Origin of the sequence: Microbulbifer discodermiae, assembly GCF_040742695.1 — a bacterium.
Taxonomy (GTDB): Bacteria; Pseudomonadota; Gammaproteobacteria; order Pseudomonadales; family Cellvibrionaceae; genus Microbulbifer.
Map to the genome: position 1 here is coordinate 1 of NZ_JBFLAB010000018.1, position 81,385 is coordinate 81,385.

75 protein-coding genes and 2 pseudogenes are annotated in these 81,385 nt (G+C 56.6%); 30 read left to right on the forward strand and 47 right to left on the reverse strand.

Features of this window, described 5'->3' with window-relative positions:
* The coding region (locus AB1S50_RS08465; protein ID WP_367150149.1) for a DUF4062 domain-containing protein at positions 1-1,156 on the forward strand (1,156 nt) is incomplete at its 5' end.
* Positions 1,157-1,398: 242 nt separating this feature from the next.
* Here AB1S50_RS08465 and AB1S50_RS08470 read toward each other — a convergent pair.
* On the reverse strand, positions 1,399-1,764 hold the full coding sequence (locus AB1S50_RS08470; RefSeq protein WP_367150150.1) for a hypothetical protein: 366 nt from the start codon (positions 1,762-1,764) through the stop codon (positions 1,399-1,401).
* A 10-nt stretch (positions 1,765-1,774) separates the two neighbouring features.
* The gene (locus tag AB1S50_RS08475; RefSeq protein ID WP_367150151.1) at positions 1,775-2,086 is read right to left on the reverse strand and encodes a hypothetical protein; all 312 of its coding nucleotides are present in this window, start codon (positions 2,084-2,086) and stop codon (positions 1,775-1,777) included.
* Positions 2,087-2,417: 331 nt separating this feature from the next.
* On the opposite strand from AB1S50_RS08475, the gene AB1S50_RS08480 reads away from it, so the two are divergent.
* Complete coding sequence (locus AB1S50_RS08480; protein ID WP_367150152.1) at positions 2,418-3,095, forward strand: hypothetical protein; 678 nt, start codon at positions 2,418-2,420, stop codon at positions 3,093-3,095.
* A 407-nt stretch (positions 3,096-3,502) separates the two neighbouring features.
* Here the strand turns inward: AB1S50_RS08480 and AB1S50_RS08485 are convergent, their stop codons facing one another.
* From AB1S50_RS08485 to AB1S50_RS08495, 3 genes are all read right to left on the reverse strand, one after another.
* The gene (locus AB1S50_RS08485) at positions 3,503-6,457 is read right to left on the reverse strand and encodes a TonB-dependent receptor (RefSeq protein WP_367150153.1); all 2,955 of its coding nucleotides are present in this window, start codon (positions 6,455-6,457) and stop codon (positions 3,503-3,505) included.
* 583 nt (positions 6,458-7,040) lie between these two features.
* Positions 7,041-8,090 (reverse strand): FecR family protein, encoded by a 1,050-nt coding sequence (locus AB1S50_RS08490; RefSeq protein ID WP_367150154.1) that lies wholly within the window; start codon positions 8,088-8,090, stop codon positions 7,041-7,043.
* On the reverse strand, positions 8,083-8,685 hold the full coding sequence (locus tag AB1S50_RS08495; protein WP_367150155.1) for an RNA polymerase sigma factor: 603 nt from the start codon (positions 8,683-8,685) through the stop codon (positions 8,083-8,085). The genes AB1S50_RS08490 and AB1S50_RS08495 overlap by 8 nt, the downstream gene beginning before the upstream one ends.
* Before the next feature lie 1,100 nt (positions 8,686-9,785).
* Between AB1S50_RS08495 and AB1S50_RS08500 the strand changes: the two are divergent.
* The 5 genes and pseudogenes from AB1S50_RS08500 to AB1S50_RS08520 all read left to right on the forward strand — a co-directional run bounded on the left by AB1S50_RS08500 (position 9,786) and on the right by AB1S50_RS08520 (position 13,947).
* A pseudogene (locus AB1S50_RS08500) lies at positions 9,786-10,753 on the forward strand (IS30 family transposase).
* Positions 10,754-11,035: 282 nt separating this feature from the next.
* Positions 11,036-11,539, forward strand: a complete 504-nt coding sequence (locus AB1S50_RS08505) for a hypothetical protein (RefSeq protein ID WP_367150156.1) — start codon at positions 11,036-11,038, stop codon at positions 11,537-11,539.
* Between the two features lie 244 nt (positions 11,540-11,783).
* Positions 11,784-11,942, forward strand: a complete 159-nt coding sequence (locus AB1S50_RS08510; protein WP_455363741.1) for a type II toxin-antitoxin system RelE/ParE family toxin — start codon at positions 11,784-11,786, stop codon at positions 11,940-11,942.
* A 212-nt stretch (positions 11,943-12,154) separates the two neighbouring features.
* On the forward strand, positions 12,155-13,228 hold the full coding sequence (locus tag AB1S50_RS08515) for an IS630 family transposase (protein WP_367150157.1): 1,074 nt from the start codon (positions 12,155-12,157) through the stop codon (positions 13,226-13,228).
* A 179-nt stretch (positions 13,229-13,407) separates the two neighbouring features.
* A complete protein-coding gene (locus tag AB1S50_RS08520; protein ID WP_367150158.1) occupies positions 13,408-13,947 on the forward strand; it encodes a Dps family protein in 540 nt (179 codons plus the stop codon).
* 243 nt (positions 13,948-14,190) lie between these two features.
* On the opposite strand, the gene AB1S50_RS08525 is transcribed toward AB1S50_RS08520, so the two are convergent.
* Positions 14,191-14,859, reverse strand: a complete 669-nt coding sequence (locus AB1S50_RS08525; protein ID WP_367150159.1) for a flavodoxin family protein — start codon at positions 14,857-14,859, stop codon at positions 14,191-14,193.
* A 412-nt stretch (positions 14,860-15,271) separates the two neighbouring features.
* On the opposite strand from AB1S50_RS08525, the gene AB1S50_RS08530 reads away from it, so the two are divergent.
* The 3 genes from AB1S50_RS08530 to AB1S50_RS08540 all read left to right on the forward strand — a co-directional run bounded on the left by AB1S50_RS08530 (position 15,272) and on the right by AB1S50_RS08540 (position 19,004).
* Positions 15,272-15,766 (forward strand): lactoylglutathione lyase family protein, encoded by a 495-nt coding sequence (locus AB1S50_RS08530; protein WP_367150161.1) that lies wholly within the window; start codon positions 15,272-15,274, stop codon positions 15,764-15,766.
* A 673-nt stretch (positions 15,767-16,439) separates the two neighbouring features.
* Positions 16,440-17,021: a cytochrome b/b6 domain-containing protein gene (locus tag AB1S50_RS08535; protein WP_367150163.1), complete on the forward strand. Its 582-nt coding sequence runs from the start codon at positions 16,440-16,442 to the stop codon at positions 17,019-17,021.
* A gap of 813 nt (positions 17,022-17,834) precedes the next feature.
* Positions 17,835-19,004, forward strand: a complete 1,170-nt coding sequence (locus tag AB1S50_RS08540) for a M20/M25/M40 family metallo-hydrolase (protein ID WP_367150165.1) — start codon at positions 17,835-17,837, stop codon at positions 19,002-19,004.
* A 1,075-nt stretch (positions 19,005-20,079) separates the two neighbouring features.
* On the opposite strand, the gene lysS is transcribed toward AB1S50_RS08540, so the two are convergent.
* The 14 genes from lysS to ffh all read right to left on the reverse strand — a co-directional run bounded on the left by lysS (position 20,080) and on the right by ffh (position 34,665).
* Positions 20,080-21,573 (reverse strand): lysine--tRNA ligase, encoded by a 1,494-nt coding sequence (gene lysS, locus AB1S50_RS08545; RefSeq protein ID WP_367150167.1) that lies wholly within the window; start codon positions 21,571-21,573, stop codon positions 20,080-20,082.
* A gap of 68 nt (positions 21,574-21,641) precedes the next feature.
* Positions 21,642-22,737, reverse strand: a protein-coding gene (gene prfB / locus AB1S50_RS08550) for a peptide chain release factor 2 (RefSeq protein ID WP_367150168.1) whose coding sequence is annotated in 2 segments (ribosomal slippage) — positions 21,642-22,664 and positions 22,666-22,737 — 1,095 coding nt in all. Because the reading frame shifts where the segments join, the coding sequence is not laid out codon by codon here.
* Positions 22,738-22,857: 120 nt separating this feature from the next.
* Complete coding sequence (locus AB1S50_RS08555) at positions 22,858-23,319, reverse strand: hypothetical protein (RefSeq protein ID WP_367150169.1); 462 nt, start codon at positions 23,317-23,319, stop codon at positions 22,858-22,860.
* Positions 23,320-23,363: 44 nt separating this feature from the next.
* A complete protein-coding gene (locus tag AB1S50_RS08560; RefSeq protein ID WP_367150171.1) occupies positions 23,364-23,999 on the reverse strand; it encodes a LysE family translocator in 636 nt (211 codons plus the stop codon).
* Positions 24,000-24,911: a DMT family transporter gene (locus AB1S50_RS08565; protein WP_367150172.1), complete on the reverse strand. Its 912-nt coding sequence runs from the start codon at positions 24,909-24,911 to the stop codon at positions 24,000-24,002.
* Between the two features lie 63 nt (positions 24,912-24,974).
* The gene (gene recJ, locus AB1S50_RS08570; RefSeq protein WP_367150173.1) at positions 24,975-26,699 is read right to left on the reverse strand and encodes a single-stranded-DNA-specific exonuclease RecJ; all 1,725 of its coding nucleotides are present in this window, start codon (positions 26,697-26,699) and stop codon (positions 24,975-24,977) included.
* 25 nt (positions 26,700-26,724) lie between these two features.
* Positions 26,725-28,113, reverse strand: a complete 1,389-nt coding sequence (gene thrC / locus AB1S50_RS08575) for a threonine synthase (RefSeq protein ID WP_367150174.1) — start codon at positions 28,111-28,113, stop codon at positions 26,725-26,727.
* A 69-nt stretch (positions 28,114-28,182) separates the two neighbouring features.
* The gene (locus tag AB1S50_RS08580) at positions 28,183-29,508 is read right to left on the reverse strand and encodes a homoserine dehydrogenase (protein WP_367150230.1); all 1,326 of its coding nucleotides are present in this window, start codon (positions 29,506-29,508) and stop codon (positions 28,183-28,185) included.
* Between the two features lie 453 nt (positions 29,509-29,961).
* Entirely contained in the window at positions 29,962-30,708 is a 747-nt protein-coding gene (locus AB1S50_RS08585) for a DsbC family protein (RefSeq protein ID WP_367150175.1), read from the reverse strand.
* A gap of 349 nt (positions 30,709-31,057) precedes the next feature.
* Positions 31,058-31,408 carry a 50S ribosomal protein L19 gene (gene rplS / locus AB1S50_RS08590; protein WP_367150177.1) on the reverse strand — a complete coding sequence of 117 codons (351 nt, stop codon included), beginning with the start codon at positions 31,406-31,408 and terminating at the stop codon, positions 31,058-31,060.
* 101 nt (positions 31,409-31,509) lie between these two features.
* Entirely contained in the window at positions 31,510-32,283 is a 774-nt protein-coding gene (trmD, locus tag AB1S50_RS08595) for a tRNA (guanosine(37)-N1)-methyltransferase TrmD (RefSeq protein WP_367150179.1), read from the reverse strand.
* 4 nt (positions 32,284-32,287) lie between these two features.
* Positions 32,288-32,827 carry a ribosome maturation factor RimM gene (gene rimM / locus AB1S50_RS08600; RefSeq protein WP_367150180.1) on the reverse strand — a complete coding sequence of 180 codons (540 nt, stop codon included), beginning with the start codon at positions 32,825-32,827 and terminating at the stop codon, positions 32,288-32,290.
* A gap of 28 nt (positions 32,828-32,855) precedes the next feature.
* A complete protein-coding gene (gene rpsP / locus AB1S50_RS08605) occupies positions 32,856-33,095 on the reverse strand; it encodes a 30S ribosomal protein S16 (RefSeq protein WP_367150181.1) in 240 nt (79 codons plus the stop codon).
* 154 nt (positions 33,096-33,249) lie between these two features.
* On the reverse strand, positions 33,250-34,665 hold the full coding sequence (gene ffh / locus AB1S50_RS08610; protein ID WP_367150182.1) for a signal recognition particle protein: 1,416 nt from the start codon (positions 34,663-34,665) through the stop codon (positions 33,250-33,252).
* A gap of 280 nt (positions 34,666-34,945) precedes the next feature.
* Here ffh and AB1S50_RS08615 point away from each other — a divergent pair, with 280 nt between their 5' ends.
* Together AB1S50_RS08615 and AB1S50_RS08620 are read left to right on the forward strand one after the other, a co-directional pair.
* The gene (locus tag AB1S50_RS08615; RefSeq protein ID WP_367150183.1) at positions 34,946-35,746 is read left to right on the forward strand and encodes a cytochrome C assembly family protein; all 801 of its coding nucleotides are present in this window, start codon (positions 34,946-34,948) and stop codon (positions 35,744-35,746) included.
* 91 nt (positions 35,747-35,837) lie between these two features.
* Complete coding sequence (locus tag AB1S50_RS08620; RefSeq protein WP_455363742.1) at positions 35,838-37,100, forward strand: HlyC/CorC family transporter; 1,263 nt, start codon at positions 35,838-35,840, stop codon at positions 37,098-37,100.
* Between the two features lie 46 nt (positions 37,101-37,146).
* On the opposite strand, the gene rnhB is transcribed toward AB1S50_RS08620, so the two are convergent.
* The 15 genes from rnhB to rpsB all read right to left on the reverse strand — a co-directional run bounded on the left by rnhB (position 37,147) and on the right by rpsB (position 52,441).
* Complete coding sequence (gene rnhB, locus AB1S50_RS08625; protein WP_367150184.1) at positions 37,147-37,773, reverse strand: ribonuclease HII; 627 nt, start codon at positions 37,771-37,773, stop codon at positions 37,147-37,149.
* Positions 37,774-37,777: 4 nt separating this feature from the next.
* A complete protein-coding gene (gene lpxB / locus AB1S50_RS08630; protein ID WP_367150185.1) occupies positions 37,778-38,947 on the reverse strand; it encodes a lipid-A-disaccharide synthase in 1,170 nt (389 codons plus the stop codon).
* Positions 38,948-38,954: 7 nt separating this feature from the next.
* A complete protein-coding gene (gene lpxA, locus AB1S50_RS08635; protein ID WP_367150186.1) occupies positions 38,955-39,734 on the reverse strand; it encodes an acyl-ACP--UDP-N-acetylglucosamine O-acyltransferase in 780 nt (259 codons plus the stop codon).
* A 283-nt stretch (positions 39,735-40,017) separates the two neighbouring features.
* Positions 40,018-40,455: a 3-hydroxyacyl-ACP dehydratase FabZ gene (gene fabZ / locus AB1S50_RS08640; RefSeq protein WP_367150187.1), complete on the reverse strand. Its 438-nt coding sequence runs from the start codon at positions 40,453-40,455 to the stop codon at positions 40,018-40,020.
* A gap of 85 nt (positions 40,456-40,540) precedes the next feature.
* Positions 40,541-41,623 carry a UDP-3-O-(3-hydroxymyristoyl)glucosamine N-acyltransferase gene (lpxD, locus tag AB1S50_RS08645; protein ID WP_367150189.1) on the reverse strand — a complete coding sequence of 361 codons (1,083 nt, stop codon included), beginning with the start codon at positions 41,621-41,623 and terminating at the stop codon, positions 40,541-40,543.
* Positions 41,624-41,642: 19 nt separating this feature from the next.
* Positions 41,643-42,158, reverse strand: coding sequence for an OmpH family outer membrane protein (locus AB1S50_RS08650; RefSeq protein ID WP_367150190.1), 516 nt, complete (start codon positions 42,156-42,158; stop codon positions 41,643-41,645).
* A 99-nt stretch (positions 42,159-42,257) separates the two neighbouring features.
* On the reverse strand, positions 42,258-44,825 hold the full coding sequence (gene bamA, locus AB1S50_RS08655; protein ID WP_367150191.1) for an outer membrane protein assembly factor BamA: 2,568 nt from the start codon (positions 44,823-44,825) through the stop codon (positions 42,258-42,260).
* 137 nt (positions 44,826-44,962) lie between these two features.
* Positions 44,963-46,318, reverse strand: a complete 1,356-nt coding sequence (rseP, locus tag AB1S50_RS08660; RefSeq protein ID WP_367150192.1) for an RIP metalloprotease RseP — start codon at positions 46,316-46,318, stop codon at positions 44,963-44,965.
* A 69-nt stretch (positions 46,319-46,387) separates the two neighbouring features.
* On the reverse strand, positions 46,388-47,575 hold the full coding sequence (gene ispC / locus AB1S50_RS08665; RefSeq protein ID WP_367150193.1) for a 1-deoxy-D-xylulose-5-phosphate reductoisomerase: 1,188 nt from the start codon (positions 47,573-47,575) through the stop codon (positions 46,388-46,390).
* A 51-nt stretch (positions 47,576-47,626) separates the two neighbouring features.
* Positions 47,627-48,472 (reverse strand): phosphatidate cytidylyltransferase, encoded by an 846-nt coding sequence (locus tag AB1S50_RS08670; RefSeq protein WP_367150194.1) that lies wholly within the window; start codon positions 48,470-48,472, stop codon positions 47,627-47,629.
* Between the two features lie 2 nt (positions 48,473-48,474).
* Positions 48,475-49,263 carry a polyprenyl diphosphate synthase gene (gene uppS, locus AB1S50_RS08675; protein WP_367150195.1) on the reverse strand — a complete coding sequence of 263 codons (789 nt, stop codon included), beginning with the start codon at positions 49,261-49,263 and terminating at the stop codon, positions 48,475-48,477.
* Positions 49,263-49,820: a ribosome recycling factor gene (frr, locus tag AB1S50_RS08680; RefSeq protein ID WP_367150196.1), complete on the reverse strand. Its 558-nt coding sequence runs from the start codon at positions 49,818-49,820 to the stop codon at positions 49,263-49,265. Before frr ends, uppS begins: the two co-directional genes overlap by 1 nt.
* On the reverse strand, positions 49,817-50,554 hold the full coding sequence (gene pyrH / locus AB1S50_RS08685) for a UMP kinase (protein ID WP_367150197.1): 738 nt from the start codon (positions 50,552-50,554) through the stop codon (positions 49,817-49,819). The genes frr and pyrH overlap by 4 nt, the downstream gene beginning before the upstream one ends.
* Positions 50,555-50,713: 159 nt before the next feature.
* Complete coding sequence (gene tsf, locus AB1S50_RS08690; RefSeq protein WP_367150198.1) at positions 50,714-51,577, reverse strand: translation elongation factor Ts; 864 nt, start codon at positions 51,575-51,577, stop codon at positions 50,714-50,716.
* Between the two features lie 117 nt (positions 51,578-51,694).
* Complete coding sequence (gene rpsB, locus AB1S50_RS08695) at positions 51,695-52,441, reverse strand: 30S ribosomal protein S2 (RefSeq protein WP_367150199.1); 747 nt, start codon at positions 52,439-52,441, stop codon at positions 51,695-51,697.
* Between the two features lie 338 nt (positions 52,442-52,779).
* On the opposite strand from rpsB, the gene map reads away from it, so the two are divergent.
* From map to dapE, 7 genes are all read left to right on the forward strand, one after another.
* Positions 52,780-53,550: a type I methionyl aminopeptidase gene (gene map / locus AB1S50_RS08700; protein WP_367150200.1), complete on the forward strand. Its 771-nt coding sequence runs from the start codon at positions 52,780-52,782 to the stop codon at positions 53,548-53,550.
* Between the two features lie 64 nt (positions 53,551-53,614).
* Positions 53,615-56,344, forward strand: a complete 2,730-nt coding sequence (locus AB1S50_RS08705) for a [protein-PII] uridylyltransferase (protein WP_367150201.1) — start codon at positions 53,615-53,617, stop codon at positions 56,342-56,344.
* Positions 56,345-56,447: 103 nt separating this feature from the next.
* Positions 56,448-57,620 carry a succinyldiaminopimelate transaminase gene (gene dapC / locus AB1S50_RS08710; protein WP_367150203.1) on the forward strand — a complete coding sequence of 391 codons (1,173 nt, stop codon included), beginning with the start codon at positions 56,448-56,450 and terminating at the stop codon, positions 57,618-57,620.
* An 11-nt stretch (positions 57,621-57,631) separates the two neighbouring features.
* The gene (gene nth / locus AB1S50_RS08715) at positions 57,632-58,303 is read left to right on the forward strand and encodes an endonuclease III (protein WP_367150204.1); all 672 of its coding nucleotides are present in this window, start codon (positions 57,632-57,634) and stop codon (positions 58,301-58,303) included.
* Positions 58,304-58,307: 4 nt separating this feature from the next.
* On the forward strand, positions 58,308-58,673 hold the full coding sequence (locus AB1S50_RS08720; RefSeq protein WP_367150205.1) for an ArsC family reductase: 366 nt from the start codon (positions 58,308-58,310) through the stop codon (positions 58,671-58,673).
* A 47-nt stretch (positions 58,674-58,720) separates the two neighbouring features.
* The gene (gene dapD / locus AB1S50_RS08725) at positions 58,721-59,752 is read left to right on the forward strand and encodes a 2,3,4,5-tetrahydropyridine-2,6-dicarboxylate N-succinyltransferase (RefSeq protein ID WP_367150206.1); all 1,032 of its coding nucleotides are present in this window, start codon (positions 58,721-58,723) and stop codon (positions 59,750-59,752) included.
* A gap of 96 nt (positions 59,753-59,848) precedes the next feature.
* On the forward strand, positions 59,849-60,976 hold the full coding sequence (dapE, locus tag AB1S50_RS08730) for a succinyl-diaminopimelate desuccinylase (protein ID WP_367150207.1): 1,128 nt from the start codon (positions 59,849-59,851) through the stop codon (positions 60,974-60,976).
* A 99-nt stretch (positions 60,977-61,075) separates the two neighbouring features.
* Here the strand turns inward: dapE and AB1S50_RS08735 are convergent, their stop codons facing one another.
* From AB1S50_RS08735 to AB1S50_RS08745, 3 genes are all read right to left on the reverse strand, one after another.
* The gene (locus tag AB1S50_RS08735; protein WP_367150208.1) at positions 61,076-61,444 is read right to left on the reverse strand and encodes a hypothetical protein; all 369 of its coding nucleotides are present in this window, start codon (positions 61,442-61,444) and stop codon (positions 61,076-61,078) included.
* A gap of 4 nt (positions 61,445-61,448) precedes the next feature.
* On the reverse strand, positions 61,449-62,000 hold the full coding sequence (locus AB1S50_RS08740; protein WP_367150209.1) for a flavodoxin: 552 nt from the start codon (positions 61,998-62,000) through the stop codon (positions 61,449-61,451).
* A 549-nt stretch (positions 62,001-62,549) separates the two neighbouring features.
* Complete coding sequence (locus AB1S50_RS08745) at positions 62,550-63,017, reverse strand: Spy/CpxP family protein refolding chaperone (RefSeq protein ID WP_367150210.1); 468 nt, start codon at positions 63,015-63,017, stop codon at positions 62,550-62,552.
* A 172-nt stretch (positions 63,018-63,189) separates the two neighbouring features.
* On the opposite strand from AB1S50_RS08745, the gene AB1S50_RS08750 reads away from it, so the two are divergent.
* From AB1S50_RS08750 to AB1S50_RS08760, 3 genes are all read left to right on the forward strand, one after another.
* Positions 63,190-63,903 (forward strand): response regulator, encoded by a 714-nt coding sequence (locus tag AB1S50_RS08750; RefSeq protein ID WP_367150211.1) that lies wholly within the window; start codon positions 63,190-63,192, stop codon positions 63,901-63,903.
* Positions 63,903-65,279 (forward strand): ATP-binding protein, encoded by a 1,377-nt coding sequence (locus AB1S50_RS08755; protein WP_367150212.1) that lies wholly within the window; start codon positions 63,903-63,905, stop codon positions 65,277-65,279. Before AB1S50_RS08750 ends, AB1S50_RS08755 begins: the two co-directional genes overlap by 1 nt.
* Positions 65,280-65,525: 246 nt before the next feature.
* Complete coding sequence (locus AB1S50_RS08760) at positions 65,526-66,227, forward strand: SRPBCC family protein (protein ID WP_367150213.1); 702 nt, start codon at positions 65,526-65,528, stop codon at positions 66,225-66,227.
* 170 nt (positions 66,228-66,397) lie between these two features.
* On the opposite strand, the gene rluB is transcribed toward AB1S50_RS08760, so the two are convergent.
* From rluB to AB1S50_RS08790, 6 genes are all read right to left on the reverse strand, one after another.
* Positions 66,398-67,261, reverse strand: a complete 864-nt coding sequence (gene rluB / locus AB1S50_RS08765) for a 23S rRNA pseudouridine(2605) synthase RluB (protein WP_367150215.1) — start codon at positions 67,259-67,261, stop codon at positions 66,398-66,400.
* 8 nt (positions 67,262-67,269) lie between these two features.
* Entirely contained in the window at positions 67,270-68,253 is a 984-nt protein-coding gene (gene scpB / locus AB1S50_RS08770) for an SMC-Scp complex subunit ScpB (RefSeq protein ID WP_367150216.1), read from the reverse strand.
* Between the two features lie 115 nt (positions 68,254-68,368).
* Complete coding sequence (locus tag AB1S50_RS08775; protein ID WP_367150232.1) at positions 68,369-69,295, reverse strand: segregation and condensation protein A; 927 nt, start codon at positions 69,293-69,295, stop codon at positions 68,369-68,371.
* A 122-nt stretch (positions 69,296-69,417) separates the two neighbouring features.
* The gene (locus tag AB1S50_RS08780) at positions 69,418-70,041 is read right to left on the reverse strand and encodes an L-threonylcarbamoyladenylate synthase (protein ID WP_367150217.1); all 624 of its coding nucleotides are present in this window, start codon (positions 70,039-70,041) and stop codon (positions 69,418-69,420) included.
* 45 nt (positions 70,042-70,086) lie between these two features.
* Positions 70,087-70,989 (reverse strand): PHP domain-containing protein, encoded by a 903-nt coding sequence (locus AB1S50_RS08785; protein WP_367150218.1) that lies wholly within the window; start codon positions 70,987-70,989, stop codon positions 70,087-70,089.
* Between the two features lie 94 nt (positions 70,990-71,083).
* Complete coding sequence (locus AB1S50_RS08790) at positions 71,084-71,215, reverse strand: hypothetical protein (protein WP_367150219.1); 132 nt, start codon at positions 71,213-71,215, stop codon at positions 71,084-71,086.
* Between the two features lie 18 nt (positions 71,216-71,233).
* On the opposite strand from AB1S50_RS08790, the gene AB1S50_RS08795 reads away from it, so the two are divergent.
* The 7 genes from AB1S50_RS08795 to AB1S50_RS08825 are packed head-to-tail and all read left to right on the forward strand — an operon-like array spanning position 71,234 to position 76,083.
* The gene (locus AB1S50_RS08795; RefSeq protein WP_367150220.1) at positions 71,234-71,953 is read left to right on the forward strand and encodes a VC0807 family protein; all 720 of its coding nucleotides are present in this window, start codon (positions 71,234-71,236) and stop codon (positions 71,951-71,953) included.
* 46 nt (positions 71,954-71,999) lie between these two features.
* Positions 72,000-72,299, forward strand: a complete 300-nt coding sequence (locus tag AB1S50_RS08800; RefSeq protein WP_367150221.1) for a YciI family protein — start codon at positions 72,000-72,002, stop codon at positions 72,297-72,299.
* Between the two features lie 41 nt (positions 72,300-72,340).
* Positions 72,341-73,024 (forward strand): TIGR04211 family SH3 domain-containing protein, encoded by a 684-nt coding sequence (locus AB1S50_RS08805; protein WP_367150222.1) that lies wholly within the window; start codon positions 72,341-72,343, stop codon positions 73,022-73,024.
* A 55-nt stretch (positions 73,025-73,079) separates the two neighbouring features.
* Positions 73,080-73,673, forward strand: a complete 594-nt coding sequence (locus AB1S50_RS08810; RefSeq protein WP_367150223.1) for a peptidylprolyl isomerase — start codon at positions 73,080-73,082, stop codon at positions 73,671-73,673.
* 3 nt (positions 73,674-73,676) lie between these two features.
* Positions 73,677-74,435, forward strand: a complete 759-nt coding sequence (locus AB1S50_RS08815) for a pyridoxine 5'-phosphate synthase (protein WP_367150224.1) — start codon at positions 73,677-73,679, stop codon at positions 74,433-74,435.
* Positions 74,435-75,307 (forward strand): Rossmann-like and DUF2520 domain-containing protein, encoded by an 873-nt coding sequence (locus tag AB1S50_RS08820; RefSeq protein ID WP_367150225.1) that lies wholly within the window; start codon positions 74,435-74,437, stop codon positions 75,305-75,307. The genes AB1S50_RS08815 and AB1S50_RS08820 overlap by 1 nt, the downstream gene beginning before the upstream one ends.
* Positions 75,304-76,083 (forward strand): TrmH family RNA methyltransferase, encoded by a 780-nt coding sequence (locus AB1S50_RS08825; RefSeq protein WP_367150226.1) that lies wholly within the window; start codon positions 75,304-75,306, stop codon positions 76,081-76,083. Before AB1S50_RS08820 ends, AB1S50_RS08825 begins: the two co-directional genes overlap by 4 nt.
* 697 nt (positions 76,084-76,780) lie before the next feature.
* Here the strand turns inward: AB1S50_RS08825 and AB1S50_RS08830 are convergent.
* The gene (locus AB1S50_RS08830; protein WP_367150227.1) at positions 76,781-77,914 is read right to left on the reverse strand and encodes a YbfB/YjiJ family MFS transporter; all 1,134 of its coding nucleotides are present in this window, start codon (positions 77,912-77,914) and stop codon (positions 76,781-76,783) included.
* Positions 77,911-78,786, reverse strand: a complete 876-nt coding sequence (locus AB1S50_RS08835) for a LysR substrate-binding domain-containing protein (RefSeq protein ID WP_367150228.1) — start codon at positions 78,784-78,786, stop codon at positions 77,911-77,913. Before AB1S50_RS08835 ends, AB1S50_RS08830 begins: the two co-directional genes overlap by 4 nt.
* Before the next feature lie 376 nt (positions 78,787-79,162).
* Here AB1S50_RS08835 and AB1S50_RS08840 point away from each other — a divergent pair.
* Positions 79,163-80,221: pseudogene (locus AB1S50_RS08840) on the forward strand (NAD(P)H-dependent flavin oxidoreductase).
* A gap of 589 nt (positions 80,222-80,810) precedes the next feature.
* Here the strand turns inward: AB1S50_RS08840 and AB1S50_RS08845 are convergent.
* Positions 80,811-81,194, reverse strand: a complete 384-nt coding sequence (locus tag AB1S50_RS08845) for an SGNH hydrolase domain-containing protein (protein ID WP_455363743.1) — start codon at positions 81,192-81,194, stop codon at positions 80,811-80,813.
* Positions 81,195-81,385: the final 191 nt, after the last annotated feature.

An 81,385-nucleotide genomic window follows, 5' to 3' on the forward strand; every position in this document is an offset into this window, starting at 1 on the left:
GAGGAACAGTTCGCGCCGTGTTTTGCGTTTCTTGATAGTGTATTCGGCTTCGGCGAAGGTCAGTTGGCTCATGATTGAATCTGTGTATGTTGGAAATGGGGTAAATTATGCCAGACTGGAGCAGTTTTTCAGAGGTTCCTTAGGTGCTCCTAAGGGATATGTAATGGAAAAAAGATATCAAGTATTTGTAAGTTCTACATATGCTGATTTAAAAGAAGAGAGGCAGCATGTAATTCAAGCCTTAATGGAAATGGACTGTATTCCGGCTGGCATGGAGCTATTCCCTGCCGCAGATGAAGAGCAATGGGAGTTCATCAAAAAGGTGATTGATGATTGTGACTATTATCTATTGATCATTGGTGGCAGGTATGGATCAACAACCCCTGATGGAATAAGTTACACCGAAAAAGAATTTGATTATGCTGTTGAAAATGGGCTAAAGGTTGTAGCTCTAATACATGGTGAACCTGACGACATACCTTTTGGAAAGTCGGAACAAGACTCCGATCTTAGAGAAAAGCTTTTCCAGTTCAAAGATAAAGTAATTGATGGGCGGCTTGTAAAATTCTGGAAGTCAGCTCAGGAGCTTCCCGGATTGGTTGCGTTAAGCCTAACTAAAACTATAAAGATGTATCCAGCGACTGGTTGGATTCGGGCGAATCACGCTGCGAGTGAAGAATTGCTATTGGAAATTAATAGTGTAAGAAAGAAAAATTCTGAACTAGAGGAGAGAATAAAAAATCAAAAAGCAGCGCCGATTGAACCTATAAGTAATCTCGCGGATATCGACTCAATATTTCCTGTTAACTGGTCAATTCGCAGCGGAAGCCCTGCTGTAACAAGAAATCATGTGACCGAGATATCTTGGCGTGAAATGTTTAAGGTTATTTCACCGTATTTAGAAGAATACATCAATGAAGAGACCGTGAAATCTAAGATGGCCGCAGCACTTAAAGATCGATCCGGCCGAAATGGGTATTCAACATCAATTAATGATCAAGACTTCAAAACTATCGGATTACAGTTTCGCGCTTACGGATTGATGAGGACGAATTACCTTAAAACAACCAAAGGAAATATGGCGACATTTTGGAAGCTAACCGATAGAGGCGAAAAGCTAATGTTGGAACTTCGGGTCGTGAGAGAGCGCACCTAACAAAAAGGTGCATGTGACAGCCGCCGCGTTGCGGCGTCTGCACATGACCTTGGCGTTACTACATGCTTGCTTTCAGCTGCTTAAGGATTGTGTAGAAAAGGAGCATCTTTTCATTTTAAACTTCTATTTCATTCTACATTTCTCGACCATAAAAAATTGACATAACTTTCACTGTGACCGCTATTAACTTCATCACTATTTTACAATCAATCCAGCATTTTTTTGGAGGAATCTAACCCCTTTCACTCCCCAATCACCACCCTCAGATTCACCGTACGCTGGATGCACTCCATACGCCATACCCCTTTGTTCACTTCCTCATTCTCGGTGCCCTCAGCCACAGCACTGGCCTGCAGGGTTTCCACTTTACCGGGGGTTTGCCAGGGGGTACCGACGGTATTGTTTAGCACCTGGTTATCCGTAGTGACAAAGGCGCCGATCATTTTATAGGCAAATTGATCGGGGCTGCCGTCCTGATCCAGATCAATGGGATTACGCACCTGTGAGATTCGCACAATATCGCCGGTATAGATGCCGCTGGTCAACTCATAAAAGTGTTCATCTTCTCCCGCATTGCTGATACCACTTGCTTGAATATATTCGACCATATGGGCTCCCTCAGGGCTTGTGCGGTTGGTTGTGGGTAATCACCCGGTGCTGTGGATCAATACCAGCCGCATAGCTGATACCCCCCACACTGATTTTGTACACGGTGCGCAGGCCTGCGCATTGGACATGGGTGACAATTTCCCAGACGGGCGGATCGTCGTTATGCAGAACACCGAGCAGGACACCTTTGGCATTCTGGGCTTCGTAGACAATGCTCTCCCGGTCGATGATCGGAGTTTCCCGGCTGCAGATGGCCCGGGACCACTGCTCGTGGAGTGCATAACACAGGGCAAAGCCGAAGCGCTTTCGAATTAAGTGCATAAAATTGCTAATGGCGTAAATGCCATCCAGATAAAGATATTAAAACCAGTGCTGAATCCATTACTGGATGAAATTTAAATATCTATGTGGAGAATTTTATCAAACAGAAAAATACACGACATAGAATATTATGGAGAAAGATAAATTGACTAGAAATAGAGGTTACTCCATTAGCCTGCTAATATAGGGTTTTGTCTCAGTTTATTTTCCTGTAGTCTGCCAGGGTGGCACAAGAGTCTTATCAGAGTTTCTTTTTTGGTCACTTCGTTAACTCCTTTAATTAAATAAATAGAAATTTCTGCCTAATTGAACTTTCAGAGGAGGGTTTGTAATGAGAACTCATCAAGTTGTCTTATTTACCTTACTAATGCTGTCAATTACTGTATCGCCTACTGCATCCTCACAAATCGTACCTGTGCCGATTTGTGGCCCGGAGGTAAGAGAAGAGGTTGCCCTAGAACTGGAAAATATAGCTAATCTCCCCGTAGATGACAAATTGGACGCAGAGCTTGCTCTGTACCAAACCTATGCATATTGCGCAAATGAAACTATAGATACTTCTGATTTTGTGACGGCTGCAAACCAATGTGGTGCTTCGGTGTCACAACTCGGAAGCCTATTCTATGAAGAAATGAGTTGCTGTGGTTATGATCCGCAACGTCGCCAGTTTGGTTGCCCTGTAAAAGTTAAACAAAGATTCGGATTTGGTGGGGCACCTTTACCCGGTAGCCGTGAATATGTATTGCATTGTGTTAGAAATACAAATGGAAGCTTAGTACCAGTCGGTGACGATAGTGTGCACCTCGCGAATGAAATTTATGGCACAAACCCTAGCTGGCAGTTTGCAGTCATTGCAAATGCCAATGATAACTTAAATACGGTCTACCCAATGAATGGTCAGACACGTAATGCTCGATCTATCCTGTCCTGGGGTTTCAGGCCAACTTCGTGCAATTTCCTGCCTATTTGGGGTAATGCACTGAACTACAAAATCCGCCTGGATCAGTAACCAATACAGGGGGGCTAATTCTCAATTAACTGAGACATTGCATTATAGGGCACCAGTAAAAGAAACCCGGTGCCCTATAATTGCAATGCCGTATAATTCGAACCTCTAAGATTAGGTAACCAATAGAAGATACAAAAGCTCCAGTATTGGCCAACCCCGAAAGCTATCCTCACAGCGGATAACCATGCATGGTGGTCATTGGTCTCCAGGTATTCCGGGTCAGCGGAAGGTAACGCAAAGCCCTGCACAACCACTTGGTATTGCAGTGTATTTTCCACTCTTCAAAGGAAATGCCCGCTCATTAAAGTAGAGCACAGCTGGCAGGAAGTGATTGCGAAGAGTAGGGAAATAAAAAAGCCGCGGCAATAACACCACGGCACACCCTACAAATTAGTTGTTTAGTATTTCTAGAAGCCCTTATAGAAACTTAAACCTATAACACGTGGGTCCAGAGTAAATACATTGGCGCTGAGACCGGTATCGTCACTGTTGGTAAAGAAGTCGGTGATAGGTGCATCATCGAATACATTCTTGACATAGAGCTGCATTTCAAAATCCCATACCGGTTGGGCAACAGTAGCGGATAGATTTAAATTTCGCCAGGACTTCAACCGGTCGTACTCAGAATTGTACACCCGCGCAAAACTCTGCGACTGGAAATAGTAGTCTCCACGCAACTTCAGCTCCCAATCGCGCCACGGAATTGTATGATCCAGGCCCAGATTGGCGGTGAACTCCGGTGCATTGGGCAGCTCGTTGCCGCCCAGATCAGCGGCAAAGCCGCGCCCGCCGTTGGGGGCATCGAAAAGCGGAACATAGGGTTCCACACCGTACCGCTTATCAAGACGTATACGCGGCTCGCTCCCGTCTGGTAATGGTCCGTAGGTGCCATAGTGGTTCGCACCACCGCAAAGCTGGCCCACAAAGAGTCCAATCACATCCTGGGCAACAAGCTGCTCAACTAAATGGCGTGGCGCTATACAATTGGAGGGTACCTGCAAGGTGGGGCGTACCACCATCCAGTCTGGATTGCCTTGGGTGCGATTCATGACATCAATGGATTCCTCACCATCGCCGATACGGGTTCTTAAATAGCCCAGATTAAAATCCGTACGGGTGTTGGGGGTGATTTGCCAAGCACTTTCCAGCTCCAGGCCCCAGGTTTCGGTATCGAAATTCTCGTTAAAGGAAATACGATCCACAATCTGCGAAACCTGGTAGTCCTTGTAATCGTAGTAGAAGGCGGTGGCATTTAGGTTCAGACTGCCATCCAGCAGGGTATTTTTGGCCCCAAACTCGAAGGCGTTAACAAATTCCGGCTCGAATTTCCCGGCCAGTGGCTGGTATTGCACTATCGCGGTATCAACATCCACCCGAGGCGGGTTGGTGCCGCCGCCCTTATAGCCACGTGAGAAAGAGGCGTAAAACAGAGTTTCGTCGGTGAAAGGGGTCTCGGTGCGCCAGTCAAGCACCAAGCGTCCAGTGTACTCCTGCCACGCCTGTTTAATATCTTCCCCACGGGGGTAGCCGCGCCGCGCTTTGCCACCGGAAACCCCACCATTATAAACTATTCCGTCACGTAAACTCGTACCCAGTAACAGCTGACTGGGGATGGGAGTAGCGGTCTTGCGGTCCTCGGTGTAACGCAGGCCGGCGGTCAGCTTGACCGCGTCCGTCATCTGCCAGTAGGTTTCACCAAACAGGGCACTGGAGCGGGTCTCCACCAGATTGCGGCTGAGAAAGTAGTTATGCCCCTCGTCGTTTAATTGCCCCAGGGGGTTGGGGTCCACATAGATACATTCCCCCGGCGTGGTTTCATCGCAGGAACCGTGAGTGTTGCGCCCTTCCTCATCCTTAATTGAGCTGCCATAAATGGCAATAGCGATATGGGTAAAGAGATTATTAAAAACGTAGTAGTCGTCCTGGGATTCAAAATCCAGATAATTGGCTCCCAGGGAGAAATTAAATGGACCGTCGAAGGCGGACTGCAACCGCAACTCGTGGCTCCGCTGGCTATTGTCCGACCGGCTGATATCCACCGACAACATGCGGTCCGAAGGGCCCAGTTGAGGGTCAGTAAAGACACCCCCTGGGGTTATTCCGGGCAACTCGTAGGGTACGAGTTGCCCTCTTACAAAGCGGACCAGGCCCTCATGGGCGGAGTCGTTAAAGACTGGGGCTGATAGATACCGGTTATAGTCCTGGGAGCTGTAGTAGTCGTCCTTGGCATAGGTGGACTGGGCAAAGAGCCGCAGTGACTCTCCCAGGTCCAGCTCCAGATTCAGCTGCACCACATCGTTTTCGGCGCGAAACACCGGATCGTAGCTCGTCTCAATCTCGCGCAGATCGCGGGACTGCTGAACGTTCCTATAGGGATCAATCTGTTTGACGAACGGAAGTACGCCAAAAGAAGGATTGTCGGGCGTCGGCAGCAAAGTCCCCAAAAAGCCACCTAAACCATAGGTTGTAACGCGAAGAAAGGCCAAAGCTTCGGCATTAGGGGCGCCAAAAGCATCGTCGTCGTACAGGGAGCCGGGCAAACAACCTTGGCTAAACTGTGGTCTTAGTCTATCCGACACCTTGGCTTCGCCAACCATATCCGGACCTGTATCGCGGGTGCAGAGCTGTTTACCGGTACGGGAGCGCTGGTCATCTTCTTCAAAATGCTGCCAGATCAAATTAGCGCTAAAGGCTTCAGAAGGCTGCCATTCCAGAATTGTGCGGGTGGAGTAGAGATCCCTATCGTTAACATCATTGTCGGTAAAGGCATTATAGTCATAGCCATCCCGTTTGGTCATAGCGCCGGAGACCCGCAGTGCCAGGGTCTCCCCCATGGGTAGATTGAACATGCCACTACTGCGGCGGGTATTGTAGTTGCCCGCCTCCAGCTTGATTTCCGCTTCCAAGTCGTCTGAGGGCATCTGCGGCAGCATATTGACCACGCCGGCGGTGGCGTTGCGGCCGTAAAGAGTGCCCTGGGGGCCGCGCAGTACCTCGATTCGTTGCACGTCGAAAAGTTCCTGCTCGTAGAGGCGATTGCGGATCAGGGGCGAGTTGTTAAAGCTCACCGCCACCGCCGGGTCGGAGCTGGCGGAGACGGCCTTGGTGCCCACGCCGCGGATGGAGAGGTTGTAGGTGCTGAAATTATTCTTAGAGAAGTTCACATTAGGTACCGCGCGCACCAGTTCGTCGCCGCGCTCGATTTTCAAATCCTCCATGCTGTCGCCGGTAAAGGCTGATACGGCGATGGGCACATCCTGGATGCCCTCCTCGATCTTCTGCGCTGTGACAGTGATCTCCTCGATAGCCTCGCGGTTAGGCCCCTCTGGTTCGCTCTGGGCCAGGACGGACGCTGAAGCCATAACCAGGCAGACCGCGGTCGCGCTGCACCACATTGGGGCGGCCTGATTGAATGGCCGGGCTGAATGAATCGCTTGTGCGATCCTATTTTTTTCCGGTGCGCAAAAATCTGATGTCATGAAATTCACCCCTCCTCGGGCGTCATCAATACCGATACTGAGCCGCCTGTCTCCCTCGACTTTTGCCCTTAAACCCGTTCCGGACAGCAAAGCCCGGGCAGCATCTTCGATCGAGTAGGAACCAATCAAACAGTTTGTGGTTTTTTCCCGGACGATATCGAAAGGAAAAATTAGCGTTAAATCAGCCTGCTCTGCGAAGGCAATCAGCGACAGGTCCGCTCTTTGTTCAAGAATAACGAAAGGTATAGTTTCATGTGTTTGTGCTGCCCTTACAGGCAATACCGAATACAACATTACCAGGATATATAAGCCAATACAGAAAAACCTGGCCAAATTATTATTCTCTTTCACGAGTTTTAAACTCGCGTTTTTAGTAGACGACCTAGAAATTATTTTCCACCATGCCGTTAATGTACAAACAAAACATAAGCTTCATATCGGACAGTATTAGAACATCAGATTCAGGCTATTCGGCGCTTAGCAAGACCTTGCTATCCCCAACCCGTTGATAGGAAATATTGAAATTCTCTCTGAGGGTCAACAACAAACCTTTCACATCGCCGGCTTTGAACAAGCCGGCAATTCGCACTTTTTTCAGCTTTTCATCGAGAATAACAAATTCAACCTGTGTATAGCGGCTGATTTCGGCCACTGCACTTTCCAGGGGTTCTCCGCGAAAAACCAGATTTCCATCCCGCCATGATAGTTTGACCTGTATTTCCTTTGGATTTACTTTTTCGATGGTTTCTTCTTCTCCCCCAAGCACCAGTTGCTCACCTTCTGAAACGATCACAGAAGTATTCGGTGAAATTTCTGGAAGCAACTCGATGGTATTGTCCTCTGGCGTCTCGTGTACAGCGACCAAAACCTTTCCATCAGTGACGACCAGTTCGATCTTTTGATCGCTGTTAATTTCAATATTGAAAGCCGTTCCCACGGCCTGAACCACTTTATCTCCAACAATCACACTGAGGGGGCGAGACTTATCGTGGGCTACCTGGACGTGAATCTCCCCCCGTTCAAGGACCAGCAGTCGGTGCTGATCGGTGTAGCTTACCTTTACCTGACTGTTCGTATTGAGCACCAATTGGCTACCGTCTGGTAAATTTACCGAGGAATGCTCTCCGATTGCCGTTTCGTATATTCGGTCGACGACCGCGGCCAAAACCTGTTGCTGTTCGATGAACCGCTCAGCAACCATGGTGGCCGCCCAGGCGCAAAAGAAAGCAAGTACCACCAGTGCGGATGCCGCCACGGCCCTATAGGGCCGCGAAGCCCCCGCCGTGGGCTTATGGGTATTGGGGAAGAGTTCCGATAACCGTGACAGGGCGTCCATTTTGTCCCAGATTTCAGCCATCTTAAAAAGTACCTGGCGATTTTTTCCACTGCCCGCCAGCCACTCTTTCAGAGTTTGAACTTCTTGTACATTCAAACCTCTGTCCAGCCTCGCAATCCACTGGCTGGCCTGTTCGTAGCATTCCTGCTGCGTTTCCAGTTTGTAGACAACTTTACTCATGTGCGCTTCCCTTGCCCGATACGGAGGGCGAAGTGGAGGCCCGGGGCCACTGTCTACTGCGGCCATTGTTGTTTGACTCAGGACTACTTCGCTGCATCATAAAATAGGTACACCGCTTGATGCCGGTGGCAATGTGTTTTTCTACAGTGCTTTCGCTCAAATTCAATTCTTTTGCTATTTCCCGCTGGGAGTAGCCATAGACTTTCTTGAGCACAAAGACCCTGCGGCAACGCAGGGGCAATTGACGAACGGCCTCGCAAAAATGTGAGAACTCCTCATCTGACGCAACCCGCTCGTAGGTTTCGTCAGAAAAATAGTCAGTTTGGCTATAGGCTGTTTCCGGGTCTTCATCAGCGCTTACAGTCATCCTTGTTTCCGACCGCTTCAGGTAGTCCAGCGCCAGGTTTCGGGCCGTCCTTAGCAAAAAAGAGCGCGGATACAATATCTCGCCTTCCCGCTTAACCTGACAAACCCTGACATAGGTCTCCTGAACGATATCCTCTATCTCTTTAGGTGGTACAATACGCGATACCGCCCGCACCAGGGTCGCCCGCAGTGCGATATATAAACCGCTTATAGTATCTTTTTCTGACATCTCTCCCTTACACCGTGACTATTCAGCGGTTTGCCAAATTGCTCAAATCTTGCTCTGCGAACTCTGTGTTTGGGGCCCATCCACACCATTTTTTGGTTAAAAGTCAGCTGAGTCGTTTGTTTTTGATCACTGCGGCCGGGTGCTTATTTAGTTTTGCCCAGCCCTGTTAGTGATCAATACCCCTCTATAGTAAGTCCAGACGAATGGAGAGAGGTTTTCCGCTATAGAGAAGCGATTTTTATATTTTTTGGGGAGCCCTGTCCCAATGGAACTGTCCACCCTTGTAATTGGTTAACGGTAGGTCATGAGTGAATCTCAAGCGCCACAAACCGCAGAAAATTGTCACAAAATTGCGATAAGTTGAGTTGCTATATGGCCAGGAGATTACTGTCTCGCACCATGAAACCAGGGCTGTGCACTATGTGGAAAAGGAGTAGGACAAGTATCCTGAGTAGCCAACCGGGATAAGGAGTGATAAAAACCACCAGGGTCAGTGCACTCAGCTGGACCACAAATGCTGTGAAGGCAGGGCTGATAGGTGGATGGTTAAAATATTATGATATTTTCAACCACCCACTTGGAACAAAAAAATATTTCGGTTTAAATCGCTATTTGGCTGATCCAAGGCTCATTCAATTGGCTCCAAACAGGGTTCAGAGCGGCAGCCACCGTTGCTGTCCTGCAATATTACAGAACAAGTCATGTAGTCCCTATTTCCAAAGCCATCAGTTACAGTTAACCGAGCTGTATATGTGGAGTAGCTTTTCTGGAAAAGCGCATAGAATATAGATGAAAAAGGACCCTTACCAGTAAAACTTGAGCCATTTGATAACACCCAATTGTAAGACGTCGAATCTGTACCACTTCGACTAAAAGAATCGTTATCCTGAAAAGTCACATTAACGACGGTCCCCTCAATAAAAGAAGGCGTTATTACGCATTTCGCCTTTGGAGGCATAGTTTGCTTTCGTAAAGCAGAAAAATTTTGATGAATGTCAACTAGGCTATTGTGCGCGGTTTCGGATAATAAGTGCAATTGGATAGGGAGAGGGGCCAGCTGGTAGACTCCGCGCTTCTCCCGACCAAGAGACGAGGCACTGATGAGTTACCACCAGCTGACCGAAGAAGAAAGATACCAGATTAACGTATTATTGAAAGCAGAATATAGCCAGAAAGAGATCGCTGCTTTGTTGGGGCGCTCACCTTCAACGATTAGTAGAGAATTGAAGCGCAACTGCGGTTTACGAGGTTACAGACCCGCACAGGCGCAGCGTTTCAGTAATAATCGCAGAACGACGGCCCATAAAGCGATCAAAGTGACCGATGGAGTGAGAGACTGGATAGAGAAGCTGCTTCGCCAGGAGCTGAGCCCTCAACAAGTAGCGGACTACCTATTGAGGCACAAGCAGGTGTCGTTGCACCATGAGACGATTTATCAAATTGTTTACGCCGATAAGGCTGAGGGTAGGACCTTTACAAACACTTGCGAGTGCTCTCCAGGCCCTACCGAAAACGCTATGGCCATTATGACCGGCGTGGACAGATCAAAAACCGAGTAGATATCGATGATCGTCCAAGGGTAGTTGATAGTCGTTGCCGAATCGGTGACTGGGAGGGCGATACCGTCATGGGTAAGGGGCGCAAAAGCGCTTTATTGACCATGGTAGAGCGCAAAACGCTGTATACGGTGATCCTCCGGTTAACTGGCAAACGGGCAGACTTACTTGCAGAGGCAGCTGTTGTGGGCATGAAGGCCCTGAAATCGAAGGTCAAAACCATTACCTTTGATAACGATTTGGAGTTTTCGGAGTACGAAAAAATTGGCGATGGGCTTGGCGCTGATGTCTACTTCGCTCATCCGTATGCTTCCTGGGAGCGTGGGATCAACGAAAATACCAACGGTCTAATCCGACAGTATTTTCCTAAAGGCACCGACTTCAATGAAGTCACTGATGAAGAGGTGCAAGCGGAGATGAATCGACTCAACGACCGTCCGAGAAAGACGAGGGGTTGTCGATCGCCAAACGAACTATTGATGGGGCAGCGAGCAGATTTACTCGCTGCGTAACGAAATTGCAGTTATTACTTGAAACCGCGTTTTATCAATTTGAAAAGGTGCTTACATTAAAATTAGTGTGAAATTTAAAAAATAAGAAGAGCGTCATGGTTTTCAAATTACAAGAAAGTAATCATTGACGACTTCTGATACAAGAGAATATAAATTACCGGCCAGCAGGAGGAAAGTCTAAGAAATAGATGAGGAGCACATATGTAGTTATTTTTAGTCTAACGAATTTCTTATAGATTTAGAGAGTTTTACACCAATCAAAAAAATCAAAGGTTAGATGTTATGAGACTGCCGAATAAATTATTGTTTTTGATGCTGTTCATCAGCGTTTCTTCAAGCTCTTTCGCAAATGTATCATCCTTCGAAACGCAAAATAGATTATTGGTTGAAATCGAAACAGCTAAAATTATAACACCAACAGCAAATGCACGTTTTTTAAACTTTCGACCAGCAGGAATCTCACCGCCGCTTTTCAACGCCCTACGATTTAATGCCTCCGATGGAAATTTTTACTACATGTTTTCCATAGAACTAAATGGCGCGATTTTATATATAAATAGTGGAGGTATAAATCAAAGCTTAAGGCTGTCTCCTTCAGGGGTTGATCCATCAACTATTAACGATTTGGATACATTACGCGAAGATCCAAGAACGTTTGAATTTCTACGATCAGGATATAATAACGTATTACTTAATACGAGCGTAAATGGTTATATTTCTAATAGTTCTGATCGAGCAGTTTTAGTGCCTTCTCCTGCTTTGGCAGCAAGGATCACACTGGATTAATTGCTCATCTGGCAATTCCGCAGAAAACGGTAGTATTCCGCTCTTTTGTCAGCAATCCCACCATCTCTCAGGATAAGATTGCACTTGGGGTTCAGGCTTTCAAGAAGCGGTATTGCCAATAGGCAAAATGGGCTGGTAGAAGACCTCAGCGGGCTTCCTGTCAACCCAGATTTTTCAAGCTGGATACTCTAAGAGCAGCAATGCCTCACAATCCGCCAGGGACTGGCAGCGCGAATCCCTTTACATGAAAGGGACGAGCAGAGGCATTCAGGCGGCACATGCCGCAAAGCTCCGACGAATCCTGGCGTTACTGGATGATGCCGCAGGCCCGGTAGACTTGAACATACCCTCATTCAGGGTGCACCCACTGAAAGGTGATCTGAATGGGTACTGGTCAATATGAGTGGACGGCAACTGGAGAGTGACCTTTCGATTTATTGGCGTGGATGTCGAGCTGGTCAATTATGTTGATTACCATTAGAGGAGCTACCGCCATGATGGCAAACCCTCCGCATCCTGGTGAACTGCTGCGGGAGGATGTGATTAACCCCCTTGGCCCTAGTGGGCTATGCGGAAAATAAGGTTACGTGATTTGATTTCACGTATACTTGCCCCATGGATACTCCTGACGTTTTTACAATTACCGCTCATGATGCAGCGACCCTGGAAAGCTGGATTCGCAGCACCTCGCTTCAGCAGGGTCAAATTACTCGAGCGAAGATTATTCTGGCGCTGTCGGAGGGCATGCCAGTGATGGACGTGGCTGCGGCCCAGCGCGTGTCTCGCAAGACAGTTCACAAGTGGAAGAAGCGCTTTATCGAATCGGGCCCGGAGGGTTTGCTTGACCAGGCAAGGCCAGGGCGACCGTCGGTAATTGACGCCGAGATTGTGAACCGTGTTCTCACATTGACGACGAGCCGCATTCCTCATGAGTCCACTCACTGGAGTGTCTCGTTGATGGCGAAGTACGCCGGTGTTACCACATGGCAGGTTAGGCAAATCTGGAACGCTGCAGATTTGAAACCACACCGACTCAGAACCTTCAAGATCAGCAATGACCCGCAGTTTGCCGAGAAAGTGGTGGATATCGTTGGTTTGTATATGGACCCGCCGGACAATGCCTTGGTACTGTGTGTCGATGAGAAAACCCAGATCCAGGCACTCGATCGCACTCAACCAGGGCTTCCACTTGCCCCGGGGCGCATTGGAAGTCGCACCCACGATTACAAGCGCAATGGAACGGCGGCGCTCTTTGCGGCCTTCAATATTCTGACTGGCGAAGTGATTGGTCGCGTCGAGAAAAGATCGCGTTCCAAGGAATTTCTTGCCTTTCTGAAACAGGTCGAGCGGCAGACACCGAAAGACAAGGAGTTGCACATTGTACTGGATAACCTCAGCGCTCACAAAACCAAAGAAGTCACAGAGTGGGTAGCCAACCAGCCGAGAATTCATTTCCATTTCACGCCCACAAGTGCCTCCTGGTTGAACGCCGTCGAAGGATGGTTTGCGCAGCTCGAACGGCGGGCTCTTTACCGAGGCATATTTACCGACGTGGCGGACTTGAAGGCCGAGCTGCAGCGATTTATTCGTGTTCATAACCGCGATCTTGCCAAACCATTTAAATGGACAAAGAGCGCCGACACGATACTGGCTTCAGTGCGGCGAGCCAAAAATGTGTCACCTAATTAACCGCATGGCCCGCTAGAGGAGTGAGGCCTGGTCATGCACAACACTTTTAGTCCAGCTTGAGAGCCGGCAGTGGCTGCTGAATGGCCAGTCAGGTCACTTGCGTCTAATCTTGAGCCTAGGTGGCATCTATTTCTGCCATACGGTTTCCATCCCTGATCGCTGTTCCTGTGAGGTTTGCCATGAGGAAGACGGCAATAGAAGCACTGCGCACCAAAGAGCATGCTCTGCTGAATACTCCGACCGATTTAGGCGAAAGTGCTCGCATTGATATTAGCGCTGCTGTCAATTTACTGCTGGCAGATACTTTCGCCCTGTTTGTCAAAACCAAGAATTTCCATTGGCATGTAAGCGGTCCGCACTTCCGCGATTACCACCTGCTGTTTGATGAACAGGCGGATGAAATTTTTGGTATGACCGACATATTAGCCGAGCGGGTGCGCAAGCTGGGTGGCTCTACGCTTCGCTCTATTGGCCATATCGCCAAACTACAGCGCTCTTCTGATAACGACGCTGAGTATGTGGATCCACAGGATATGCTGGCAGAATTGCGCGAGGACAATCAGGCAATGATCGCTCGCATGCGCGAGGTGCACAAACTCTGCAGCGATCAACACGATGTGGCAACCACCAGCCTCCTGGAGGAATTTATCGACCAGGCCGAAAGACGTACCTGGTTTTTGTTCGAGGCAAGCCGCAGCCCTGGCTCGGTCCGGCACTAGGCCTGACGTTACCCCCTGAGTGTCACAAGCATATCCATACGACGGAATTATGGTCAATTCAGAGGAATTAGCGCTGTCAAGTGGAAAGATACCGGATTAGATAAGGGTAGCCCAAATCCTTAGACGGTATTATGCTGCAAAGTAGGCAGTATATTGACCATTGCCTGGCGTCAGGTGACATAGGTACAGCCAGTTCCCCGCGCCTCCCCAGGTCTATCAAGACACCTGACCTGCCCCCCAGTTTCAGCCTGCTGGCGCAGTGTCTGTACTAACCTTTTGCGCCTCTTCGGTAAGTTGAATCAGATTGGTTTCGATCGGCCCATGCTGTTTGAGCATCCTGGCCATCCAAACGGTACTACTCGCAAGAAAGCGAGCTGTGCGATTTGTATAGAGATGTCCCTGCCCCTGCTCGATATAACTTGGCCCCGGCCCGGCATCACCGACCCAATAGCAATCGGCATTTGGCGGAACAGTACATCCGTAGTGGGTGAAATTGTAGAGTGTGGTGGCGCAACAATCGTGAGCGCCATCCTCATTCCCGGTAACGATAACACCCACCACCTTGCCATACAGTGGATACTGGCCAGTTTTGGGATCAAGATCCCGGTAGGAGCCATCCAAGCGCTCACACATTAACTGGCAAGGCGATGCCCTGACGCCCATCCATATGGGCATCGACGGCACCAGTATGTCGGCTTGCTTGATCTTGTCATAAATCCTGGGCCATTCATCTCCGTTCCCCATGTCGGATTCAACGCCATATTCAATTCTGTAGTCGACCAAGCGGAGCGTCTCACACTCAACGCCCATTGGCGTCATGAGATCTGCGACTTTGTTGATTAGCGCCTCTGTATTTGAAATTTCCGGAGATTTTTTGAGGGTACAGTTGATAAATAGCGCCTTGAGTTTCACAGACTCCTCCCTGGATTGAATGAAAGTCACTTGCTATGGGCTCTCGTTTGATAAGGATGATTCGATATATTGAAGTGTTTTGTCAATGGAACTTCTTTGAATCACCCAGGCCAGTCAGCTACCTGACAGCTAATGCCACCAATTTTCACAATGAAGGCCGCAGAAACTAATTGCCCGCAACAGGGCTGGTCAATCTTTGAGCAGCACATTGACGTAGACAAATATGGATTTAAATATTTATTTACCCAAAGCAATGCAATATTTCGACCAGGGTATAAAATAGATGAATCAGTTCCATTAGCGTTAAAAATATCGTTGACTTGTGAGCGCTTTTTAAGGCGGGAATATCCACTATTTATGTTTAAAGGAAGTGCCAACCCGGCAGAGTTTATTTTTATCAGGGAGAGACACCATGGGCAGCTACCCGAGGACTTTTTCACATATAGGAATCTCCGTTCCCGATGTGGATAGAGCTGTTGACTTCTACAGCCAAGTAATGGGTTGGTATTTGATCATGAAGCCCACCGTTATCGACGAGGAAAATAAGACAGCAATAGGAAAGATGTGCATTGATGTATTCGGTACTGGCTGGAAGTCCTTCAGAATTGCCCATATGTCAACCGGTGATAAAATCGGCATCGAAATGTTTGAATTTTTGAATAACGAGAAGCCGGAAGCATTTGAGTATTGGAAGACGAGCACCTTTCATTTTTGTATCCAGGACCCGGATATAGAAACACTGGTGGAATCTATAGTGGCTCATGGAGGTAAACAGCGGATGCCGATCCGGGAATACTATCCCGGGGAAAAACCCTATAGAATGTGCTATGTAGAGGATCCTTTTGGCTTGATCTTTGAAGTGTATTCGCATAGCTATGAACTCACCTATTCTCAGGGCGCCTATTAGAGTAATCGATTCTCAATTTGCCACCCGTAGTTCATCTAGTTGTTTTTATCGTCCGAACGGTATACGACATGATGATTGAAGACGCACATTACTGAATATTTCGTTCAGCCGGCCTGAATCTATATTACAGTCATGACAGTCCGCTATAATTACTGTATTTAGGAGTCAGTCCTCAAGTCTGAAGGAATATAATCTGCAAGGTGGCAACAGCGCAATTTTTTATCCTATCGGATCACGAATTTTTATCGCGAATCTTCTTAAAAAATCTATTGCACGGTAATACAAAATCACGCAAAACGAAATTAGCGCTGCAGTTCAACAAGCAGCTATACGATAAATACTTCCTTTCACGGTATCGAATCAGAGTCAGTTTCCCAAGTTGATTGATATTACTGGTTCTTCAGATATTTTAAAAACACGTATTTTTCTGAGGAAGCTAAGACATGCAATAGCTACCGTTCCCAGGATTAAATGAAGCATTGAAAAATTGACCCACCAGATTGGATAAATATTTTAAGCTCAAAGCGATTGGCGCTTTTTTATAATACCAATTATCGAATTGTAGGAATTAATTCTATTTATTTCATCAGGCCCAAGCTGTACAATTGCCCAATCATGAGATTAGCTATCTTGTTAAATGACCTTTTATTTACTGAAAATGAGATTGATTTGCATGTTTAGGTTTGTTGGCAGTTATTTTGACAGTAAATTTTCACCTGTTACCAAATACCTACATTTTTCTTTAGTAGTTTTGGTAATTTTACAGATAGTGATCAGTAATTTTATGGAAATCAACGCCGATGGGACCATTGGTCAGAATGTAGTTGAGTATTTTTCCACCTGGCTTCATATAGGTGTCGGCCTGCTGGTTCTGGGGTTATCTTTTATTTTTGTCACCGTAGAACTGAATAGACGAGGTTTTCTTTATTTTTTTCCCTACTTTAGTGGTAATTTCCACCAGCTGAAATCGGATATAAACAGGTTAAAGAAAGCAGAGTTACCTGAATCCGCTCCGGGAGGTTTAGCTGCAATAGTTCAAGGTCTTGGTTTCGGCGCAATCCTATGTGTTGCCACCTCTGGTTGCATTTGGTTTATTCTTTGGCTTACTGATGTGTCTTTTTCTGATACATTCAGAGAAATTCACGAGATGTTAACCGGGTTAATTGAGGCTTATATTGTTGGCCATGGACTACTCGGGGTAATTCATATAACCTCAAACTATCTGAAGAGAGATGCTATTGACACCCCATCCTAGTAAATGGAAAGCAGTAAATACTAAAAACCTTGAAATTTCAAAAAAAATCTTCAATTTTTATATTTACTGTTTTTATCTGCCAATATAAACTAAAAATATCAAATGCTAACTGTGAACAAAAAGGTTAACTGTTACTCTTGATTTGATTAACTTTAATCAATTAAAACTTTCCAACTAATTAATACAGTCAACTATAATAGTATTCGCTGTATGGGTGAAAAACTGTGCAGAAGCGTTGATTTTCTAAGCGTAAAATTCAAACTTCCTACTGCTCTCTGTTTTTTATAGCAGGAGTCGATAGAGATCAGTTCTTGGACGTGTCTATTCTTTCTTTTTACCATTCAATTTAAAGGAGAAAACAGCTTCTTACTGGTTGCTATATATTCATATGCGATTCTGTATTAGTATATAGAAATTTTAATTAGGAAAAGTTCTGACAATCATATCACAAACCAAACTCGTATTGTTTCAGTCTTATTTTAGCTATGCTAGTGTTTGCCCTGCCAGCCAACCGGATGGCTAACACTAGCTTATTTCCCAACGCGGCCAAGCGTTTAAATAATAAAAATAAATCTGGATGGCCGAAAGAATAGCTTTGTTCCAGGTCGAACCTCCAAATTTGTTCAGCTTATTATTATTTAAATATTTTTGATGTCTTGTATCGCTGTTTTATCAGTTTTTACAGGCGTTATCCAATCTGAGTAGTTTTAAAAACAACGATTTGCGTAGGGAGTAACTTTTACACTGGAGAGAGTAATGAAAAAAATAATTTGTACACTGTTAGTAGTTTCTTTTGTAACCCCCGGAGCATTATTGGCGCAGGAACTATGGATAACCATCGGTAGCGACGGTTACCAGACTCTTAGGGAAAAGCCTGAATTTATAGCCCGGCAGGCGCTGGAGGCTCATGGAGAACGCAACGGCATTACAATACTCAAAGTGGACGAAAGCAACCTGTCCGGCATTTCCACAATCATGCACAAGAATCACAATCGCTGTGGTGGTTTTATGGTGCATCAATCCCTTGCGGAGGCCCAGGCAGCGCAGCTTTCTCCGCCACCCTCCGCGGCCAACCGGCTCGCGAGTTATACGATAGACAACTCTGCTACTGTAAGCGCATTGCAAAGCCAGATCACAGAGGCAAATATCCGCGCTACCATACAGTCGCTTGCAAACTTTACCAACCGTTTTTACACCACTTCGACCGGTGTTGCCGGCGCACAGTGGATCAGGGATAAGTGGCAGTTGTTGACCAATTCCCGCAGCGATGCCTCAGTGCAGCTCTATGGCCACAGCTGGGCGCAACCTTCGGTGATCCTCACCATTCAGGGGCAGGTGCAGCCGGACGAGATAGTCGTGCTGGGCGCACACCTGGATTCCACGGCTGGGTTTGGCACCGGGGAGGGAACCCGGGCCCCCGGAGCCGATGATGATGCCTCGGGAATCGCGACGCTGACCGATGTCATCAACGCCATAGTGGCAACAGGCTATCAGCCGGACAAAACCCTCAAATTTATGGGGTATGCGGCTGAAGAGGTGGGTCTGAGAGGATCTGCCGCTATCGCCAGTAACTACCGGAGTCAGGGCAGGAACGTGGTGGGGGTCTTGCAGCTGGATATGACCAACTACTTTGGCTCCAACAGCGATATTTACATGACGACCGACTATACCAATAGTGCCCAAAATACCTTTCTCAGAGATCTGGTGCAGACTTACCAAAGTCATTTAAGTGTCGGTAACGTTAACTGTGGTTACGCCTGCTCAGATCACGCGTCCTGGCACAATCAGGGTTTTGTCGTATCCTACCCGTTTGAAGCTGACAATAGTGGCTACAACCGCTACATCCATACCATCAACGACACCCTGGCCAATAGTGGGGGAAATGCCAACCATTCGGTCAAGTTCGGCAAGTTGGCGGCAGCTTACGTTGCGGAGCTGGCCAAGGGCAGTATCGGCGGCAGCCGGCATTCCAGTGCCTGGTAAACTGAGTCAGTTTTCAGCAGCTTGATCTACGGGGACTGCCGCTGTTGAAGGTGTGCAGTCCACCGCTTACCTCACAGCCCTGGATGGCGTTACCTCCCGGTGACGGCCCTCCCCAGGCACGTGATGGCCTCTGGATATTCCCATTGACCCGATGATGACTGTTGTCCCCGGCCATTCAATCAATGGCCAAGTAACTAGGGCCTGTTGACACTAACTGAGTTGGCCCTGTTGTGACAGAAAAGGTGCCAATCGAGGCAAGAGGAGAGAAGTTTGGTTGTTCCAAATGAGCGACGAGCAACGAAGAGTGGCGCCTTTTCCGGCACAACCCGGAGGGCTGCCGCTGGTTTCGCGCCCTGCGGCGTTAGAAATTGCTCATGTGGACCCACCACACAGCGCAATTCCTGCCTTGCAGGCCACAAAACCAGTGGCAGCAGGACTATCTCAGTTAGTGTCAACAGGCCCTAGCGATCCCGCTTTTTTGGACCCTACAAGCCTTCTCGGGGCCCGAAGTGTCCAAACCGCCTTATACCTATCACGAAAAATCAATCAATAGCCTGTTTCTATCTATTGGAATAAAAAAGACTATTTCAGCCCCCGACTTCCCCTCGCTACTATGCTGCAAATGCATTTAGCTGGAGGGGAAGATGCAAACCATTGTTACCTTGATCCATAGATTCTTTGCCACAGAGACCTATGTCTCAATCCGTTGTGAGGAGTGTAACTATTCCAACGACTACTATGGCGATCAGAGCTGCCGGCCTATAGCCAATCTATCGACAGTAACAGCGCAAAAATTGGCCACTGGGAATACCAGAGCCCGATAACCCCTGCGATCATTTGCCTGCACTATCCGGCTTTAAAACCTATAGATACGTCGCTCTCGGCCAAAGCATTAAATTCGCCAACAGGCTTTCCCAGGTATCTGCTACCGGGGGCCTCGAGCCCCCGGACCGACAGGTTCCGAGCCGACTGGCGTAGATGGATGTTGGGGGCGGCAATCCAGTCGCGGAAGGGTCATTTACTGGATTGCCGGGTTAGCAGTCCGGTGAATAATCTGTAACTGTCTGACCAAGGGTCATATTTCCGCCGTTTCCGGCCGCATATGCGGAAACAACAGCACATCGCGGATGGAGGGCGAATCAGTCAGCAACATCACCAGGCGGTCGATACCGATACCTTCACCGGCCGTCGGCGGCAAACCGTATTCCAGTGCGCGAATATAGTCGGCATCGTAGTGCATGGCTTCGTCATCACCGGCCTCCTTCTCCGCGACCTGGGCCTTGAAGCGTTCCGCCTGGTCCTCCGCATCGTTCAATTCGGAAAAGCCGTTGGCAATTTCCCGGCCACCGACAAAGAACTCAAAGCGGTCAGTGACGAATGGATTCTCGTCATTGCGCCTTGCCAGGGGCGAAACTTCGGTCGGATACTCGGTGATAAACGTGGGTTGATCGAGGCGGTGCTCCACAGTTTTTTCAAAAATTTCGATCTGTATTTTTCCCAGTCCCCAGCTGCTTTTCAGCGGAATTCCAAGCTTTTCCGCGACCGCGCTGGCACTCTCCAGGTTATCAATATCCCCCGGGTTTAAGCCGGGGTTGTACCGCAGGATGGAATCGAACACGGACAAGCGCGCAAACGGCTTGGCGAAGTCATAGCAACTTCCCTGGTATTCAACGGAGGCACTGCCCAGCACGTCCTCACAGATCCCGCGCAGCATTTCCTCCGTAAGGTCCATCAGGTCGTTGTAATCGGCGTAGGCCTGGTAAAACTCCAACATGGTGAATTCGGGATTATGGCGGGTGGAGAGGCCCTCGTTGCGGAAGTTCCGGTTGATCTCATAGACGCGCTCGAAACCGCCCACAACCAGGCGTTTCAGGTACAGCTCTGGTGCAATACGCAGGTACATATCGATATCCAGCGCATTGTGGTGGGTGATAAACGGACGTGCCGTAGCGCCACCCGGAATCACCTGCAGCATAGGCGTCTCCACCTCCATAAAATGGTGCTGATTCAAAAACTGGCGGATATAGTCAATGATCATTGAACGCAGGCGAAAAACTTCACGGGATTCCGGCGTGGCTATCAAGTCCACATAACGCTGGCGGTAACGCAATTCCTGATCGGCAATACCGTGAAACTTTTCCGGCAGGGGACGCAACGCCTTGGTCAGCAACTGATAATCTTCGCAAGTGACATAGAGGTCGCCTTTACCGGATTTGTGCAACTGGCCGCGCACGCCGACAATATCACCGATATCCCAGGCACCGTGACGCTCTTTGATCTCCTTTTGTGCCGCCTTGTCTGCGTACAGCTGGATGCGCCCGCTCACATCCTGGATCACCATAAAGGGGCCCCGTTTGGCGAGTATGCGCCCAGCGACACAGACCTCTTTGCCCAGTTGCTGCAACTCCTCCTTGGATTTTTCCCCAAATTCCGTTTGCAGTTCCGCCGCTAAATTTTCGCGACGAAAGGCATTTGGAAAGGGATTGCCTTTCTCCCGTAGGGCCGACAATTTGGTCCGGCGCTCGGCTATCAGTTTGTTTTCATCTTGCTGCGTATGGGTATCGGTCATAGCGCTTTTTCGCTTGCGAGTTTTCAGCCCTCTCTTTCATGCGAGGGCCGGTTGGGAATAGATTTGGATCAGAGACCGGCTTTGAGGCTGGCTTCAATAAACTGGTCCAGTCCGCCATCCAGCACCGCCTGGCAGTTACTGGTCTGCACCCCGGTGCGCAGATCCTTGATGCGCTGGTCATCCAGCACATAGGAGCGGATCTGGCTGCCCCAGCCGATGTCGGACTTGCTGTCTTCCATCGCCTGCTTTTCAGCATTGCGTTTCAGTATTTCCTGCTCGTAGAGTCTGGCGCGCAGCATTTTCCAGGCCTTGTCCCGGTTCTGGTGCTGGGAGCGTTCGCTCTGGCAGGCTACGACGATGCCGGTTTCTATATGGGTCAGGCGCACGGCGGAATCGGTTTTGTTCACATGCTGCCCGCCGGCACCGGAAGCGCGGTAGGTATCTTCCCGCACCTGGGATTTGTCCACCTCTATCTCGATGTTGTCGTCGATTTCCGGCGCCACGAATACGGAGCTAAATGAAGTGTGGCGGCGATTGCCGGAATCGAAGGGCGATTTGCGTACCAGGCGGTGCACACCGGTTTCAGTACGCAGCCAGCCGAAGGCATGGTCGCCGGAGAAATGGATGGTGGCACTTTTGATCCCCGCCACTTCCCCGGCAGAGACTTCTTCCAGGGTGGTCTTGAAACCGTGAGCTTCGCCCCAGCGCAGGTACATGCGCAGTAACATTTCCGCCCAGTCCTGGGCTTCGGTACCGCCTGAACCGGCCTGGATATCCAGATACGCGTTGTTGGCATCGTTGTCGCCGGAGAACATACGGCGGAATTCCAGTACACCCAGCTGCTCCTGCAGGTGCTGAAGTTCCTGCGCAACGTCGCTTACGGAATCCTCATCGTCCTCCTCGGCGGCCATTTCCAGCAGTTCGCGGCAATCCGCAATGCCGCTGTCCAGGGCTCCAATGGTATTGACAACGACTTCCAGTGAAGCGCGTTCGCGCCCAAGTTCCTGAGCGCGGGCGGGATCATCCCATATACTGGGCTCCGCCAGTTCCAGTTCGACTTCGGTCAGGCGTTCTTTCTTGCCAGCATAGTCAAAGATACCCCCTGAGAACGCCAGTGCGCTCTTCGAGGTCTTTCAACTGGTTCAGTAGAGGATTGATTTCCATGGATTCCGGGCTTCCGAGCTAACTAAAAGCGGCGCGCATTCTACCCCAGCGCGCCCGCTTCAATCCAGTTGACCCAACAGGGCGGGGGCCGGCCTGTGCAGCGCCCTCCCCAGCCTAGCTTTAGTAGCGCTCGCCCTTTGCGCCGGCGGGGGCACAGCTGCGCCGCTGATACTCTATCCGGGATACCGGGTCGAAACCGAGCTCCAGCGACGCGTCCAGGGAATCCCGGTGAATCAGGTGCAGCAGAATATCGCCGGTAGGCCCCCCACAGACAGAGGGATACAGTCTGTCGGTGCGACCACCGCAGCTGGACTCCTGCACCGCTATACCATTTTCGGTCAATTTGCCGGCACTCTCCTCCAGGGATATGCCGCCCCCTTCGCACTGGCGATTGCCCCGCGCCTGATAGACCCAGAGCATTTGCTCCGGCGAAACCGCCGGGGCCGCCGTCGCCTCGGACTTATCGATGCTTTCAGCCGCCTCCCCTATTGGCTCTTCAAGCGGCTCTTCACCGTCCGGTTGTTTACAGCCACTGATCAGGACCAGCACCACCAGCAGGTACCACCAGATACGTCTATCCATAAAAATTCCTCCCCGGGAATACACACTCTGCCGGCGTCCCCGCCTCAGCCAAGCGCCAGCCAGGCTCCGACGGTGAGCATCAGGCTACCCGCCACACGGTTGATCAAGCGTACATTGGCACTGCTTTGCAGCAGGCGGCCAAGTGTTTTGCCACCGCACGCATAGATCATCATGCAGACGGTTTCCAATAGCAAGATGATAGCAACCAATATTGTCAGTTGCGGCAACAGGGGCAGACGATCATTGATAAAGGGTGGCAAAAGGGCCACAAAGAAGGCCCAACCCTTGGGATTGGCAACGGCGGTGACAAAGCCCTGCAGAGCCAGAGCGGCCCGAGGGGGTGCTTCCCTGTCGCCCCCCTGCTCGGGTGCCACCATCACCATACGCCCGCGGGCGCGCCACATCTGAATGCCCAGCCAGGCGAGATAGGCACCCCCGGCATATTTGAATAATTGAAACCCCTGGGGATACTTGAGCATTAGCGCGGCGATGCCGAGAACCGCGGCCACCGCCACCAGCGCCACACCCGCCAGCTCCCCCAGCATCATCCACAAGGTGCGGCGTATACCCAGCGTCATGCCCATGGTCAGCGCCAGGGTCATGCACAGGCCCGGTGTGGCCGACACGAAGAAAAACGTGGGTACGAACAGCGCGAGTACCGACAGATCGATTGCGCTCATTTAGTGATGGGTCCCCGAATGGTTGCCGTAGTGGCTCACCAGCATACCAGCCAACATCAACGCACAGCCAAGCAGCTCGTGCACCGTCAGCAGTTCGTGCAGGAACAGCCAGCCAGCCGCCAGTGCAAACACAGCTTCGAGGCTCATGATGACGGTGGCGTGGGATGGGGCCGCATGGCGCTGTGCCAGCAGCTGGAAGGTAAATGCTATGGCGGTGGAGAAGACCGTCATGTAGGCGATGGGCCAGGCCGCGTCCAGTGCCGAACCCAGGTCGGGGGTTTCGGCAATCGCTGAAGCCACTGCCGACAGCAGTCCACAAACCAGAAATTGGATACAAGCCAGGCGCAGCGCATCATACCGGCGCACAAAGTGGTCTGCCGACAGCACCTGCACCGCGAATACAAATGCGCTGGCGAATACCATGAGATCGCCGATCAGCTGTGACTTCTCACTAAAATCGGCCAACTGGTATAGCCCCAGCAGAGCCAGGCCAATCCCCCCCCAGGTCCAGCGGCTGGTGCGGTGGCCCAGCGACAAACCTATCACCGGCACCAGCAGCAAATAGAAACCGGTGATAAAGCCTGCGCGGCCGGCGGTGGTGTAGAGCAGACCGGCCTGTTGCAGGGCCGCTCCCAAAAACAACCAAAAACCCAGCACTGCCCCACCCGGCAGGCAGGCGTACCAGCCGCGTTCAAGCCTTTGGCCACCGGTCGCCACAGCTGGCTGGTCGCGACGCGATGACAACCAGCTGACTATGGGTATCAACAGCAAACCGCCGAGGATAAAACGCCATGCATTGAATGCCAGAGGCTCCATATGCCCCATGGCGATTTTTTGCGGTACAAAGGCCAGCCCCCACAACAAGGCCGCCACGAGCAGCAATAACTCCGCCCGCAATTGGTTGCGATTCATCGATTGGGTTTCCGTTACGGCTGGAAGTTGATCGGGAAGACTCTGTTGCGACCCAGCAGGTTGCTAGGCCGGCTCCAGATAGTCCACCAGCAGTTGCAGCGACCGGCGGCCGCGATATTCATTGATGTCCAGCTTGTACGCCAGCTTAACTTTCTTCGCCTCCCGCGGCCACTCTTCAGTGTCCACATTGAAGGCGATGGCGTCCAGCGGGCACTGCGGATCCGCCTGCGGAGCCACCACCATTTTCAGGTGGCGCTCACCGACAATACGCTGCTGCAGCAACAGGAAATCCCCATCAAACAGTGGCTCGGGAAATGCCTGTCCCCAGGGTGCGCAGCTGCGAAGCAACGCGGCGGTTTCCAGGCTGAACTCCGCCGCCTCCAGCTCGCCGTCGGATTCGAGCACGGCCTGCAGCTGCGACGGATGCAGCCGGTCGCGCACGGCCTGTTCGAAGGCGTTGCGGAATTCCGCCAGATTCTGCAACGGCAGACTCAGCCCGGAAGCCATGGCATGGCCCCCGAATTTGCTGACCAGTCCCGGATTGCTGGCGACTACGTCGCTGATGGCATCGCGAATATGCAAACCGGGAATAGAGCGCGCCGAGCCCTTGATAAGTCCATTGTCCCCGTCGGCAAAGGCAATTACCGGACGGTGGAATTTGTCTTTGATACGGCCGGCCAGAATACCCACCACGCCCTGGTGCCAGCGCGAATCGTGCAGACACAGACTCCAGGGAATTTCCCCCTCGAGCCGCAACTGTTCCATCGCCGCCATGGCTTCCCTTTGCATGCCCTGCTCTATCGCTTTGCGGTCGCGATTCAGAGCGTCCAGTTCCGCGGCCAGAGCGCGGGCTTCCCCGGGATCGTCGGTCAACAGGCAGCGAATACCGGTACCGATATCGTCGAGGCGGCCGGCGGCGTTGATGCGGGGTCCAAGTACAAAGCCGATATCGCTGCTGCACAGCCGGCGCTGATCGCGCCCGGCAACTTCCATCAGTGCGCTGATTCCCGGACGGCAGCGGCCTGCGCGAATACGCGCTATGCCCTGGTGCACGAGAATGCGGTTGTTGTGATCCAGGGGTACCAGGTCCGCGACGGTACCCAGTGCCACCAGATCCAGATACTCGGCCATATTGGGCACCGCTATGCCGCTGTCGCGGAACCAACCGCTCTCCTCCAGGGCGGTGCGCAGTCGGCTCATCAGGTAAAAGATCACCCCCACCCCCGCCAGATGCTTGCTGGGAAAATCACAGCCGGGCTGGTTGGGGTTAACGATGGCATCCGCGGCGGGCAACTGCTCCCCCGGCAAATGGTGATCGGTAATGACGACTTGCATACCCGCCGCCTTGGCGGCAGCGACACCGTCCACACTGCTGATGCCATTGTCCACGGTAATCAGCAGGTCCGGCTGAAAATCCCCGGCTACCGCGACGATTTCGGGGCTGAGACCATAGCCATGGTCAAAGCGGTTGGGCACCAGGAATTCCACCTGCCCCCCCATGGCGCCCAGTGCCAACACCCCCAATGCACTGCTGGTGGCACCGTCCGCGTCAAAATCGCCGACGATCAGGATCTTCTCCCGCTTCCTCACTGCCCCGGCCAGCAGCTGCACGGCGGTTTCCAGGCCCCGCATCGCACCGGGCGACTGCAGTTTTCCCAGGCTATGTTCCAGCGCTTCCGCGCCGGTGACGCCGCGGCCGAGAAGTATCCGCTGCAGAATCGGCGGGGTGCCAGATGCAAAACGGCCAGCGCACAAGTCCACTGGCCGTCGTTGAATTATTCTTTTCATTTTCACTCGATCTTGGACTGTGAAATCAGAGGGCCCCGGCTATCCATCGGTGTACAAGCGCCAGATCCCCTGGCAGCACCTCCAGGCGCTCCTCGCGCTGCAACAGGTCCTCCATGTGCGACGGCAGTGCTACCTGGTGGGATGGCAGTGCCTGGGCCACGGCTGCGGAGAATTTTGCCGGGTGCGCGGTGGAGAGGCAAACCATCGGTTGTTCCCGCGAGCGGCGCACTTGTCGCGCAGCCTCCACACCGATGGCGGTATGCGGATCCAACAGATAACCGTTGGCTTCATAGAACTCCCGAATCACGCTGACGGTACGCTGGTCATCGACCCGGTGGGAGGAAAACAGCTGCTGCGCCCGCTGCAAAACGGACTGGGGCAGTTGCACCGCGGCACTGCGATCAGCCAGCAGCGCCGCTACCGCGGCGCCGTCCCGATCATAGAGGTCGAACAGCAGTCGTTCAAAATTGCTGGATACCATTATGTCCATGCTCGGCGACAGGCTGTGTACCAGGGGCCTCGGCGAGAGGTCATTGTCACTCAGGCAGCGGTGCAAAATATCGTTGGCATTGGTGGCAATCACCAACTGGTTGACCGGCAGGCCCATTTGGCGGGCCAGGTAACCGGCATAGATATCACCAAAATTACCGGTCGGTACGGAAAAATTAACGCTTCGGTCCGGCGCCCCGAGATTGAGCGCGGCGTAAAAGTAATAGACGATCTGGGCCATGATGCGCGCCCAGTTGATGGAGTTGACGGCCACCAGCCGGCGCCCGGAGGGCAGGAAAGACTGATCGGCGAAGCTGGCCTTGACCATATTCTGGCAATCGTCGAAGTTGCCCTCAATGGCAATGTTGAACACATTGTCAGATAGCACGGTGGTCATCTGCCGGCGCTGTACCTCCGACACCCGATTGTGGGGGTGGAGGATAAAAATATCGATATTGTCACAGTGGCGACAGCCCTCAATGGCCGCCGAGCCGGTATCCCCCGAAGTGGCACCCAGCACCACTGCGCGTTCACCGCGCTTGTTGAGCAGGTGATCGAACAGCTGCCCGAGAAACTGCAGAGCGAAGTCCTTGAATGCCAGGGTGGGTCCGTGGAACAACTCCAGTATCCACTCACCGGCGGCGGACTGCACCAGCGGCGCCATCGCCTCGTGCCGAAAACCGTCGTAGGCCCGCTGGACGATAGCGCGCAACTCAGCTTCAGTGAGGTCTTCGCCCACAAACGGCTGCATAATGCGCACCGCCAGTTCCCGATATTCAAGTCCCGCCATCCCGCGAATCTCCTCCTTGGAGAATGTCGGCAGGGTTTCCGGCACATAGAGGCCACCGTCACTGGCCAGGCCGGTGAGCACAGTGTCGGAGAAAGAAAGGGACGGCGCACGGCCGCGGGTGCTGATGAATTTCACAGTCTACTCTGCTTTGCTGGCAGTTCAGGAATTCCCACCGGAACACCGGCGGGGGCGGGTAGGAATGACTCAGCCCAGGGTTTCGACGCGAATACGCACAACTTCACCCTGGACACTATCCAGGGCCTGGATCTTCGCCACCGCTTGATTCAGTCGCACTTCCCTGGCGCGGCTGGTGAGTATCACCACCGGGACCAAAGTTTCGCCCGGCTGTGGTTCATGCTGGATCAGGGCCTCGATACTAATGCCCTGATCACTGCAGATTTGTGCCACCTGGGACATCACCCCCGGCTTGTCCTGAGCGGAAATACGCACATAGTAGCTGGTGACCACCTCCTCCATGGGCGGCACCCGGGCTTCAGTTCTGCAGCCCCCCTGGGCCACCCCGGCGGAGGGCACCCGCTGGTGGGGTGCAGCTTCGAGGGTGCGCGCCAGATCGACGATATCGGCAATCACGGCCGAGGCCGTGGCCTCAGCGCCGGCTCCGGGACCATAGTACATAGTGGGGCCGACGGCGTCCCCCTGTACCAGTACCGCATTCATCACGCCATCGACATTGGCGATCAGGCGGCGCCGGGGAATCAGAGTCGGATGAACCCGCAGTTCAATCCCATGCTCGGTGGCGCGGGCAATACCCAGGTGTTTGATACGATAGCCGAGTTCATCCGCATAGCGGATATCCTCGATGGCAATACCACTGATGCCCTCGGTGTATACCTTGTCGAATTGCAGCGGCATGGCAAAGGCCAGAGAGGCCATAATCACCAGCTTGTGGGCCGCGTCGACGCCTTCAACATCGAAAGTGGGGTCCGCCTCCGCATAGCCCAATGCCTGCGCCTGTGCCAGCGCCTCATTGAAGCTGCGGCCCTGGTCGCGCATTTCGGTCAGGATATAGTTGCCGGTACCGTTGATGATGCCCGCCAGCCACTGGATACGATTACTCACCAGCCCTTCGCGCAGGGATTTTATGATGGGAATACCACCGGCTACGGACGCCTCATAGGCAATAGACACCCCCCGCTCCGCAGCGGCGGCAAACAATTCATTGCCAAACTCGGCGATCAGCGCTTTGTTGGCGGTGACCACATGCTTGCCATTGGCAATAGCGGCAAGTACCAACTCACGCGCTACCGTAGTGCCACCGATCAGCTCCACCAGCACGTCCACCTCCGGATTGCTGGCAACATCGAAGATTTCCCGGGTGACATTCAAGGCGCTGGTGTCACAGTCGGGATTGTCACGGCGGGCACCTATCTGCACGATTTCCACCGGGCGGCCGCAACGGGCGGCGATCCCCTCGCCATTGCGCGCCATGACATTTACCGTACCGCTGCCCACGGTGCCAAGGCCACAAATGCCAACGCGCACCGGACGACGGCGGCTGTCCGCCGGGATCTCCTGTGATTCTTTAACAGCTTGTTCGATGGCTGCGCTCACTAGACTCCTCCGCGCTGCTGGCCACCCATTCGGCGGCGGTACCCGGCCTTCCCGGGATTACACTATCGCCGAATTCAGACCCGGCGCCAGGGCAACAAATAGTAACAAAAACGAAAAAGCGACGACAGTCTTACCGAGGCAGAGGGCAAAAGACCAATTAAATTGCGCGACGATCGCAGTCAGTCAGGCGGGAAAAGGAATGGAGGGGCCCGGCGGGTCACACAAACCCGCCGGGCATAAACGCTATTGACCCGGCAAACCAGTTGCCGGGTCAATGCGGAACAGGGATGTAGCGTCTCTGGGCGAAGGCCGGCTCAAGCCCATCCGCTTGATTGCGCAGGTTTTCAAGGGCCGCAATCCAACGGATGAGGGACCATCAATTGGATTGTCGGGTTAACAAGGGAAAAAGCTTCAGATCCCGAGTCCCTTGCTCAACAGTTCCGGTGGCTGGTAGCCGGGGATCAATGTACCGTCTTCCAACACTATGGTGGGCGTGCCGCGAACCTTGATGGCCTCACCGCCCAACTTGTATTGGGCCGCCACCGGATTGTCGTCGCATACTTCTAAGGGCACATTCTCACGATTCTTCAGCGCCGTCAGGGTACCGTTGGGATCCTTGGCGCACCAGGCGGTGGCGAGTTTGCGGTAGCCGAGAGAGTCCAGGCCCGCGCGCGGAAAGGCGAGATAGCGCACCTCGATACCAAGTTTGTTCAGCTCCGGTACGTCATTGTGCAGTTTGCGACAGTATCCGCATTCCACGTCGGTAAACACGAAGATATGCGCTTTGGTCTCACCCTTCTCGGGGGAAAACACGATCATGTCGTCAATATCCTGCTCTTCCATCACCCGCGCCCGCTGTTTGGCACGATTCTCTTCGGAAAGGTTGACGACACCGGCGTTGTCGACGCGATAGAGATCACCATAAACGAAATGACTGCCATCCGCGGACACAAACAGCGTGCTCCCAGAAACTTCCACTTCATAGAGCCCGGGGATGGGGCTCTGGCGAACTTCGCCATAGGTGGCTTGAGGGTTACTGGCGGAGAGGCGAGCCTTGATGGTCTCGGCCACTTTCGCGTCCACCTGTGCATTGGCACCGGCTGCTACCAGTGCCAGTAGTGCACCAACCAGCACCAGCGGTTTGTTGAAATAAGTCATTCCCAATTGCTCCTTGTTCTGCTCCCTGGTTTCGACTTGCAGGTCTCGGACCGGTTCCCGCCAGTAGCAAACCGGTTGGCGGCAATTGCCCGCCGATGGCGGGCCCAGCGCCTTTTTACCCCATTCTCCTCCAAAGCACCAGCGCCGCCCGCAACTCGACAGCTAAGTGTAGGACCTGTGTCACAGACCCGGAGACAAGGCACCTCCCTGTCTGACAATATACGACCAAAACGCCCACCCTCGCGGGTGTGCTGAGCGCCATCCACCTTTTGGCAGCCCGCAGTTTTCCCGCGAACAAAAAAAAGCCGGAGCAATAATGCTCCGGCTTTTTTGACCAGCAATGCCAGTCTTATTTGAGTTTTTCCTTAATACGCGCCGCTTTACCGGTAAGATTGCGCAGATAGTACAGCTTGGCCTGACGCACATCCCCGCGACGTTTGACAGTAATAGTTTCCACCAGTGGGCTGTGGGTCTGAAAGGTGCGCTCGACACCGACGCCGTGAGAGATCTTACGCACGGTAAACGAAGAGTTCAGGCCCCGGTTGCGACGGCCTATAACGACACCTTCAAACGCCTGCAGGCGCTCGCGGTTACCTTCCTTTACTTTTACCTGGACAACGACAGTGTCACCCGGGGCAAAGGCGGGAATTTCTTTTTTCAGCTGTTCCTGTTCCAGGTTCTGAATCAGTTTATTGGTCATTTGGAAGACTCCCAAATTCAGTTTATGTAGCTTCTCAGCTAGGTCGCCGGACCTCTCCCGCCTCCCGGCGAGTCCGACCTGTTCTCGACCGCCCAGCGGGCTCAGCGGTCATCGTCCTGTGCGGCGCCTTGCCGCCGGATTTCATCCAGCAGCTCGCGCTGCTCGTCATCCAGCTCCAGCCGCTGCAGCAAATCCGGGCGGCGGTGCTGGGTGCGCGCCAGTGCCTGCTTCAGGCGCCAGCGGCGAATTTCTTCGTGGTTGCCGGAAAGCAGGACATCCGGCACCTTGCTGCCCCGGTATTCCTCCGGGCGGGTGTAGTGCGGGCAATCCAGCAACCCCTGCGCAAAGGAGTCCTCCACGGCCGACCGGTCATGACCGAGCGCGCCGGGAATCAAGCGGGTAATGGCATCCACCACCACCATGGCGGCAAGTTCCCCGCCAGTCAGCACATAGTCGCCGATGGACCACTCCTGATCTATCAGCAGGCCCGCGATGCGCTCGTCGATCCCTTCATAGCGACCGGCCAGCAAAACCAGATTGCCAGCCTGCGCCAGCTCTCCGACACCACCCTGGTCCAGTTGCCGCCCCTGGGGCGAGAGATAGATGGTCCGCGCTCCGGCTCCCCCCTCCTCTGCCCAGGTGCGGGCCTCACTCAATGCCCGGAACAGCGGCTCTGCGAGCATGACCATCCCCGGACCGCCACCGTAGGGCCGGTCGTCCACGGTCCGGTGCCGGTCACTGGTGAAGTCCCGTGGATTCCAACAGCGCACTTCCAGCAGGCCATCCCTCACCGCGCGACCGCTGATACCATAATCGGTCAAAGCGGCGAACATCTCCGGAAAGATTGTGACCAGCGCGATTCGCTTAGCCGCCATCAGTTCAAAATTCCGGATCCCAGTCCACGGTGATCACACCGGCTTCCAGGTCGATATCAGTCACAAAGTCACCCGGCAGATAAGGGATCAGGCGCTCGCGCCGATCACTGCCGCCGCGCACCACCAGAACATCGTTGGCACCGGTTTCCATCAATCGGAACACCCTGCCAAACTCGTATTCACCACCGCCAAATGCGCTGATCACACGCATTCCCTCCAGCTGGTGCCAGTAGTACTCGCCTTCGCCCAGCTGCGGCAGGTCCGAATTGATGACGGCGATATCCCGCTGGCAAAAACGCGCCGCCGAATCGCGGTCATCGATACCCTCAATATGCGCGATCAGCCCCTTGCCGTGACGCCGGCAGGCATCGATGTGGAGTCTCTCCCAATCCCCGTCCCCACGCAGAAACCAACGCGAAAACTGCAGGACATTATCCATCGGCTCCGTAAAGGACTGGATTTTCACCCAGCCGCGCACACCGTAGACCGAGGTTATGCGTCCAACGGTGACCAGCCCGGCTGAATCCGGCCCCTTTTGCACCACAGACGCACTCTTTGTCCGCAAGCCGTGCCTATGCGGATTCTTTCAGCAGCTTGGAAACGCGATCGGATACCTGTGCACCCTGGCCTACCCAGTAGTCGACACGCTCACGATCTACACGCAGACGCTCTTCCTGACCACGGGCAATCGGATTGAAGAAACCGACACGCTCAATAAAACGACCGTCGCGGGCGTTGCGACTGTCGGTAACGGTCAGGTGATAAAACGGGCGCTTCTTAGCGCCACCACGAGCCAAACGAATGGTTACCATGTAGCTTTCCTGTATGTTCACACATCGGACTGCCGCACTGTGATCCACACATCAAGCGGACAGCCGACCCGGCTGAAAGGCGGCGTATTCTAATGGAATGCCCGGGCTTTGTATAGCGTCCAAAAGCGCCCCATCGACGCCCTGCGCTTACCCCTCATTTCTTGCGAAAACCCGGCGGCAGGCCACCGGGCATGCCACCCGCACCACCGGCGCCAGGCAAACCGCCCATGCCCGGCATACCGCCCATGCCGCGCATCAACTTGCCCATGCCGCCGCCCTTGAGCTTTTTCATCATCTTGCCCATCTGCTTGTGCTGCTTCAGCAGGCGGTTCAGATCCTGGATCTGGGTGCCGGAACCGGCTGTAATGCGGCGCTTGCGGGAACCGTTGAGAAGATCCGGGTTGCGCCGCTCGGCCACTGTCATGGACCCGATGATGGCGTCCATGCGCTTGAACTCTTTGCCCATGTCCGCCTGCTGCGCCATCTGCGCCATGTTGCCCATACCGGGCATTTTGTCCAGCAGGGAACCCAAGCCCCCCATATTCTGCATTTGCTGCAACTGATCGCGCAGATCCTCCAGGTCAAAGCCCCTGCCCTTCTGCACCTTCTTGACCAGCTTTTCCGCCTTGGCCCGATCGATCTTCTGCTCCGCCTCTTCGATCAGCGACAGAATGTCACCCATACCGAGAATACGGGAGGCAATTCGGTCCGGGTGGAAGGCTTCCAGGGCATCGACTTTCTCGCCGACACCGACAAACTTGATCGGCTTGCCGGTCACATGGCGCACCGACAAGGCCGCACCGCCGCGGGCATCGCCGTCGACCTTGGTGAGGATGACACCGGTCAGCGGCAGGGCATCGTTAAACGCACTCGCGGTGTTCACCGCATCCTGGCCGATCATGGCGTCGATGACGAACAGGGTCTCGGCCGGATCCAGTGCGCTGTGCAACTGGCTGATCTCGTCCATCAATTCCTGATCTATGGCTAGGCGGCCCGCGGTATCCACGATCAGTACATCGGCAAACTGCTTGCGCGCGGCGTCGACGGCACCCCGGGCGATATCCAGCGGTTTCTGCTCGGGAGCCGAGGGGTACAGCAGCGCGCCGACCTCATCCGCCAGGGTCGCCAGCTGCTCAATGGCCGCAGGGCGGTATACGTCCGCACTGACCATCATCACTTTCTTTTTCTCGCGGGTCTGCAGATAGCTGGCCAATTTGGCCGCAGTGGTGGTTTTACCGGCCCCCTGCAGGCCCGCCATCAGAATGACTGCCGGTGGCTGGGAGGACAGGTTGAGTGGGACTGCCGCCTCTCCCATCACCGTGACCAGTTCATCCTGCACCAGCTTGACGAACTGCTGGCCGGGGTTCAGCGCCTTGCCGACCTTCTGCCCCACCGCCGCGGTGCGCACCTGCTGTACAAACGTCTTGACCACCGGCAGGGCCACATCCGCCTCCAGCAGCGCCTTGCGGACTTCGCGCAGGGTATCGCGGATGTTTTCGTCGGTCAGCCGCGCCTTGCCGGTGACTTTTTTCAACGCCCCTGACAGGCGGTCGCTCAGGTTGTCGAACATAGCTACGTCTTGATCCCTTTCATATTGATTCGACCGCGCTCACCACACCGGGTTTCCGGGTTGCGCCGGGGTTCCGAAGCGCGGCAGTATAGCGTAGAGTGGCGGCCTGCTGAACACGGGGGTCGCAGCGCTATCTGGCGGGGAAATGGGCCCGATGTCGGGCGCCGCTGCGCAAGCACGGACAGTCTTCCCAGCTTCGGCGCGCTGTGCCACACTGCCAAGCCAGGGCCTGTTCACACTAACCGGGCTGGCCCTAAAGCAACCGGATACGGAATCATCGATGGCGACTTTTGCCCACTGGACGGCAATCGCTTTGTACCTGGCCACTGCCGCAGTGGCCGCACTGAGCCTTAAGCCGCACATCAGGCCGAATAAAGTGCTGCTGCTGGCCCTGCTTGCGGGGGCTGTAGCCCTGCACGGCTGCTCCCTGGTCACCACCCTGGCCGACCCGTCCGGATACCGTTTCGACCTGCTGGCAATGCTTTCGCTGGTGGCCTGGACAGTCAACCTGCTAATTCTCATCCTGGCCATCCGCAATCCCCTGCAATTGCTGATCCTGGTGCTGGCGCCCGTCGGTGCGCTGACCGAGTTTGTCTCCGGCCACCCCTGGGGCGCAGCCGCAGTGCGCCACCAGCTGTCGGCGGGACTGGCCGTGCACGCGCTGCTGTCCATCTGTGCCTACTCACTACTGACCATCGCTACCCTGCAGGCCATCTATCTCCACTACGTCAACCAGCAGTTGCACAATCACAACCCGGGCCTGATCACCCGGCGGCTGCCGCCCCTGCAGACCATGGAGTCGCTGCTGTTCGGCCTGATCACCTTTGGCCAGTTGTTGCTTACTGCATCCCTTGTCACCGGCTTCCTGTTCGTCGACGACCTCTTTGCCCAGCACCTGGTTCACAAGACAGCACTGTCCATACTGGCCTGGCTGCTGTACAGCATCCTGTTGTGGGGGCACTGGCGGCTGGGCTGGCGCGGCAACACCGCGGTGCGCTGGGCGCTGTCCGCTTTCGCGGCGCTGCTGCTGGCGTATTTTGGCAGCAAACTGGTGCTCGAGGTCATTCTGCAGCGCGGCTGAGATTGCACACCCCCACCCATGTCGCCGGCATACTTGCGGTGACAGGAAATCTGTTTCACTATTTCCATCTGCCAATAACTAGAGTTCTCCCTTGAACGAGATGCCCCCGGGTCTGTTATTCAGTCTGCTGGCCCTACTGATCGTCATTTCTGCCTTCTTCTCTAGCTCCGAAACCAGCATGATGGCGCTGAACCGCTATCGCCTGAAACACAGGGCCAGGAGCGGACACCGTGGGGCCAGGCGGGCCGCACAACTGCTCGAGCGCCCCGACAAACTGATCGGCTCCATTCTTATCGGCAATAACCTGGTCAATGTTCTGGTGTCAGTGATTGTCGGATCGGTGTTCGCCCACCTCTACGGAGAAATCCTCACCACCATTGTCCTGACCCTGGTGCTGCTGGTGTTCGCTGAAGTCACGCCCAAAACCATCGCCGCTCTGCATCCGGAAAAGGTCGCATTTCCAGCGTCGCTGATTCTGCGCCCGCTGCAGTGGCTGCTGACCCCACTGGTGTTACTGGTCGGTGGAATTTCCAACGGACTGGCCCGCCTGGTGGGGGTTGAGGCAACAGCGGCCCAGGATGTGGAGCACCTGGCCCCGGAGGAGTTGAGAACTGTGGTGTTTGAGTCCGGTGCCCTGCTACCCAGCAGGCACAAAGGTATGCTGCTCAACGTGCTGGACCTGGATCAGGCGACGGTAGAGGACATCATGATCCCCCGCAACGATGTGGCCGGTGTGGATTTGCAGGATAGTGCCGAGGAAATCCTGCAACAACTGGCGGACAGTGATTACACCCGCCTGCCGGTATTCGAGGGGGATATCAATCGTGTAGTGGGCATTCTGCATCTGCGGCGAGCGACGCAATTTCTGCGCAAAGGCCCGACGGCCTTTGCTGCAGAGGAACTCAAGCGCTATACCGATGAACCCTATTTCGTCCCCGAGGCCACACCGCTGCCGACGCTGCTGATGAACTTCCAGAACAGCAAGCGGCGCATGGCGCTGGTTGTGGACGAGTATGGGGAGGTGATGGGTATCGTAACCCTCGAGGACCTGCTGGAGGAGATTGTCGGCGACTTTACCGTCAGCCCCCCGTCCGGTGAGAGTGAGGAAATCGCCTCCCGGGGCGGTGGCTGGTATGCGATCCAGGGGGGCACTTCCATTCGCGATATCAACCGCACCCTGGGCTGGGAACTGCCCACCGAAGGCCCCAAAACCTTCAACGGCCTCGCGGTTGAGCACCTAGAAAGTATTCCCGACGGCAATATCTGTTTTTACATTCTCAATTATCTGGTGGAGATAGAAGAGGTCTCAGACAAGCGGATTACGCGGGCGCTGGTCAGAAAAATAAATCCCTGAGGGACCCTTTTCGCCGGTGGCCGGCCAGACCAGCCGGCAACAGCAGTCAGGCGGGATCCGCAAGCAACTGCCTGACGGGAGCGAAGCTGCGCCGGTGAATGGGGCTGGGGCCCAGGCGCTTCAGCGCCTCCCGGTGCGCTCTGGTTGGGTAGCCTTTATGCCCCGCCAGACCATATCCCGGATATTGATCGTCCAGGGTGATCATCTCCCGGTCGCGGGTCACCTTAGCCAGAATCGAGGCGGCGGCGATGGCCGCCACCCGGCTATCACCTTTCACCACTGTCTCGCACGGGTAGGACCAGTCCGGCTTGCGATTCCCGTCCACCAGCACATACTCGGGCTGAGTATCCAACTGCTCTACTGCACGCCGCATCGCCAGCAGGCTCGCGTGCAATATGTTGAGCCGGTCAATCTCCGCCACCGACGCCCGCGCTACGGCAAAACTGAGGGCACGCTCACCGATCAGCTCAAACAGTTGCTCGCGCTTTTTTTCACTCAGTTTTTTCGAATCCGCAAGCCCTTCGATAGGCCTGTCCGGATCGAGCACAACTGCCGCCGCGACCACATCCCCTGCCAGTGGCCCACGACCCACCTCATCGACACCGGCGAGCAAAGTGCCACCATAGGCGCACTCGTAGGGACCCGGACCCAATACACAGGATTGAACAGCCATTTCCTCAGTTGTCCTTTTGACTGCCTCGATCAACCAACTGGCACAGCGCCTGAGCCGCGCGGCTGGAGGCATCGCGACGCAGCTGCTGGTGAAGGTCGTCAAACTCCCGCTGCAGCTGATCGCACAACAGCGGATCGTCAAAATAATTCAGCAATGCGGCGCCGAGATTTTCAGCGGTGGCGTTCTCCTGCAATATTTCGGGCACCAGCTCACGCTGTGCCAGGAGATTCGGCAATGCCACCCAATCGGTGTGCAGCATCCGGGAGAAAATAGCGTGGGACAAGCGGGCCATCTTGTAGGCCACCACCATGGGTTTCTTTAGCAGCAGGGCTTCCAGGGTGGCAGTACCGGAGGCGATCAATATATTATCCGCCGCCGCCAGTGCCTTGTGCGACTGACCCCGAAGCAGCGTCACCGGCAGATCTGCAAACGCTTCCAGCTGCGCGGCCAGCTCCTGGTAGCGCTGTTCACTGGCGGCGGGCATCACGAACTTCAACTCCGGCCGCCGCTGGTGGCACCAGCGGGCGCTGCGCAAAAACAGCGGTCCCAGCAGACGCACCTCACCGCCGCGGCTGCCCGGCAACAGGGCAATCAGTTTATCATCGACGGCAAAACCCAGTTCGCGCTTCGCCACCGCCGCGTCCACGTGTAAAGGTATGTCATCGGCCAAAGGGTGGCCGACAAAGGTCACCGGTACCTTATGCTGGCGGTAAAAATCCGCCTCAAAGGGCAGCAGTGTCAGCATATGATCGACGGCGCGGGAGATTTTTTTGATGCGCCCGGCACGCCAGGCCCAAACCGACGGGCTCACATAGTGGACAGTGGGAATTCCCGCTGATTTCAGCGACCTCTCCAGGGAGAGATTGAAGTCCGGCGAATCGATACCCACAAACACATCCGGAGGGTCGGCGAGAAACTGCTCGCGCAGTGAACGGCGAATCCTGAGCAGCTCCGGCAGACGCTTCAGCGGCTCCACCAACCCCATCACCGACAGGCGCTCCATGGGAAACAGTGTCTCCGCACCCAGCTCCAGCATGCGCGGCCCCGCTATCCCTCGCACCTCTACCCGGGCAAAGCGCCGCTGCAGGGCAGCGATCAGTCCGGCACCGAGAATGTCACCGGAAGCCTCACCGGCTACCATACCGATACGCAAGGTGTCGCCAGCTCCACTCATGGGCACATCAGCGGACAATGCCGCGACTGGAGGAAGTCAGGGAATCGATCCAGGGCTGAATCACCGGTGATTGCTCGCGCAGCTCCCCCAGTGCATCCAGTGCTTCATGCATGGTGAGCCCACGGCGATAGACAACTTTGTAGGCCTTGTTGATCCACGCAATGTCCTCACGTGAAAAACCGCGGCGACGCAGCCCTTCGGCATTGATGGTTTTCGCCTCGGCGGGATTGCCGGCCACCATCACATAGGCGGGAACATCCTTGCCGATGGCAGCCCCCATGCCGGTAAATGCGTGTTCGCCGATAGTGCAGTACTGATGCACCAGGCTAAATCCGCTCAGGATCGCCCAGTCCCGCACCTCCACATGACCCGCCAATGCCACATTGTTGACCAGCACTGTATTGTTGCGGATCAGGCTGTCGTGACCCACATGGGCATAGGCCATGATCAGATTGTCATTTCCGATGGTGGTTTCACCCCGGTCCTGCACAGTGCCGCGGTGAATAGTGACACCCTCGCGGATCACATTGTTGTCGCCGACCACCAAGGTGGTCTCCTCGCCCTGATACTTCTTATCCGGGGTGTCCTGGCCTACGGATGCAAACTGGTAAATGCGGTTATTTCTGCCGAGCCTGGTAGGTCCACTGAGCACGACGTGGGAGGCGATTTCACAACCATCGCCAATCTCCACACCGGGGCCCACGATACTGTAGGGCCCGACACTCACCCCCGCACCCAGTGTTGCCGACGGGTCGACAATAGCCGTGGGGTGGATATTCGTCTGCATTCTGCGACCTACTCCTACAAGGCTGAAAAACCCGGAACCCGCGCTCTGCGCGAAGATAGAAGCACTGCCATAGCCACTGCACCGGCCGGCAACTTTTTTAATTTATCAATCCGGCAATCCACCAGATGACCCCTCACCCATTGGATTGCCGCCCCTGGAAATCAGCGCAATTACGCGGAATCGCTTGCTTTCCAAGGGCCCACGCCGACCTTTGGCCGCCACATCCCTGTGCCCCATTAACCGGGCAACTTATCCAGCTGTCGGGTCAATAGTTAGCCGTGAATCACACCTGCTTCACCGCACAGAGCACATTCGCTGTGGTCGCCAGCTCGCCATCGACACTCGCCTTGCAGGCAAACTTCCAGATGCCGCGGCGCTCAGACACCACTTCAGACTCCAGCAGCAAACGGTCGCCCGGGACTACCTGGCGCTTGAAACGCACATCGTCAATGCCGCCAAACAGATACAGGTATCCGTCCTCAGGCTTCTGGCCAAGGGTCTTGAAGCCGAGGATGCCGGACACCTGCGCCAATGCCTCTACAATCATAACACCGGGGAAAATAGGCACCTCGGGAAAATGCCCGTTGAATACCTCTTCATTCACGGAGATATTCTTATAGCCCTTGATGTACTTCCCCTCTTCCAGCTCAACCACGCGGTCCACCAGCAGAAACGGGTAGCGGTGTGGCAGGTATTGACGAATTTCGCGAACATCCATCATTCCAAAAACCCCCAGAAACCACTTCGGGGCGCAACACGCCCCGAACAGACAAACTTCATCAATTATCAACCGGCGTTGAAGCTGGTCAACTCCCATCCTCCAAGGACTGTGCCTCAGTGGATGCCCCCGGCCCCAGTTGCTCGAGCCGCTGTTCAATTTCGCGCAGACGTCTCGCCATCTGATCCAGCTGCGTATACCGCACTGCATTCTTACGCCACTTGCGACTGTCGGAGAACGGTGTGCCGCTGGAGTAGGATCCAGCACTATCGATCGACTTGGTCACCAGTGTCATGGCGCTTATATGAACACCATCCGCCACGGTCACATGGCCGACGACCCCAGCACCACCTGCGATGGTACAGTGTTTTCCGATCACCGCACTGCCCGCCACTGCAGCACAAGCAGCGATGGCTGAGTAGTCACCAATTTGTACATTGTGCGCGATTTGCACTTGGTTGTCGATCTTCACCCCGCGCCCAATGACAGTATTGCCAAGTGCACCCCGGTCGATACAGGTACAAGCGCCCACTTCCACTTCATCACCAATTTCCACCGAGCCCAGCTGATGAATCTTGACCCAACGGCGTTGGTGGGGAGCAAAGCCAAAGCCGTCGGCTCCAATTACCGCCTGACTGTGAATGATGCAGTTCCGGCCAAGGGTGCAGTCGTGATAAAGCGTTACCCCCCCGTGCAGGCGGCTGCCATCACCAATCTCGCTGCCGGCGCCAATGACACAGTTTGGCCCTATGACGACATTAGCCCCTAAACGTGCGCGGGCTTCGATCACCGTACCCGGTCCGACACTGGCACTGGAATCCACTATCGCCTGCGGGTGGACCACCGCCGAGGGATGGACACCGGAATTGACCGGCGGCGCACAATCAAACAGCGCTGTGGCTTGTGCAAATGCGTGGTAAGGATCGTCAACCACCAGCGCCGATACCGGGCACTCATCCACCCAGTCAGCTCGCAACAACACCGCCGCAGCGCGGGTGCCGGGGAGAAACCGCCGGTAACTGGCGCTGGCCAGGAAAGAGACCTCCGAGGGCCTCGCTTCCGGTAAAGTGTTGAGCCCGGATATTTCCTGTGCCGGATCTGCTTCAGGTACGAGACGCAGATCCGCGCCAAGCTCCCGCGCCAGCCGGGACAGGGGCAGTTTTTGTACCATTTAAGCGGTGCGCCGACGATTACTTGTCGGCATTCATCCGCTCAACCACTGCCGCCGTCAGGTTAACTTGCGGGCCGGCATAGTAGGCGGAATTGGCATCCAGCACCAGGTCCAGCATCTGCTCTTTGATGATGGCATTCAGCGCAGCCTGCGCTTTGGGAGCCATCTCCCGTTGAATCTCCTGGCCCACCTGCCCTTCCAAAGCCCGCAGTTTTTTCGCCACTGTATCAAAGTCCGAACGCTTGAAATTTACCTTGCGCTGGTATTCCGCCTTCTGCTCGTCGGACCAGGTCATGCCATTTTTTTGCATATCTTCAGCCAGCTTCTGGACCTCTGCACGAATCGACTCGGCATCGCTCTGCAATTTGGAATACTCGGAGCTGGTTTTCATGGCATTCACTTTCGACTTGGCCATTTCGGTGCTCATAATGGCAGCCTGTAAATTGAATACCGCCACCTTGCTCTGCGCCGCGGCCACCCCGGACAGCAAAATACCTGTCACCAGCACTGCGATGATTTTTACGGAATTAAGCACTTTCAGTTCTCCATAGTTGCTTTTCTTACAATTGTCGAGTCGCATTTCGCATTCAGCGTTAGAGCGCAAAAAACGCATTGCCACGGCGGCCACACCCTCTTAAAAACTATTCCCCAGGGAGAATTGGAATACCTCAACCTCATCTTCCTCGTTCTTCTCCAGTGCCTTGGCCAGGCTGAAGGTCAGCGGACCAAACCCGGTAATCCAGGTCAGGCCGATACCCGCGGAAACATTGATATGATTGAGGTCGACATCATAGCAGTTGAGCTGCGTAGCACCGCAGCTGGTATCAAATACGTTGCCGGCATCGATAAAGAAGGCGGATTGCATAGAGCGTTGATCCTTGACGAACGGCAGTGGAAATATCACCTCGGCACTGCCCTCAATCAGGATGTTGCCGCCAAAGGGATCAGGGTCCTGGAATTGGGAAGTCACCTCCAATTCCCCAGCATTGGCATTCTGCACATAGCAGTTGGTAACGAAGCCCTCGGCGTCCACCTCACACGGGTTAATCCTATACTGCTGGAAAGGTGTCGACCGTGGGCCCAACGAATTGCGCTCGAAACCGCGCACAGAACCAAAGCCACCGGCGTAGAAATTTTGAAAAAATGGCAATTCTGTGGTGGTGCCATAGCTGTCTGCATAACCCAGCCTGGTGCGCAGACGCAACGTCAGGTCCCTGGTCAGAGGCCGGAAATACTGGCCGGTATAGATAAGCTTATAGTACTCCAGGTCGCCACCGGGCAAAGTAAACTCGAACGACATACGCTGGGAAGTGCCGCGCGTGGCGAGAATACCGCGGTTGAGGGTGGAGCGGGCATAGGAGCCGGTCACGGAAAAGGAATCGAATGTATCGCCATTCAAATCGATAAAGCCATTCGGATCCGTATTGAGCAGTGCCGGATCGAGAGGCTCACTGAGATCCAGTGCCTCTCCCTCTTCCAGCGCCTCTTCCAGTTCGGCGTTGATGGTAGCGATATCGGACGACAGAACCACACCATCCAAACCTTCAATGGGTACCGGACTATCCCGGATTTCCTTGACCGGGAAATCGCCGACACCCAGCTCCAGATGGCTGAAACCTAGATTCAGACCAATCCGGGAAATCTCCGAGATTGGGTAGCCAAAACTCAGGCTGGCACCATACCTTGTGCTGTTATAGTTGGTAACGCCAAGCTCGGAATAATCCTGCTCCTGATAATAAATAGAGAAACCGCGACTGACCCCGTCCGGAGTAAAATAGGGATCCGTATAGGAGAAATTCAACGCTGTCTGAAACCGCGAGGTATTGACCGCCACACCCACCGATTTGCCAGTGCCAAGCCAGTTGTTCTCCTGAATGTTGGCACCTAGCACCAGACCGCTGTTTTGGGCATAACCCACGGTGCCGCCAATGCTGCCGGAGGGCTGTTCCTCCACCGTATACTCCACATCGATTTGATCGGAAGTTCCGGGCACTTCCGTGGTTTCGACCTGTACCTCCTTAAAGTAACCCAGGCGCTCCAGACGGACCTTGGACTGTTCGATACGCGCCGACGACGCGGAGGAGGACTCCATCTGGCGCATTTCCCTGCGCAACACTTCGTCGGAGGTACGAGTATTGCCGCGGAAATTGATGCGCCGCACATAGGCGCGCTTGCCCGGGTCGATAAAGAAGGTCACTTTGACCGTCTTGTCTTCTTCGTTGGGTTCCGGGATACCGTTCACCTCGGCGAAGGTGTAACCCTCGTTGCCGAGGCGCTTGGTGATATAGTCGGATGTGGTGGTCATCAATACCTGGGAGAAGGTCTGTCCCTCCCGCACCAACAGCAGGCGCTGGATTTCCTCTTCTGGGACCACTGGATCCCCGGCCAGGTCGACCTCACTCACTGTATAGACATCGCCTTCGCTGACATTGACAGTGATAAACACACTGCGCTTGTCCGGGCTCAGTGAAACCTGGGTGGAATCGATGCGAAACTCGAGATAGCCCCGGTCCAGATAAAAGGACTCCAGCCGCTCCAGGTCGCCGGTGAGTTTCTCGCGGGAATACTTGTCGTCGCTGCGCAGCCAGGACAGCCACCCGGTGGTTTGCAGCTCGAAGATCTCACCCAGTTCCTCGTCCGAGAAAGCGGTGTTACCGACGATATTAATATGCTTGATTGCGGCTACGGAGCCTTCGTCCACAACCACTTTGAGTTCGACCTGATTGCGCGGCAGCTCCTTCACCTCGGTGGTCACACTAGCACCATAGCGGCCCTGAGCGACATACTGACGCTCCAACTCCTGGGCCAGCCCCTCCAGTGTGGCGCGTTTGAAAATCTGGCCTTCCGCGAGACCGTTTTCCTCCATCCCCTTGAGCAGGTCCTCGGTCTTGATAGCCTTGTTGCCGGTAATCTCTATTTTGGAAATCGCCGGTCTTTCGCGCACGGTGATAACCAGGACGCCGTTTTCGCGGCCGATCTGAATATCCTGGAAATAGCCGGTGCGAAACAGGGCGCGGGTGGCACTCTGAATCTCCAGGCTTTCGATCTGGTCTCCCACGCGCACCGGCAGGGCGGCAAACACTGTGCCGGCGGACACCCGCTGCAGACCCTCGACACGGATGTCGTTGACCACAAACGATTGCGCCAAAGCACTGATGGGCAACGCCAGCCCCAGCGAGGCCGCTTTGAGAAAATCTTTCATCTAGTAAATCCGACTTTTTATTCGCAATTCCACTGACAGTCCAAACCAACCCGGCAGGGCCCTAGTTTCCATCACCATCTCTACAAACTGCGCGGTTTCAGGCTACCCGGAGTATCGCGCTATACCTGCGGGGCCCGTCAAAGGCGCAATATATCGTTGTACAGGGCCAGCCCCATGATTCCGAGCACCAGCACCATCCCAACCTGCAGCCCGATCACCTGCACCCGCTCTGATACCGGCGAGCCTTTGATTGCCTCAATACAATAGTAAAGAAGGTGACCACCATCGAGGATGGGGATTGGCAGCAGGTTGATCACTCCCAGGCTGATGCTCAGTAATGCCAGCAGTGACAGGAACGACTGCCATCCGGCGTCGGCGGAAGTGCCAGCCACTTTAGCAATGGTGATTGGGCCGCTCAAGTTTCGGGTGGAGAGCTGCCCCAAAATCAGTTTCTTCAGGCTGCTGAGGGTAAACTGGGTCTTGTCCCAGGTTTCCTGCAACCCCTTGCTCAAGGCACCGAAAACACCATAGTGATAGGTGCGAATCCACTCCGGGGGCCATTCCTCTCCTCTCGGCAATACACCGATGCGGCCAATGGTGTCACCGTTGTCCAGCGTGACCGGCTCCGGCGTGACCGTCAATAACTGCCGCTCACCGTTGCGATCCAGCGCCACCTGCAACACCTGTCCAGGCCGCGCGCGCAAATACTTGGTCCACTCACTCCAGTCATCGAACGGCTCGCCATCGGTGGCCAAAATTTTATCCCCCGGGCGCAACCCCGCCAGTTCGGCTGGACTGTCAGCGGTGACTTCCGCAAGGGTCATGGTGATATCGGGAGTCCACAGCTGAACACCAATTTCCCTCAGCGGGTCGGCCACTTCCCGCCCCGCCAGCCAGCGCCGGATATCGGCAGCTGAGTGGTATTCCAGGTTGGAGTCCGCATAGCGCACGGTAAATTCGATCCTGCCAGTGTCCCCCAGGCGGTTGGCCAAACGCCAGTTCAGCGCCTGCCAGGTGGGTGTCGGCTTGCCGTCCACGGCGATAATCTCCTGGCCGGCTTCCAGTCCCGCGGCGGCGGCGATAGAGTCCGGCTGAACCCCCGACACCATGGGAACCGGGCCCGCAGTACCACCCATGAACACAAACCAGAAGAGTACCGCGGCCAGCAGGAAGTTGGCCGCCGGACCCGCGGCGGCAATGGCCATCCGGGCCCATACACTCTTGCGGTTGAAGGCCTGTTCCAACTGGTCCTGTGGCACCGGCCCCTCCCGCTCGTCCAGCATCTTGACGTAGCCGCCGAGGGGGATTAGTGACAGGGCATATTCAGTGCCCCGACGGTCGTAGCGGGTCAGCAACCGGCGCCCGAACCCCACCGAGAACCGCAGCACCCTGACGCCGCAAAGTCGCGCCACCAGAAAGTGTCCCAGCTCGTGAAAAGAGACCAGCACTCCGAAGGCCAGAAGCGCCCAGATTACTTTTTGCAAAACATCCATAATTTGGCCAGAAGCTCACTCAGTTGCAGATATGCGCCACCAGGGGTCGCCGATATGCAATCATATGGGTCAAACGGCGCCAAGTACCTCCAGCGCCAACTCGCGCGCTCTGCAATCCGCTGTTTCGACTGCATCCAGCCCTGTCAGTTCAACGGCTTCTGCGCGCTTCAGGACCCGCTCTATCACCGCGGGGATGCCGGTAAACGCCAACTGGCCCCGTAGAAAGGCCTCCACCGCCACTTCATTGGCTGCATTCAAGCTGGTGGGAGCGCTGCCGCCGGTACTCATGGCGTCCCTCGCCAGCCCCAGGCAGGGGAAGCGTCCCATGTCCGGCGCCTCGAAATCCAGGCGTCCCAAAGCCACCAGATCCATAGCCGCAACGCCACTGTCTATGCGCTCCGGAAACGCCAGCCCGTGGGCAATCGGGGTCCGCATATCCGGGTTGCCCAATTGCGCCAGCACCGAACCATCGCGGTATTGCACCATAGAGTGCACGATACTCTGGGGGTGAACCACCACTTCGATTTGCTCCGGGCCGGCGCCAAACAACAGACAGGCCTCGATGAATTCCAGCCCCTTGTTCATCATGGTGGCAGAATCCACCGAAATCTTGCGCCCCATGGACCAGTTGGGATGGGCGCAGGCCTCATCGGGCGTGACCCGGTGCAGATCATCGTTCACCCTTGTTCGGAAGGGTCCCCCGGACGCGGTGAGCAGGATCTTCTCCACGCCGGCGGATTCCAGGCTTCCGCAGGGCTGCGGCAAACACTGGAAAATCGCATTGTGCTCACTGTCGATGGGCAGCAGTTGCGCACCACTGGTATTCAACGCGCGCATAAACACAGGCCCGGCCATCACCAGTGACTCTTTGTTGGCCAGCAGGACCTTCTTACCCGCTTCGACTGCTGCCAGTGTCGGCCGCAGGCCGGCGGCACCGACGATGGCGGCCATCACTGTGTCCACCTCCGGATCTGCCGCCACCCGGCACAATCCCTCGACACCACAGAGGACCTGGGTGTCCAGTTCAGCACCGCGCAGTAACTGGCGCAGCTCCTCCGCGCCCTGCTCGGTGGCCGCGACGGCGAAGCGGGGTGCGTAGCGGCGGCACTGCTGCGCCAGTTCGGCGATACGCTTGCCGGCGGTGAGGGCAAAGACGGAATAGCGCTGTGGATGGCGCGCCAGCACATCCAGCGTGCTGGTGCCGATGGAACCGGTGGAACCGAGTACCACCACTGACTGAACTACTGCGGGCTGCATGGCGCTTACTTACCTCGCGGGCCTCTCATTGCAAGGGTACAAGTGCACGATTCACAGGTATTTGGGCAGTTCCGCCGCCAGTGCCGCCAGGGTAAACACCGGCAGCGCCGCGGAAAGGCTGTCCAAACGATCCAGCACACCACCGTGTCCCGGCAGGATACCGCTGCTGTCCTTGATACCCCGATGGCGCTTCAACATGCTCTCCACCAGGTCCCCGATCACCGAAGCCAGTGCCGTCACCAGAATGCCGAAGCAAAACAGCAGTGTATTTTTAAGCGGCAGTTCCAGTAGCAGGGAAACCGCCAGCGCCAGTATCAGGCAGGTGGCCAGGCCGCCGGCGAAGCCCTCCCAGGATTTGCCCGGGCTCACCTCCCGCGCCAACTTGTGCCTGCCGAAGCGGCGCCCTACAAAATAGGCTCCCACATCGGCACACACCACCACTGCCACCACGAACAAGACCAGCCAGGCACCGTGGTCCTGGCCGCGCAAAATCACCACGGACAACCAGGCCGGAACCAGCACCACCAGGCCGATCAGGCCGCGCGCCCAGCGGTTGCCCCACAGCATGGCACTGGCGGGATAGCTCTGCACCCAGAGGAACGCCAGCGCCCACCAGCCACAGGCGACAGCGAGGATCTGCCGCGCGCGATCGGTATCGGGATTGCCAAAATCAAATCCAAACACATGGCGGGCGGTCGCCATAAGGGCGATGCCGAGAGCGGCGAGAAAGACCAGGCGCAGGGCGCGATTGAGATTGGACAGGTTGGCCCACTCCCATCCTCCCACCAGGATCACCGCCACGGTGACCACAGAAAACCACTGGATGGGCAGGAGGAACAGGGCCCCGAGAAACAAGAAAACCAACACCAGCGCAGTAATTATTCTTTGTTTTAGCACCGTTATACCCTTCGTTGTTTAAAGCTCTTGGTGTCGGGCGTCCGCGCCAGCCTACTGTCGTCACCGCGGCCACCAAAGCGACGCTCCCGCGCGCGGAAGGACTCGATGGCCGCATCCAGCTCGCGCTCGCCAAAGTCGGGCCACAACGTAGGTGTAAAGTAAAATTCGCTGTAAGCCGCCTGCCACAAGATAAAGTTACTGATACGCTGTTCGCCACTGGAACGAATCAGCAGATCGACGGGCGGGAGGTCCGCCAGTTGTAGATGCGATACCACAGCCTGCTCAGTGATGGAGTCCGGTGTGCGTTGTCCCGACGCCACCTCCGCGGCCAAAGCCCGCGCAGCCTGGGTCATATCCCACTGCCCCCCGTAGTCCGCCGCGATCACCAGGTTGCCCCGCTCGCCATCGCGGGTGATCCGCTCCGCCTCGGCAATAGCCTTCTGCAGACGCCCTGAAAAACGGTCGCGCCGGCCAATGACCCGCAACCGTACTCCCTCCTCGCTCATGCGCAGGGCCTCTTTGCGCAGATAGGAGTGAAACAGCCCCATCAGCAACTCCACCTCCTGGGGTGGGCGCCGCCAGTTTTCGCTGGAAAAGGCGAACAGTGTCAGCGCCTCTACAGCGCGCTCCCTGCACGCGGACACCAGATCGCGTATGCGCTCGACACCCGCCTTGTGGCCCGCCGAGGGCGGCAATCCCCTCCGGGCGGCCCAGCGGCCATTGCCGTCCATAATAATGGCGATGTGGCGCGGACCGGGCGGCACAACCTCGCCGCAACCACTACCCCCCATCAGATTTCCATCAGGTCTTTTTCTTTTGCCGCCAGCTTTAAGTCCACATCGGCAACGTATTTGTCGGTAATCTTCTGGATCTCGTCCGCAGCGCGGCGCTCATCGTCTTCCGAGATCTCTTTTTCTTTTTCCAGCGCCTTGATCTCAGCCAGCGCATCGCGGCGCACATTGCGTATGGAGACACGCGCTGTCTCCGCCTCGCCCTTGGCCTCGCGGATAAAACCCTTGCGGGTCTCTTCGGTCAACATCGGCATTGGAATGCGTATCACCGATCCCGCGGTACTCGGATTCAGTCCCAGGTCAGACTTCATGATCGCTTTTTCGATCTCCGGCACCAGGCCCTTTTCCCAGGGGGTCACGGACAGGGTGCGGGCGTCCTCCACCTTGATAGCGGCGACCTGTGACAGCGGCGTCTCGGAGCCGTAGTAGGAAATACGGATACTGTCGAGGAGGCTCGGGTGCGCGCGGCCAGTACGGATTTTGTTGAAATTGCCGGCCAGCGCGTCCAGAGTCTTGTCCATGCGCCCTTTGGCGCTTTTTTTAATATTTTCGATCACTGTTTCACTTCCTCCTCGATTAGCGTGCCCTCTTCACCGCCCACCACGATATTGAGCAGTGCGCCCGCCTTGTTCATACGGAAAACCCGCACGGGCAGGTTATTGTCGCGACACAGACAGATTGCGGTCAGATCCATAACCCCCAGCTTCTTGTCCAGCACCTGGTCGAAGGTGAGGCGGTCGAAGCGCTTCGCGCTGGCATCCAGCACCGGATCGGCGGAGTAGACGCCATCCACTTTGGTGGCCTTGAGCACCAGCTCCGCATCTATCTCAATCCCCCGCAGGCAGGCCGCGGAGTCGGTGGTAAAGAAGGGGTTGCCGGTTCCCGCCGCGAAAATCAGTACTTCGCCGCGCTCCAGGAAGCGGATGGCCGCGCGGCGGTCATAGTGATCGACTATGCCACTCATCTGAATAGAGGACATAACCCGCGACGAGATATCGGAGCGCTCCAGTGCGTCGCGCAGTGCCAGGGCATTCATCACCGTGGCCAGCATTCCCATATGGTCCCCGGTAACCCGGTCCAGGCCGGCCGCGTGTAAAGCGGCACCGCGAAACAGATTGCCACCGCCCACGACCAGCCCGATCTGCACCCCGATACCCACCAGTTGCCCCAACTCCAGGGCCATTTTGTCCAGCACTTTGGGACTGATCCCGAAGCCCTGATCCCCCATCAGCTCTTCCCCGCTGAGCTTCAACAAAATTCGCTTGTACTTGCGGTCTTTGACTCCGGGCATCCTCTCGGTCCTCTCGTGGATCCTCGCGCGCCGTCGGGCGCTGCCGCCGACATTACAACAATTTCGCTCAATTACACAGAGGGGTGCCCCGACAAAACCCATCCGAGCCCGCCGAAAGCACCCCACCGCGGACAGCCGCCCTCGGGCGGCTGGGAGACATCAAGATGAAGACTTGACCTGTGCCGCCACCTCAGCGGCAAAGTCCACTTCCTCTTTTTCAATACCTTCACCCACCTCAAAGCGGATAAAAGCAGTCACGTCTGCGCCGTCACCTTTTACCAGCTTGCCCACAGTCACATCAGGATTCTTGACAAAGGGCTGCTCAACCAGGCTGTTCTCCTTGAGAAACTTCTGTACGCGACCGCCGATCATCTTCTCGACAATCTCCGCCGGCTTGCCCGCCATATCCGGCTGCGCCTTGATGATCTCACGCTCTTTTTCCAGCTGGTCCGCCGGCATATCTTCCGGTTTGTTGACCTGAGGGTTCACGGCTGCCACATGCATGGCGACATCACGCGCCAGCTCAGTAGTGCCGCCGCTCAACGCCACCAGTACACCGATACGGTCGTTGGAGTGTACGTAAGCGCCGACCACCGGTGCTTCCACCAGCTGCACCCTGCGCACGCCGATATTCTCGCCTATCTTCTGCACCAGTGCCTCGCGAACTGTTTCCAGCTCACCCTCCATCAATGCCGCCACATCCCGCTGGCGCTCGGCAAAGGCCTTTTCTGTCACCTTGTTCACAAACGCCCTGAAATTGTCATCGCGCGCTACAAAGTCAGTTTCGGAATTCACCTCAATCAGCACACCATAGCTGCCATCTTCGGCAACTTTTGTCGCCACAACGCCATCAGCGGCGGTGCGACCGGCTTTCTTAGCGGCCTTCAGGCCGGAAGCCTTGCGCAGGTCCTCGATCGCCCGCTCGATATCGCCATCGGCCTCGGCCAGCGCTTTCTTGCACTCCATCATCGGCAAGCCGGTGCGCTCTCGCAGTTCTTTTACCATAGACGCAGTAATCGCCATGATTTCATCCTCGGGGTTCTGTCTCTGATATTCTGAATTTGAAAAAAAGGGGCCGGTCGCAGGGCCCCTTTTCGATGCGCGGTGCAAAGCCAGGCTCACACCACCCTACCCCCGCGTTTACTCCGCGGCGGCCTCGTCATCACTCGCTTCTACATACTCGTCCTTTGCGCTGCTGCCACTGGCATCCGCGGCACCGGCCAAAACGGCGTCGGCAACGGCAGTGGTGTACAGCTTGATCGCACGGATCGCATCGTCATTGCCGGGGATCACATAGTCGACGCCAACGGGATCACTGTTGGTGTCCACCACACCGATTACCGGAATACCCAGCTTATTGGCTTCCTGAATGGCAATACGCTCGTGTTCCACGTCGATCACGAACAGTGCATCCGGCAGACCTGCCATATCTTTAATACCGCCGATGGAACGCTCCAGCTTATCCATGGTGCGAGTGCGCATCAGCGCCTCTTTCTTGGTCAGCTTGTCGAAGGTGCCATCCTGGGACTGGGCTTCCAGATCGCGGAAACGCTTGATGGATGCGCGGATGGTTTTGTAGTTGGTGAGCATGCCACCCAGCCAGCGGTTGCTGACGTAGGGCTGGCCACAGCGCTCTGCCTGTTCCTTGATGGATTTCTGCGCGGCGCGCTTGGTGCCCACAAAAAGAATCTTCTTCTTCTGCGCAGCCATACCCTTGATAACCCGCAGGGCTTCATTGAAAGCCGGAACAGTGTGCTCAAGGTTGATGATGTGAATTTTGTTGCGGGCGCCGAAAATGTACTGATCCATCTTCGGGTTCCAATAGCGAGTCTGGTGGCCAAAGTGCACACCAGCCTGCAGCATATCGCGCATGCTGACCTGCGGCATAGTAAACCTCTATGTTTGCGGAAGGCCGCCTGCAAAGAGCAAAGTCGGCGGACGCTTCCCGGGTTATATCCTCCACACACCCCATGCACCAATCCCGTCGCGCTTTCGCGGGCGAAACACCCAGGTACATGTGCCGGTGTGTGTGTGACGTTCTTTGATCACCCCGGACCACCATGGCCCGGAGCGGCGCGCTTTATACCACATTCGGGACTGGGCGGAAAGCCCCGGCTCGGCGGGCCCGCCCGCGCAGATGCCGCTGTCCGTCGAATCCGCTACAATAGCGCGCCCTGCGGGCCCTGCCCGCCTCGGCAAGCAACTTCAAATCAGCGGGAATTGGCATGAACTCAGCCACCAAGACACCGGAACAGATCGCCAAAATGCGTATCGCGGGCCATATGGCCGCAGAGGTGCTGGAAATGATAGGCGAGTATGTGGTTCCAGGCGTCTCTACGGAAGAGCTGGACCGGCGCTGCCACGACCATATAGTCGATGTACAGCAGGCCATCCCCGCCTGCCTCGGCTACCGGGGATTCCCCAAATCCATCTGCACCTCGGTAAACGAAGTGGTCTGTCACGGTATTCCATCGGACGGCAAAATCCTGAAAAGCGGCGATATCATCAATATCGATGTCACCGTGATCAAGGACGGCTGGTACGGCGATACCAGCAAGATGTATTTTGTGGGCGACCCGGCACCCCACGCCAAGCGACTGGTGAAAGTGACCCAGGAGTGCCTGTACAAGGCCATCCAGATAGTCCGCCCCGGCACCACGCTCGGCGACATTGGTCACGTGATCCAGCAACACGCTGAGAAGAGCTACTACTCGGTAGTGCGCGATTTTTGCGGCCACGGTATCGGCGATGTCTTCCACGAGGACCCACAGGTATTGCACTATGGCAAGCCGGGCACCGGAGATGTGCTGGAAGAGGGCATGACATTTACCATCGAGCCGATGATCAACGCCGGCAAAGCCGCGGTGCGGGTACTGGGCGACGGCTGGACCGCTATCACCAAAGACCGGCGTCTGTCCGCACAGTGGGAGCATACGATGGCGGTCACCAGTAACGGGGTGGAGGTATTGACCGCGCGGGGTGAAGAACACTTCTAGGGCCTGTGGCGATAGCGGTTCCACCGGCGCCCATTCGCAGCCATCTGGTGACACGAGCACCCCCATGCAACTGAGCACAACCCCCTTCTTTGCGCGCCCGCTGTTCTTCTTCGACCAGGCCCGTTTTCGCCGCGACCTGGCCGAGGGCACCAGGCCCGCGCTGGAAATTTTCAAGGCCGCCGTGGGCGGAGCCAACCGGCAGATGGCGGAGCGCTTTCGCGAGGGTGAGGATGTGCGGACCCTGGTGTACGAGCGTGCACTCTTTATCGACTGTCTGCTGCACTATGCCTGGCACCAGTACAACTGGCCCGACAGTGTCAGCTTGCTGGCGGTGGGCGGCTATGGCCGCGGTGAGCTGCACCCCCACTCCGATATCGATCTGTTGATTCTCACCGACGGCAATAGCGACGCCGAAACCGTCGACAATATCGAACACCTCGTCGCCTTTCTGTGGGACCTGGGTCTGGACATAGGCCACTCGGTGCGCACCCTGGACGACTGTGTGGAGCTGGCGGCGCGAGAGATTACCGTTGCCACCAACCTGATGGAATGTCGCACCGTAGTGGGGAATGACGCCCTGAGCCGGAAACTGGCCGAGCGGATGACACCGGATAGACTCTGGTCGGCGGAAAACTTCTTCAGCGCCAAGTCTGCCGAGCAGCGCGAGCGGCATCGCCGTCAGCGGGGCGCTGAGTACAACCTGGAACCCAACATCAAAAAAGCGCCCGGCGGTCTGCGCGATATCCAGACCATCGCCTGGGTGGCGAAGCGCTACTTTCAGGTGCGCACCCTCCGGCAGCTGCAGGGCAAGGGTTTTTTTACCGAGGAGGAGTTCGCCATCCTGCTGTCCGGGGAGGACTTTCTCTGGCGCGTCCGCTACGGCCTGCACCTGCTCGCCGGGCGCGCCGAGGAGAGGCTGCTGTTTGACTATCAGCGGGAACTGGCGCGGCAGTTTGGCTATGTGGACAGCAGTTCACAGCTGGCCGTAGAGCAGTTCATGCACAACTATTACCGCGTCGTCCTGGCATTGCGCGAACTCAACGACGTGCTGCTGGAGTTTCTCGGCGAAGCGATACTGCAGCGGGGGCGCCGCCAGACTGTCACCCCCATCAATGAACGCTTCCAACTGCGGGAAAACACTATTGAAGTGACTCATACGGGAGTATTTGCGGACACCCCCTCCGCACTGCTGGAGGTATTTGTACTGATGGCGAAACACCCGGACATCGAGGGTGTACGCGCCTCCACCATCCGCCTGATTCGCGAACAGCGCCACCTGATCGACGACAGCTTCCGCCGGGACCCGCGCAATGCGGCCCTGTTCATGCAACTGCTGCGCTCCCCCCGCGGCCTGTCCACACAACTCAGTCGCATGACCCGCTACCAGGTGCTGGGCCGTTACCTGCCGGAGTTCGGCCAGGTCACGGGGCAAATGCAGCACGACCTCTTTCATATCTATACCGTGGACGCCCACACACTGCAGGTTGTGCGCAACATGCGCAGCTTCCGCGGTGACGAAGCGCGGGACAAATTCCCCATTGCTGCCGATATCATGGGTCGCCTGCGCAGCCCGGAGCTGCTCTATATCGCCGGCCTCTACCACGATATCGCCAAGGGCCGGGGCGGCGACCACTCCAAACTGGGGGTGGCGGATGCGGACGCCTTCTGCCTCCGCCATGGGATCCCGGCGCGGGACCGCAGACTGGTTTGCTGGCTGGTGGAAAAACACCTGTTGATGAGCGCCGTGTCGCAAAAACAGGACATCAGCGATCCCGAAGTGGTACACAGCTTCGCCCGCGAAGTGGGGGACCGGGAACACCTGGATTACCTCTATGCCCTCACCGTGGCCGATATCACAGGCACCAACCCGGAATTGTGGAACAGCTGGCGCGCCAGCCTGATGCGCCAATTGTACGAAGCCACCCAGAGCGCCCTACGCCGCGGCCTGGAAAACCCCATCGACCGCGAGGAAATCATTGAGGAAACCCGCGGCCAGGCCCTGGAGGTACTGCTGGCCCAGGGACTCAACGCCCAGTCGGTGGAGAAAATCTGGGGCCAGATGGGTGAGGATTACTTTGTGCGCGAAAGCGCCACCAGCATTGCCTGGCACACCGCCGCCATTCACCAGCTGCGGCAAAACGGCGGCCCGGGCACAGACCGGGATACACTGGTATTGACGCGCAACTCGGGCCCCGCGGAACACGAGGGCGCCACGCAGATATTCGTATACACCCCGGACAGACCCAACGTATTCGCGGCGGTGGTTACCAGCCTCGACATGCTCAATCTCAATATCCAGGATGCGCGTCTGTACAGCTCCGCCGCCGGCTACACCCTGGACACCTTCTACGTCCTCGATGCGTCCGGTCAGCCGTTGTCGGGGGACCCCGGGCAAATTGGCGCCACTATCCGCAAAGAACTGTCCCTGGCCGAACATTACTCCAAGGTAATAAAGCGCCATACCCCGCGCCGCCTGAAAATGTTCAGCTTTGCCAGCCGCGCCTCACTGGCCACGGAACCCGGTGACCCTCACAGTACACTGGAAATCATCAGCGCCGACCGGCCCGGGCTGCTGGCGCGTATCGCGCGCATATTTATCGCTCACGACCTGCGACTGCACAACGCTAAGATTTCCACCCTGGGAGAGAGAGTGGAGGATATCTTTCACATTACTGACGCCACCGGTGAACCCCTGCGGGACGAGGCCGGTAACCGCGCGCTGGAGCGGGCCATCTGCGACGAACTGGATGCCCACCAGGCCAGATCCCGGTCCCGTTGGCGGCCCGGTGATTGAGCCGGTTTCCGCTTGACCAGGCGCTGGCAGCCCGCTGTCCTGAACAGGGGGTGTCCGGGCCGCAAACCAAGCGTGTAATCGCTTGATTTGCTCTGGAGGAATAATGAATCCAAATCTGCAACAGCTGCAACCCTACCCGTTTACCAGACTGGCTGCACTGACATCGGGACTGACACCGGCGGACAAGCCCCACATAGGTCTATCCATCGGGGAACCCAAACATGAGCCGCCCCAGTCAGTGCGCCATGCGCTGGCGGACAACCTGGACAAGCTGGCCACCTATCCGGCCACCAAAGGCATAGACCTGCTGCGGCAGACCATCGCCGGCTGGCTGAGCCGGCGCTATCAACTCAAAGGGGTGGATGCCGACAGCCAGGTATTGCCGGTGAACGGTACCCGCGAAGCACTTTTTGCCTTTGCCCAAACGGTGATCGCTCCAGGCACAAGGGTGTTGATGCCCAACCCGTTTTACCAGATTTACCAGGGCGCCGCCCTGCTCGCCGGGGGTGTCCCCCACTTCGTCAACTGCACCCCACAGACCGGGTTCAAGCCGGATTTCGCCTCTGTACCCGATTACGTCTGGCGCCAGTGCGGCCTGCTCTACCTGTGCACACCCGGCAATCCCACCGGCGCACTGCTGGAGAGCGGAGACCTGCGCCGGCTGATTCGCCTGGCGGACGACCATGACTTCGTAATCGCGGCGGATGAATGCTATTCCGAGCTCTACTTCGACGAGGAAAACCCGCCCGCCGGGCTGCTGCAGGTCTGCGCCGAAATGGGCAGAGACGATTTCCGCCGTTGCGTCGTCTTCCATAGCCTTTCCAAACGGTCTAATCTACCCGGCTTGCGCTCGGGATTCGTCGCCGGCGACACCCGACTGCTGGAGCGGTTTTTGCTCTACCGCACCTACCACGGCTGCGCCATGTCGCTGCCCGTCCAGTACGCCTCGGTGGCCGCCTGGGGGGACGAACAACATGTGCGGCATAACCGCGCACTCTACCGCGAGAAATTCGCCACAGTGTTGCGGATACTGGACGGCCACCTGGATGCAACCCATCCCCAGGCCGGCTTTTATCTCTGGCCCAGAGTCGGCGCCGGTGAAACCTTCGCACGCGAACTGTTTGTCCAGCAGAACGTCACGGTTCTGCCCGGCTGCTACCTGGCGCGGGAGGCGGGTGGAATAAACCCCGGCGACGCCCATGTGCGCATAGCGCTGGTGGCGACCCTGGAGGAGTGCGAGGAGGCCGCACATCGCATCACGGAATTTTGCAGTTGAACCGGAGTACCATGGAACAAGCGCGCAATCTACTCAAAGCGGAAAGGGTCGCTTTTATCCAGCGGCGGCTGGAAGAACTCTACCCGGAAACCCCTGTCCCGCTGGACCACAGCGACCCCTATACTTTGCTGGTGGCGGTGCTGCTATCGGCACAGTGCACCGACGAGCGGGTCAATCAGGTGACCCCCGGGCTCTGGCAACTGGGGCGCACTCCGGAAGACATGGCCGGGGTTCCCGTAGACGAGATCCGCGCAGTCATCCGCCCCTGCGGCCTGTCGCCGCAAAAGTCCAAAGCCATCAGCCAGCTATCAAAAATTCTCGTCAACGAGTATCACGGCAAGGTGCCGGACAACATGGCGGCACTGGAAACACTGCCGGGCGTCGGCCACAAAACCGCCAGCGTGGTCATGTCGCAGGCTTTTGGGCATCCGGCTTTTCCGGTGGACACCCACATTCACCGCCTGGCCCAGCGCTGGGGGCTGACCAGTGGCAAAAACGTCACCCTGACCGAAAAGGATCTAAAACGGCTGTTCCCACAGGACAGGTGGAACAAACTTCATCTGCAGATCATTTTTTACGGCCGCGAGTACTGCACCGCCCGCGGCTGTGATGGCACCGTGTGTGAAATTTGTACCACCTGTTACCCAGCGCGGAAGAAACCCAAGATAACCAGAAAGGCTTGATTCAATGGCAACGATCACTGTCTACGGCATCAAAAACTGCGACACCGTTAAAAAAGCCCGCAAATGGCTGGAGAACAACGGTGTAAACTACCGCTTCCACGATTTTCGTGAAGACGGTATGGAAGAGGTTCCACTGCAACAATGGCTGGATACCTTCGGATGGGAACAGGTACTCAACCGGCGCTCCACCAGCTGGCGCGCACTGAGCGGGGAACAGCAGGCATCCATGGACAACGCCGCGGCCGCCGCCATCGCCCGCGAGACCCCCACCCTGATCAGGCGCCCGGTCACTGTCAGCGCCGGCGGTGTCCAGTTCGGATTTCAAGTGGGTGCTTTTGCGGATTTATTAGGGCGACAATCCAACCGATGAGAGATCATCTATTGGATTGCAACAGTAGAGTAAGGAGCAGTCACCACATGAGCGAGATGTACGGAATCGGATTTGGCATAGGCACCTGCAACCGACGGGGTGAATGGCTGGAGGTCTATTACCCGGCCCCGCTGCTGGCTCCCTCCGCGGACGTCAGCAGTGCTGTCGCCACTGTGTTGAAAGTCGACAGCGGCAACCGGGCGATTGCCCTGGACCCCACCCACCTGCAACCCCTGGCGGAGGGACTGCAAGCCGCCGGCGCGGAGGAACAGGCGCAACTCCTGCGACAATTCTCAAGCAGCCAGCGCCCTTTGGTGGCGACACTCCTCTACACCGACGACGCACCGGCATCGGTGCCCGAGGCCTACCTGAAACTGCACCTGCTGTCCCACCGGCTGGTCAAACCACACCAGACCCGGCTGGAGGGAATTTTTGCCACACTGCCCACGGTGGCCTGGACAAATCAGGGTGCCATCGACCTGGAGGAACTGCCGCAACGTCAGCTGGAGGCGAGGCTCCAGGGCGAAACCCTGAATGTGGCCTGCGTGGACAAGTTCCCCAAAATGACCGATTACGTGGTACCTCAGGGTGTGCGCATTGCTCACACGGCACGGGTGCGCCTCGGTGCCTATCTCGGTGCCGGCACCACCATCATGCACGAGGGCTTCGTTAACTTTAATGCCGGTACCGAGGGACCGGGCATGGTAGAGGGCCGTATTTCCGCCGGAGTATTCGTGGGCGCCGGCTCCGATCTGGGTGGTGGCTGCTCCACTATGGGCACCCTGTCCGGCGGCGGCAACATAGTAATTGCCGTCGGAGAGAACTGCCTGCTGGGCGCCAATTCCGGTATCGGAATCCCACTGGGCGACCGCTGCATAGTGGAGGCCGGGCTCTATATTACCGCCGGCACCAAAGTGGCACTGCTGGACGATAGCGGCGAACTGGTGGAATACATCAAAGCCCGCGATCTGGCCGGTGCATCGGACCTGCTGTTCCGGCGCAACTCTACCAACGGCGCCGTAGAATGCCTGACCAACAAGAGCCGGGTAGCGCTGAACGAGGCACTGCACAGCAGCTAAACGGATGGCCCGACAACCCTATTCCGGGGCCCTGCGCCCATCAGTACATCACCCGGGCGGACAGCGGGTTCGCACCGGGGCCAGGAGGCCGCCCCCATGACCCCCACGCTGCAACTCGCCTGCGATCTGATCCGCCTGCCTTCCCTGACCCCGGACGACGCCGGCTGCATGCCCTTGGTCGCAGAGCGCCTGGCGAGCATCGGCTTCGAGATCACCAGTCTGCGCCGCGGCGATACCGACAACCTCTGGGCAGTGCGTGGTGAAACCGGCCCGCTGTTCGCATTCGCCGGCCACACCGATGTCGTCCCCACAGGGCCGGCGGAGAGCTGGCAACACCCGCCCTTTGAACCGGTCATCGAGGATGGCCGCCTCTACGGGCGTGGTGCCGCCGATATGAAAGGCTCACTGGCGGCCATGGTTGTGGCCTGCGAGGAATTTGTGCAATCGCACCCGGACCACAGGGGCCGTATCGCTTTTCTACTCACCAGCGACGAGGAGGGGCCCGCCAAAGACGGCACCGTAAAAGTGGTGGAGTGGCTGCAGGAGCGGGGTGAGAAGATCGACTGGTGCCTGGTGGGGGAACCCTCCAGCAGCGAGCGGGTCGGCGACACCATCAAAAATGGCCGCCGGGGATCCCTGGGGCTGGAACTGACAGTGTTCGGGGTCCAGGGTCATGTAGCCTATCCACACTTGGCGGACAACCCCATACACCGGCTGGCCCCGGCCCTGGCAGAGCTGGCCGCCGAGCAGTGGGACCAGGGTAACGACTGCTTCCCCCCCACAAGCTTCCAGGTATCCAATATCAACGGCGGCACCGGTGCTACCAATGTCGTTCCCGGTGAGGTCCGGATGATATGCAACTGGCGATTTTCCACCGAAACCAGCGCCCGGGAGCTGGAGCAGCGCGCCCGGACAATCCTCGACCGCTACGGGCTCAATTACGCCGCCGACTTCAACCTGTCCGGGCAGCCATTCCTCACCGCGGAGGGGGCCCTGGTGGCGGCGGCCCAGACTGCCATCAAATCCACTGCTGGAGAGGCCGCGCAACTGTCCACCGCCGGCGGCACCTCCGACGGACGATTCATTGCGCCGACCGGCGCCCAGGTGGTGGAACTCGGGCCGGTGAATGCAACCATCCACCAGGTGAACGAGCATGTCACCGCATCGGATCTGGACCAGCTCAAAGACATCTACCGGGGGATACTCGACGAACTGCTGGGTTGAGATACCATTCCGGACCTAAGTCGGCACTGGCCGTTTAGTGGAGGACTGCCGGACGGGATAGAGAAGAGGCGTAGGGGCGAGCGCCACAAACGCGGCAACTCAGTGCAGGCGTCCGTGCTCCCCGTGGGCACCCTGCTCCGCCTGCTCGAACCCGTGACAGAGGACAAAGTAATAAATGACCTGGGGCTGTCCCTGTACATCGGACAACAGATCGAAGTTGAACTCGCCGCGCTCACCCTGTGTGATGCTCACCGAAGACACATGCTCCGGCTCGACAAACATCTCCGCCACCGGCCGCTTGCCACGCATCACCTGCACCAGCAGAGTGCGTGGATCCTCCTGCGTCAGGCGCCAGTGATAATCTTCCGCATCATAGATCACCGAGTCGGAGGTGCCGGCACGCACAATGCAGTTCAGGTGTTCCACCAGCCAGGTCCAGAACTCAGTAAAAGCCAGAGAGTCTTTCATGGGGTTAGTCGTCCAGCTCTTTAATCGCGTCGGCGCCACCTTTCAAGCCAAACTCCTCGGCAATCTGGCGACACCAGCGATTCATTCGCTCGCCGGTCAGCTCCTCCTGCTGGTCCTCATCGATACCCAGACCGACAAATTTGCCCTCGCCTGGAATTTCCGCTTTGGATGCCTCGTATTCGTATCCCTCAGTGCACCAGTGGCCGACAACGGCAGCCCCATTGGCCGTGACCACATCGTGGAGCATACCCATCGCATCCAGAAAATAGTCACCGTAGCCGAACTGGTCACCCAGACCAAACAACGCGACTGTCTTGCCACTGAAGTCGATTTCCTGCAGATCCTGCCAGAAATCCTCCCAGTCCGACTGCAGCTGGCCAAAATCCCAGGTAGGGATACCGAAAATCAGCTGCTGGTAGCCCGCAATCTCCAGCTGAGTCACATCGGCAATATCGTACAGGTCCACCCGCTCTACCCCGAGACGGGCGCAAATCCGCAGTGCCACGCCTTCGGTGTTGCCGTCGTCACTGCCAAAAAACAGGCCGATATTACTCACAGTCACTCCTACGATTGGATCCTCCAAGACAGCCAGGCGCTTACGCATCATGGGGCCGGGACAGTGGATCGGGGCCGGGGAAAGGCGCAGTATTTTCCCAACAAAGAAGACCGACAGCAAGCCGGAAATCTACCCGTCCGCCGGCGCCGCCGATGCCGGGCCCCAGCGGACCGGGGACGACCCACCCCAGGGGCAAACGGACACTATAACAGCCGCTTTCCCGCGACCATAAATCTGGCAGCCATGACTGCCGGGGCGGTATAGGGACGCGGCAATCCCGCGCTACGGAAAAAGCCCCCGCGGGCGCGGGGGGGGCACAAGCACAGAAGCGGCCGGGCAATACTGACTTAAGAACCCGGCCAGTCGCACAGGAGTTTTAAATAAGTCGCCGGGTTGATGGTGTACAAGGATGTACCGCCACCGGGTGGAGACCAGCGCAACCCCTTGAAAAATGAGCGATCCGGCGAATTTGCCCAACTTTTCAAGGACCACAATCCAGTGGATGGGGAATCACCTTTTGGATTGCCGGATTAGCAGTGTGAACGGGCCCTAGCGCGGTTTTTGCAGACGATCCGCGCTGCGTTTTTGCCAGCGCTCTTGGCGCTCGCTGCGTATTTGCTGCAGCTTGGCTTTTTGCTCGTCGGTGAGAATCGCTTCAAACTGTTGCTGCATCAACTGCGCCTGTCGCGTGCGCGCCACTTCCAGGCGACCCAGTTCAGCCCCGAGCTTGTCCAGGGTTTGCTGATCCGCACCTGAGCGCACCGATTCCCGCACCTGCCGGCGCAGGTCTCGTATCTCCCGCTTCTGGTCCCGGCGAATTTCCCGACCCGCGGCGCGATCGGTCTTGAGCTGCGCCCTCTGCCCCTCGGTGAGGTTCAACTGCTCGGCCATCCGTTCAAACTTCTGCCGGTAGATCCCTCGGTCACCGTCTTCGCCACCGTGGGCAAGAACCGCCGCAGGCGCGACCAGGGCACCCGCCAACAGGATACTACCCAATTTCGATATTCGATTTTGCATTGGCTCTTCCTCTAATTAAGCTGTGGTCACAACCTAGATACTAGAGTTCCCATCGGTAAATGTGGGTCCAGGGGCAGTTAACAACTGTTAAGAACAGTAAAAGCCATCACCAGAAGCAATTTTACGCGCCATCGCATTGCATATAATGGGACAACATTTTCAGGAGCATGGCATGAACCGTATTCTACTGGTGGACGACGACACCGAACTGACCGACCTGCTGAGCGAATTCCTGGTGGGAGAGGGCTTCGAAGTGAGCGTCGCCAACGACGGCGGCAGTGGCTTGCGGCTGGCCCGGGACGAGAGTTTCGATGCATTGGTACTGGATGTGATGCTGCCGGTACACAACGGTTTCGAGCTGCTGCGCATGCTGCGCGATGAAACCCGTGGGACCAGCCGCTCACTGCCAGTGCTGATGCTGACCGCCAAAGGGGATACCGTAGACCGTATTGTCGGCCTGGAAATGGGAGCCGACGACTACCTGCCCAAACCCTGCAATCCGCGCGAACTGGCCGCGCGCCTGCGCGCCGTATTGCGCCGCGGACGCCCGGAGACACCCGCTGGCCACGAGGGCGACCAGCTGACCAGCGGCGACCTCCGCCTGCTGCCGGCGGAGCACCAGGGTTTCTGGGCCGGACAGCCCCTGCACCTGACCGGCGCCGAGTTTGCGGTACTCAAGGTTCTGACAGAGCAGGCGGGCAATGTGGTGAGCAAGGAAGTGCTGACCGAAACGGCCCTGGGACGCAAACTCATGCCCTACGACCGGTCTATCGATGTGCACGTCAGCAATATCCGCAAGAAACTGTCGGAACAGGGCGCCAACCGGGATCTGATCATCAATATCCGCGGCGCCGGTTACAAACTCACCCGGAGTGCCGCCAGCTGATGCGGAGTCTGTTCTGGAAAACTTTTTTTGGTGCCTGGATCACCGCGGCGGTCATGGTGTTGACCACCATCTATGTCACCCACTTTCGCGGCTTTGGCGACCCCAGCCGGGAGGATCGCTGGGAGGGCGCGGCCCTGTTCCGCGAAGTGTCGCGAAACCTGCGCATGACCCGCCGCCACGGCACCGATTACTTCCGCCTGTGGCTGGACAACCAGCCCCGGGAAGTGCAAAACCGTATCTACGCCATCAATCGCGCCGGTGACGAGATTCTGGGCCGGTCGCTGCCAAAGAATATGGCACCACTGTTCCAACGCCTCAATTACCGCAATCGGGAAGCCCAGGCGATGATCGACAACAAGCCCACGGTTGGGTTTTTTTATCCCCAACGGGATGGTGGCAGCCTGCGGGTGGCCTTTACCGTTGGCAGCAGCAAAGAGGAATTGTTGTTCAGGTTCATATTGCGCAGCTTCTGGCAGATTATCGCCTTGTCCATGTTGGCTTCCGGTCTCGCCAGCTATTGGCTGGCGCGCTATTTGAGCCGACCGCTGGACCAGCTGCGCGCGGCCACTCGCCGGGTGGCCGCGGGAGAACTCGACTACCGTGTCGCCCCAAGCCTGCACAGCCGCAGTGCGGAGCTGACCGACCTGGCGCAGGATTTCGACTCCATGACTGCTCAGCTGCAGGAATCCACCGCGGAGCAAAGACGCCTGATCAAGGATGTATCCCACGAACTGCGCTCCCCCCTGGCCAGGCTGCAGGTCGCCCTGGGTATAGCGCGACAGAAAGACTCAGGGCTGCTGAACCAGGAGCTGGATAAAATAGGCAAGGCCGCGGACTATCTGCAGGACATCATCGCCGATGTACTTTCGCTGCCCGTGGCCGGCAGCGACCAGCGGCCGATGGATGACGTGGTCGAACTGCGCAGCCTGATCCAGGCACTGGTGGAGGACCTGCAGGCGGAGGCGGGCAGCCGGCAGCTACACTTCCAGCTCCACCTGGCCGCGGAGGAAATACTCATCGCCACCCGCGGCAGCTCGCTCACCGCTGCTCTGGAAAACATTTTGCGCAACGCGATCAAGTACAGCCCCGAGGGCGGTCTGGTGTCCATTGTGCTCGACACCCTCGGCGAAAAGTGCCGGATACGAGTGATCGATTCCGGCGCCGGGGTCCCGGAAAAGGAACTGCAGGCGATTTTCAGGCCCTTCTACCGCACGGACGATGCCCGCACCCGGGAGAGTGGTGGTTTTGGACTGGGACTGGCCATCACTCACCGGACTGTGCTGCAGCACGGCGGCAGTATTTCTGCCCGCAACGCGCCCAGCGGCGGCCTCTGTATTACCGTCGAACTGCCCCGTATCCGCGCGGACCTGGAGTAACCACCGGCGCCGCCAGACGCAACTACCCCGGGGCCATTAAGTAAGTTATGGGATAAACAACAGATTGCCGGCAAAGTCTTAGCGGCAATCTGTTAAAGGCGACATCCAAGCGGCCATAGTCCACTGTCAGCACACTATTCAACAGGGGAATTGGCCCGGGGGCCGCGAGGGATTAAACTGCCACAGAGCACGGCTGCAGTGCATGCCTGACCACAACCATCAAATGAATAACAAAAGGGCTTGGCTATGCGTTGGATACTCTACACACTCGGCTTTCTCATCCTACTGGTGTTCGCCGGTTTTCTGTTTCCGCGGCAAGTTACAGTGGAACGCAGCGTCTACATCGCCAAGCCGCCGCCGGTGGTATTCCCCTATGTGAACAACTTCCGCAACTTCAACCGCTGGTCGCCCTGGTATCACCTGGACCCGGAGACCCAATACAGCTACGGGGGGGCAGCCGAAGGCGTCGGGGCATCCATGAGCTGGAGCAGCGATTCCGACGATGTCGGCAGTGGCAGTCAAACCATCACCGCCAGCGAACCTTTTTCATTGGTGCGCACCAGCCTGGATTTCGACGGCCAGGGCACGGCAGTGGCGGAATTCCGCCTGCAGCCGCAGGGTAGTGGCACCAACATCACCTGGTCTTTCAGCAGCGACATGGGCGAGGGTCCGGTGGCCCGCTGGATGGGTGTAGTGGTGAAAAGCATGGTGGGGGAATCCTACGGCCAGGGTTTGCAAAAACTGAAAGCGATCGCGGAATCGTCACTGGACCCGTCCAACCCTTCGGCCGCCACCACCGGCGGCGAATCGGACTCTGATACCAGCCCGGGCGCCGGTACCCAGTCCCCCGCGCAAAACAGCGCTCCTGTCGAGTCCGGTTCCGAACCTGCGGATTCCACGATGCTGGAAGAAGAGGCGGAAGAGCCCGTGGAGGAAAACAGGCACTGAGAGGTCGCGCGGGCTGCTGGCGCGGCCTTTTTCAACGGCCTGCTGTCCCGAACAGGGATGTTCGGGCCGCAAATCAAGCATGTAACTGCTTGATTTGCCGTGGAGGGTTTGCGGACATGCGCCGCAAACCCTGGTTGTGGAAAGCCAGGAAGGGCTTTTTCAACAACCTGCTAGTGCTTTGGCCGGCCCCCGCGCAGGCCGGCGACCGGCGGCTTGCGCAGCTTGCGCCTCTGGCGTTGCAGATTGCTCTTTTCGTCCTGGGTCAGCGGGCGCTGACTTAATTTGGGCAAACCCGCAGTAACGCAGAGGTCGTCGATATCCCTGGGCTCCATTTCGATCCACTGGCCGACCCGTACCTTTGAGGGGATAAACACATTGCCGAAGCGCACTCTTTTCAGGCGGCTGACCCGCGCGCCCTGGCTCTCCCACAGGCGCCGTACTTCGCGGTTGCGCCCCTCCATCACAACACAGTAGAACCAGCGGTTGTTGCCCTCGCCACCACTGTCCACAATATCCGTAAAGCGCGCCACGCCGTCGTCCAGCAGTACACCGGTCAGCAAACGCTGTTTCATTTCCTCATCCACCTGGCCCTGCACACGCACCAGATATTCCCGGTCGATCACGGACGAGGGGTGCATCAACTTGTTGGCCAGCTCACCGCTATTGGTGAACAGAAGCAGCCCGCTGGTATTAAAATCGAGGCGCCCTACGGATACCCACCTGCCACTGCGCAGGTGTGGCAGCCTGTCGTAAACAGTGGGGCGGCCCTCCGGATCGTGACGGGAACAGATCTCGCCCACCGGCTTGTTGTACAGGATGACTCTACAGCGGTCTTCCCGCTCGACCGGCAGCTTGCGGCCATCGAGTTCAACCAGATCGCTTCCGGTAACCCGCTCGCCCAATTGCGCCACTGTGCCGTTTACACTGACCCTGCCAGCTTCAATGGCCCGCTCCATTTCACGGCGGGAGCCCAGGCCCGCGCGCGCCAGTACTTTTTGCAGTTTCTCGCCGGCAGGCGCCGCGTCTTCAGTCATCAAGTCAGCTATTCCGTTTCTTCGGTTTCACGCAGTTCCTGTTCCGCCGGTGGCAGCGCTTCTGCTTGGTCAACATGATCGCCCCCACTATCGAACAGGCTGCTGGCCGGCAGTACAGACAAACTCGGCTCCACCACCATGCCGCTCTCCGCCGGCGCAACCGCCAGTGGTTCAAACTCGGGGGCAATTGCCGGGAAAATGGTGCCGCCGCCGGTATCGCTGCCATTGGGGACCGGTTCGTCCTGCGGTGAGTGTCGCTCCGCTTCAGGCTCCGCGGCCGCCTCTACCTCAGCTACACCCGCGTCGTCGGCAAGGGACTGCCCATCGTCGACCGGCGGTGGATTCTCATCGGCGGACTCGGGGGTATCCTCGCCCTGCGCCAACGCTACGGGGGCCAGGGCCCCGCTGTCGTCGGCGGAACCCGGCGCACCGCTCAAATCCAGGGCCTGGTTGAGGCTGTCGATATCGCGAATCTCCGCCAATGTCGGCAGGTCGTCCAGAGTGCGCAGGTTAAAGTGGTCGAGAAATTCCCTGGTGGTCGCGTAGAGCGCTGGCTTGCCCGGCACATCCCGATGTCCCACCACCTTGATCCAACCCCGCTCCGCCAGAGTTTTCACAATGTGGGAGCTCACCGCCACACCGCGAATCTCTTCGATATCGCCGCGGGTGATTGGCTGCCGGTAGGCGATGATAGCCAGTGTCTCCAGTACCGCCCGGGAGTATTTTTGCGGCTTCTCTTCCCACAACCGGTTCACCCAGGGCGCCAGATCCTGGGGCACCTGAAAGCGCCAGCCGCTGGCCACCTGGCGCAGCTCGAAACCCCGCTCGGCACAACTGTCGGCAATTTCCCGCAGAGTCGCCTGCAACTGGGCCTTTTCCGGCCGCTCGCCCTCTTCGATCAACGACAGCAACTTGTCCTCGCTAAGTGACTGGCCCGAAGCCAGCAGAGCACCCTCGACGACGCGGCGCAACAATTCTGGGGCAATTGTCATGTCTTTACTCTAAACACTATATTTACCACTATTAACCCGGCAACTCGTTGAATTGCCGGGTCAGGGCTTCCGCTCAGCGCAGTTCGCGGCAAAACTATCGATTTCGCGTCAGCGCTCAGGAAATCTCCGCCCCTACCGCCACCGCTGGGTCCAATCCGTCCTCAAGTGCGGCATCCTGGAATTGAGGCTCAGCTTCCTCCGGCTCCTGGCCGGCGGCGCGCACATGTATGGGCCCGAACGCCTGATTCTGTACCAGTTCCACCAGCGACTCTTTCACCAGCTCCATCACCGCGAGAAACGTCACCACCACACCAAGGCGCCCTTCCCCCACAGTGAACAGGCTGACAAAAGGCACAAACTGGCGGTGGCGGATACGATCCAACACCTGGGTCATGCGCTCGCGGGTGGACAGCTTCTCCCGCTGCACCTGGTGGCTTTCGAACATATCCGCGCGGCGCAAAACATCGGCCAGGGCCACCAGCACCTCGCGCATGGAAACCTCCGGGTCCGGGCGGGTGGCATTGCGATCAGGGCCTTTGATCACCAGCTGGTGGGTATCGCGCCCCATGCGCGGAATCTCATCCAGGTCCTCCGCGGCGGCTTTAAAGCGTTCGTATTCCTGCAGGCGGCGGATCAAGGCCGCACGGGGGTCTTCGCCCTCTTCCTCCTCGGCCTCCGGCGGTCGCGGCAGCAACATGCGGGATTTGATTTCCGCCAGCATGGCGGCCATCACCAGATACTCGGCCGCCAGCTCAAAGCGAATGGCCGTCATCATCTCCACATACGCCATGTACTGGCGGGTAATGTCGGCGACGTTGATCTCAAGAATATCCAGGTTCTGGCGGCGGATCAGATACAGCAGCAGATCCAGTGGCCCCTCAAAGGCCTCCAGAATCACCTCCAGTGCATCCGGGGGAATATAGAGATCCGCAGGCAGCTCGGTAAAAGCCTGGCCCCGCACCAATGCAAACGGCATTTCGCCCTGGCGGGGTGATTCCGTATCGGCAGTGACCGCCGGCTCCGGGACAGCATCGGCCTCCAGCGAGTCCCCGGCACCCGCTGGCACCCCGTTCGGCTCACCCACCTCGGCTATCAATTGTTCGTTGGACACACGGCCCGCCTTCGCAAAACACAAACGATCAATTATACATGGTACCGGCGCCGTCAGCTGGCAATTTCACCTATTTCGCCACAACCGTGGCGGATCAGCTGGGGTTCCTCGCCGGTGAGGTCCACCACGGTGGTCGCTTCCAGACCACAGAAGCCGCCGTCGATCACCAGCTCCACCTGGTGTTCCAGGCTGGTGCGGATATCGAAGGGGTCGGTCAGCGGTTGGACATCCCCCGGCATGATCAGGCTGCAACTCATCAGAGGCTCGCCCAACCCCTCCAACAGCGCCTGGGCGATGGCGTTGTCCGGCACACGCAGGCCGATGGTTTTGCGCTTTGGGTGCATCAGGCGACGCGGGACCTCCGCGGTAGCGGGCATAATGAAGGTGAAAGGTCCCGGAGTGTGGTTTTTCAGCAGGCGAAACATCTGATTGTCCACCTTGGCATAAGTGGCCAGCTCGGAAAGATCGCGACACATCAGGGTAAAATTGTGCTGCTTGTCCAGCTGGCGCAGCGCGCGGATACGCTCCAGTGCCAGCTTGTCCCCGAGCCGGCAACCCACCGCGTAGGCGGAATCGGTGGGGAACACGATTACCCCTCCGGAGGCGATGATATCCACCGCCTGGGCAATCAGCCTCCCCTGCGGGTTGTCCGGATGAATCTGAAAAAACTGCGCCACATTTACCCCCTTGCGTCAACACTTCCCGCTGGGCCGGCAGGCACCTCAGGTGTCGACTGGCCGGCCCCGTTCCAATGGGTTAGTGTGCCACAGATTCCACACCGGCTCGACGTCCTCCGGCAGGCGAACGCACCCCAACTCGCACCAACTCTGGCCCGGCTGATGGAAATCACTGCCGACTGAACACAGCAGTGGTTCCGCGTGGGTTTCCCTCGCCACCGAGGCCAGCAGCTGGCGCAGATCCCGGGTCTGGGTGGGGTTCTGACGACCGCACATCAGTTCTACCGCCGCGCCGCCAGCGCGATGGAAATCTATCAGTAGTTGGCGCAACTGTGTCCGCGTGAAGCCGTACTTGAGGGGGTGGGCCAATACTGCGGTTCCACCGGCGGCCTCAATACTGGCGATCGTCTCTGCCAGCTGCGGCCACTCCACGGCCACATCGCCCGCCTTGCCCGCACCCAGGTAGCGCCGGAATGCCCGCGCCACATCCTGCACATGGCCGGCCTCCACCAACCAGCGGGCAAAATGCGGCCGCCCCAATACGCCACTCTGCCCGGCGAAGCTGCGCGCGCCCGCCAAAGCACCCGTAAATCCGCGCTGTGCCAGTCGCGCCGCGATACGTTCAGCGCGCTCGCGGCGAAACAGGTCCCGCTCTCCTACCGCCGTCCTCAGTACCGCGGATTCAGAGTCGATATTCAGCCCCACCACATGTACCTGCCGCCTGCCCCAACGGGTGGAAAACTCGATCCCCGGCACTATGGTCACGCCCTCACGTTGGCCCGCCCGACGCGCGGCAGCGACTCCGGACACAGTGTCGTGATCGGTCAGGGCCAATATGGTCACGCCCTGGCAACGGGCTCTCGACACCAGCTCCTCAGGACTTAAAATACCGTCTGAGGCAGTGCTGTGACAGTGCAGATCGGGCAGATCTGAAGCGGTGACTTCCATTGGGATATTTGTCTCCAGCTGCACTCAAAATGGCGGAAAATCACCGCCGGAACGATTAATACCCATCGCTGTCATACCGGCGAACGGCTTAAATTCAGGAACAGGCGCCACTACACCAGTGGGCCGGCGAGGTCCGGGAAAGCCGCTGGTAGAGGTAGCGACTGTGGAGTCGGGCGGACAATTCCCGGTTTTTCGCCAGGAGCACACTGATTTTCTTCGCGGCCATATATTACCGGAATAGAGCATGACCGAAACCGATCAGACCATATCCACCACCGAGCGGCCGAAAAAAGAAAGCCTGCTGGCAAATCTGCTGCTGAACATCGTGATCCCCACGGTCATCCTGACCAAACTGTCCGGTGACCAGTGGCTGGGCACCAAGTTGGCAATAGTGGTCGCACTGGCTTTTCCCCTCATCTACGGCGGGCGCGACCTGCTGCAATCGGGCCGGGTCAACTTTTTTTCCGCACTGGGTATCATCAGTATTACCCTGACCGGTGGTATGAGTCTACTGGAACTGGATGCGAAGTACATCGCCATCAAGGAAGCCGCCATCCCCGGTTTGCTCGGCGCCGCCACTGTAGTCTCGCTCTATACGCGCTGGCCGCTGGTGAAAACCCTGCTGTACAACGACCGCATTCTGAACACCGCAAAAATAGCCCAGGCACTGGCCCAAAAGGGCAATGAAGGCCCCTTCGAACGGACTCTCGCTCTCGCTTCGTGGATGGTGGCCAGCTCTTTTTTCCTGTCCTCCACACTGAACTATATCCTGGCCAAGATGCTTCTGCAGAGCCCCCCCGGAACCGAGGCATTCAACGAGGAGCTGGGTAAAATGACCGCGCTGAGTTTTCCCGTAATCGCTCTACCGGCGACACTAATTCTCATGCTGACCCTGTTCTTCCTGTTTCGCCGCATCGGCAAGCTGACCGGCCTCAAGCTGGAGGAAGTGGTGGTGGCGCAGTAGATGCGCGCAAGCCGGGTACAATTTCGATTATAAGGGCACAGTTTCCATGTGGTACGCCATTATCAGCGAAGACGTGAACGACAGCCTGGCGCTGCGCCAGGGCGCGCGCGCGGAGCATATTGCGCGCCTGCAACGCCTCAAGGATGAAGGCCGCCTGTTGCTGGCCGGCCCCCATCCCGCCATAGACAGTGAAGATCCCGGTGCTGCCGGCTTCAGCGGCAGTCTGGTGGTGGCGGAGTTCCCGTCGCTGGAGGAAGCCCGGGACTGGGCTGACCGGGACCCCTATGTTGCTGCCAATGTCTACGCCAATGTAACCGTTAAACCTTTTAAACCGGTTCTGCCCTGAATAAATACCTCAATTAACCGATAATAAGTTGTATCAGAAAGATGAAACGATTGACTGGCCTCACCGCGGCGATTCTGGTCGCACTCAGCACAGCCACCTCCGCCCAGAGCGGCTCAACCCGCTTTATTACAGACCAGTTGCATGTGCCCATGCGCTCCGGTAAGGGCGGCGAATTCCGTATCCTTCACCGCGGCCTGCCCAGCGGCACCAGGTTGACCCTTCTGGAGGACGACCCGGAGGACGGCTGGTCCCGGGTTCGCACTCCCGCTGGACAGGAGGGCTGGGTGCGCCGCCAGTATCTGGTGTCGGAGCCGGTGGCCGAAATCAAACTGCAACAGGTGGAAGCCAGCCTGAGGCGCTTCGAACAAATGGAGGGCAACCTGGGTGGCGAAGTGCGCCGCCTGGAGACCGAGAACCGGGAGTTGAGCACTGCCCTCAGCGCGGAACAGACAAAGTCAGCCCAGCTGGCCGGAGAGCTCAAAGACCTGAAGTCACTGTCCGCAGATGCGGTGTCACTGAATCAGCGCCACCAGAAGCTGTTGCAACAGTACGAACTGGTGAAGCAGAAGCAGTCCATGGCAGAGGCGGAAATTCAGCGACTGTCTGACAGCGACTCCCACAAGCGCTTTATGTATGGCGCCGCGGCGGTGCTGCTGGGGGCAGTTCTGGCAATGATAGCCCCGCATTTGCGCCCCCGCCGGCGCCGCTCGGAGTGGGCCAACTGATCCAAACACAATTCTCGGGCCGCTGCGCGGCCTGACACGGTATGAGGGATAACCGATGATCGCGCGAATAGTGATTTTTTTGTTGGGAACAATTACCGGATTGTCGGCGGTGGCCGACAATCCGCAGGTGGAATTGAAAACCGATCTGGGCACCATACAGATTGAACTCTATCCAGCCCAGGCACCGGCCACCGTGGAGAACTTCCTCGGCTATGTAGACAAGGGCTTCTACGACGGCGTTATTTTTCACCGGGTGATTCCGGATTTCATGGCCCAAACCGGCGGCCTGACATTTGATTTCCAGCAAAAGGAAACCCGCGACCCGGTCACCAATGAATCCGACAATGGCCTTAAGAATTTTCGCGGCACCCTGGCCATGGCGCGCCACAACAATCCCGACAGCGCCACCTCACAGTTTTTCATCAACCTCAAACACAATGCCCACCTGGATGCGCAGGGAAGTAACACCGGCTACACAGTATTCGGCCGGGTTGTGGAGGGCATGGCAGTAGTGGACAAAATCGTCGCGCAGCCCCGCGGACTCTACCGCGCCTTTCCCAATGCGCCCAATATACCGGTACGCATTCTCTCTGCACGACGCAGGGCCGCGGCGGCTACTGTCTCAACCGATGATCCGCAAGGGGGCTAAACAGTGATCGCGCTCAGCGTCAATCTCAACAAAATCGCCCTGATTCGCAATTCCCGCCCGGGCAACTTCCCGGATCTGGTGGCCCACGGCCGCCAGTGTCTCGACGCCGGCGCCCAGGGACTGACCGTGCACCCGCGCCCGGACCAGCGCCATGTCCGGCCCCGGGATGTGCGCGACCTGGCCCCGCTCTGCGCAGGATTTAGCGGAGTCGAGTTCAACGTGGAAGGCAACCCCTTCGCGAAACCCACGGGGGAGTATCCGGGGCTGCTGGCACTGGTCATGGAAGCGCGTCCACACCAGTGCACCCTGGTGCCCGACAGCAACGATCAGCTGACGTCCGATCACGGTTTTGATCTCACCCGGGACGGCGACCGCCTGGAGCCAGTGATAAGTGCACTGAAAGCGGCCAATATCCGCGTCAGCCTGTTTATGGATCCGGATCTGGAGCAGATATCCCTGGCGCGGGAACTGGGTGCCGACCGTATCGAATTGTACACCGGGCCCTACGCCTGGGCCGCAGCGCAACAGAGCCCGGATCTCGAGCGGATTTTTGCCGCCCACTGCGCCGCCGCGGAACACGCCCTGCAACTGGGCCTGGGAGTGAATGCCGGCCACGATCTGAATCTGCTCAACCTGCCCCGCTATCGCAGCCTCCCCGGCCTGCAGGAAGTTTCCATCGGCCACGCCCTCACCGTGGACGCCCTGAATATGGGGCTGGAAAACGCGGTCTACGCCTACCTGCGCTGTCTCTCGGGCGACTGATGCCGAGCCTCAACATCATCGGCGCCGGCAGGCTGGGCAGAACACTGGGCTGTGTGTGGCACAGAAACGGCTTCTTCAGGGTTGGCTCGGTGTGCAACCGCAACCCGGCCAGCGCCTCGGCAGCCTGCAAATTTATTGGCGCCGGCGCGCCGGCGGAGTCCATCGGCGCTATGCCGGACGCCAACTGCTGGCTGATCGCCACCCCCGACGGCGAACTGGCCGCGGCGGCAGCCCAATTGGGTGAGCGGTTGCGCCGGAGTTCCGCGCCTAGCATTGTTTTCCACTGCAGCGGCGCCCTCAGCTCAACCCTCCTGGCTCCCTGTGATCCCGAGCGGGTTGCCAGTGCCCATCCGGTACACAGCTTCGCCGACCCGGCGCACTCGGTGGAAACACTGGCCGGCACCAGCGTCGCCATCGAGGGCGGCGCGACCGCCCTGGCACTGTTGCGTCGCGCCTTCGCGGCAATCGGCTGCGAGACCCTGGACCTGGCGGTGGAAAACAAATCCCTCTACCACGCCGGCTCGGTGTTCGCCTGCAACTATCTGTCGGTGCTGATGGATATCAGCCTGTTGTCCTTCGCCGCCGCCGGCATCCCGCGCGCAGAGGCCCTGAAACTGCTGAAACCGATTGTGGAGCAGACGGCACAAAACAATATGCGGCTGGGGCCGGAAGCCTCCCTGACCGGACCGATCGTCCGCGGCGATGTGGAAACTGTCAGTACGCAGCTCCGGGCCCTGGAAAAAGTGGACACCACCCTGGCGGAACACTATCGCCGACTGGGCCTGGCCTGTGTGGGACTGGCCCGACGCTCGGGGCTGCCGGAAGGTGACGCAGAGCGCATGGTAAAAGTTTTCAGCGAAGCACAGCTGTGAAAGATTCCCCAGAGTATCTGCAAAAACGCGCCTTCTTCGATAGCCTGCTGACCATCTACGGCCGTAAACCTGTGCTGGAAGCGCTGGAAGATCCCACCCTGCCGGTGCATAAACTGCACTTGGCGGAGAGCAACCGTAGCGATCAGATAGTGGCCCGCATACAGCAACTGGCCCAGCAGCGGCAGATAGAGGTCGCCTACCACGACCGCAGACAACTGGCACGCATTTCCAAAAACGGCCGCCAGGACCAGGGGGTGGCGCTGGATCTCGCCCTGCCCAGCTATGGCTCTGTGGATGCATTTATCGACACCCAGCTGAAGACTTGCACCCAACCCTGCGAATTGCTGGCACTGGATGGTATTACCAATCCGCAAAACCTCGGCATGATTATTCGCTCCGCCTGCGCCGGCGGCATGGACGGTATCATCCTGCCACGCCAAGGTTGTGCACAGATAGACCCACTGGTTATCAAGGCGAGCGCCGGCACCCTGTTCAGGACTCGCCTGTTGCGCTGTGACGAACTGGCTCCAGCCCTGCAACAATTCCGCCGCGCAGGTGCGCGTGTATGTGGACTCTCGTCCCATGCCGGGGACACACTGGCAGCTTTCCGCACCGATGCGGTGACAATTTTCGTGGTCGGCAATGAGACCCGCGGGGTCAGTGCATCGGTGGAGCAATGTTGTTCCGACTGGGTACGGATTCCCATGCACAACAATGTGGAAAGTCTCAACGTTGCGGTCACCGCCGCACTGATCAGTTTTCGCCAGCGCGGCTGATTGTTTTCGTCCCTCCCACCAGATGGACCACAACCGCTTCTAAAGGGGTGGTTTTTGCCACACCAAAGGTGCCCCCAAAAGGCCCACAAAGAAAACTGTCCACTGTTTCAATTACCTTTAGACGTCAGTTTTATCCCGTCCGACAAAAAATTGATTGTCAAGACAGGATACCGCCGCCACCAGTCCACAGAAACTGTGGATAGCTTTGTGGGCAAATTACCCGAATTCCTGCCCAGAGCCCGTGATACCTTTGTAACCGTTTTGTGAAGAAAATTTAATCAAACCAATAAACCGATTAAAATCAATGAGTTAACAGGCACAATAAAAGGCTGATTGCAAGAACAAGAGCTAACTGCAGCCTCAGGTGCGACAAGTCAATCGCTGTGGAAAGGATTTGACTGGTGAGTGGGGAGGAGCCGGCGGCGACTGCAGATCAGAGTATCCCGCAACCACCGTTTAGCCCCGCTCAAACATCAACATGGGCTTTAACCCATCGCCGTAAAAAGAAGAATGAAAGGCTGATTTTCAACTCTAGCGTCACCACTATCGCCAGAGCCGCTAGCTCATTAATTTTGCAGATGAAGTGTCAATTTTTTCAGCGGTGGTACCTTGAGCACCATCATCGGCCCGCACAGAGACAAGCGGATCGACCCTTCTAACACCATATTCCCGTAGATAAAACTGGTTGCTCAATAAGTTACAGGGCTACAAGGCTCATACAGGCACCGACCATGAGCGCTGCGCCGGCCGCCCATAGTGAACCGTTAAAGTCATGACTCGCCTGGTAGAGGTTATTGGCCACCAGAGGACCGAGAATCTGGCCAATGCTGTAAATAACGGTCACGGTAGCAAGCAGGTTGCCGCGAACCTGACTCGCAATCCGTTGAGCTGCTGGCATTACAATGGTGACCGTGCCCAGGAAGGTACCGCCGACCAGTAGAGCGCTGGTCAGATAACCGGCGCCGTTGGGGAGAAAAACAGGCAGTACCACACCGAAAGCCTGGACACCAAGATTCAACGCCAGCGACTTTTTCGTGCCGAGCTGCAGACGTGCCCAATGCCAAAGGAAGCACGAAGGAGCTGCACCCAATCCAAAGACTGCCCAAACATGCGCCGGGTCCACATCCGGAAGCGCAGTCTTCACCAGCAGTGGCAGGTAGGTCGCAGTGATGATGTAGCCAAAGCCAGCCAGGCCATAAATCATCACCAGAGGCACTTGCCTGACGCTGTCATCCCCGCCCGGTGTGACCGTTACCTGAGCGAAATCCTCTTCGCCGCCCGCTTTCAATACCGGTGCCGCCAGCAGCCCCAGCACGAGGCTGCTGATGCCGAGCATCAACCAGAGCCCCTGGCTGTCAGACCCCAGCTGCGCCGCGAGGACAACAAACTCAGCAGACAGGGCAATCCCAAATCCCACTCCCGCGTACAGCAGGGGGGCACCGTGCAGGTGCTTGCGATGCTCAAGCAACCACAGTGAAGCGGCGACCATGGCGACCGCACTGAAAACACCGGCAACACCGCGCACCGCGACAATTGCCCAGGTCGCCTTGAGAAGGGCCAGAACTGCCAGGCATAGGGCGGTGCCGGCTGTCGCCCATAGACAGACACGGTGCGCACTTGCCGGCTTGGCCTTGATAGCCAGTAGCGCCCCAATGAGATACCCCCCATAGTTGGCGGAAGCGGTTAGACTGCCACCGCTCAAACTGAGCACGCCGTCCTGAACCATATGCGGATAGAGCGCCGTATAGGCGAAACGACCAAACCCTATGCCTACGGCCATGACAAGCGCCGCGCCGATGGCGGGGCCCACACCAGCAGTGGAAAACTTCATGGCTCTTCCTGCATGAACAACTGGACAAACTTCTGAAACGCGGGAATCCCGTAGCCGCTGCGCCATATGAGATGGATATTTATGGAGCCCAGATCCAACGATGCCAGGTCGGCCGGAACATTGCTCAGTTCCAGCACACTGCGCGGCAACAGAGTGACACAGGAACCAGCAGCAACAGCAGCAACCATCGCGTGGTAAGAGCCCAATTCCTGGATTCTCCACTCGCCTCCGGCCACTATTCCAAGTCGGTCCTCTGCGATGGTTCTGTAGGTACAGCCCAATCTGAATGCTGCCAGGGATCGAGTAAGCACCTGCTCGGGAGTCGTTGCCGCCACGTCAGTAGCTGGCAGTAGCAACAGGAGTTCTTCCTGCCAGACTGGGAAGCCCTGCAAGTCCATCTCGGCCAGGCCCGGCTCCCCCTTTATCGCTGGGGGCAGCGCCACGAATGCACAGTCCAGCTTCCCGTTGCGCACCTGCTCTACAAGCTGTGCTGACGGGCCTGTACTGACCTCCAGTCTGGTTGCCTGATTGGCCCGGTTGAAGGACGCCAGCGGCGCCGCGATCCGGCTTGCCGCCGTGGACTCCATGCTACCGATGCGCAGTGTCCCGCCACTGCTACCTCCACCGACGACATGCCGGGCCTCATCCGCCAGCGCGAGCAAGCGTTGCGCATACTCCAGGAAGCGCTGTCCCGCGGTGGATAGCGTGATGCGCTTACCGGTTCGAATGAAGAGTTCCGCTCCCAACTCCGCCTCGAGATGCTGTATACGCGTGGTAACGTTGGAAGGCACGCGCCCAAGCCTGGATGCTGCCCGCGTAACGCTCAGCTCAGCGGCAACCACATCGAATATCTTCAGGGTTTCCAGATCCACATCATTCACTTTTTGATAATAATTATTGCAGTATATACTCAAAATATGAATGATTGATACCCATTATTCTTCACTAGGGCCTGTTGACACTAACGGAGTTGGCCCTGTTGTGACAGAAAAGGTGCCAATCGAGGCAAGAGGAGCGCGGTTTGGTTGTTCCAAATGAGCGACGAGCAACGAAGAGTGGCGCCTTTTCCGGCACAACCCGAAGGGCAGCCCCTGGTTTCGCGCCCTGCCGCGTTAGAAATTGCTTATGTGGAACCGCCACACAGCGCAATTCCTGCCTTGCAGGCAACAAAACCAGTGGCAGCAGGGCTATCTCAGTTAGTGTCAACAGGCCCTAGATGCCCCGACCCTTCAGTGGAGTCATTTGATAATGAGCAGCTCAAACCCACTTTCAACTCGACTGCTTATTCATCCCATTATTCAGGCACCGATGGCCGGTGTCGCAACGCCCGAGCTGGCCGCTGCGGTGTCGAATGCAGGAGGTTTGGGCTCGCTGGGCATTGGCGCGAGCAGCCTGCCCGAGGCCAGGCAGATGATCGAACAGACGCGCGCACTGACGACACGCCCCTTCAACGTCAACGTCTTCTGCCACTAACCTGCTTTGCGGGATGCAAGGCGGGAAGCAGCCTGGCTCGAGCACCTGAAGCCGCTATTCCTGGAATGCGGAGTCGACTTGCCGGCTTCGCTGGACGAAATCTACCGCAGCTTCATCGACAATGATGAAGCATTCGAGATGCTGCTAGAGACTCGACCCGCCGTGGTCAGTTTTCACTTTGGACTACCGGCCGCGGAGTGGATAGGTGCCCTGCGGGATGCCGGCATCTATACACTGGCGACGGCTACCAGTCTCGAGGAAGCGGGGCAAATTCAGGAGCGGGGCATTGATGCGATCGTTGCACAGGGCATTGAGGCGGGCGGGCACCGCGGTATCTTCGATCCCGATTCTGTCGATGAACAACTGAGTACATCCGTACTCGTTCGGTTGCTGGTCAAGAATTTCGACCTGCCGATCATTGCTGCCGGGGGTATCATGGATGGTCAGGGGATCAGCGCAGCCTTGAAACTGGGCGCAGCCGCTGCCCAGCTGGGAACCGCCTTCATACTGTGCCCCGAGTCCGCCGCCAATCAGGGCTATCGAACAGACCTCAAGAGTGAGCGCGCTGCTGTAACCCGCTTGACCTCAACGCTTTCGGGACGACCGGCAAGGGGCATCCGCAACCGATTCATCGACCATGCTGAGCTGGCGACAGCAGTAAAACCGATCGCCTATCCGGTGGCCTATGATGCGGCGAAACAGCTGAACGCAGCGGCTACCAAATTGGGAAATCATGAGTTTGCAGCGCACTGGGCGGGCCAGGGGGCTCCGATGGCACGTGAACTGCCAGCGGCACAGCTAGTTGCAACCCTGGTAAGGGAGATGTCGGTTTAAGGAATTTCTGATTAATTCGGGAGTGTCTTGCTTCGGGGAATTTTCTGTACTCACGTTTTTCCAACAATGATTTCCACTTACCATCCATAGGTGAGGCGACGTAGATTTAATAGAGTTATAAGTTTACGCCGCCTGCCCCACTGCTACCGATAGTCCTTGAAAGAGGTTTTCACTCCCACTCAATAGTGACGTTGTTTGAAAGCGTTGCTACACTAGCAGGCTGTTGAAATTCGCAGAATTTCGACGCCTGGTACCGGAATATTGATGTTCCGGCAAAATCAACGACGCCTAAGTCGTTGGTTTTGGGAGAAAAGTGAAAATCACATTTTTCGATTTTCGTGTTTTGAAACAGGCAGGATGCCTTTTTCAACCACCTGCTAGGCATTGCGAGCAGCAAAACAGAGTTTACAAGTTTTCTGCCTCATCTGCTCAACCATCATTTCCTAAAATTCCTAATAGATTCAATAGGTTAACATCAGAGCAACTTGCAAACATTACAAGTGCTATTGCCCTACTCCAAACGTGCCTTTTTCTACTATCTCAATGTCCGCTTGTGCTTTGTTGAGCAAGTTTTGCATTACAACGCAATTTACTTAAATTCTACGGTGTCAAAAGACTTAGCTACAACTGAGGTTCCATAACTGGATAGATGGTTAGTGTCTGAAAAATACGATCCTTTCAAATCGCCAAAATAACAAAACTCTTCGTCGCATAAATTTTCGTAAGCCTTTATGTATCTCTTCCCAAGTCGAGCCTCAAGAGCTTTATTAATTATGCTAATTTCGGATATGAAGTGCTCAAATTTAATTTTAGAGCCCTGCTCGTATTCTATTTCAGACATCTGATTGAATTTAAGCATGCGACTGTAGTCGGAGGCATGTTGAAATTGCGGTATTGGTATAGGGGAAACCACAAAAACTTTAATCCCCATCCTCTCGTATGAATCAACCTGTTTAAGCAAGTCGTCTAACATGTCTCTTCTTGTAGACGATCCATCGCTCGAATAATAACTCTCCGAATACTGGGGTAGCCTGATTTCTCCGGACAGTCCCGATTGTTACCATAGGCAATTGGGAGTATGTAATGACTATGAGAAAGACTTATTCAATAGAGTTTCGTTCAGAGGCCGTAAAGCTGGTCCTTGAGCAGGGCTTGACGCAGGCG

Coding starts and splice junctions, on each gene's coding strand:
- AB1S50_RS08470 (WP_367150150.1), bottom strand. CDS start 1,764: ATGGTCGAATATATTCAAGCAAGTGGTATCAGCAATGCGGGAGAAGAT.
- AB1S50_RS08475 (WP_367150151.1), bottom strand. CDS start 2,086: ATGCACTTAATTCGAAAGCGCTTCGGCTTTGCCCTGTGTTATGCACTC.
- AB1S50_RS08480 (WP_367150152.1), top strand. CDS start 2,418: ATGAGAACTCATCAAGTTGTCTTATTTACCTTACTAATGCTGTCAATT.
- AB1S50_RS08485 (WP_367150153.1), bottom strand. CDS start 6,457: ATGGCTTCAGCGTCCGTCCTGGCCCAGAGCGAACCAGAGGGGCCTAAC.
- AB1S50_RS08490 (WP_367150154.1), bottom strand. CDS start 8,090: ATGAGTAAAGTTGTCTACAAACTGGAAACGCAGCAGGAATGCTACGAA.
- AB1S50_RS08495 (WP_367150155.1), bottom strand. CDS start 8,685: ATGTCAGAAAAAGATACTATAAGCGGTTTATATATCGCACTGCGGGCG.
- AB1S50_RS08505 (WP_367150156.1), top strand. CDS start 11,036: ATGAGACTGCCGAATAAATTATTGTTTTTGATGCTGTTCATCAGCGTT.
- AB1S50_RS08510 (WP_455363741.1), top strand. CDS start 11,784: ATGAAAGGGACGAGCAGAGGCATTCAGGCGGCACATGCCGCAAAGCTC.
- AB1S50_RS08515 (WP_367150157.1), top strand. CDS start 12,155: ATGGATACTCCTGACGTTTTTACAATTACCGCTCATGATGCAGCGACC.
- AB1S50_RS08520 (WP_367150158.1), top strand. CDS start 13,408: ATGAGGAAGACGGCAATAGAAGCACTGCGCACCAAAGAGCATGCTCTG.
- AB1S50_RS08530 (WP_367150161.1), top strand. CDS start 15,272: ATGGGCAGCTACCCGAGGACTTTTTCACATATAGGAATCTCCGTTCCC.
- AB1S50_RS08535 (WP_367150163.1), top strand. CDS start 16,440: ATGTTTAGGTTTGTTGGCAGTTATTTTGACAGTAAATTTTCACCTGTT.
- lysS (WP_367150167.1), bottom strand. CDS start 21,573: ATGACCGATACCCATACGCAGCAAGATGAAAACAAACTGATAGCCGAG.
- AB1S50_RS08555 (WP_367150169.1), bottom strand. CDS start 23,319: ATGGATAGACGTATCTGGTGGTACCTGCTGGTGGTGCTGGTCCTGATC.
- AB1S50_RS08560 (WP_367150171.1), bottom strand. CDS start 23,999: ATGAGCGCAATCGATCTGTCGGTACTCGCGCTGTTCGTACCCACGTTT.
- AB1S50_RS08565 (WP_367150172.1), bottom strand. CDS start 24,911: ATGAATCGCAACCAATTGCGGGCGGAGTTATTGCTGCTCGTGGCGGCC.
- recJ (WP_367150173.1), bottom strand. CDS start 26,699: ATGAAAAGAATAATTCAACGACGGCCAGTGGACTTGTGCGCTGGCCGT.
- AB1S50_RS08585 (WP_367150175.1), bottom strand. CDS start 30,708: ATGACTTATTTCAACAAACCGCTGGTGCTGGTTGGTGCACTACTGGCA.
- rplS (WP_367150177.1), bottom strand. CDS start 31,408: ATGACCAATAAACTGATTCAGAACCTGGAACAGGAACAGCTGAAAAAA.
- trmD (WP_367150179.1), bottom strand. CDS start 32,283: ATGGCGGCTAAGCGAATCGCGCTGGTCACAATCTTTCCGGAGATGTTC.
- rpsP (WP_367150181.1), bottom strand. CDS start 33,095: ATGGTAACCATTCGTTTGGCTCGTGGTGGCGCTAAGAAGCGCCCGTTT.
- ffh (WP_367150182.1), bottom strand. CDS start 34,665: ATGTTCGACAACCTGAGCGACCGCCTGTCAGGGGCGTTGAAAAAAGTC.
- AB1S50_RS08615 (WP_367150183.1), top strand. CDS start 34,946: ATGGCGACTTTTGCCCACTGGACGGCAATCGCTTTGTACCTGGCCACT.
- rnhB (WP_367150184.1), bottom strand. CDS start 37,773: ATGGCTGTTCAATCCTGTGTATTGGGTCCGGGTCCCTACGAGTGCGCC.
- lpxB (WP_367150185.1), bottom strand. CDS start 38,947: ATGAGTGGAGCTGGCGACACCTTGCGTATCGGTATGGTAGCCGGTGAG.
- lpxA (WP_367150186.1), bottom strand. CDS start 39,734: ATGCAGACGAATATCCACCCCACGGCTATTGTCGACCCGTCGGCAACA.
- fabZ (WP_367150187.1), bottom strand. CDS start 40,455: ATGATGGATGTTCGCGAAATTCGTCAATACCTGCCACACCGCTACCCG.
- lpxD (WP_367150189.1), bottom strand. CDS start 41,623: ATGGTACAAAAACTGCCCCTGTCCCGGCTGGCGCGGGAGCTTGGCGCG.
- bamA (WP_367150191.1), bottom strand. CDS start 44,825: ATGAAAGATTTTCTCAAAGCGGCCTCGCTGGGGCTGGCGTTGCCCATC.
- rseP (WP_367150192.1), bottom strand. CDS start 46,318: ATGGATGTTTTGCAAAAAGTAATCTGGGCGCTTCTGGCCTTCGGAGTG.
- ispC (WP_367150193.1), bottom strand. CDS start 47,575: ATGCAGCCCGCAGTAGTTCAGTCAGTGGTGGTACTCGGTTCCACCGGT.
- uppS (WP_367150195.1), bottom strand. CDS start 49,263: ATGGGGGGTAGTGGTTGCGGCGAGGTTGTGCCGCCCGGTCCGCGCCAC.
- pyrH (WP_367150197.1), bottom strand. CDS start 50,554: ATGCCCGGAGTCAAAGACCGCAAGTACAAGCGAATTTTGTTGAAGCTC.
- tsf (WP_367150198.1), bottom strand. CDS start 51,577: ATGGCGATTACTGCGTCTATGGTAAAAGAACTGCGAGAGCGCACCGGC.
- rpsB (WP_367150199.1), bottom strand. CDS start 52,441: ATGCCGCAGGTCAGCATGCGCGATATGCTGCAGGCTGGTGTGCACTTT.
- map (WP_367150200.1), top strand. CDS start 52,780: ATGAACTCAGCCACCAAGACACCGGAACAGATCGCCAAAATGCGTATC.
- AB1S50_RS08705 (WP_367150201.1), top strand. CDS start 53,615: ATGCAACTGAGCACAACCCCCTTCTTTGCGCGCCCGCTGTTCTTCTTC.
- dapC (WP_367150203.1), top strand. CDS start 56,448: ATGAATCCAAATCTGCAACAGCTGCAACCCTACCCGTTTACCAGACTG.
- nth (WP_367150204.1), top strand. CDS start 57,632: ATGGAACAAGCGCGCAATCTACTCAAAGCGGAAAGGGTCGCTTTTATC.
- AB1S50_RS08720 (WP_367150205.1), top strand. CDS start 58,308: ATGGCAACGATCACTGTCTACGGCATCAAAAACTGCGACACCGTTAAA.
- dapD (WP_367150206.1), top strand. CDS start 58,721: ATGAGCGAGATGTACGGAATCGGATTTGGCATAGGCACCTGCAACCGA.
- dapE (WP_367150207.1), top strand. CDS start 59,849: ATGACCCCCACGCTGCAACTCGCCTGCGATCTGATCCGCCTGCCTTCC.
- AB1S50_RS08735 (WP_367150208.1), bottom strand. CDS start 61,444: ATGAAAGACTCTCTGGCTTTTACTGAGTTCTGGACCTGGCTGGTGGAA.
- AB1S50_RS08745 (WP_367150210.1), bottom strand. CDS start 63,017: ATGCAAAATCGAATATCGAAATTGGGTAGTATCCTGTTGGCGGGTGCC.
- AB1S50_RS08750 (WP_367150211.1), top strand. CDS start 63,190: ATGAACCGTATTCTACTGGTGGACGACGACACCGAACTGACCGACCTG.
- AB1S50_RS08755 (WP_367150212.1), top strand. CDS start 63,903: ATGCGGAGTCTGTTCTGGAAAACTTTTTTTGGTGCCTGGATCACCGCG.
- AB1S50_RS08760 (WP_367150213.1), top strand. CDS start 65,526: ATGCGTTGGATACTCTACACACTCGGCTTTCTCATCCTACTGGTGTTC.
- rluB (WP_367150215.1), bottom strand. CDS start 67,261: ATGACTGAAGACGCGGCGCCTGCCGGCGAGAAACTGCAAAAAGTACTG.
- scpB (WP_367150216.1), bottom strand. CDS start 68,253: ATGACAATTGCCCCAGAATTGTTGCGCCGCGTCGTCGAGGGTGCTCTG.
- AB1S50_RS08785 (WP_367150218.1), bottom strand. CDS start 70,989: ATGGAAGTCACCGCTTCAGATCTGCCCGATCTGCACTGTCACAGCACT.
- AB1S50_RS08790 (WP_367150219.1), bottom strand. CDS start 71,215: ATGGCCGCGAAGAAAATCAGTGTGCTCCTGGCGAAAAACCGGGAATTG.
- AB1S50_RS08795 (WP_367150220.1), top strand. CDS start 71,234: ATGACCGAAACCGATCAGACCATATCCACCACCGAGCGGCCGAAAAAA.
- AB1S50_RS08800 (WP_367150221.1), top strand. CDS start 72,000: ATGTGGTACGCCATTATCAGCGAAGACGTGAACGACAGCCTGGCGCTG.
- AB1S50_RS08805 (WP_367150222.1), top strand. CDS start 72,341: ATGAAACGATTGACTGGCCTCACCGCGGCGATTCTGGTCGCACTCAGC.
- AB1S50_RS08810 (WP_367150223.1), top strand. CDS start 73,080: ATGATCGCGCGAATAGTGATTTTTTTGTTGGGAACAATTACCGGATTG.
- AB1S50_RS08820 (WP_367150225.1), top strand. CDS start 74,435: ATGCCGAGCCTCAACATCATCGGCGCCGGCAGGCTGGGCAGAACACTG.
- AB1S50_RS08830 (WP_367150227.1), bottom strand. CDS start 77,914: ATGAAGTTTTCCACTGCTGGTGTGGGCCCCGCCATCGGCGCGGCGCTT.
- AB1S50_RS08845 (WP_455363743.1), bottom strand. CDS start 81,194: ATGTTAGACGACTTGCTTAAACAGGTTGATTCATACGAGAGGATGGGG.